This is a genomic window from Streptomyces sp. bgisy130 (assembly GCF_057708345.1).
The window spans coordinates 1-113,728 of the sequence record NZ_JBYISA010000017.1; the positions used below are offsets into that span (position 1 = coordinate 1).

At 71.0% G+C, this 113,728-nt stretch carries 99 protein-coding genes and 4 pseudogenes (1 of these 103 cut by a window edge); 50 read left to right on the forward strand and 53 right to left on the reverse strand.

The window, feature by feature from the left end:
- Positions 1-433 precede the first annotated feature (433 nt).
- Complete coding sequence (locus AC3EUV_RS21740; RefSeq protein ID WP_432142312.1) at positions 434-814, forward strand: peptidase inhibitor family I36 protein; 381 nt, start codon at positions 434-436, stop codon at positions 812-814.
- 178 nt (positions 815-992) lie between these two features.
- Here the strand turns inward: AC3EUV_RS21740 and AC3EUV_RS21745 are convergent, their stop codons facing one another.
- Positions 993-1,931 (reverse strand): hypothetical protein, encoded by a 939-nt coding sequence (locus tag AC3EUV_RS21745; protein WP_435603649.1) that lies wholly within the window; start codon positions 1,929-1,931, stop codon positions 993-995.
- A gap of 336 nt (positions 1,932-2,267) precedes the next feature.
- On the opposite strand from AC3EUV_RS21745, the gene AC3EUV_RS21750 reads away from it, so the two are divergent.
- Positions 2,268-4,004, forward strand: coding sequence for a sensor histidine kinase (locus AC3EUV_RS21750; RefSeq protein ID WP_435603650.1), 1,737 nt, complete (start codon positions 2,268-2,270; stop codon positions 4,002-4,004).
- Positions 4,005-4,219: 215 nt separating this feature from the next.
- The gene (locus AC3EUV_RS21755) at positions 4,220-4,483 is read left to right on the forward strand and encodes a DUF6480 family protein (RefSeq protein WP_432142315.1); all 264 of its coding nucleotides are present in this window, start codon (positions 4,220-4,222) and stop codon (positions 4,481-4,483) included.
- A 162-nt stretch (positions 4,484-4,645) separates the two neighbouring features.
- On the opposite strand, the gene AC3EUV_RS21760 is transcribed toward AC3EUV_RS21755, so the two are convergent.
- The 3 genes from AC3EUV_RS21760 to AC3EUV_RS21770 all read right to left on the reverse strand — a co-directional run bounded on the left by AC3EUV_RS21760 (position 4,646) and on the right by AC3EUV_RS21770 (position 6,961).
- Entirely contained in the window at positions 4,646-5,002 is a 357-nt protein-coding gene (locus AC3EUV_RS21760) for a hypothetical protein (protein ID WP_432142316.1), read from the reverse strand.
- Positions 5,003-5,106: 104 nt separating this feature from the next.
- Complete coding sequence (locus AC3EUV_RS21765) at positions 5,107-5,871, reverse strand: S1 family peptidase (RefSeq protein WP_432142317.1); 765 nt, start codon at positions 5,869-5,871, stop codon at positions 5,107-5,109.
- 373 nt (positions 5,872-6,244) lie between these two features.
- Positions 6,245-6,961 carry a YqeB family protein gene (locus AC3EUV_RS21770; protein ID WP_435603651.1) on the reverse strand — a complete coding sequence of 239 codons (717 nt, stop codon included), beginning with the start codon at positions 6,959-6,961 and terminating at the stop codon, positions 6,245-6,247.
- 165 nt (positions 6,962-7,126) lie between these two features.
- Between AC3EUV_RS21770 and AC3EUV_RS21775 the strand changes: the two genes are divergently transcribed.
- From AC3EUV_RS21775 to AC3EUV_RS21795, 5 genes are all read left to right on the forward strand, one after another.
- Positions 7,127-7,798: a TetR/AcrR family transcriptional regulator gene (locus AC3EUV_RS21775; RefSeq protein WP_435603652.1), complete on the forward strand. Its 672-nt coding sequence runs from the start codon at positions 7,127-7,129 to the stop codon at positions 7,796-7,798.
- Positions 7,799-7,883: 85 nt separating this feature from the next.
- The gene (locus tag AC3EUV_RS21780; RefSeq protein WP_435603653.1) at positions 7,884-8,183 is read left to right on the forward strand and encodes a hypothetical protein; all 300 of its coding nucleotides are present in this window, start codon (positions 7,884-7,886) and stop codon (positions 8,181-8,183) included.
- 452 nt (positions 8,184-8,635) lie between these two features.
- The gene (locus AC3EUV_RS21785; RefSeq protein ID WP_432142320.1) at positions 8,636-10,018 is read left to right on the forward strand and encodes a family 2B encapsulin nanocompartment shell protein; all 1,383 of its coding nucleotides are present in this window, start codon (positions 8,636-8,638) and stop codon (positions 10,016-10,018) included.
- Complete coding sequence (locus tag AC3EUV_RS21790; protein ID WP_435603654.1) at positions 10,005-11,420, forward strand: SufS family cysteine desulfurase; 1,416 nt, start codon at positions 10,005-10,007, stop codon at positions 11,418-11,420. The genes AC3EUV_RS21785 and AC3EUV_RS21790 overlap by 14 nt, the downstream gene beginning before the upstream one ends.
- Positions 11,421-11,574: 154 nt before the next feature.
- Entirely contained in the window at positions 11,575-12,234 is a 660-nt protein-coding gene (locus AC3EUV_RS21795) for a hypothetical protein (protein WP_435603655.1), read from the forward strand.
- A 54-nt stretch (positions 12,235-12,288) separates the two neighbouring features.
- Here AC3EUV_RS21795 and AC3EUV_RS21800 read toward each other — a convergent pair whose 3' ends face one another.
- The 3 genes from AC3EUV_RS21800 to AC3EUV_RS21810 form a co-directional block, all read right to left on the reverse strand.
- Entirely contained in the window at positions 12,289-12,804 is a 516-nt protein-coding gene (locus AC3EUV_RS21800; RefSeq protein WP_432142323.1) for a hypothetical protein, read from the reverse strand.
- Between the two features lie 195 nt (positions 12,805-12,999).
- Entirely contained in the window at positions 13,000-14,367 is a 1,368-nt protein-coding gene (locus tag AC3EUV_RS21805; protein ID WP_435603656.1) for an MFS transporter, read from the reverse strand.
- A gap of 317 nt (positions 14,368-14,684) precedes the next feature.
- The gene (locus AC3EUV_RS21810) at positions 14,685-15,248 is read right to left on the reverse strand and encodes a GNAT family N-acetyltransferase (protein ID WP_435603657.1); all 564 of its coding nucleotides are present in this window, start codon (positions 15,246-15,248) and stop codon (positions 14,685-14,687) included.
- Positions 15,249-15,411: 163 nt separating this feature from the next.
- On the opposite strand from AC3EUV_RS21810, the pseudogene AC3EUV_RS21815 reads away from it, so the two are divergent.
- Both AC3EUV_RS21815 and AC3EUV_RS21820 read left to right on the forward strand, forming a co-directional pair.
- Positions 15,412-16,506: pseudogene (locus tag AC3EUV_RS21815) on the forward strand (serine hydrolase domain-containing protein); the annotation flags it as partial.
- Between the two features lie 130 nt (positions 16,507-16,636).
- Positions 16,637-16,732, forward strand: a pseudogene (locus tag AC3EUV_RS21820) (nitroreductase); the annotation flags it as partial.
- 285 nt (positions 16,733-17,017) lie between these two features.
- Here the strand turns inward: AC3EUV_RS21820 and AC3EUV_RS21825 are convergent.
- From AC3EUV_RS21825 to AC3EUV_RS21835, 3 genes and pseudogenes are all read right to left on the reverse strand, one after another.
- Positions 17,018-17,762, reverse strand: a pseudogene (locus tag AC3EUV_RS21825) (MerR family transcriptional regulator); the annotation flags it as partial.
- Between the two features lie 235 nt (positions 17,763-17,997).
- Entirely contained in the window at positions 17,998-18,510 is a 513-nt protein-coding gene (locus AC3EUV_RS21830) for a GNAT family N-acetyltransferase (protein ID WP_432142326.1), read from the reverse strand.
- Between the two features lie 73 nt (positions 18,511-18,583).
- A complete protein-coding gene (locus tag AC3EUV_RS21835) occupies positions 18,584-19,576 on the reverse strand; it encodes an aldo/keto reductase family protein (protein ID WP_435603658.1) in 993 nt (330 codons plus the stop codon).
- A 135-nt stretch (positions 19,577-19,711) separates the two neighbouring features.
- On the opposite strand from AC3EUV_RS21835, the gene AC3EUV_RS21840 reads away from it, so the two are divergent.
- From AC3EUV_RS21840 to AC3EUV_RS21885, 10 genes are all read left to right on the forward strand, one after another.
- Positions 19,712-20,431 carry a thiamine pyrophosphate-dependent enzyme gene (locus AC3EUV_RS21840; RefSeq protein WP_432142328.1) on the forward strand — a complete coding sequence of 240 codons (720 nt, stop codon included), beginning with the start codon at positions 19,712-19,714 and terminating at the stop codon, positions 20,429-20,431.
- Between the two features lie 62 nt (positions 20,432-20,493).
- Positions 20,494-21,387 carry a transketolase family protein gene (locus tag AC3EUV_RS21845; protein WP_435603718.1) on the forward strand — a complete coding sequence of 298 codons (894 nt, stop codon included), beginning with the start codon at positions 20,494-20,496 and terminating at the stop codon, positions 21,385-21,387.
- Positions 21,388-21,469: 82 nt separating this feature from the next.
- Positions 21,470-21,595, forward strand: a complete 126-nt coding sequence (locus AC3EUV_RS21850) for a hypothetical protein (protein WP_397970194.1) — start codon at positions 21,470-21,472, stop codon at positions 21,593-21,595.
- A 176-nt stretch (positions 21,596-21,771) separates the two neighbouring features.
- The gene (locus AC3EUV_RS21855) at positions 21,772-22,536 is read left to right on the forward strand and encodes a JmjC domain-containing protein (RefSeq protein WP_432142329.1); all 765 of its coding nucleotides are present in this window, start codon (positions 21,772-21,774) and stop codon (positions 22,534-22,536) included.
- A gap of 4 nt (positions 22,537-22,540) precedes the next feature.
- The gene (locus tag AC3EUV_RS21860; protein WP_432142330.1) at positions 22,541-23,425 is read left to right on the forward strand and encodes a JmjC domain-containing protein; all 885 of its coding nucleotides are present in this window, start codon (positions 22,541-22,543) and stop codon (positions 23,423-23,425) included.
- Positions 23,426-23,429: 4 nt separating this feature from the next.
- On the forward strand, positions 23,430-25,418 hold the full coding sequence (locus AC3EUV_RS21865) for an alpha/beta hydrolase family protein (protein ID WP_432142331.1): 1,989 nt from the start codon (positions 23,430-23,432) through the stop codon (positions 25,416-25,418).
- Positions 25,415-26,731, forward strand: coding sequence for a YcaO-like family protein (locus AC3EUV_RS21870; protein ID WP_432142332.1), 1,317 nt, complete (start codon positions 25,415-25,417; stop codon positions 26,729-26,731). The genes AC3EUV_RS21865 and AC3EUV_RS21870 overlap by 4 nt, the downstream gene beginning before the upstream one ends.
- A complete protein-coding gene (locus tag AC3EUV_RS21875; RefSeq protein ID WP_432142333.1) occupies positions 26,728-27,411 on the forward strand; it encodes a TfuA-like protein in 684 nt (227 codons plus the stop codon). The genes AC3EUV_RS21870 and AC3EUV_RS21875 overlap by 4 nt, the downstream gene beginning before the upstream one ends.
- A gap of 171 nt (positions 27,412-27,582) precedes the next feature.
- On the forward strand, positions 27,583-28,335 hold the full coding sequence (locus AC3EUV_RS21880; protein ID WP_432142334.1) for a phytanoyl-CoA dioxygenase family protein: 753 nt from the start codon (positions 27,583-27,585) through the stop codon (positions 28,333-28,335).
- A gap of 64 nt (positions 28,336-28,399) precedes the next feature.
- The gene (locus AC3EUV_RS21885; RefSeq protein WP_432142335.1) at positions 28,400-29,629 is read left to right on the forward strand and encodes an MFS transporter; all 1,230 of its coding nucleotides are present in this window, start codon (positions 28,400-28,402) and stop codon (positions 29,627-29,629) included.
- A 161-nt stretch (positions 29,630-29,790) separates the two neighbouring features.
- On the opposite strand, the gene AC3EUV_RS21890 is transcribed toward AC3EUV_RS21885, so the two are convergent.
- The 10 genes from AC3EUV_RS21890 to AC3EUV_RS21935 all read right to left on the reverse strand — a co-directional run bounded on the left by AC3EUV_RS21890 (position 29,791) and on the right by AC3EUV_RS21935 (position 40,362).
- Complete coding sequence (locus AC3EUV_RS21890; RefSeq protein ID WP_432142336.1) at positions 29,791-30,369, reverse strand: S26 family signal peptidase; 579 nt, start codon at positions 30,367-30,369, stop codon at positions 29,791-29,793.
- Positions 30,366-32,267, reverse strand: a complete 1,902-nt coding sequence (locus tag AC3EUV_RS21895; RefSeq protein WP_432142337.1) for an ABC transporter ATP-binding protein — start codon at positions 32,265-32,267, stop codon at positions 30,366-30,368. Before AC3EUV_RS21895 ends, AC3EUV_RS21890 begins: the two co-directional genes overlap by 4 nt.
- On the reverse strand, positions 32,264-32,809 hold the full coding sequence (locus AC3EUV_RS21900; RefSeq protein ID WP_435603659.1) for a TlpA disulfide reductase family protein: 546 nt from the start codon (positions 32,807-32,809) through the stop codon (positions 32,264-32,266). Before AC3EUV_RS21900 ends, AC3EUV_RS21895 begins: the two co-directional genes overlap by 4 nt.
- A 13-nt stretch (positions 32,810-32,822) precedes the next feature.
- Entirely contained in the window at positions 32,823-33,353 is a 531-nt protein-coding gene (locus tag AC3EUV_RS21905) for a MauE/DoxX family redox-associated membrane protein (protein WP_432142339.1), read from the reverse strand.
- Between the two features lie 78 nt (positions 33,354-33,431).
- Positions 33,432-33,668 (reverse strand): SPRY domain-containing protein, encoded by a 237-nt coding sequence (locus AC3EUV_RS21910; protein ID WP_432142340.1) that lies wholly within the window; start codon positions 33,666-33,668, stop codon positions 33,432-33,434.
- Between the two features lie 152 nt (positions 33,669-33,820).
- Positions 33,821-34,828 carry an AraC-like ligand-binding domain-containing protein gene (locus AC3EUV_RS21915; protein ID WP_432142341.1) on the reverse strand — a complete coding sequence of 336 codons (1,008 nt, stop codon included), beginning with the start codon at positions 34,826-34,828 and terminating at the stop codon, positions 33,821-33,823.
- Positions 34,829-35,062: 234 nt separating this feature from the next.
- Positions 35,063-36,499: a rifampin monooxygenase gene (gene rox, locus AC3EUV_RS21920; protein WP_435603660.1), complete on the reverse strand. Its 1,437-nt coding sequence runs from the start codon at positions 36,497-36,499 to the stop codon at positions 35,063-35,065.
- A gap of 321 nt (positions 36,500-36,820) precedes the next feature.
- A complete protein-coding gene (locus AC3EUV_RS21925; RefSeq protein ID WP_435603661.1) occupies positions 36,821-38,635 on the reverse strand; it encodes a beta strand repeat-containing protein in 1,815 nt (604 codons plus the stop codon).
- 171 nt (positions 38,636-38,806) lie between these two features.
- Positions 38,807-39,550, reverse strand: coding sequence for an IPT/TIG domain-containing protein (locus AC3EUV_RS21930; protein WP_432142344.1), 744 nt, complete (start codon positions 39,548-39,550; stop codon positions 38,807-38,809).
- Positions 39,551-39,669: 119 nt separating this feature from the next.
- Positions 39,670-40,362, reverse strand: coding sequence for a hypothetical protein (locus AC3EUV_RS21935; RefSeq protein ID WP_432142345.1), 693 nt, complete (start codon positions 40,360-40,362; stop codon positions 39,670-39,672).
- Positions 40,363-40,796: 434 nt separating this feature from the next.
- Here AC3EUV_RS21935 and AC3EUV_RS21940 point away from each other — a divergent pair, with 434 nt between their 5' ends.
- Positions 40,797-41,228, forward strand: a complete 432-nt coding sequence (locus tag AC3EUV_RS21940; RefSeq protein WP_435603662.1) for a protein-tyrosine phosphatase family protein — start codon at positions 40,797-40,799, stop codon at positions 41,226-41,228.
- A gap of 36 nt (positions 41,229-41,264) precedes the next feature.
- Here the strand turns inward: AC3EUV_RS21940 and murJ are convergent, their stop codons facing one another.
- Positions 41,265-43,115: a murein biosynthesis integral membrane protein MurJ gene (gene murJ, locus AC3EUV_RS21945; RefSeq protein WP_435603663.1), complete on the reverse strand. Its 1,851-nt coding sequence runs from the start codon at positions 43,113-43,115 to the stop codon at positions 41,265-41,267.
- A 165-nt stretch (positions 43,116-43,280) separates the two neighbouring features.
- Complete coding sequence (locus AC3EUV_RS21950) at positions 43,281-44,360, reverse strand: S1 family peptidase (protein WP_435603664.1); 1,080 nt, start codon at positions 44,358-44,360, stop codon at positions 43,281-43,283.
- Between the two features lie 550 nt (positions 44,361-44,910).
- Between AC3EUV_RS21950 and AC3EUV_RS21955 the strand changes: the two genes are divergently transcribed.
- The 3 genes from AC3EUV_RS21955 to AC3EUV_RS21965 all read left to right on the forward strand — a co-directional run bounded on the left by AC3EUV_RS21955 (position 44,911) and on the right by AC3EUV_RS21965 (position 48,660).
- Positions 44,911-45,990, forward strand: a complete 1,080-nt coding sequence (locus AC3EUV_RS21955) for an acyltransferase family protein (RefSeq protein WP_432142349.1) — start codon at positions 44,911-44,913, stop codon at positions 45,988-45,990.
- A gap of 227 nt (positions 45,991-46,217) precedes the next feature.
- Positions 46,218-47,279: a class I SAM-dependent methyltransferase gene (locus tag AC3EUV_RS21960; RefSeq protein ID WP_435603665.1), complete on the forward strand. Its 1,062-nt coding sequence runs from the start codon at positions 46,218-46,220 to the stop codon at positions 47,277-47,279.
- A gap of 133 nt (positions 47,280-47,412) precedes the next feature.
- A complete protein-coding gene (locus AC3EUV_RS21965; RefSeq protein ID WP_435603666.1) occupies positions 47,413-48,660 on the forward strand; it encodes a glycosyltransferase in 1,248 nt (415 codons plus the stop codon).
- 106 nt (positions 48,661-48,766) lie between these two features.
- On the opposite strand, the gene AC3EUV_RS21970 is transcribed toward AC3EUV_RS21965, so the two are convergent.
- Positions 48,767-49,681 carry an alpha/beta fold hydrolase gene (locus tag AC3EUV_RS21970; RefSeq protein WP_435603667.1) on the reverse strand — a complete coding sequence of 305 codons (915 nt, stop codon included), beginning with the start codon at positions 49,679-49,681 and terminating at the stop codon, positions 48,767-48,769.
- Positions 49,682-49,800: 119 nt separating this feature from the next.
- On the opposite strand from AC3EUV_RS21970, the gene AC3EUV_RS21975 reads away from it, so the two are divergent.
- From AC3EUV_RS21975 to AC3EUV_RS21985, 3 genes are all read left to right on the forward strand, one after another.
- A complete protein-coding gene (locus tag AC3EUV_RS21975; protein ID WP_432142353.1) occupies positions 49,801-50,409 on the forward strand; it encodes a TetR/AcrR family transcriptional regulator in 609 nt (202 codons plus the stop codon).
- 143 nt (positions 50,410-50,552) lie between these two features.
- The gene (locus AC3EUV_RS21980) at positions 50,553-51,317 is read left to right on the forward strand and encodes an ankyrin repeat domain-containing protein (protein ID WP_435603668.1); all 765 of its coding nucleotides are present in this window, start codon (positions 50,553-50,555) and stop codon (positions 51,315-51,317) included.
- Between the two features lie 252 nt (positions 51,318-51,569).
- Positions 51,570-51,848: a hypothetical protein gene (locus tag AC3EUV_RS21985; RefSeq protein ID WP_387234968.1), complete on the forward strand. Its 279-nt coding sequence runs from the start codon at positions 51,570-51,572 to the stop codon at positions 51,846-51,848.
- 88 nt (positions 51,849-51,936) lie between these two features.
- On the opposite strand, the gene AC3EUV_RS21990 is transcribed toward AC3EUV_RS21985, so the two are convergent.
- Entirely contained in the window at positions 51,937-52,563 is a 627-nt protein-coding gene (locus AC3EUV_RS21990; RefSeq protein ID WP_435603669.1) for an alpha-ketoglutarate-dependent dioxygenase AlkB, read from the reverse strand.
- A gap of 154 nt (positions 52,564-52,717) precedes the next feature.
- On the opposite strand from AC3EUV_RS21990, the gene AC3EUV_RS21995 reads away from it, so the two are divergent.
- The 4 genes and pseudogenes from AC3EUV_RS21995 to AC3EUV_RS22010 all read left to right on the forward strand — a co-directional run.
- On the forward strand, positions 52,718-53,506 hold the full coding sequence (locus AC3EUV_RS21995) for an aminotransferase class IV (RefSeq protein WP_435603670.1): 789 nt from the start codon (positions 52,718-52,720) through the stop codon (positions 53,504-53,506).
- Positions 53,507-53,650: 144 nt separating this feature from the next.
- Complete coding sequence (locus AC3EUV_RS22000; protein ID WP_432142357.1) at positions 53,651-54,409, forward strand: IclR family transcriptional regulator; 759 nt, start codon at positions 53,651-53,653, stop codon at positions 54,407-54,409.
- A gap of 101 nt (positions 54,410-54,510) precedes the next feature.
- A complete protein-coding gene (locus AC3EUV_RS22005; RefSeq protein WP_435603671.1) occupies positions 54,511-55,758 on the forward strand; it encodes a SpoIIE family protein phosphatase in 1,248 nt (415 codons plus the stop codon).
- Positions 55,759-55,945: 187 nt separating this feature from the next.
- Positions 55,946-56,125, forward strand: a pseudogene (locus tag AC3EUV_RS22010) (PPOX class F420-dependent oxidoreductase); the annotation flags it as partial.
- A 110-nt stretch (positions 56,126-56,235) separates the two neighbouring features.
- Here AC3EUV_RS22010 and AC3EUV_RS22015 read toward each other — a convergent pair.
- Positions 56,236-57,123, reverse strand: a complete 888-nt coding sequence (locus tag AC3EUV_RS22015; RefSeq protein ID WP_432142359.1) for a SigB/SigF/SigG family RNA polymerase sigma factor — start codon at positions 57,121-57,123, stop codon at positions 56,236-56,238.
- A 439-nt stretch (positions 57,124-57,562) separates the two neighbouring features.
- Here AC3EUV_RS22015 and AC3EUV_RS22020 point away from each other — a divergent pair, with 439 nt between their 5' ends.
- The 4 genes from AC3EUV_RS22020 to AC3EUV_RS22035 all read left to right on the forward strand — a co-directional run bounded on the left by AC3EUV_RS22020 (position 57,563) and on the right by AC3EUV_RS22035 (position 61,550).
- A complete protein-coding gene (locus tag AC3EUV_RS22020) occupies positions 57,563-58,456 on the forward strand; it encodes a Vgb family protein (protein ID WP_435603672.1) in 894 nt (297 codons plus the stop codon).
- A 430-nt stretch (positions 58,457-58,886) separates the two neighbouring features.
- The gene (locus AC3EUV_RS22025; protein ID WP_488187983.1) at positions 58,887-59,975 is read left to right on the forward strand and encodes a PP2C family protein-serine/threonine phosphatase; all 1,089 of its coding nucleotides are present in this window, start codon (positions 58,887-58,889) and stop codon (positions 59,973-59,975) included.
- A gap of 271 nt (positions 59,976-60,246) precedes the next feature.
- Positions 60,247-61,089: a DUF1206 domain-containing protein gene (locus tag AC3EUV_RS22030; RefSeq protein ID WP_435603674.1), complete on the forward strand. Its 843-nt coding sequence runs from the start codon at positions 60,247-60,249 to the stop codon at positions 61,087-61,089.
- A 131-nt stretch (positions 61,090-61,220) separates the two neighbouring features.
- The gene (locus AC3EUV_RS22035) at positions 61,221-61,550 is read left to right on the forward strand and encodes a hypothetical protein (protein WP_435603675.1); all 330 of its coding nucleotides are present in this window, start codon (positions 61,221-61,223) and stop codon (positions 61,548-61,550) included.
- Positions 61,551-61,648: 98 nt separating this feature from the next.
- Here AC3EUV_RS22035 and AC3EUV_RS22040 read toward each other — a convergent pair whose 3' ends face one another.
- From AC3EUV_RS22040 to AC3EUV_RS22055, 4 genes are all read right to left on the reverse strand, one after another.
- Positions 61,649-63,460: a M28 family peptidase gene (locus tag AC3EUV_RS22040; RefSeq protein ID WP_432142450.1), complete on the reverse strand. Its 1,812-nt coding sequence runs from the start codon at positions 63,458-63,460 to the stop codon at positions 61,649-61,651.
- Between the two features lie 377 nt (positions 63,461-63,837).
- Positions 63,838-65,367, reverse strand: coding sequence for an L-piperidine-6-carboxylate dehydrogenase (gene amaB / locus AC3EUV_RS22045; RefSeq protein WP_432142364.1), 1,530 nt, complete (start codon positions 65,365-65,367; stop codon positions 63,838-63,840).
- Positions 65,368-65,410: 43 nt separating this feature from the next.
- Entirely contained in the window at positions 65,411-66,802 is a 1,392-nt protein-coding gene (gene hglS / locus AC3EUV_RS22050) for a 2-oxoadipate dioxygenase/decarboxylase (protein WP_435603719.1), read from the reverse strand.
- 29 nt (positions 66,803-66,831) lie between these two features.
- The gene (locus AC3EUV_RS22055; RefSeq protein ID WP_432142365.1) at positions 66,832-68,001 is read right to left on the reverse strand and encodes an NAD(P)/FAD-dependent oxidoreductase; all 1,170 of its coding nucleotides are present in this window, start codon (positions 67,999-68,001) and stop codon (positions 66,832-66,834) included.
- A gap of 181 nt (positions 68,002-68,182) precedes the next feature.
- Between AC3EUV_RS22055 and AC3EUV_RS22060 the strand changes: the two genes are divergently transcribed.
- Both AC3EUV_RS22060 and AC3EUV_RS22065 read left to right on the forward strand, forming a co-directional pair.
- Positions 68,183-69,097: a LysR family transcriptional regulator gene (locus AC3EUV_RS22060; RefSeq protein ID WP_432142366.1), complete on the forward strand. Its 915-nt coding sequence runs from the start codon at positions 68,183-68,185 to the stop codon at positions 69,095-69,097.
- Positions 69,098-69,483: 386 nt separating this feature from the next.
- A complete protein-coding gene (locus tag AC3EUV_RS22065) occupies positions 69,484-70,881 on the forward strand; it encodes an amino acid permease (protein WP_432142367.1) in 1,398 nt (465 codons plus the stop codon).
- A 77-nt stretch (positions 70,882-70,958) separates the two neighbouring features.
- Here AC3EUV_RS22065 and AC3EUV_RS22070 read toward each other — a convergent pair whose 3' ends face one another.
- Positions 70,959-71,873, reverse strand: coding sequence for a LysR family transcriptional regulator (locus AC3EUV_RS22070; protein ID WP_432142368.1), 915 nt, complete (start codon positions 71,871-71,873; stop codon positions 70,959-70,961).
- 155 nt (positions 71,874-72,028) lie between these two features.
- Here AC3EUV_RS22070 and AC3EUV_RS22075 point away from each other — a divergent pair, with 155 nt between their 5' ends.
- On the forward strand, positions 72,029-74,980 hold the full coding sequence (locus tag AC3EUV_RS22075; RefSeq protein WP_432142369.1) for an FAD-binding and (Fe-S)-binding domain-containing protein: 2,952 nt from the start codon (positions 72,029-72,031) through the stop codon (positions 74,978-74,980).
- Entirely contained in the window at positions 74,973-76,121 is a 1,149-nt protein-coding gene (locus AC3EUV_RS22080) for a Glu/Leu/Phe/Val family dehydrogenase (RefSeq protein ID WP_432142370.1), read from the forward strand. The genes AC3EUV_RS22075 and AC3EUV_RS22080 overlap by 8 nt, the downstream gene beginning before the upstream one ends.
- A gap of 27 nt (positions 76,122-76,148) precedes the next feature.
- On the opposite strand, the gene AC3EUV_RS22085 is transcribed toward AC3EUV_RS22080, so the two are convergent.
- The 4 genes from AC3EUV_RS22085 to AC3EUV_RS22100 all read right to left on the reverse strand — a co-directional run bounded on the left by AC3EUV_RS22085 (position 76,149) and on the right by AC3EUV_RS22100 (position 80,493).
- Positions 76,149-76,448: a hypothetical protein gene (locus AC3EUV_RS22085; protein ID WP_435603676.1), complete on the reverse strand. Its 300-nt coding sequence runs from the start codon at positions 76,446-76,448 to the stop codon at positions 76,149-76,151.
- A 124-nt stretch (positions 76,449-76,572) separates the two neighbouring features.
- Complete coding sequence (locus AC3EUV_RS22090; protein ID WP_432142372.1) at positions 76,573-77,475, reverse strand: aminoglycoside phosphotransferase family protein; 903 nt, start codon at positions 77,473-77,475, stop codon at positions 76,573-76,575.
- 70 nt (positions 77,476-77,545) lie between these two features.
- Positions 77,546-79,462 (reverse strand): cellulase family glycosylhydrolase, encoded by a 1,917-nt coding sequence (locus tag AC3EUV_RS22095; protein ID WP_435603720.1) that lies wholly within the window; start codon positions 79,460-79,462, stop codon positions 77,546-77,548.
- A 206-nt stretch (positions 79,463-79,668) separates the two neighbouring features.
- Positions 79,669-80,493, reverse strand: coding sequence for an SDR family oxidoreductase (locus tag AC3EUV_RS22100; protein ID WP_432142373.1), 825 nt, complete (start codon positions 80,491-80,493; stop codon positions 79,669-79,671).
- Positions 80,494-80,800: 307 nt separating this feature from the next.
- Here AC3EUV_RS22100 and AC3EUV_RS22105 point away from each other — a divergent pair, with 307 nt between their 5' ends.
- Positions 80,801-81,589 carry a hypothetical protein gene (locus tag AC3EUV_RS22105; RefSeq protein WP_432142374.1) on the forward strand — a complete coding sequence of 263 codons (789 nt, stop codon included), beginning with the start codon at positions 80,801-80,803 and terminating at the stop codon, positions 81,587-81,589.
- Positions 81,590-81,657: 68 nt separating this feature from the next.
- Here AC3EUV_RS22105 and AC3EUV_RS22110 read toward each other — a convergent pair whose 3' ends face one another.
- Together AC3EUV_RS22110 and AC3EUV_RS22115 are read right to left on the reverse strand one after the other, a co-directional pair.
- On the reverse strand, positions 81,658-82,200 hold the full coding sequence (locus tag AC3EUV_RS22110; RefSeq protein ID WP_435603677.1) for a DUF1707 SHOCT-like domain-containing protein: 543 nt from the start codon (positions 82,198-82,200) through the stop codon (positions 81,658-81,660).
- Positions 82,201-82,298: 98 nt separating this feature from the next.
- Positions 82,299-83,066: a RapZ C-terminal domain-containing protein gene (locus AC3EUV_RS22115; protein ID WP_435603678.1), complete on the reverse strand. Its 768-nt coding sequence runs from the start codon at positions 83,064-83,066 to the stop codon at positions 82,299-82,301.
- Positions 83,067-83,424: 358 nt separating this feature from the next.
- On the opposite strand from AC3EUV_RS22115, the gene AC3EUV_RS22120 reads away from it, so the two are divergent.
- A complete protein-coding gene (locus AC3EUV_RS22120; protein WP_432142377.1) occupies positions 83,425-85,239 on the forward strand; it encodes a TIGR03767 family metallophosphoesterase in 1,815 nt (604 codons plus the stop codon).
- Positions 85,240-85,305: 66 nt separating this feature from the next.
- Here the strand turns inward: AC3EUV_RS22120 and AC3EUV_RS22125 are convergent, their stop codons facing one another.
- From AC3EUV_RS22125 to AC3EUV_RS22135, 3 genes are read right to left on the reverse strand one after another with little or no spacing between them, the layout of a single operon-like run.
- A complete protein-coding gene (locus tag AC3EUV_RS22125; RefSeq protein WP_435603679.1) occupies positions 85,306-86,262 on the reverse strand; it encodes an ATP-grasp domain-containing protein in 957 nt (318 codons plus the stop codon).
- A 27-nt stretch (positions 86,263-86,289) separates the two neighbouring features.
- Positions 86,290-86,868, reverse strand: coding sequence for an alpha/beta hydrolase (locus AC3EUV_RS22130; protein WP_435603680.1), 579 nt, complete (start codon positions 86,866-86,868; stop codon positions 86,290-86,292).
- Complete coding sequence (locus AC3EUV_RS22135; RefSeq protein ID WP_435603681.1) at positions 86,856-87,443, reverse strand: hypothetical protein; 588 nt, start codon at positions 87,441-87,443, stop codon at positions 86,856-86,858. Before AC3EUV_RS22135 ends, AC3EUV_RS22130 begins: the two co-directional genes overlap by 13 nt.
- 337 nt (positions 87,444-87,780) lie before the next feature.
- Between AC3EUV_RS22135 and dacB the strand changes: the two genes are divergently transcribed.
- From dacB to AC3EUV_RS22160, 5 genes are all read left to right on the forward strand, one after another.
- Entirely contained in the window at positions 87,781-89,388 is a 1,608-nt protein-coding gene (dacB, locus tag AC3EUV_RS22140; protein WP_435603682.1) for a D-alanyl-D-alanine carboxypeptidase/D-alanyl-D-alanine endopeptidase, read from the forward strand.
- Between the two features lie 171 nt (positions 89,389-89,559).
- On the forward strand, positions 89,560-90,009 hold the full coding sequence (locus AC3EUV_RS22145; RefSeq protein WP_435603683.1) for an RrF2 family transcriptional regulator: 450 nt from the start codon (positions 89,560-89,562) through the stop codon (positions 90,007-90,009).
- Between the two features lie 152 nt (positions 90,010-90,161).
- The gene (locus AC3EUV_RS22150) at positions 90,162-91,418 is read left to right on the forward strand and encodes a globin domain-containing protein (RefSeq protein WP_435603684.1); all 1,257 of its coding nucleotides are present in this window, start codon (positions 90,162-90,164) and stop codon (positions 91,416-91,418) included.
- A 70-nt stretch (positions 91,419-91,488) separates the two neighbouring features.
- Positions 91,489-92,025, forward strand: coding sequence for a GNAT family N-acetyltransferase (locus AC3EUV_RS22155; RefSeq protein WP_435603685.1), 537 nt, complete (start codon positions 91,489-91,491; stop codon positions 92,023-92,025).
- Positions 92,026-92,195: 170 nt separating this feature from the next.
- Positions 92,196-92,714: a hypothetical protein gene (locus AC3EUV_RS22160; RefSeq protein WP_432142385.1), complete on the forward strand. Its 519-nt coding sequence runs from the start codon at positions 92,196-92,198 to the stop codon at positions 92,712-92,714.
- Between the two features lie 61 nt (positions 92,715-92,775).
- On the opposite strand, the gene AC3EUV_RS22165 is transcribed toward AC3EUV_RS22160, so the two are convergent.
- The 10 genes from AC3EUV_RS22165 to AC3EUV_RS22210 form a co-directional block, all read right to left on the reverse strand.
- A complete protein-coding gene (locus AC3EUV_RS22165; protein ID WP_435603686.1) occupies positions 92,776-93,441 on the reverse strand; it encodes an HD domain-containing protein in 666 nt (221 codons plus the stop codon).
- A gap of 34 nt (positions 93,442-93,475) precedes the next feature.
- Positions 93,476-94,837 carry an NCS2 family permease gene (locus tag AC3EUV_RS22170; RefSeq protein WP_432142387.1) on the reverse strand — a complete coding sequence of 454 codons (1,362 nt, stop codon included), beginning with the start codon at positions 94,835-94,837 and terminating at the stop codon, positions 93,476-93,478.
- Positions 94,834-95,640, reverse strand: coding sequence for a hypothetical protein (locus AC3EUV_RS22175; protein WP_432142388.1), 807 nt, complete (start codon positions 95,638-95,640; stop codon positions 94,834-94,836). The genes AC3EUV_RS22170 and AC3EUV_RS22175 overlap by 4 nt, the downstream gene beginning before the upstream one ends.
- On the reverse strand, positions 95,637-97,007 hold the full coding sequence (locus tag AC3EUV_RS22180; protein WP_435603687.1) for an MFS transporter: 1,371 nt from the start codon (positions 97,005-97,007) through the stop codon (positions 95,637-95,639). Before AC3EUV_RS22180 ends, AC3EUV_RS22175 begins: the two co-directional genes overlap by 4 nt.
- Positions 97,008-97,083: 76 nt before the next feature.
- A complete protein-coding gene (locus AC3EUV_RS22185; RefSeq protein ID WP_432142390.1) occupies positions 97,084-98,016 on the reverse strand; it encodes a nucleoside hydrolase in 933 nt (310 codons plus the stop codon).
- A gap of 85 nt (positions 98,017-98,101) precedes the next feature.
- The gene (locus tag AC3EUV_RS22190) at positions 98,102-99,190 is read right to left on the reverse strand and encodes a glycosyltransferase family 4 protein (RefSeq protein WP_435603688.1); all 1,089 of its coding nucleotides are present in this window, start codon (positions 99,188-99,190) and stop codon (positions 98,102-98,104) included.
- Between the two features lie 6 nt (positions 99,191-99,196).
- The gene (locus AC3EUV_RS22195) at positions 99,197-100,207 is read right to left on the reverse strand and encodes a formylglycine-generating enzyme family protein (RefSeq protein WP_435603689.1); all 1,011 of its coding nucleotides are present in this window, start codon (positions 100,205-100,207) and stop codon (positions 99,197-99,199) included.
- Between the two features lie 7 nt (positions 100,208-100,214).
- On the reverse strand, positions 100,215-101,339 hold the full coding sequence (ribD, locus tag AC3EUV_RS22200; protein WP_432142393.1) for a bifunctional diaminohydroxyphosphoribosylaminopyrimidine deaminase/5-amino-6-(5-phosphoribosylamino)uracil reductase RibD: 1,125 nt from the start codon (positions 101,337-101,339) through the stop codon (positions 100,215-100,217).
- A complete protein-coding gene (gene ribA, locus AC3EUV_RS22205; protein ID WP_432142394.1) occupies positions 101,336-102,022 on the reverse strand; it encodes a GTP cyclohydrolase II RibA in 687 nt (228 codons plus the stop codon). The genes ribD and ribA overlap by 4 nt, the downstream gene beginning before the upstream one ends.
- Before the next feature lie 10 nt (positions 102,023-102,032).
- A complete protein-coding gene (locus AC3EUV_RS22210; RefSeq protein WP_435603690.1) occupies positions 102,033-103,751 on the reverse strand; it encodes a WD40 repeat domain-containing protein in 1,719 nt (572 codons plus the stop codon).
- Between the two features lie 509 nt (positions 103,752-104,260).
- Here AC3EUV_RS22210 and AC3EUV_RS22215 point away from each other — a divergent pair.
- A complete protein-coding gene (locus tag AC3EUV_RS22215) occupies positions 104,261-105,295 on the forward strand; it encodes a questin oxidase family protein (RefSeq protein ID WP_432142396.1) in 1,035 nt (344 codons plus the stop codon).
- 2 nt (positions 105,296-105,297) lie between these two features.
- Positions 105,298-106,938, forward strand: a complete 1,641-nt coding sequence (locus AC3EUV_RS22220; protein WP_435603691.1) for an alpha-amylase family glycosyl hydrolase — start codon at positions 105,298-105,300, stop codon at positions 106,936-106,938.
- A 190-nt stretch (positions 106,939-107,128) separates the two neighbouring features.
- Here AC3EUV_RS22220 and AC3EUV_RS22225 read toward each other — a convergent pair whose 3' ends face one another.
- A complete protein-coding gene (locus AC3EUV_RS22225) occupies positions 107,129-108,115 on the reverse strand; it encodes an ornithine cyclodeaminase family protein (protein ID WP_435603692.1) in 987 nt (328 codons plus the stop codon).
- 302 nt (positions 108,116-108,417) lie between these two features.
- Here AC3EUV_RS22225 and AC3EUV_RS22230 point away from each other — a divergent pair, with 302 nt between their 5' ends.
- A complete protein-coding gene (locus AC3EUV_RS22230) occupies positions 108,418-109,707 on the forward strand; it encodes an erythromycin esterase family protein (protein WP_432142399.1) in 1,290 nt (429 codons plus the stop codon).
- Between the two features lie 34 nt (positions 109,708-109,741).
- On the opposite strand, the gene AC3EUV_RS22235 is transcribed toward AC3EUV_RS22230, so the two are convergent.
- Positions 109,742-111,070: a serine hydrolase domain-containing protein gene (locus tag AC3EUV_RS22235; RefSeq protein ID WP_435603693.1), complete on the reverse strand. Its 1,329-nt coding sequence runs from the start codon at positions 111,068-111,070 to the stop codon at positions 109,742-109,744.
- Between the two features lie 340 nt (positions 111,071-111,410).
- Between AC3EUV_RS22235 and AC3EUV_RS22240 the strand changes: the two genes are divergently transcribed.
- Positions 111,411-111,668: a WhiB family transcriptional regulator gene (locus AC3EUV_RS22240; protein WP_432142401.1), complete on the forward strand. Its 258-nt coding sequence runs from the start codon at positions 111,411-111,413 to the stop codon at positions 111,666-111,668.
- A 43-nt stretch (positions 111,669-111,711) separates the two neighbouring features.
- Here the strand turns inward: AC3EUV_RS22240 and AC3EUV_RS22245 are convergent, their stop codons facing one another.
- Entirely contained in the window at positions 111,712-112,371 is a 660-nt protein-coding gene (locus AC3EUV_RS22245; RefSeq protein ID WP_432142402.1) for an NADPH-dependent FMN reductase, read from the reverse strand.
- A 37-nt stretch (positions 112,372-112,408) separates the two neighbouring features.
- Positions 112,409-113,728, reverse strand: partial view of a xanthine dehydrogenase family protein molybdopterin-binding subunit gene (locus AC3EUV_RS22250; RefSeq protein ID WP_435603694.1) — the 3' portion only. The gene runs 930 nt beyond the window's last position; only the last 1,320 of its 2,250 coding nucleotides appear in the window; its start codon lies off the right edge, out of view; its stop codon occupies positions 112,409-112,411.

A 113,728-nucleotide genomic window follows, 5' to 3' on the forward strand; every position in this document is an offset into this window, starting at 1 on the left:
CCCCCCTCCCCCCCCCCCCCCCCCCCCTCAAAACCCCCCGGGCCGGGCATCGCCGGCCTGTGGTCCACAGCGGTGCGGGCGAACAGCAGAAGCCCCCGCCCGGGTGCCCGGCCGGTGCCGGTTGTGCGTGCCGGTCACGTTGCGCAGGCGTGTCGGACGTTGTGCCGCGAGGCGTCGGAGCGCGGCGCGCCGCGTACGCCCGGTGCATACGCTGCCGCGCTCCAACGGCCGGTGGTCCGGCGAGAAATGCTCTGAGGAAGGCCGCGGGCGCGGACCATACTGGTGCTTCGTCAGGCCGCCCGGCGCCCCTTCGCGGGCCGACCCTCCCACGCCACCCACCAGCGGTGGCTCTCCCGCCCCGACGCGATTCTGCTCAGCCGGTCCCACAGCGGCGTGACCGTTCCCATCCTCACCACGGAAAAGGACCTTTGCCATGCGCCGTCTTCACTCGCTCGCCATCGCCGCGGCCGCCCTGGCCACCGCCTTCGCTGCCGCACCCCTCGCCAACGCGACCCCCACGGCACCCACCGGCCTGGCCGCCTTCAACTGCACCTCCGGGTACTTCTGCATCTACAGCGACTGGAACGGTGGCGGAACCCGCTGCCAGTGGTCGCAAGCCAGCAAGGCGAACACGGCCGATAACTGTTCCTTCATCCAGCGGGGCCAGAACGTGCGCTCCGTATGGAACAACACCGGACACCGGGTCCAGTACTACACCCAGACCAACTACCACGCACGCGTCGGCTCCACGCCCTCCCACGCCGGCGGCAACTTGCAGGGCAGCTACCAAATCCGTTCCTTCAAGCCGCAGTAGGCCGGCAGGGCAGCAGTAGGCCGGAGGAGAAACCGGCGCCGGCTGCGGGGTGGACCCAACACCTGTGCTGCGAGCCCCTGTTGCGGGGGAGCGTACGGAGCGAGAGGCAGGGACGCCGACCAGAGGCTCCCTCTTCCCCGCGTCCTCCCCCACGCCCGCGCCCGCCGGGGGCAACAGGTCACGATGGCTCGTCGTGTTCCCAGCGCCCGGCGGTGTGCTCGTGGGCGATGCGTGCCCATTCCGCTGTGCCACCGGGCAAGGGCCAGGCCCAGGTGGGACGGTGGCTGGTGCGCGCCGCGTCGAGTCGGCGGGTGAGTGCCGGCCCGGCGAGCCCGGCGCCGTCGGGGACACCGGGACCGTGCAGGGCGCGCAGCTCGGCGAAGCGCGTCAGTTCGGCCTCGTACGCCGCTACAGCGCGGCCGGTCTCGGTGTCTGCCTCGTCATCGGGGACCGTCCGGTGGAGTTCCAGCAGTCGCGGTTCTGTTGACTCGGCGATCGCCGCGGCGAGGCGGGCATGGCCGTCCAGGATGAGGTGGCAGTCCAGACCGCTGACCCACCAGAGAAGAACGGGCGGCAGCGTCCCGTCCCGGGCCTGCTTCCGGTAGGACTTGACCCGGCTGTCGTCGGCGTCCGGCATGGAGCGCAGCGGAAGAATTTCCCATGAACCGTTGTGGACGTACCAGTCGACATACCCGTCCGGATGGCCGTCGATGAGCATCGAGCTCCAGTACTCGGCGGCGGGGAAGCGGCCGTGGTTCCAGTGCCGCAGTCGGGGATCGGGGGACAGTACCCAGCGGCCGTCGTGCAGGGGCGTCCCGGGTGACGAGGCCAGCAGATCCGCGAAACGGTATGCCCAGCGCTCGACGGAACCCCCGTACGCGCGAACCGTGTGGGCACGCAGCGGCGGTACGGGCGACCGGTAGCGGTCCGTGCGGAAGAAGTCCACTCCGTAGGCGGGCGGTTGCACCACACCGAGCAGTACCGGGTCCCCGCCCTGAGTCAGCAGCAACCGGTGCTCCGCGGTCAGCAGGCACAGCTCCGGTCTGGGGCGCGTTCGGGTCTCCAGAGTCAGACCGGACCAGGTGCCGTCGGGATGGGTGAGGTTCGCACGCCGCATCCTGGAACTGTAGACGGGCGGATCGTGGGCATACGGTCGGTGTGCCGTTCCTGCCCGGCAACTCAGCAGGTCGGCAGCCCGCGACGCGGTACCGCCGCGTGTGGGCGCTGTCGGCGCGTGTCGGTGAGTTCGGTGAGTGTTGGCCGTATCGGCGGCAGGGCTCCCTCCGAGCCGGTTGGACGGCCACCCCCGACAGCCCGCCGAGCCGAGCGCCCGGGCGCCTCGGTGTATCGAGCTCGTCCCGGTCCTGCACCAGGACCCTCTCCGTGGGGTCCGGACCGGCCAGGGTCGACGTAACATACCGAGAATTGTCCGCACGTCCGTTTGGTCGCCGATATGTCCGCCAAGGTTGCCGGCCCCGCCGCCGCACCCACCCCACTGCCGGACCGGGCGACGCCCACTCCGGGTTCACTGTTCTGGCTTCCTGCGCTTCCCCGCTGGTGGCGGCCGTGGGGCGCGATCGCCCTCGACGTGCTGAGAGCCATCGGCTGCGCGGGGTTCGACGCACAGTTCCGCGCCGCCTTCCCCGCGGGGCACCTACAGAGCCTGCTGCCCCAGGGCTGGGCGATGTGGTGCACGGCCGTGGTCGCGCTGGTGCTGGTACTGCGGCGCCGATGCCCCGTGGCGGTCACCGCGATCATCACCGGCGGTCTACTCCTGGGCACCGGCTCCGTCCTGGCCACGATCGTGGCGTACTACTCGCTGGCCCGGCACACCCCGCGGCTGCGAACGGTGTTCATCGCCGCGCCAACGGGCTTGTTGCTCATTCTGGGCGTCGCCGCCATGCATCTGTGGCAGTACGCCCCGCGTCACGGGACGGCCTTCGCCGAGTCGACGGTGCTCATCGTCTTCGCCGGTCTGATCGCGGTGGTGCTGCCCGTCCTGGCCGGCCTCTACCCGAGGACTCCGCGGCAGCCCTGGTGGTGGGAGCACCGGAGCGCGATGCTGTTCGACATCCTGCTCGTGTTGCTCTTCCCACTGGCGAACCCGATCGCGCTGGTCAGCGGCCTGAACGGCGTGGAGAGGGATACGCTGCTGCTGCCGGCTCCGATGGTCGTCATGGTCGTGGTGGTGCAGGGGGTGGCGCTGATCTGGCGGCGGCGGTACCCGGACGCGCTCGCCGCGGCCTCGGTGCTCCTCATCCCGCTCGTACTGCCGTCCTTCAGCGTCCTCCCCGTCAGTCTCTACGCGCTGGCGAAGTACGGGGCGTCGCGGCGCAATCTCCTCCTGGGCTCCGGCGCGGCGGCCACGGTCCTCGTGGTGTGGACCATGGTCACCACGGGTTTCAAGGCCGAGCAGTTCGTGCCCTACTCGATCTTTCTCGTGGTGCCCTCCGTGGTGGTGCCGGTGCTGTTCGGCATGTACCGGGGGGCCAAGCGGAGTCTGATGGTGACCCTCCAGGACCGGGCGGACCGGCTGGAACGGGAACAGCATCTCCTGGCCTCGCAGGCCCGGATGGAGGAGCGCACCCGCATCGCCCGGGAAATGCACGATGTGGTCTCCCACCGGGTGAGCCTGATGGTGGTCCACGCCGGGGCGCTGGAGGCGGGGGCCGCCGGCACCGGGGTGGCCTCGGACACCGGCCGGCTGATCGGGGATATGGGCCGGCAGGCACTGAACGAGCTGCGGCAGGTGCTCGGGGTGCTTCGCCTGGACGACGGGGACCAGCAGGTTCCGCTCTCCCCGCAGCCGACGCCGGACGACATCGCGACCCTCGTGGAGGAGTCACGGGCCGCCGGGATGCGGGTCGCCTTCGACGTCATCGGCGAACCGTCGGCCGCGGACTCCACGGTCCAGCCCACCCTGTACCGGGTGATCCAGGAAGGGCTGACCAATGCGCACAAGCACGCGGGCAAGGTGCCGGCCCGGGTGGAGGTGCGCTACCAGAAGGACGCGGTGCGGGTGATCGTGGAGAACGAGGCCCCGGACGGCCCGGTACCCACCCTGCTGCCGAGCGGCGGCCACGGTCTGGTGGGCCTGGGCGAGCGGGTCACCGTCCTCGGCGGCACCTTCGAGGCCGGACCACTGGAATCCGGCGGCTTCCGGATCACCGCGACGGTTCCCCTTCGGTGAGCGCCGTGCCGCCTCTCCCGGCGGTGCGGCACCGCTGGGCACCGTGCGGCCCCTGGTAACGGCCCCCTTCGCCGAGCACCCTTCCGCGACGTTCCCCCCACGAGGCGGGCGCGTGCGCGGAAGGCCCTCCGCCCCCCTTAGCACGTAAGCGGCACCTCCACAGAACCGAGCAGCACCCCGCATCCGCTTGGTCCAAGCCCCGCCGCCCTGCACCGATGAATTCGGTCGATATCGGGCAAGCTTCTGGTATGGGTACTCAATATCCGGAACCGGATCCACGCAACGCACCCGGCCTCGGGCCCGGTGACGGGGTGCCGCCCGAGGAAACGCCCCAGGGCGAGGGCAGCACGGGGGCCGAAACCGGTCCCCGCGACAAACAGACGCGCGGCTGGGCCAAAGGCCCGGCCATCGTCCTCGGCATCGTCGTCGTGCTCTGTGCGGCATTCTTCATCGCTTACGCCGTGATTGTCGCGCTGTAACTCTCGGTGAACCGAAGCACCGGCGCCCGCCCCGCCCGCGGGGGCGGCGCACGGGCTGGTCGGCACGGTGCACCCAAGGACGCGAGGACGCGCCCTTCAGATGTCGCCGATGACCACGCCCTGGTCAGACACGTTGCGAGCGTTGCACAGGCGCTGCGAGCGCTACAGCAGACCGGCGATGCTCGGCGGGGCGAATACGTGCCGGGCGCGGTGCTCCAGGACGAGGACGGCCGGCATCTGCCGATTCTCGTCAGAGGTACACCTGTCGCAGGACGGATCGATGGCGGGGACGTCCGAAGCATGGTGGGTGGCGATGTGCCGGGCGAGCCGGATCTGGGTGGACACCACCGTGTCGAGGGGGTCGTGGTCCACCCCCGGCTCACCGTCCTCCCGTGCGGCATTCACCACCTCGGGGGCGTGCTTCATCGCCTTGTACAGCTCTGTGCACTCCTGGCAGCTCCACATCCATGGGGGAGGCAGCGGCCACTCATCGGCACCAGGCACGTCACTGGAATCCATGCCCGTCACCGTAGCGAGCTGCCACCGCCGCAGGCAGCAGATCAGCCGAATCCCCCCTCCTGAGCAGCATCCTTCGCTGCACACTCATTTCCCGAACAACACACCTATGCCGAGGTCACCCCTGCCATGAGCGCCGGAACGTCGGCGAACGCGGCATCGGCGGCCTGGCCGCAGATCTTGCCGGCCGTTTCACCGGCAAAGCTGAAGACGCCGACCAGTTCAGGCCCGCGACGTCCCCATATGACGAGGGGGCTGCCGCTGTCTCCGAAGCACATGGTCGTCTCGCCGCCGGATATGTCACGGGCGCAGAAGACCGATGCCTCGTCCACTATGGCGGGCGTCTGGGCGGCGCACTGCGCATGGGTGCGGGCGGTGAGGTCGCCGCGGCGGAGTACGTCACCGCGGATCTCCTTGCCCGGCTGGGAGGGGTCCGGTGCGGCCGTGGTGCCGTGACTGAAGAGGGACACCGGGGTGCCGGGAAGCGGCCGGTGGTGCGCGATGCGGAGCGGCTTGACGTCTCGGACCGGGGCGCTGAGGCGGATCTCTGCCATGTCGTAGGCCGCCGAGGAGAGTGCGACATTGTCGGGGTCCGCAGGAGAGGGCAGCAGTTCGTACCGGGGGTGGGTGGTGACACTGCGGATGTCGCGTACGGTGCCGGGGTCCTGCGACAGGACCGAGGACCCGATGTGCACCTCCGCCCGGCGAGTGTCCTGTCCGTCCAGGCAGTGGGCTGCTGTCAGGACCCGGTCGGGAGCGATCAACGCGCCACCGCACGAGGCGCGTTGCAGCAGTGGAGCATCACCCTTCACTGCCAGTGTCGCCAGCCACGGGGCCGCGCCGCGCTGCGGTAACTGCGTGCCCCCGGACATGGCGTGCACCGAACCGGCCGTGCTCACACTCAGCGCCGCAGCGACCATGACCGCACCGAGCACCGCCCCCGTATGCCTCCGACGACCACGCCATACCCGTCGCCGCTGCGCTTCTTCACTCACTTCGCTCCCCCGTCTCTCGCACCTCGACTCGGATGCCATGAGTCGAAATTAGCGGCGGGGACGGTGGAAGTAGTCAGACCGTGGTCGCGTCCGTGGTCATACTCCGGAGTGAACGCCCCTGAACCAGCGTCAGGGTTGCTGCCGCGGGACTCTGCGAGGGTCCGCACGAGCGGATGGAGAACCGCTGGTGGGAGGGGTGGTCAACCAGTAGGGGACCCAGCCCCGGCGCCACCTCAGCCCCGCCGCCACCTCACCCCCGCCCCCGGTTCAACCTCCAGTGCTGCCGCCGCGCCTCGTCCCGCACGACGACCCCCAGCCTGGCCAACTCCTCGCGCAGTTCCCGGAGATCCTCGGCCGAACCCTTCTTTTCGAGGAGCCGTGCCCGAGCCTTGAGCAGCGCGTCGGCTCCCGGTGGCAGTCCCGGCATGTCCGGCACCCAGCGTCGGAAGTCGTCCTGGTAGGGGTCCTCGTCCACCCAGGCGTAGCCGTGCGCCCTGAATGCCTCGGCCACACGCTGGGCGTCCAGATCGCAGGTCTCCCGGGCGAGTTCACCCTCGCCATCGCCGAGCAGCACGAGTTGTTTGCCGTCCAGGAACGCCCGGACGACGCGGTCGCTCGCGAACTGCTGGTCTTTGCCCTTCCGGGTAAGGGTGATCCGCTCGGCCGATACGACGACGGAGAGCTCCTCGTACTGGGCGATGAGGCCCACAAGCAGCCCCAGGACCGTTCCGGCGGCGAGCAGACCAACGGTGAGCCAGGGCTCCGGAACCGAGGTCAGGAGCTTGGCCGGCCCTTGCATCCGTGCCCAGGGCAACGTCACCAGCCACCCCACAAGGATCTTGACCAGCCAGCCGGCCCCGGCTCCCAGCAGTGCGAGGACGGCGTACACAAGCGCCGCCATCCAGGCCGGTTGAGCCAGCACCGTGGTCTTGTCCGTCCGGTGGCGCCGCGCAAGCAGGTCATCCATGGGTGGTGTCCCCCTTCAGGCAGTCTGCGTCGCCGCGGCCGGCGGAAGCCGGCGCGGTGCGGCGCAGGAGCGGACTCAATCATAAACCGAGTGCGCGGTCTATTATTACCCGCGACGGCGCAGGACCCGTCCATCACATGAAGCGGTCAGTCATAAGGTGAGCCCATGAGGACGATCGATCCGGCGAAACATGCAGCGCGGCGGCAGCACATCGTGCACGCCGCGTGCGAGCTGTTCGCCACGCAGGGTTTTGAGCGCACCACAACGGCGCAGATCTGCAAAGCCGCCGGGATGAGCTCGGGGAATCTGTTCCACTACTTCCCCAACAAGCGCGCGATCTTCATCGCCCTCCTCCAGGACGACAAGAAAGAGAAGACGGAGCGGCTGGCCGCGGCGAAGGCCGGCGCCGACCCATGGGCCGCCCTCCTGGACGTCGTACGATTCCTGGCCGCACCCGCCGCCGAACCCCTGGCCCCGCCGCTCGTGATGGAGGCCATGCTTCAGGCGCACCGCGACCCCGAGCTCGCGGAGCTCCTGAGCCAGGACAACACCGACGAGCACACCGTGATCACAGAACTGCTCACCAGGGCCGCCGCGGCCGGGCAGATCGATCCCAGCCTCGATCCGGGCCACGCCGCCTCGTGGGTGATGGCCCTCATCTCCTCGATGTACACCAGCGCGGCCACCGAGCCGGCCTTCGACCCGGCCGGGCAACTGCCCACCCTGCTCCTCATCTTGGAACGGTTCCTGGGCGGCGAGCCACACAGTCAGAGCACCACCACCTCCCCCGCACCGACACCCCATCCGCACCCACCTGCACCACCGAACTCCCCCTGAGCAACCATCCCTTGACCCCACACCTGACCGGTCCACCCACCCCACCGCCCCACCCCACACCACCCACCAAAGGACGACCCCACCCGTGAAGAAGAGTGCGATAGCCGGCGGCTGCCTCCTGGGCCTCTTCGTGATCGCCTGCGCCTACAACGGCAGCACCGACACCACCGACCCGCTGAGCCTCGCCGAATACCGGAAGATCAAGGCCGGCAGCAGCGAGAAAGCCCTGTTCGCCTACACCAATACGTGCCGGCAGAACAGCGAGTCCGAACGCGCCGATGACTACCCGACCACCTGGACGTGCTACGGCGCCGACGGCAGCAGCGCGGTGTTCTTCTATTCGGAGGGCGTGATGTTCAGCAAGTCGCAGACCGGGCTGGTATGAGGGCCGGGCTGACGTGAGGACCGGGCCGGCGTGAGGGCGGTGCGCCGCCTGTCCGGCCACCTCTCCCCTACCGCGCGCAACAGCCGTGCCTCCTAAGGGAGTTGGGGCAGTTGCGCGTCATGAGACAGCGTCATAAGCCTGCCTTTAGGGAACGCAAAGCACCGTTATGAGGGTAAATCCCGTCGTAAATCAGGCTTCAGATGATGTCGTGCGACAGGTCAGCGTGACTCCTGATGCGCCTCCGCGAGATTACTACGCAAGGTATTGGCGCTGGAACGGCAGGTAATCGCGCGGGTATTCGGGGTTGCGTCTTCAGTGCAGCGAGCATTTCCGGCCGCGCGCCGGGGGACAACCGGTTGCGAGCGGTGGGCTTCGACCAGACGATTCAGACTCCCGCGTGCCGGTCGGCCGAGTGCCGGCCGAGCGGCATGCCCGTAGGCGAGGAGGTCCTGATGAACGACCAGACTAGTCTCAGCCCGGATGCGGCACGGCAACTCGCGACCACGACCAAGACCAGCCCGCAGATGCGCGGCATCACCCCGCGCTATCTCCTGCGGGCCCTGCCATGGGTGGATGTGGAAGCCGGGGTCTTCCGCGTCAACCGCCGCCGGACCTACGTCCTCGGTGACGATCGCATCAGCATCCACACCGACGGCGGTTCGCCCCGCGTCATCCCGGGCGATCTGCGGGAGTTGCCGTATCTGCGGGATGCCGATGACGCCCTGCTCTCCGAACTCGCGGGCTCCTTCACGGAAGTCAGCTTCGAGGCCGGACAGATGCTGGCGCAGGACGGCGATGCGCACGACAAGCTGTGGGTGATCGCCCAGGGCCGCGCCGAGAAGCGGGTGAGCGGCCGCTACGGCGAGGACGCGGTGCTCGAAGTGATCGGCGACGGCCAGTTCTTCGACCTCGACGCCTGGACCCGTTCCGAGCCCCTGCCGTACCGCGTCCGTGCGCTCACCCCTGGTGTGGCGCTGTGTGTCGAGCGCAGTGTGCTGGAGGGGCTGTGTGAACGCGACACGGCCGTGCGGGGAGCGATGGATGCCTACCTCTCGGCGGACGGCATGCTGCCGGGCGCCGAAGTTCCGGTCGATCTCAGTTCCGGGCACATCGGCGAACCCGACCTTCCCGCGACATTCGTCGACTACGAAGACACGCCCCGCGAGTACCACATGAGCCTCGCCCAGACCGTGCTGCGCGTGCACACCCGGGTTTCCGACCTCTACAACGGGCCCATCGACCAGATCCGGGCCCAGTCCAACCTCACCGCGCACGCGCTGCGCGAGCGGCAGGAGGCCTCGCTGCTCAACCATCCGGAGTTCGGTCTCTTCAACAATGTGGCCCCCGGGCAGCGCGTCCAGGCGCGCACCGGTTCCCCGACCCCTGACGATCTGGACGAGCTGCTGACCAGGGTCTGGAAGCAGCCCGGCTACTTCCTCGCGCACCCCAGGGCGATCGCCGCGTTCGGCCGGGAGTGTACGCGCCGGGGGGTGCCCCCGGTCATCGACAACCGGTTCGGCAGTCCGCTGCTGAGCTGGCGCGGAGTCCCGCTGCTCCCCTCCGACAAGGTGCGGTTCTCCGGCAACGCCGGCGTCGGGACCACCGAGATCCTGCTGATGCGGGTGGGCGAGGCCGAGCAGGGCGTGGTGGGTCTGCGTCCCGCGAAGGTCGAGGACGAGGTGGAACCCGGTCTGTCGATGCGGAACATGGGCGTCGACCAGAAGGGCATCACCTCGTACCTGATGACGGCGTACTTCAATACGGCGGTGCTGGTGGAGGATGCCGTCGCGGTGCTCCAGAACGTCGAGGTCTCCAACTACTATGACTACTCCTGACGTCGTCCGGGGTCTGTGGCCCGGGGCGCCGACTCCGAACCTCCTCGGCGACGGTCTGGTGTCGCCCGATCCGGCCTCGGTCCCGGCCTCGGTCCCGGGCACGGATCCGGCTGCGGTCCCGGTCACGGATCCGGGCGTCCCGGCCGCCCACCCCGCACAGTTCACCGGGCTCCCCGGTCAAACCGCCGCCTTCTCACCGGAGTTGGCCCGCCGCGATGTCCCGATCCTGCACCGGACGGTGAACGGGCATCCGCTGGTCTGGCTGGACAACGGGGCCACCACACAGAAGCCACGCCAGGTGATCGAGGCACTGGCCGGCTTCTACGGATCCGCCAACTCCAATATCCACCGTGGTGCGCACACCATGGCCCGTGAGGCCACCGAGGCGTACGAGGCGGGCCGGTCGGCGGTCGCCCAGTTCCTGGGGGCGCCGTCACCGGACGACATCGTCTTCGTACGCGGCACCACCGAGGCCATCAACCTCGTCGCCCAGACCTGGGGCCGGGCCAACCTCGGCCCCGGGGACGACATCCTGGTGCCGGTGCTGGAGCACCATTCCAATATCGTCCCCTGGCAGTTGATCGCCCAGCAGACCCGGGCCCGGGTGGTACCCGTACCCCTGCAACCGGACGGGCAGATCGACCTCACCGCGTACGACGACCTGCTCTCCATGCGCACCCAGCTCGTCGCGCTCAGCCAGGCGTCGAATGTGCTCGGCACCGTCCCGCCCGTACGCGAGATGACCGCTCTCGCCCACCGTTACGGGGCCAAGGTCCTGGTGGACGGGGCCCAGGCCGTGGCGCACTTCCCCGTGGATGTGCAGGACCTGGACGCTGACTTCTATGTGTTCTCCGGCCATAAGCTGTACGCCCCCACGGGCATCGGCGCGCTGTACGTGAAGCCGGAGATCATGCGGGACATGGCGCCGTGGCAGGGCGGCGGCAACATGATCGAGTCGGTCGACTTCACCCGTACCACCTATGCCCCCGTCCCTCACCTGTTGGAGGCCGGCACCGGTCACATCTCCGGCGTGGTCGGTCTGCTGGCCGCGCTGAACTGGCTGACCTCCTTCGACCGCGACGCCATCGCCGCCTACGAGACCTCACTGATGGCCTACGCACAACAAGCCCTGGCCACGGTCCCGGGACTTGAGTTGCTGGGCTCCGCGCCCGACCGTATCGCCGTACTGACCTTCACCCTGGCCGGCCACGACCCGTCGGAGATCGCCGCCTGGCTGGACCGGGACGGCATCGCCATCCGGGCCGGACACCACTGCGCCCAGCCGGCCCTGGCCCACTACGGCCTGGCGAGTGCGGCCCGTGCCTCGCTCGCGCTCTACAACACGTCCGAGGAGGTGGACAAGCTGGTGGCCTCACTACAGCAGCTGCAACAGGCCGCCTGACGCTCCGTCCGTCCGACGTCGCCGACCGGTCCTCGGTCGGCGACGTCGGCGCGGGCGCTTCCGTTCCGGGCGGCGGCCGGTGCCGTCCGGCCACGCTGACCGCGTGCACGGTTCATACTGGGAGCCAGACCGCAGATGAGGGGGAACCTGAGCCATGACGTGGTCGCCGGACGGGGTGGAGCCGCCGCATCGGGTCGAGGATGTGTCCTCGGCCCGCTGGATCGAGGAGCGCGTCGGCGGGTTCGACAGTGGTGTCCATGCCCTGCTGCCGGCCGGCTTCGCGGCGTATGTACGGCTGCTGCATCCCAGCGAGCCGTCGGACGGCCGGTTCGAGCGGTGGGCCGAGGTGGCGCAGCGGTCGGGGCGCAGCCTGCACCCGCTGGCACGCTTCGAGGACGTGGCCGGCCCGGGTGACGAGCCGCCGTGGCAGGGTTCGCTGCCCGCGCAGGTGCTGGCGGCTCTGTGCTCGGTGCTGGCGGCGGAAACCGACACCCCTCAGCAGTGCTTCTTCGGGCTCTGGGAAGGGTGGGGCTGGTCCGATACCGGCGGGCCGATGGTGCAGTTGAGCGGACGTGCCTACACGCTGTACGAGGGGCCGATCGAGGCGGCGCTCGCCACAGGAGATCGGACTGCGGGGGTCTTCTTTCCGCAGTCGCCGAATCTGTGGTGGCCACGGGACCGGGCCTGGTGCGTCGCCACGGATGTGGATCTCGACTCCACCTACATCGGCGGGTCCGCCCGCCTGGCCGAGCGGCTGGCGGGCGAACCGGACATCGAGGTGGTTCCGGCTGCGCTCGACGACCGGCTCGGTTGAGCCGGTCGCCGAACGCCTCTCCGGCTCGGCCGGACGCCTGCCCGGCCGAAGGGGTCAGCGCTTCTTGCAGGCGTTGATGCGGACCGTCGCGCTGGTGTGCTTCACCTGCTTGGTGTGCGGGGTGTAACCGGGCGGGAAGGTGACCACGCCGACGGAGTAGCCGGTGTAGTTCTGCCGCTTGATGCAGCGCCGTGCGGCGTTCTGGCCCACCTTGTTCCGTCCGCGGTTGACCTTGGCGCCGCTCTGCTTGTACAGCGTTCCGTTCTTGTAGAGGCCGACGCGGAGGGCCAGCTGCGCGACCGACTTGGTGCACTTGATGTCGGCGGTGACGTTCACCATGTGCCGGTTGTCGGCGTGCGCGTGGTGGGAGTAGTGCGGGAGGTGCGTGGTGATCTTGCAGGTGATCACGTCACCGCTGCGGGCGTCCATGGTGCGTACGGTGGTGGCGCCGGTCGCGGTGCCGGGCCCCGGCCCGGCCGGTGTCGAGGCACCGGCGGTCCCCGCCCCCATGGTCAGTGCCAGCACGCCGGTCAGCGCTCCGGAAAGCAGTGTTCGCTGTACGGTCCTCATGAATTTCCCCCTGTGTGGCGCCCGTTGGGGCGCATTACTGATGCGCCGTCACCTCTCGTCGGCCGATCCGAGGTCCCGGCGCGCGCTGGCCACATGATGGCGCATCAGGGCGACGGTCGCAGGCATATTGCCCATTTGCCGCCGTCGGCACCGCTGGGCGGGAACGACGCACTTCGCGGCAAAAGACACCCCTCATCACGCGTCCTGGGTGGACACCGAGCTGCCGTCGACCGCCGCTGACCGCCTGAGGCGGCCCGGGCGGTCCGCGGCGCGTGCGGTGAAGATGCCGATGGCACAGAGGACGGCGAAGCCGAAGAGCAGCCGGCGTGCCGAGCCGAGCATCGACGGGCCGCCCAGGCTGACCAGGACGCCCGCGACCGCCGTGCCGAACGCGGTGGACATCGTCGTCACGGTGGCGATCGCGGCGGCCGCCTGCCGTCCTTCCTCCGGGTCCGTGGCGGCCGACATCGCGGCCACGGACAGGTGCGGGTAGGCGAGCCCGATGCCCGATCCGGCGAGGCACAACACCGGCACCCAGATGGCCACCCACCAGATCGACGCGTGCTCGCGCTGGAGCAGCCCCTGGACGAGGAAGCCGAGGGCGAGCAACACCGGTCCGGTGGTGCGCAGTCGGCGTACGGTGCGCTCCCGGACCGCCGCTGAGCCGGCGATCTGGGTCAGCGACCAGCCGAGGGAGACCACCGCCCCGAAGAAGCCGGCCGCGAGTGGGGGCAGCCCGGCGAGGCGTTGGCCGAACAGCGGGAGGAACGACTCGACGGCGACGCCGAAGGACAGCAGCCCGAGCGTCAGATAGACCCACTTCAGCGCGGAACCCGCCTGGTATGTCGCGCCGGGGAAGACCCGTCGCGCGCTGCGCCGCTCATGGGCGGCGAATCCGGCGACCAGCAGCAGCGCCATCGCGATGCCCGCCGCCCTCGCCATGGTGTCGTGCAGGATTCCGGCCACGCTGACGGCCGCCGTGGCGGCCATGACCAGCGCCAGAGACACGACCGGTACGGGAGCCGCGGCATTGCCGCGTTCCCCTCGGGGCAGCACCCGGGGCACGGCCGCGAGGCACACCGCGGCGACCCCCGCCATCAGGACGAACGCCAGGCGCCAGGAGCCGAATTGGGCGAACAGGCCACCGAGTGCGGGACCGGCGAAGTTTCCGACGCCGTACATCGCCGACATCAGCGCGTTGCCACGGGTCCAGAGCCGCCGCGGCAGGGCGGAGCGGATGACGGCGAACCCCAGCCCGGACAGCAACCCGGCGCCGAGGCCCTGAAGGCACCGGCCCACCAGCAACACCGGCATCGTCGGGCTCGCCGCACACACCAGTGAGCCCACCGTGAACAGGGCGAACCCGAGGAGATAGGCACCGGCATTCCCCCAGCGTGCGAGGGACCGGCTGACGAGCATCGTCGCGATCACCATGGCGACGAGGTAGAGCGTCATGTTCCACGCGTAGAAACTCTCACCGCCGATCTCGGTCACCGCGGTGGGCAGCATGCTCGACGCCAGATAGATATTGACCGCGCCGACGAGCACGCCGGCGGCCAGCACGACCGCGGCGCCCCGATGCTCCGGGCCGAGCAGCTCGCGCCAGCGGGGCGGGGCAGGGGCCGGGTCGGAAGGGACGCGATCACCTGCGTCAGCGTGATCGTCTTGAGTGGGGCTTCGACGCTGACAGTCATCCCCGAGGCTGTCGAGGGGCTCCAAGGCAGGCCGCGGACCTGGGTGTTCGCTGTTTTCGGAAGGCATGACTTCCAGCGTTCCATTGAACCGGGCCCGGAGACTTCGGGCCGGGTCCGGCCTGCGGTGCCGGGTCCAAGGGGCGGACAACCCTCAAGCCGCGGGTCAACCCAGGGACCGGCCCGAGGTCAGCCGGTGGTCTCCCGCTGCCGGCGCCAGTCCGGAGCCAGGACCGACCAGACCTCCATGTCGTGGCGTACGCCGCGGTGCGGATAGCTCTCCCGCTGCACACCTTCGCGCACCATGCCGAGCCGCTTGGCGACATTGAGGCTCGGGGCGTTGGCCGAGGACGCGATCCACTCCACGCGGTGGATCCCGCGCTGGTCGACGGCCCAGTCGATGAGTATCCGGATCGCGCGGGTGATCAGACCGCGCCCGACCGCCGACTCCTCCAGCCAGCAGCCGACCTCGCAGGTGCCGGAGGTGAGGTCGAACGTCCGGAACAGGACACCGCCGACGAGCACGCCGTCACTCCAGATGCCGTAGAGACGGCCGCTGTCGGCAGCCGCCTTGTCCGCGTACATCTGAAGGAACGCCATGGCGGACGCGAGGTCGGTGGTGTGGTCCGGCAGTGCGACATACCGGCCGATGTACTCCCGGCCGCGGTCCATGTGCGCGAGGTACTCCCCGGCATGCCACGGCTCCAGCGGCCGCAGCTCGGCACCCTCATCACCCAGCGGTATCGCAAACATCCGGTTCCCCCGTCCGACACGGCTCCTGCGCACCGGCTCTTCTGCTGCACGGACCCGGCACGAGCGGCGCCGGCTCTCCGCCGCTCGTGCACCGCGGCGAAATAGTCCCACACCGGTGCGTCCGCCGGCCTCCGGCCTGCCCTTTGGCGGGATGCGGTGCCGGGCCGCGGCGGCCCGGGGACCGCGGGCGGATGTCGGCGATCGGGTCGGACTCGGGTCGGTGGATGTCGACGACACGGCTCCCATGACCAGGGAGTCGATCTTCCGGATCGCCTCGCTCACCAAGCCCCTCATCGCCGCGGCGGTCATGATGCTGGTCGAGGACGGCCGGATCGCGCCGGCGGACCCGGTCGGGCACTGGCTGCCGGAGCTGGCGTCGCCCTCCGTCGTCCGCACGCCGGACGGGCCGGTGGACGAGGTGGTCCCCGCCGCCAGACCGATCACCGTGCTCGACCTGCTGACCTCCCGTGCCGGACACGGTTTTCCGTCCGACTTCTCATTGCCGGCCGTCGGACCACTGTTCAGCGATCTGAAACAGGGGCCGCCGCAACCGCAGCGCGTCGCGCCGCCGGACGCCTGGATGGCGACGCTGTCCCGTATTCCGCTGCTGCACCAGCCGGGCGAGGGCTGGCTGTACAACACCTCTTCCGACATCCAGGGAGTGCTGATCGCCAGGGTCTCCGGCGGTCCGCTGCCCGAGTTCCTGGCGGAGCGGCTGTTCGAGCCGCTCGGCATGGTGGACACCGGTTTCGAGGTACCGCCCGGCAAGCTCGACCGGTTCACCAGCTACTACCGGGCCGATCCGGCGGGCGGCCTGGAGCTGGTCGACGCCCCCGGCGGGCAGTGGAGCCGCCGGCCGGCGTTCCCGTCGGGCGCCGGGGGCCTGATATCGACCGCCGACGACTGGTACGCCTTCGCCCGGATGCTGCTCGCCGACGGGAGCGTCGACGGCCGCCCGTTGTTGTCGCCCGCCTCGGTGCGGCAGATGACCACCGACCAGCTGACTCCCGCCCAGCGCGCGGCCGGCCGGATGTTCCTGGAGGGCCAGGGCTGGGGTTTCGGCGGCTCGGTGGACATCGAGGTGATCGACCCCTGGAATGTGCCGGGACGCTACGGCTGGATCGGCGGCACCGGAACGGCAGCGCATCTCACCGCGTCCACCAACACCGTCACCATCCTGCTCAGCCAGCTGGAACTGGCCGGACCGGCGGCGCCCGCGCTGATGCGGGACTTCTGGCGGAGTGCGGTCGAGGAGTGAGGGGCGGGAGTCGGCGGCCGGGGCTGCTGCTGCGTGCTGGTGGGCTCGCATCGAGGTCGATCACCTCTATGACCCACAGTCATACGGTTGAGGTGGTTTGTTGTTGAGCGAGAGGGTGAGAGAACGTGGATGCGGTGTCGCAGTCGGATTCGAGAAGGAGGGCGTGCCACATCTGCGTACTGGGCGGGCGGACATGACAGAAACAGTGAGCTTCATCGGAGTGTGACCACTAGGCAGTCAAGATCCGCAGGACAGTGCCCAGGTTCTGTCGATCATGTGGGGGAGCCTGATGATCAATGCGGCCGCAGTGGCCCTATCGAGGCAGCCATAGCGCGCTCCGAGGGTGCTCTGATGCCGCTGAGAGGCTGAATCGACCGGTCCATGCTCGACACGTACGGCGAGGACCTCCAGATCGAGCGCTCCTTGGAGGCCAAGTGTCTCCGCGGCAAGGGCTGCTGATGCCGGTGGATCAGTTCCTTTGCGGCGTTTGGGTCAGTTTCCCTTGCAGCGTGGGCCTGCGCCAGTGTGCCTCGAAAAAGCCGTCAGCGCAGTCCCATGGGATGAGCACCGGCTCCGCGCGGCCCCCGATCGTGTGGGTCAGGTCGGCCAGTGAAGGCCAGTCGACGAGGAGGTCGGCGAATTCAGTCAGGTAGTCGCGGGTGAGCCAGAACCGCTGAAGCCAGCCGGTGCTACTGGCGTCGTAGGTGAACACCACCACGCGGCGGGCCACGCGCCGCATCTCGCGCAGCCCGGCGACAGGGTCCGGCCAGTGGTGAACGGTGCTGACCGCCATCGCAGCGGCGAAGGACTGGTCCTCGAACGGGAGGCTCTCCGCACTGGCGGCCACGCAGGGCGCCGCGCTCGCGGGACGCTGGGCCCGCATGACCGCCGATGGTTCCACCGCTGTTCGCGGTCCGGGGGCTCGTAGGAGCCGGTGCCGGCCCCGACGTTCAGTACCGTCCGCGCGTCCCCGAGCGCCTCCCAGATCCTCGCGGCGATCCGCGGCTCGGTGCGCCGCGTCGCCGGGTACGCAGCGCCGATGGACTCGTACAACTGCGCTCCGAACGCTTCCAGCTGTTCCTCAGGCGTCGTCCTGATCCCCACATTGCCCGTGCCTCCAGTTCCCTGTCTATGGCCGTCACCATGGCAGCGGCGCGGTCGTGCTGTTCTTGCAGCAGGCCGCGCAACCGGCGCAGGTGCGCGAACGCGTCGGTGGCTGGGTCGTGCACCAGATCCGCGATCTCGCGTAATCCGAAGGGTCAAGCGCTCCGCTCCTGGTGCCGCGCACGGCTCCATCGGTACGTTGGCCTCTTCTTCGGAATCGTGTGCCGGATGCCCCGGCATCGCAGGCCGAGGCGTGGAACACGGATCTTCTCCGGCACCAGCACGAACCGGGTGCATTCTGCGCACTGTCCTGCGGTGACGAGCCCTCCCCATGCTCGCAGCAAACGAGCAGATCAAGCGGCAGTTACAAGATCGGCCGGACATTTCCTAGGCGACGGGCCCGCCGGTCAGTCTCCGTTCCCAGAACACCTCGTCGCGCCACGCGCCGTTGGCGTAAAAGTGCTCGTGGGCGATGCCCCAGGGACGGAAACCGTGCTTGCGGAGGATCGCCTGGGAGGCGAGGTTCTCCAGTTGTGTGTGCGCCTCCAGGCGGTGCAGGTTCAGTTCGTCCTCGGCGATCCGCAGCACCAGGCCGACGGCGCGGCTGGTGTGCCCACAACCCTGGTGGCGGGAGGAGATCCAGTAGCCAAGGAATCCCTTGTGGAACGGGCCGCGCAGGATGGAACTGATGGTGACCTGCCCGATGACGATCCCCTCGGAGACCACGACGCCGGGCCACGTGAGCCCCTTGCCGTGGGACTCGAGGAGGGACGCGATGACCGCGACCTGCCCGTCGGGCGTGTAGAACTCCTCGGGCCTCGCGGGCAGCCAGCGCGCGTACGCCTGCCTGTCCCGGGAGAGCGACTCGGCCAGCGCGGGGCCGTCGGAGGGCTCGATCAAGCGGATCAACGTGGAACTCACAGGTGTTCTGCTGCCTTGTCGGTTGCCATGCTCGGTCGATTGCCGTGGCCGGTCAGTTGCCGTAGTCGGTGGGTTGTGAGGGGGTCTTGCGCGGGTCGCGCTCGATGATCGGCTCGAGGATAGAGTCGATGCGCTCGACGGCCTCGTCGTCCAGCTCGACCCCGGAGGCCGTGGCGCTCTGGGCGATCTGCTCGGGCTTGGTCGCGCCGACGATCGCGGACGCGACGTTCGGGTTGCGCAGCACCCAGGCGATGGCCAGTTGGGGCATGGTCAGGCCGAGGTCCGAGGCGACCTCGCCGAGCTCGGCGACGCGCTTCAGCACGCTGTCGGTCAGCGCTCCCGAGGCGAACTGGGAGGCGGCCACGCCCGCAGCGCGCGATCCGGCGGGGGCCGGCGTACCGGGCAGGTACTTACCGGTCAGCAGCCCCTGGGCCAGCGGTGACCAGGCGAGCTGGCCGATCCCCTCGCGCTCGCATAGCGGAACGACCTCCTCCTCGATGACCCGCCACACCAGGTTGTACTGGGGCTGGTTGGAGATGATCCGGTCGAGCCCCATGCGGTCAGCCAATTCGAGGGCCTCGGATATCTGGGACACCGTCCATTCCGACACCCCCACATAGAGGACCTTTCCCTGCCGGATCAGATCGTCGAAGGCGCGCAGGGTCTCGGCGAGCGGGGTCCGCTCATCGAAACGGTGTGCCTGATAGAGGTCGATGTAATCGGTTCCCAGGCGCCGCAACGAGCCGTGCGCCGCCTCCATGATGTGCTTGCGGGACAATCCCCGATCATTCGCCCCCGGACCGATCGGGGAGAATGCCTTGGTCGATATCTCGACGGACTCCCGGCGCACGTTCTCCAAAGCGCGACCGAGCACCACTTCCGCTCGAGTTCCGCCATAGACATCGGCGGTGTCGAAGGTAGTGATGCCCTGTTCGAGCGCAGCCCGGGCAATTCTTTCGGCAGATCCCTCTGTATAGCTGATCCAGCTTCCATAGGCGATTTCGCTGACCTTCAGCCCGCTGCGTCCCAGTGATCGATGCTTCATGGCTCGGCAGTGTACGCCCGGCCTAAATCGGCCAGCGGCACGATCCGATGACATGGATTCGGCCAACTCGAAAGCATGCACTCGAGATCGACCAGCACAGGTGTACGTTACCGCTTGGCCTTCGAGAGGATGATCATGCGCGACCACCTGCCCCGGTTACCGGACGCGGAGTCGGGCCCGACCGGGTTCGGGGACCTCGCGGCACTGATGTCGAGGATGACCGGGGACGAGAAGCACTCCGAGGCCGCGACCTCGACGGTGGACGCGCTGTGGGTGCTCTACGACCGGGTCCTGCGGGTCGACCCCGCCATGCGCGAGGACCGCGACCGGTTCTACCTGTCGAAGGGCCACGGTCCACAGGCCTACTACGCGGTGCTGTGCGCCAAGGGCTTCTTCGGGCCCGAGCTGTTCGACATGTTCGGCGCGTTCCGGTCACCGCTCGGCTACCACCCCGACCGCGCGCTCCTCCCCGGTGTCGAGATCTCCAGCGGATCGCTGGGACACGGCCTGCCCCTCGCGGTGGGGACGGCGCTGGGGCTGCGGGCCCGCGGACTCACCGAGCCCCGTATCTGGGTCCTGCTCGGCGACGGCGAGTTCGACGAGGGGTCCAATCACGAAGCGGTCGCCTACGCCGCGCGCGCCGGCCTGGACCGACTGAACGCCGTGGTCGTCGACAACCACTCGGCGACACAGGGCTGGCCCGGCGGTCTGGAGACGCGGTTCGCGGCCGAGGGCTGGGCGACCCAGCGGGTCGACGGCCGCGACCACGACGCCCTGGAAAAGGCCTTCACCATCCCGCATCCCGGCCGCCCCGGTCTGGTCGTCGCCGATGTGGGCGCCGCGGCCGACCGCTGACTCCCCCGACCTCAGAGCCATCCAGACCTCAGAGCCACACAGGAGTGCCCTTGGCCGGCATCATGCGTCAGCGCTTCGTCGACACCACGACAGAGCTGCTGGACGTCCACGAGAACCTCGCCCTGGTGACGGCCGACCTCACCTCGGGGCTGTTCGGCACCGCCCAGGAGAACCATCCCGACCGGGTGATCAACCTGGGCATCAGGGAACAACTGCTGGTGAGCGTGGCGGGCGGGCTCTCGCTGGCGGGAATGCGGCCGATCGCCCACAGCTTCGCCCCCTTCCTCGTCGAGCGGCCCTTCGAACAGATCAAACTTGACCTGAACCACCAGGACGTTGGCGCGATCCTGGTCAGCGCCGGCGCCTCCTACGACATGGCGAGCAGCGGCCGATCCCACCAGTCGCCCGGTGATGTCGCGCTGTTGTCGACGCTTCCGCATTGGACCATCCACGTGCCGGGCCACCCGGACGAGGCCGAGGCACAGCTGCGCAAGGCCGCGGCAGGCGACGGACTCGTCTACGTCCGCCTGTCCAACCAGTCGAACGCCGAGCCGTACGGTCTGCGCTCCGGGCCGGGTTTCCGGGTCCTGCGCCGAGGAGAACGGGCCACGGTCATCGCGGTGGGTCCGCTGGCCGACGCCGTGCTCCAGGCCACCGAGCACCTCGACGTCACCGTCCTCTACGCCGCCACCATTCGCCCCTTCGATGCCGAGGGATTGCGCGCCGCGGTACGCGAACAAGCGGTGGCCTCCGTCATCCTGGTCGAGCCCTATCTCGTGGGAACCTCTACGGCCGAAGTTTCCGACGCCTTGGTTGATAGGCCGCACAGAATCCTCGCTCTCGGAGTCGCCAAAGAAGAGCTGAGGAACTACGGATCGCCGCGTCAGCACTCCATCGCGCACGGTCTCGGCCCCGCGGGGATGCGTCAGCGAATTACTTCACTCCTTTCCCCTTGACGCGCCATCCGCCCTCTTATCTAATATTCCCCGGCCCGTCACTCGACGGGAAATCAACTCACCGATAGAAAAGGAGTATTCAATGTCCATCAACGACAAGCTCGCCGCCACCAACGAAGAGGTCCTGATCGCCGAGGCCGAGGCCGAGGTGGCGGAGCTTTCCAGCCACGAGCGCCCGATGGTCGTCGGCGTCATCAACGAGGCCTGACAGCACACCATTCGGAGACGGCCTCCCGGCCGTCTCCGAATGGTTCCATTTGACCGACAAGGATTCTCGTGGGAACTGTGCAGCCGCTTACTCGCCTCATTGATGAAGTCGATCTCATGGGTACCTTCTGGAACAAGAAGCACGGCTTGTTCAAGAATGCCGCTCCCGTCGCGGGAATGCTGAATGAGACTGCCATCCAGGAAATACTGGACGTCGGCCTGCTCCGCTGGCCGTACTTCATGCTCCTGAAGGAGGGGATCCAGCCTGCGATCTCGGACTTCACCCGGACCAGGAACGTCCGCGGCCAGCGCGTGAGCGGCTTCGCCGACGCCCGGAAGGTCCGCAAGTTCCTCGATGACGGCGCCACGATGAAGCTGAGTCAGCTCGAGGACTGGCACCTGCCGACGCGGCGGCTCATGGACGAGATCGAGAGCCAGCTTCCCGCCGAGCTCAAGGCCTATATCTTCTACACCCCGTGCGACAACACCGGCATGCTTCCGCACCGGGACCCGTCCCATGTGCTCGCACTACAGATCGCGGGCGCCAAGGAATGGCGCATCTACGATGCCCCGGACAAGGTCGACTCCCGCGGCGGGCTCCTGCCCGACCTGGGCGCGGACAGCCACTCGCACTCCTTCGTCATGGAGCCCGGGGACGTCCTCTACCTGCCCCACGGCATCCCCCACGTCGCGACGGCCCGCGCCGGCACCTCGCTCCACCTCACCCTGACCCTCACGGAGCCGGCTCCGCTGGAGCTCGTCGAGTCCGTGATGGAGGGCTTCGGCGACGAGGCGGACCGGCTGGAGGCCGCCACCTCCGGGATCTCCACCGAGGACAAGGCAGAGGCGGTGACGAGCGCGTTGCTCGACCACCTGAACCGGATGGATCCGGACGCGCTAGTGGACTCGGCCGTGGCGCGCATGCGGAACCGGAGGGCCTGAACCGATGACGATCGACACTTCCGCACGAACGGAAGAGACCACGCGGACCGATGGGGCCACGCGGACACCCGAGAACCTCGCCGACCTCGTCGGTGACGCCGAGTCGTTCCTCGCCGAGGTGTGGGGGACCCAGACGGCCACGTTCACCTGCGAGCCGGCGAAGGCTCTGCTCTCGGAGGCGGATGTCTGGCGCGAGCTGGACTGCGGCTCGCTGGTCGCCCCCTACTTCGGTGTCCTGCGGGAGGGCACCGCCCCCACTGCCTCGGGCCTCTCCGAGACCCGGATCGTTCAGACGAAGCCCCGGCCGGGGTACGCGAAGCCGGCCGCGGTGCGGGAGCTGGTCGCCGACGGCCACGTCTTCGTACTGAGCCAGCTGGAGGACTGGAACGGCGGGATCGGCACCTTGGTCGACGCGCTCCGCACCGAGTGCCGTGCCCAGGTCGGCGCCGACGCGTACTTCTGCGCCGCCGGATCCGACGGAGTGCCCGCCCGGACCGACGGCGCTCACGCCCTCGTCGTGCAGCTGGCCGGCCGGATGCGTTGGGCCGTGGGCGAGGGAGAGCACGCGTCCGAGACCGTTCTCGACGCCGGTGACGTCCTCTACGTCCCGGCGGGACGGGTGCGGCGGGGAGCCCCGGACCGCACTACCGCTCTCCACCTGGTGATCTCCCTCCAGCAGCCCACGGCCCGCGATCTCGCCGAGCTGGCCCTGGCGTTGTTCCTCAAGGGCTCCGCCGCAGCGGAGATCGCGGGGACGCACCACTTCCTGTCCCCGGCGGAGAAGGTCGCCTGGCTCCGGACCGAGCTGCGGGCCCATCTGGCCGGTCACGATCGCGGAGCATTGGCGGAACAGGCCGTGCGGCTCCGGCAACGTGAAGGCAGGGCGTAGGACCGTGAGCGAGCCCACCACCGAAGGCACCGCCGGGACCGCCCTGTTCGAAATCATCAGGGCACAGCAGCGGCTCAAGGCGGCGCACCGACTCGGCGGCCGTCTTCTCGTCGAATCCGACATCGAGCGGGAGAACCGTCCCGACCTCGTTCCCTTCGTGCTGGGCTATTCCTTCGACGGCGATGACAGCCCGACCCTGTGGCACGCCCACGCGGGCGCCTCGTCGGTGACCGTTCTCGGTGACGACGACTACCTCTTCCTCTCGGACCGGCGACCGCGAGCGGGAGGCCCCGTCGGCGGCCGGTCGCTCTGGAGGCACCGCGAGGGGCGGGAGCCGGAGGCGCTGCTCGGCACCGCTCGCGATGTGGTCTGCTACGCCGCCGCCGGCCGGACTGCCGTCGCGGCCGTCTGGGTCCACGCCGAGGCGGACTCCTTCTCCTCGGACCGCGCGCTCCGAGAGGAGTCGGCCCGTGCGGGCCTGACCGCGATGACCGTCGACGGCGACCTCTGGCCGCGCTCCGGCCACCGGTTCGGCGCCGAGGTGCTCAAGTTGGTCGGACTGCCCCTGGGCGAGGACGCGGCCGGGCCGGAACTGCTGAGCGCGCCCCTCGACTCGGACACCCTGCTGTCGGGGCAGCTCGCCCTGACCCCCGACGGCCGCCGCTGCGCCGCGGGGTTGGTCCGTTTCCTTCCCGGCGGACACCGTCGCCACGGGTTGCTCGTCTTCTCCCCCGGCGCGCCGGACGACGCCCGGCAGGTGTGGGCCGATGACGATCTGAGCGACCCGATCGCCTCCCCGGACGGCGCCTGGTTCGCCTGCACCGCGGAACGGATCGCGGTCCCCGGCACGGCGCCCCGTCAGGAAGCGGCTCTGGTGTCGAGCGACGGCCTCGTCGTGCGCAAGGTCGGTCGGGACCACCGCGACTGGCTCCAGCCCGGCGCTTGGCAGGACCCGAACGCGCTGCTGTGCACCGGAGAGGAGGACGGGCGGCGCCACCTGTGGCGGATCGCCGTCGACTCGGACGTCGTCACGCGTATCGACACCGGCGGCTCGGTGCTCTCCGTGACGGCCCGCGCGGACGAGGCCCTGGTCGTCTGCTCCTCCATCGCCTCGCCCCCCTCGGCCGTCGCCCTCGCGCTCGCCACGCCCGGCGTCCCCCGGACGGAGGTCTTCGCCCCGGCCGCCGCGGCCACTCCCCTGGGACGGATGGAGCGCCTCACCCACAAGGCATCCGACGGGGTCGAGTGGAGCAGCTGGCTCTGCCTGCCCGAGGACGTCGACGGGGAGCTGCCTGTCCTGGTCTGGTGCCACGGCGGACCGATGCTCAGCTGGACCGACTGGTCCTGGCGGTGGAACCCGTGGCCGTTCGTCGCCGACGGGTACGCGGTGCTCATGCCCGACCCACCCCTGTCGGTCGGGTACGGCCAGGACGCCATCGAGAGGGGATGGGGCAAGTGGACCTCCGAGGTGGCCGCCGTGGCCGCCGAGCAGGTCGTGGACGCGCTGCTCGATCCGCGTCTCGACGCCGATCGGGTCGCGGTGATGGGAGCGAGCTTCGGGGGCTTCCTGTCTCTGGCCCTGGGGACCCTCCTGCCCGAACCGCGCCTGATCGTCAGCCACTGCGGCTGGGCCGACTTTCCAGCGGTGGCCCGGGCGTGCGATCTGCACTGGCATTGGCTGCGCGAGTACGGTCCGGTGGACTCGTCGCCCTCCTACCGCTCGGAGAGCCTCTCGCTGGAGGCGATCCCGCCGCGGACGAAGGTGCTGTTGTCCCACGGGTGCGAGGACACCCACGTACCGGTCGGCGAATCCCGCGCCATGTACCGGACGCTGGACACTCGGGGCGTGGATGTCGAACTCATGCTCGTCCCGGACGAGAGACACAGCATCCGCAGGCCCGCGAACGCCGCCGCCTGGCACCGGTGGGTCGCCCGGGCCTGCCGCGAGACGCTCGGCGACCGATCAGCCCGAAAGGAACTCAGCGTCAGATGACGATCGTTCACACGGACGTCCCCGCGGGTGCCCGAACGGGTGCCCCCACGGGGGGCGTTCCCCCGAGCCTCGATCGGGCCCATTGGTTCCCGCCCGCAGGGGACGCGCCCGCCACCGCCTGCGGCACCTCCCTGCGGACGCGCACGCTGGAGGAGACGGAAGTGCTGGCCCGCGCCTCCTTCACCCGGTGCGGCATCACCCGGATCGCCGAGGTGACCGAGCTCGACGACCTCGGCATCCCGGTCTTCAACAGCTTCCGTCCCACCGCGGCCCCCGGGCTCAACACGGTGACCAGCGGTAAGGGCATGACCCCGGCCGCGGCCCGGGTGTCGGCCATGATGGAGGCGATCGAACGGACCTGGTGCGAGCAGCGGGCGGGCGAGGCCCCGCTCCGGGCCTCGTACGCCGAGCTGCGCCAGGCGGGCATCCCGGTCCTGGACCCGCGGCGTCTGATCCTCAAGCGGGGCCACACCTGGACCGAGAACACCTCCATCAGCTGGTGGCCCGTGCGGGAACTGGCCTCGGACGTCGAGGTACTCGTGCCCGCCCTCGCGGTCTTCGTCCCGTTTCCGAACGAGTGCGGGATGTTCCGGTCGAACACCATCGGCCTCGCCGTGGGCAACAGCCCCCGGGAAGCCCTGCTGCACGGGCTGCTCGAGACCATCGAGCACGACTGCACGGCGTTCGGCGAGACCCTCAAGAGCGGCTGGAACATCCGGTTGTCCTCGCTGCCGGACGCCGCCAGAGAACTGATCGGGCGGTTCCAGCGGATCGGGATCGAGGTTCAGGTCTTCGCCTACATCAACGACATCGGGGTGCCGACGTTCTTCGCGACGACCGACGACACCCAGGCCGGCGACGGAATGCTCTTCAACGGAGGCGCGGGCTGCCATCTCGATCCGATCGTCGCGGTGACCCGCGCGCTGACGGAGGCGGCCCAGTCGAGGCTCGCGGTCATCGCGGGCGCACGGGAGGACTTCACGGGGCAGGCCTATCGCCGGCACTCGTCCTACGAGGCGCTGCAGGAGATGTACCGGACGTGGAGCGGCGGACGGCCCACAGCGGACTTCGACGTGGTCGAGAGCGCGAGCACCGGCACGACGGAGGGGGACCTCGAAGTGGTCCTGGCCGGACTGGAACGCGCCGGGCTCCCGCTGGTCCTCACGACGGAACTGGCCCCCGATGATCTTCCTTTCTCGGTGACCAAGGCGATCGTTCCCGGACTCGAGGTCCACCACAACGATCCCGCCCGGCTGGGAACACGCCTGCACCGCGAAATGGTGCGGGCCGGACTCGCGAAGCCGCTGTCATGAGCGCCACCCCCACCGTCACGGTGTTCGCGGGCCCTTCGCTGCGCCCCGCGGACCTCACACGCCTGCGCCGGCTCGCCGACGAACGGAACCAGACGCTCGACCTGCGCCCGCCGGTCCGTCGGCACGACCTGCTGGCCCTCATCGGCACCGAATCCCCTCGCAAGATCGTCATGCTGGACGGGGAGTTCGGCCAGAGCCTCGCGGTCAGCGTCACCGAGGTGCGGGCCCTCCTGTTCGCGGGGCAACCGTTGTCCGGCGCGTCCTCGATGGGCGCCCTGCGGGCCGTGGAGTGCCGGACGATCGGGATGACCGGCAGTGGCTGGGTCTACGAGCAGTACCTGAACGGCTCGATCGAGTCCGACGGCGACGTGGCGCTCCTCTACGACCCGGAGGACTACACCCCCGTCACCGTTCCCCTGGTGAACGTCCGCTGGCTGCTGGCGGAGCGGGTCAGGGAGAAGGACCTTTCCTGCGAGGAAGCAGACACCGCGCTGGAGATCGCGCGGTCCCTGAACTTCCGGGCCAGACGGCACTCCGTCCTGGTGAAGCAGTGGAGACGTGGGCTTCCCGGGGGCGCCGTAGCTGTCCTGGAGGAACACTTCGCCACCGACCGTCTCGACCACTGGGACCGCAAACGGCTCGACGCCCTCGCAGCCGTCCGCGCGGCGCTGTCGTCCTGAGGTCCGGAGCCGCGTCCTCCGGACGCCGGCGGGAGCGGACCGGCGTCAACGCCGCCGACGACCGCGACCACCCGACCGGGCCGTCCGCCTCCACGGTCCCACCCCACGAGATCGCCCGGGCCCCCGCACGGCAGCCCGGGCCCGTACCCCGGATTCCGGCAGGAAGAACGCATGACCCACTCCGTGACCGAAGAACAGGTAGCCGCCTACCGACGCGACGGGTTCGTCCACATCCCCGGCATCGTCGGCAAGGACGAATGCGCCCGCTACGCCAAGGCGGCGCTGGCGGCCCGGGACCGCCAGAAGGACGTTCCCTCCGACCCGACGTTCACCCACGTGATGCAGCTCTGGCAGCAGGACGAGACCCTCCGCGAGCTCACCCTCAGCCCCGTCCTGGCCGCCGCGGCCACCGCCCTGTCCGGGGTCCCGCTGCGGCTGTACCACGACCATCTGATGATCAAGGAACCGCACAACGGCTCCCCCACCGAGTTCCACCAGGACCAGCCCTACTGGCCGCACCTCGGTTCCCGGCACTCCCTGTCCGCGTGGGTCGCCCTCGTCGACGTCCCCGCGTCACGCGGCTGCATGACCTTCATCCCCGGCTCGCACCTCCTCGACGGCCGGCACCGTCAAGACCTGCGCGACGCCGACAACTTGATGCGGGCCGCTCCGGAGCTGGTCTGGGAACCCCGCATCACCGTCCCCCTACGGGCCGGCGACTGCACCTTCCACCACTCGCTCACCGCCCACAGCGCCTCGCCGAACCTCACCGATGACCCGCGCATCGCCCACGTGGTCGTCTACATGGACGCCGAGACGCGCTACGACCCCCGCAAGCGCCCCGTCGGCGAGCCCCTCATCGAACCGGCCGGTGTCACCGCGGGCGTCCCCTTCCCGGACGACGAGTTCCCGCGGCTCCCGTGAAGGCAGGCCATGTGCGGACGGGCCCCCGCGGCCACGTATCGCCCGACATGACACGGAGTTCAACGTGATCGCTTCTTTCGTGCGGAACAACTACGCCTCGCTGAAGGGCCCGGCCAGGACGCTCGGCCTGCTGCACTTCCTCGACAGCGTGGGCGGCGGCATCTTCACGTCCGGTTCGGCCGTCTACTTCATCGTGGTGGCCGACCTCCCCGCCGCCCAGGTCGGTCTCGGCCTCTCCCTCGCGGGCCTCTCCGGATTCGTTTCCAGCGTGCTCATGGGCATGGCCGCCGACCGGATCGGGGCCCGGCGTCTGCTGTTCCTCACCCTGCTGGCGATCGGAGTGGCCTACTGCTTCTATCCGGCGGTCGGTTCGCTGCCGGCGTTCTTCGCGGTGGTGAGCGTGGTCGGAGCACTCGAGTGGGGCAGCGGCCCGTTGTTCCACACCCTGATCGCGGAGTTGGTCCCGGAGGGCGACCGGGTCAGCGCACGCGCGGCCCTGCGTTCGGTGTTCAACGTCGGCTTCTCGGTCGGTGCCCTGATGTCAGCAGCGCTGATCGGCATCGGAGGCTCCGCGATGCAAGCGCTGCCCCTGGGCAACGCCCTCTCCTTCCTGCTGGCGGCGGGACTCGTGCTGCGGTTGCCCGCCACCCCCGCGTCGCCGACCAAGACGGAACGCGTGTCCCGCTTCCGGGCACTGAAGGACATACCCTTCCTCGGCGTGATCGGCGCGTCGAGCCTGTTGGCCCTGCACAGCGCGGTCCTCATGGTGGGCATCCCGCTGTGGCTCGTGACCAGTGACAAGCTTCCCCGCAGCGTCGTCCCTGTGGTCTTCGTGTTGAACACGATCCTGGTCGTGCTCTTCCAGGTGAAGTGCGCCAAGGGATCCGAGACCCTGGACGGCGCCGTCGGCGCGGCTCGCAAGGCGGGTCTGATCAGTGTGGCGGCGTGCCTCACACTGGCCATCGGCAACATCACCACGGCATGGGTCGCGGGCGCCTTCGCCCTGACGGCGGTGCTGCTCGTCACGTTCGCCGAACTGTGGCAATCGGCCGGCGCGTTCGGCCTCGGCTTCGGACTCGCCCCCGAAGCGGCGCGGGGGGAATACCTGGGGGCGTTCCACCTCCACATGGTCATCCAGGCGGCCGTCGGACCGGCCGTGGTCTCCTTGCTCGTGATCCACCACGGCTCGTACGGCTGGCTCACCCTCTGCCTGATCTTCCTCGCCGGCACGGCCGCCATCGCCCCCGCGGTGCGCCGGGCCCGCAAGAACAACCTGACACCGGTGTCCGCCTAGGCAGTGTCGTCGGATCATCCATTGTTCAGTACTTCGGGAGGCACCCCGCCGGCGTCATGTGCGTTGTTCACGAGAAGGGACAGCACCGAGCCTTGGCCCCGCGATCGCTGCGGTACGGGTCCCGGTGGCGTCACCGGGACACCTGCATCGGAGGAGAGCACCTACTCGTGGACCTGGGCAGCATCGGGCAGGCAGCCGGGCTGTTCGCCGATACCGACGTCGACGACATCCTCATCCCGCCTCCGGACCCGGGTCGCCCCCAGTGGCCGGACCACCGTCCCCAGCACCCGCTCGACAGGATAGAACCCGAAGTGCCTTGAATCCACGCTGTGTTGAGGGTTGTCCCCGAGCAGCACCAGACTGCCGTCCGGCACCCGGGGCGGCGGCCCGGGAAGGCCGAGGGACGACGTGGACGGCATGACCTCCGGGACGGGGTCGCCGGGGAGGGCCGCCACCCGCTTGATCAGCCACTGGCGCCGGCCCACCGTCCAGGCACCGGCGGTGGCGGGCAGCGGTCCGCTCGGCCACCGGGTGCGCAGGGCGGGCCGTTCGACGACGAGGACCTGACCGCGGGTGGGACGGGTGGTGCGGCGGACGAGCACCCGGTCGCCGTCCAGGTAGGCGGGGGCCATGCTCACGCCCCGTACGGTCACGACCGCGAGGCGGTGGCTCAGGAGGACGGCGGTCGCGGGCACCAGGGCGGCGAGGCCGAGCAGGGCGGCGGCCGTCGTGGGCCTCATGGCTGCCGTCCGTTATGGGCCGGTGCGGTGTCGCGGTAGCCGGCGGCCTGGAGCGCGAACAGCCGGGCGTACTCTCCGCCTGCCGCCATCAGTGCGTCATGGCTGCCGAGTTCCGCGATGCGGCCCTCGCGCAGCACGGCGATCGCGTCCGCTTCCCGTACCGCGCCCAGCCGGTGCGAGATCAACAGGCTGGTGCGTCCGCTGCGGTGGCGCTTGAGCGAGGAGTGGATCTCGGTCTCGGCCTCGGCGTCCAGGCCCGACGACGGCTCGTCCAGGATCATCAGGTCCCGGCGGTCCCGGAGGAAGGCGCGGGCCAGGGCGAGGCGTTGCCACTGGCCTCCGGAGAGGACGACGCCCGTTTCGGGGTCGTCCCGGTCCGTTCCGGCGAAGAAGATCCGGGACAGCAGGGTGTCGTAACCGTGGGGCAGGGCGGCCAGTTGGGGGGCGATTCCCGCCCGGGCCGCCGCCGCGGCGACCCGCGCGTGGTCGGGCCGCGCGGAGATGTCGCCGAGGGCGATGTTCTCGGTCGCGGTCATGTCGTAGTTCATGTAGTCCTGGAAGACCGCGCCGAGGCGGCTGCGGAGTTCGGCGGGGTCGGTGTCGCGGAGGTCGACGCCGTCCCACAGCACGGCTCCCCGCGTCGGATCGTAGAAGCGGCACAGGAGCTTGATCAGGGTCGATTTTCCGGCGCCGTTGAGGCCGACGAGGGCGAGCGAGGTGCCGTGCGGGAGGAACAGGTCGATGCCGCGCAGCACCCAGGGGTGGTCGTCCGAGTAGCGGAACCATACGTCTTTGAGCTCGATGCCGTGCCGTAGTGCGGGGAGCGTCCGGGGTTCCCGGGGTACGGGCAGGTCCGGGCCGGCGTCGACCACGGCGGTGTAGTGGCCGAACAGCAGCAGTGCCTGGTGGGTCCGGGCGAACGCGGTGGCGAGCGAGGCGAGCGCGCCCTGCACCCCCACGATGGCGGCGACGAAGATCGTGACGTCGCCGACGGAGAGCCGGCCGGCCCGGGCCGCCGCCACCGCCCACAGCAGGCCGCTGCCGGAGACCAGTGCCGCGAGCAGTCCCAGTGCGGTCTGTACCCGTGCCTCCCGCAGATCGAGGCCGCGGCGTGCCGTGTTCACGGCCCGTCGGTCGGCGACCATACGTCCGCGCAGAAAGGCGCCGGTGCCGAAGAGCCGTACCTCTTTCGCCGCTTCCATCCGCGACAGCAGCGTGCTGTAGAAGAACTCGCGGCGCTCCACGGGGCCCAGGTCCCACGCCAGTCGGGCCCGCAGCCGCGACAGCCACAGCTCGGCGGCCAGCACCGGCACCGAGGAGGCCGCGACCAGGAGGGTCATCAGCGGGCTGAGGACGAACAGCGAACCGAGGAAGCCGGTGACGGTGAAGACGGAGCCGGCGACGGTGAGCACCGCGTCGAGGACCTGGCCCGGCGAGGCACCGCCGGACTGCTGGGCGAGCCGCAGCCGGTCCAGGAAGGCGGGGTCTTCGAGACGGCGCAGACCGACGAAGCCGTCCACCGCCCGGTAGAGGCGTTCCTGCGCGGTGACGGCGACTTCCCGGCCCAGCTGTGCCCGCAGGTACTGGGCGGCCTCACCGGTCAGCACCAGGGCGACCCCGGCCGCCGCGAGTCCCGCCGCGGGCCGGAGGACCTGCGAGAGAGGCGCGGCATCGGCCAACCCGTCCAGGACGAGCTTGGTCAGCCATGCCGTCGCCACCGGCAGCACACCGGCAGCCAGGGTGAGGACGGCGTAGCCGGTGAGCAGGACGGGCGCCGCCGCCGCGACCAGGGCGCAGGCCGACCGGGCCAGACGGAGCGGAGCGGCCTCGTCCGGTGCGGACTGCGGGGGTGTGCGCGGTACGGGACCGGGCGCCGCGGGCTTGGGTTCGGACTTCATACGGCCATCGCCGTCGGGCGGGTCAGGTCGACGGCGTTGGAGGTGACCACCGGGCGGCCCTCGGCGTCGGGGCCGGTCCGCAGCAGGGTGGGATACGCGTGCACGCCGAAGGCTCTGCTCAGCGCGCCGTTGGGCTCCTCGATCACCACTTGGGCGACCGGGCCGAGCGGCGCGGCGAACGCGGCGGCCTCCCCCGGCTCACCGACCACGACAGCCAGGACACGGCGGCGCCCGCCGGGCAGGGAGCGCGCGTGGGCCACGAGCCCCGGCAGCTTTTCGACGCAGGGGGCGCAGCCGGGCGAGAGAAACGCCACCAGCAGGTCCTCGGTCAGTGACGCCCGGGTCAGGGGCTCACCGGCCTCGGTCACGGTCTCGAACTCGGCGATCGGCGTGCCGACTTCGATATCGGCGGACGGGGCGCCCCGGCGGCCGGTCAGCAACGCACCGTGTTCCCGTAGCCGTTTGACCACCCCCAGGACGAGGACCAGGTTGAGCGCACCGAGCGCTCCGACGAGTACGACCGCGGCGGTCAGGAAGGGCATAGCGGCTCCGGATTCATCGTCGTAGGGGCGTCATCGGCCGGAACAGGGCGAGCAGTTCGTCGAGGGTGGCGACGAGCGCGCCGAGGACGAGGCCGGCCGCTGCCGCCACCAGTGCCCCTGCCGGGTGGCCGTCCGGCGCGGCGACGGCTGTGGTGGTCGCGCCCAGGACGGCGAGCACGGCGAGCAGCAGGTTGCGGAGGAGATGGTGTGGCCCCAGCGGTGTCGTGGAGGCGCCGAAGCAGTGGCAAGGGGTCCGGGCACCGCGTCGCAGCCCGCGCGCGATACCGGCGGTGAAGACCAGCAGCAGGGCGGTGGCCAGCCCGAAGCCGGCCACCGCCGTCACCGGTCCGGGCACCGCCAGGGCCAGTACCACGCCCGCCTCACCGGCGACGACGAGCACCGCGACCGGCCGCAGGTACGCCCGGGGCACTGCCCCCAGATCGCGCAGTGACCGCTCGAAGCCGCCGAACCCACCGCGGACCACCGTCTTCCCGCACAGTGCGAGCAGGAAGACCACACCGACCAGGCACTTCAGAGCGGTCATCAGGTAGACCATGGTGTCCCTCCGGGAGCGGGTGTTCCTGGGGCCGGTGGCCGGCCCCAGGAACACCCGCGTGGTCGGTCAGTTCCAGTCGCCGGGCGTGCAGTTGTCGCAGTACCCGAAGATCCAGTCGCCGGTGGAACCGTCCGAGCACGCCAGCCGGTACTTCCACCACGTGTGACGGGTCGAGTTGCATCCGCTGGTGCCCCGTACGCACAGGTACTGGTAGTCGCACGAGGTGCTGGATGCCTCGGCTGCCACCTTCGGCACGATTCGTTCGAGGAGTCTGCTCCCCAGTGTCTCCATCCTTGCGAACATGACTGCTCCAAGTTCTGCTCGGCCCACGACTCCGCGTCGTGGTGCATGAAGGGTGTGCGGGACCGGCTTCGGTACGCCCGGCTGACGGACTCGGACGTCCCGCGTCGGTGCCTGGACATGACGATGCCGAGACGAGCGGCGGATCGCGTTGACTATTCGTGCAGAGCGCTTGTCGATTCGCGCACGGCGCCGCGGAGGGCGTGCTGCCGGTAGTCGCGGGGCGGCATGCCGTGGACCGCGCGGAAGGCCCGGCTGAAGTGCGCGGGATCGATGAATCCCCACTGGGCGGCGATGGCGTGGATGGGGCGCAGCTGGAGGTGGGGGTTGGCGAGGTCGCGGCGGCAGCGTTCCAGGCGGCGTCCCCGTATCCAGGCCGCGGCGGTGGTGCCTTCCTCGGCGAACAACTGGTGTACGTAGCGGACCGATATCCCGTGGGCGGCGGCGATCGTGGCCGGGGAGAGCGAGGGGTCGCCGAGGTTCCGGCGGATGAAGTCGCGGATCTGCACCCGTAAGGCACGTCGCCGGGATTCCGGGGTCATCGTGTCCTCGGCGTCCAGGCAGCCGCCGAGCGCCGCGGCGAGGAGATCCGCGGTGACCGAACGCAGGGTGGGGATATCGGCGGGAGTGAACTCATCGGCCCGGACGTGGACTTCGGCGAGCCAGCGCCAGAGCACCCCGCTCATTCCCCGGCCGCCGCATATCGGGCGGGCAGTCGCCCGCCGGACGGTTTTCCACGGCAGTGGCAGCAGTTCCCGGGGCAGCTGAATGATCATCGCGGCGTAGTTCTCCGCCCCGCCGCGCAACCGCCCACGAAACGGAAGTCCGCTGTCCACGAGCACCAGCTGCCCCTGCCGGAGGGACATGTTCCGCTCCCCCTGGGAAACGTCACCGGAACCGCTGAGGACACAATTGACTTGATAGAATTCCTGATCGCTCTGCTGCCGTATGAGCTTCGGTGTCCGTACGACCTCCAGACTCGGGAAGGTCATCGTGGATATCTGAGTGTCCCCCATGTCCAGCACCCGCATCGTCGCACGGAAGTCGTCCTCGTGGTCGCTGCGGATCCAGTTGCGCATATGTGAGTGAACGGCGAATTCCTCCCACAGCTCGAATCTGTCCCGCGCAGCCACCATCTCGGTGCTGAAGTTGTTCACCAGCATCGTTCCCCCGCCTCTCCGTGCTGGCTCCGGCCGTCGTGGCCCGAGTATGTGGGGAACGGTCCTGAACGGCCGAGTAGGAGACCGGCCGTTCTGCGCATGAGGGATGATCCGTTCAAGAGGGAGCGTTAAGCGTCACCCGCTTTCCGCGATATCAGCGACCAGGGGCTACGGGTACGGGAATTCCGGTTCGGGCCCCGCGGCCGACGGCGAGCCGGGCCCGGCCGGACTTCCCGCTCAGCCGACGGGCGCGCCGAACCACTTGGGCAGCGCACCGAGCAGCTCCCGCTGGTCCTCGCCGGCCCACGCCACATGCCCGTCCGGCCGCAGCAGCACCGCGGGCACGTCCAGTTCCTCGCTGCTGTCGACGACGTGGTCGACGCGATCCGCCCAGCCCGTCACCGAGAGCTGGCCGGTCCGGTCGAGCAGCAGTCCGCGGCCGTCGTGCATCAGCTCGTAGAGCCGCCCCCGCTTCAGCGCCACGTCCCGCATCCGCCGGCCGAGCAGGTCGTGGCCCTCGCCGAAGTCGTAGCGGACCCCGACCGCGGTGATCATCTCGGTCACGTACCGGTTCACCTCCTCGAAGTCCATCAGCTTCGCGAAGAGTTCCCGCAGCGCGGTCGCCCCCGGGTCGGTCCCCAGCAGCGTGATCTGCGCGCGGGTGTTGTCCAGCACGGCGGCGCCCACCGGGTGCCGTTCGGCGTGATAGCTGTCCAGCAGCCCCTCCGGCGCCCAGCCGTTGACCGCGGCGGCCAGCTTCCAGCCGAGGTTGAAGGCGTCCTGCACGCCGAGGTTGAGCCCCTGCCCACCGGTCGGCGGGTGGATGTGCGCCGCATCGCCGGCCAGCAGCGCCCGGCCGACCCGGTAGCGCTCGGCCTGCCGGGTGGCATCGCCGAACCGGGACAGCCAGCGCGGCGAGTGCACCCCGAAATCGGTACCCGCGACGGCCCGCAGCTGCCGCCGGAACTCCTCCAGGGTCGGCGCGGCCGTACGGTCCTCGGCCACACCGTCGGCGGGCACGATGATGCGGTACACCCCCACCTTCCCGTCCACGTCGGGCACGGCGCCGAACCGAAGCTGAGTCTTGCGGACTTCCTCGACCACAGCGGCAATCGTCGCCGGATCCTCGGCCGCCTCCATGTCGCCCAGCATCGTCTCGACCTTGGCGGGCTCGCCGGGGAAGCCGACGCCGAGCAGCTTGCGCACCGCACTGCGGCCGCCGTCACACCCGACGAGATACCGCGCACGCAGCCGCGTACCGTCCGCCAGCCCGACACTCACCCCGTCCTCGTCCTGGCTCAGCCCCACCACTTCGCAGCCGCGCCGGATCTCGGCACCGACTTCGAGGGCACGCTCGTTGAGCAGCCGCTCGGTGACCGGCTGCGGGGTGGCCAGGCCGTACGGGTGCGCCGTGTCCACCCGGTCCGGCCACGGCTTCATGATGCCGCCGAAGAGGCCGCCGACCTGGAACTTCTCACTGGCCGCGAGGAACCGGTCCAGCAGGCCGCGCTGGTCCATCAGCTCGACGCTGCGCGTATGCAGGCCGCGCCCGCGGGACTGCTCGGTCGGCTCGGCCAGCCTCTCCAGCACGACCACCCGCACCCCGTGCAGCCGCAACTCGCCGGCCAGCATCAAACCGGTCGGTCCGCCGCCGACCACGATCACGTCAATCATCAAAAACGCCCGTTCACCGAGAAGGAATTCCGGCCAGCCGCTCCGCACCATCCGGGATTCGCCCAGCAGACGCACTTGGTGAATCCCGGATTTCCGCAGGTTCTGGCTTCGAGCGCAGATTCTGACGCACCACGGGGGCCTTGCCGCAAGGCCCCCCATGCGCTATACATTGAGAGTGGCAAGGAGTGGATTACCTCCTTGCCTTTGCTTTTTGTCGCCCTCGGTGGACGGACAACGGATTCCGTCTCGTCCTTGTCCACCACGGCTGCCCCTCCGCGCCCGACAACCCGCGGGAGACGGGCTGTCAGGCGCATCAGCGCATCAGATATTGGGGGCCGCGACTCGGGTGTAGACCGCCGGTGTGCTGGTGCCGCCGGGGCTGATGACGGTGACATCGACCGTGCCGGCCGCGCCGGCCGGGATGTCGGCGACGAGATGGGTGTCGGAGACGACCGTGAAGCCGGTGGGCACTCCGCCGACGAGCACCGTGGTCGTCTGGGCGAAGTTGCTGCCGGTGAGGGTGGCGGTGCTGCCACCGGAGGTGGACCCCAGGTTCGGCACCAGCGTCGTGATGCTGGGCGCCGCCAGGTAGGTGTAGGAGACCGGGTTGCTGGTCCCGCCCACAGTGGTGACGGTGACGTTCGACAGACCGGCGGCTCCCGCCGGGACCACGGCGGTGATCTGGGTGTCGGAGACAACGGTGAAGGAGGTCGCCGGTGTGGCCCCGAAGCGCACCGCGGTGGCCTCGATGAGGTTGGTGCCGGTAAGGGTGACGGTGTTGCCGCCCGAGAGCGGGCCGGAGAGCGGGATGACGGCGGCGAGCACCGGGGGGCTGACGTAGAAGTAGGACTTCGGGAGGGTGCTGGTGCCGCCGGGGGTGGTGACGGTGACATCGACCGGTCCGGCGGTGCCGGCCGGAACCACGGCGGTGATCTGGGTCGGGGAGAGCACTGTCACGGAGGTCGCCGGGGTGCCGCCGAAGGTGACCGAGGTGGCGCCGGTGAGGTTGGTGCCGGTGAGCGTGACGGTGTTCGCGCCCGAGGTGCTCCCCTGGTGGGGACTGATGCTGCTCAGCGTGGGGGCGCCGGAGTAGGTGTAGGAAAGGCCGTTGCTGGTGCCCCCGGGGGTCGTCACGGTGATCTGTACGGTGCCGGTTCCGGGCGGGGCGACCGCGGTGACGTGGGTGTCGGAGACGACGGTGAAGGAGGTCGCCGGTGTGGCGCCGAACCGTACAGCGGTGGTGGTGGCCAGTCCCGTGCCGGTGAGGGTGACCGTCGTCCCGCCCGCGGCCGGGCCGGAGTTGGGGCTGACCGAGGTCAGGACCGGTACGGACACCGAGACGTAGGTGAACGACACACCGTTGCTCGTCCCCCCAGGCGTCGTCACCGTCACCGCGACAGTCCCCGAACCCGCCGGCGCCGTCGCCGTGATCTGCGAACTCGAATTCACCGTGAACGACGCCGACACCCCACCGAACCGCACCGCCGTCGCACCCGAAAACCCCGAACCCGACAACGTCACCACCGTCCCACCCGACGCCGGACCGGAGTTGGGACTCACCGAGGTCAGGACCGGCACGGACGCCGAGACGTAGGTGAACGACACACCGTTGCTCGTCCCCCCAGGCGTCGTCACCGTCACCGCGACAGTCCCCGAACCCGCCGGCGCCGTCGCCGTGATCTGCGAACTCGAATTCACCGTGAACGACGCCGACACCCCACCGAACCGCACCGCCGTCGCACCCGAAAACCCCGAACCCGACAACGTCACCACCGTCCCACCCGACGCCGGACCGGAGTTGGGACTCACCGAAGTGAGGCTCGGCACGGGTGCGGTGACGTAGGAGAAGGTGACGAACTGGTTGCTGGTGCCGCTCGGGGTGGTCACGGTGACCTGCACCGTTCCGCTGCCGACCGGGCTGAAGGCGGTGATCTGGGTGTCGGAGTTGACGGTGAAGGACGCCGCGTGGGTGGCGCCGAAGCGGACGGCGGTGGCGCCGGTGAAGCCGGTGCCGGTCACCGTCACTGCCGTGCCGCCCGCGGTGGAACCGGACGTGGGAGAGACGGACGTGACGGTGGGCGTGGCCGCCAGGGAGGGCTCGGCGGAGGAGGTGGGCGGGTGTGCGGAGGGATTCACGGCCATGGTCCTTCGTGGGCGTGAGCCCCGGCCGGCCCCGAGGAGAGGTACCGGGCCGGGGCTCGTCATGGGAAGGGGGAGAGTGCCCGGACAGGGCGGTGTCCCCTGTCCGGGCGGGTGGTCCGCCCCCGCCTGGTCGCAGGACCAGGCCGTCGGCGGCTCAGGGTCCGGTCAGATGCCGGGCCCGGCGAGGTAGGTGAAGCCGTCGTCAAGCGTGGCGGCGCCACCGCTGGTGGTCACGGTGACGTCGACGGCGCCGGCCGTTCCGGGCGGGGTGACGACCGAGAGGCTGGTGTCGCTGAGGACGGAGAACGGCGCGAGCGTGCCTCCGAAGTCGACCGACGTGGTGGTGCTGAGGTTGGTGCCGGTGACGGTCACCACCGTGCCACCGGTGGCCGGACCGGACGTGGGGTTCAGGGTGGTGACCGTGGGCGCGTCGATGTAGGTGTACGAGAACCCGTTGTTGGTGCCGCCGGCGGTGGTGACCGAGACGCTCACCGGGCCCGCCGCCGCGCCCGCCGGAACGGTGACGGTCAGCTGGCCGTCGTTGACCACGGTCGGGGTCGCGGCATTGGCACCGAAGTTGACCGCGGTGGCGGTGCTCAGCCCGGTCCCGGTGATGGTGACGGTGTTACCGCCCGCGGTGACGCCGCTCACCGGCGCCAGCGTGGACTTGAAGGGCGCGCCCACGTAGAAGAACTGAAGCGGGTTGCTGGTTCCGCCAGGAGTGGTGACCGTGACCGGCACGGTGCCCGTACCGGACGGCGAGGTCACGGTGACCGAGGTAGGTGTGTTGGCGGTGATGGTGGCGTTCTTCGTACCGAACTTCACCGCGGTGGCGCCGCCGAGGTTGGTACCGGTGATGGTGACCGTGGTCCCGCCGGCGGTCGATCCCTGATTCGGGGAGATGGGCATGCTGGTGCTCCTTCGATGAGGTGTGAGAGGGAGTGCTGAACCGAGCCCGATGGCCGCGTTCGCCGTCGTCGGTCGGTTGGTGCCTGGTGGAGCAGCCGGCCGAGATCTCGGCCGGACCGTCAGGTGCAGCCCACGACGCTGCCTGACGGAGCACAGTTGTCGGGGGTGTTGTTGCGCACCCCCGTGCCCAGCAGCGTCACACCACCGGAGTTGACGTAGATGCCGCCCCCGGTGGACGTCGCCTGGTTACCGGTGACGGAGCTGGTGGTGAGCGTGATGCTGCCGTTGTCGTTGTAGAGCCCGCCCCCGGCGACGGCGGTGTTGCCGGTGACGGAACTGGAGAACAGCGAGACGGTGCCACCCAGGTTCGAGAGGCCACCGCCCGGATACGGGGACACCGCGCTGCCGCCACGGATGGTGAGGCCCACCGCGCTCAACTGCCCTTGGGTGCCGGGCACGTTCGCGGCGCCCTCCACCTGCATGATCCGGAAGGCCGGCGCGTTCGCGGCGCGGGTGATGGTGGATCCCAGCCCCACCATGGTGATCGGGGTGGTGATCGGTGGCAGCCCCACCGGACCGTGGGGCGAACTGCCGTGAGCACTGGTGAGCTGGTAGGTGCAGAACGGAATGAGGGTCAGGGTGTCCCCGCCGGCCGCATTGGCCGTATTGATCGCATTCACCAGCGAGGTCTCGCTGCACAGGACCGGAATCTGAGCGTGTGCCTTGGTCGGAGCCGCGGCCATCGCCACGGTCAGTCCCAGGGTCAGCGCACAGACCCCGAGGAGGGATCGCAACGTGCGGACAGTTCGCATGACGCCCCCAGAAAGAGGTGACGTGAGCTACCGCACCAGCCGGTCCCCGTGAAGGCGCACCGAGTGGTGAAGGCACTTCCTCAAGCGTGGGAGTGCGCTGCCGCGGATGCCAGGGCCGCATCGCCGCCCGCACTCTCAATGGGGCATAAGGGCAGGCCAGTTGCCACTCCCCCGAGAGGAATGGGCAGCCCACCGGATTGGAATGTGAACAGTTATCCATTGGGGTGAGCACACGAGCAAGCGCCTTGACGCCCCCTCACTCGAATGGCAGAGCGCGCTTCGGAGGCACCGCAAAACACCGGCGCTGCCGCCCGGCTCGCTCCGGTCCTGTTACGCCGAGCGCGCACCCGGCCGCCGACTGCCCTCACCGGCGAACGGCACCAACTGCCGCCGAATGCCCCGTCCTTGATCGGCTCCAGCGATACGGTGTGCGGATGACCGCTACCTGGAACGCTGCCGACGCCGGGGTCCTGAGGCTTCCTTCCGGTCGTCTGATCCGGGGCCGGGGCCTCAGCCGACCGCTGCCGGAGGGCCCGACACCCGACTTCGCCGTCTATCTCCTGGGCAAGCAGCCACCCGAAGTCCCCTGGGAATTCCAGTGGCTGCGCTGGCCCGACTTCCGGCTGCCCAGCAGTCACACCGAGACCCGAGCGGTGCTCCGTACGGCCTGGACGCGTGCCGGGACCGAGCGCGTCGAGATCGCCTGCGCCGGCGGCCGGGGCCGGACCGGCACCGCGCTGGCCTGTATCGCGGTGCTGGACGGCGTACCGGCCGACGAGGCAGTGGATTTTGTACGCCGGAACTACAATCCCCGGGCCGTCGAAACCCCCTGGCAGAAGCGCTACGTCCGCCGCTTCGCCGACTGACGGCCAAGGCCCGTCGGCCGCCCCTCCGGCCCCGGTTCAGCGCCCGAGGCGTCCCCGGACCATGCCGACCATGGCGCTGAGCTCCGCCACCCGCATCCAGTGCGCGAGCAGCACGAAGACACCGAGCAGGACACACCCGCCGGCCAGCAGCGTCACGAGTGAGCCCAGGGCGCCACTGCCGACGGCCAGGGTGAGCGCGTAGGCCACACCGCCGCCGGCGAGCGCCGCGGGAATCGCCGCGGCGCTCAGCCGGGCATAGGTACGCAGGACGCGTGAGCCGTCCAGATCGCCGCCCAGCCGCTTGCGCAGCCGGCGCCAGGCGGTGCCGACCCCGACCGCGTAGGCCAGACCGTAGGAGGCGGCCATTCCGGCGACGGCCCAGCGCGGCGGGAGAAGGACGAAGCAGGCCCCGGACGCGGCGGCGTTCACCGTGGCGACGATGACGGTGTTGTAGAACGGGGTTTTGGTGTCCTCGTAGGCGTAGAAGCCGCGCAGCACGACGTACTGCACCGAGTAGGGAATGAGCCCCGGGCCGAAGGACATGAGGACATAGCCGATGCCACGGGCGCCCTCGGCGTCGGAGCCGGCGTAGAGCAGCGTGGCCATCGGCACACCCAGCGCCAGGAAGGCGAACGCGCAGGGCACGATGGCGACGGCGGAGGTCCGCAGGCCGTAGGAGATGTCCTCGCGGATCGCGGACACCTCCCCGTCCTGGACCGCACGGGACATCCGGGGCAGCACCGCGGTCATCACCGACACGGTGATGATGGCCTGCGGCATCTGCCACAGCAGCTGGGCGTAGTTGTAGGCGGTGATACCGGAGCCGGTGTGCCCGGCCCGTTCGGCGAGGGAGCCGGCCTTGGTGGCAAGTTGTGTGACGACGATCAGGCCGGCCTGGTTGACGAGGACGAAGAGCAGCGTCCATTTGGCCAGGCCCATGGCCCTGCCCAGGCCATGACCGCGGAAGTCGAAGCGCGGGCGGAGCCTGAACCGGGCGTCGCTCAGATACGGCAGCATCGCCAGCGCTTGTACGGCGAGGCCCAGGAGGGTGCCGAGGCCCAGGAGCCGCACCCCTTCGGGGGTGATGGTGGCGGGGCTGACGCGGGAGTCGGTGAAGCCGCCGAAGGCCCAGATGAAGCCGCCGAAGGTGGCGATGATCAGGATGTTGTTGAGCACCGGGGTCCACATCATCGCGCCGAACCGGCCCCGGGCGTTGAGGATCTGTCCGAGCACCACATGCGCGCCCATGAAGAACATGGTGGGCAGGCAGTACCGGGCGAAGGCCACCGTGACCGCCATCCGGCGCGGGTCGGCGGCGATATCCGGCGACATCATGTGCACCAGCAGCGGCGCCGCCAGCACACAGAGGACCGTGACACTCCCCAGCACCACCATGACCAGGGTGATCAGACGGTTGGCGTACGCCTCGCCGCCGTCGTCGTCCTGCTTCATGGCGCGTACGAGTTGCGGCACGAAGACGGCGTTCAGCGCACCGCCGCCGACCAGAATGTAGATCATCGTGGGCAGGACATTGGCGACCTGGTAGGAGTCGTTGAGGGTGCCGACTCCGATCGCCGCGGCCATGACGAGCGTGCGGAGAAATCCGGTGATGCGGGAGACGAAGGTGCCCGCCGCCATGAGGGCGCTGGACTTCAGCAGGCCCGAGGCGCCGCCCCCCGACCGCTTCGGCTCGGGTATCGGCTCACCGGCCGGGGACGGGAACGGAGCCTGCTGCTCACCCGCCGGGTTCGCTGCCCCGCCGCCGTACGCCTCGCGAGGCGTGGTCGCGTGGTGGTCCCCCAGGCGTGGCCGCAGCGGGACCGTGTCATCCGGCAGGACGTGGCCCCCCTGCCCCCGGCCGTCGTTCTCCCGCCCCTGTGCCTTCATGGCTGCCCCGCCTCGTTCGCCCCCGGCCCGTCACCGGGCCCCGTCGTCGCTCAACGGGACACTCTTTCACCTGCCGGCTGACGTCCCGACAGGTGGCCTGGTCACGGGCCCGCCGGGGACCGCAGGGCGCGCGGTCCCCGGCCTTCGTCGTGCGTTCCGGCCGGGTCAGCCGAGCTGCGCTCCGGTCTTTTCGAGGGCCTCGCGCACGGGCTGGTAGTAGGTCACCCCACCGGCCGTGCAGTCGCCCCTGCCGCCCGAGGTGAGACCGAGCGCGGTGTCACCGTCGAAGAGCGAGCCGCCGCTGTCCCCGGCCTCCGCGCAGATGCTCGCCTGGATCAGACCGTCGACCGCGCCCTCCTGGTAGTTGGCGGTCACTTCGAGCGCGATGACGTCACCGTCATGCACATGTGTGGAGCCGCCGCTGCGCTGCACCTTCTGGCCCACGATCGGATCGCCGGCCCGGGTGATGGGCTGCATGCTGTCGTTGTAGAGATCCACCTGGCCGGGGTGCACGATGTCGTCGTCGGTGTACTTCACGATCCCGTAGTCGTCGCCGGGGAAGGTGCCGGCCTCCGTCACCGCGATCTCCTCGCCGCCCTGTGTCGCCGACCAGCTCCGTACGGCGTTGGTGCAGTGCCCCGCCGTCAGGAAGTACGGCTGCCCGCCCCTGGTGACGTTGAAGCCGAGCGAGCAGCGCGCCTGGGTCCCCCAGATGGCGTCGCCGCCGGCGATCAGCGGCCGGAGGGTGCCGGTGGACCGTCTGAGGACGGCCCGGTCACCGAGCGCGGCGGCGACCCGCTTCAGCCGCGTCAGCTTGTCGCCCCGGACCGTGCGGTCGGCGCTGATGACCACCTTGTTGATCCTGGGGTCCATCCCCCAGGAGGTGCCGGGGATGGTGGCCTGCTTCTTGAGGGTCGCGCGGGCGGCGTCCAGCGAGGCGAGCGAGTGCTTGACGACCCTGGCTTCGGCACCGGCCGCCCTTGCCTTGGCGGCGGCGGCCTCGGTGGTGACATTGACGATGAGTCGGCGGTTCTTGGCGTCGTAGTAGGCGCCCGCGCCGTCGGAACCGAGGGTGGAGCTGATGCCCTTGGCGCGCTGTCCGGCGGCGCTGGCCGTCGGCGGGTCGGGTGCCTTGGCGGGGGCCGCCTCGGCGGTCTTCAGGGTGAGTGTGGCGGCGGTCAGGGCCACCACCAGAGCGGCACCGGTGAGGACGGTGCGGGGCGTCGGTACGCGGGTGTGCTTCAACTCGGAACCTCTGGTGGGGGTCGGACCGGGCCAGGGGTCGGGCCCGGATGCGGTCGCGTCGTTTCCTGCCCCACCCTCGAGGGGCCGTCGGCACCGTCTGTGGCCCGGGGGCGGGACATCGCGGCGCGGACGTATCTCTTCCTGGCCCCGCCGCGCCCCACACCCGCCCGGCCACAGGACCGCAGGAATCACCTGTACGGCGGCGGCCCGGCGCCGTCACCAAATGCTGGACCGTACGAGTGAAATCGGGTCACTCACCCTATGCACGGGGCGTGCCGTGGTGGGTCAATCGTGCTATCCGCGCGACGGGCCGCCCATTCCTCCGCACGGGGCAAGGACCAGTCCTTCCATCCGATCCCGGGCGACCCACCGGCGCAGCCATACGTCAATGAGTGGTGCCACGGGCCCGGGCGTTCCCCCGCAGGAGGCCCTCGTGCACCCTCATTCCGGTCCGTCCTCCGAGTCAACCGCCAGAGCGGGAAGCCCCCGTGGTGAGCAAGGGGAGGAGGCACCGCAGGCCGCGGACAGGCCGTCCGCCATCCCCAAGCGGTTGCCTTCGCTGACCGGTCTGCGCTTCGCCGCCGCGGTCGGGGTCCTCTATACGCACAGCAGGCTGATGATTGATCCGCATCTCGCCGAGACCCTCGGGCCCGAAGTATGGCTGGGCGGAAGCTCGGTATCGCTCTTCTTCATTCTCAGCGGCTATGTGCTGACGCACTCCGCCCGCCCGGACGACACCGCTCGCGCGTTCTGGCGGCGGCGGGCCGCCAAAATTTTTCCCAATCACCTGCTCACCTGGGGTGTGGTGGTCATCGCGCTGGCCTGTGCCGGTACGGCGGCCGTCACCACGGGCTCCGGGATAGGGGCCGCTCTGGCCAGCCTCTTCCTGGTGCACACCTGGGTCCCCAGCCACCTTTTCGTCTCCGCGGGCAACCCTGTTTCCTGGTCCCTCGCCGCCGAAATGTTCTTCTACTTTCTCTTTCCCGTACTGCTGCCCAGGATCAAGCGGCTGTCGCCCCGTGGACTGCTGATCGGCGCGGCCACGGCGATCGCGGTCGTCTGGTCATTGCCGTTGTTCTGTGCGCTCGTGGTCAACCCTGATGGCTCCTCGTTTCCCGAGTACTGGTTCCTGTACATGCTGCCGGTCGCCCGGCTGCCCGAGTTCCTGCTCGGGATGATGGCGGCGCGGATTGCCTCGTCGGATCTCCGGCTTCCGCGGATAGGCGTGCTGCCGGCCGCGCTGGGTGTCATCAGCGCGGTCATCATGAACCCCGCGTTCCTGCCGCAGCGCTTCCTGTACGCGGCCTCGACCGTGGCGCCGCTCGTCGTGCTGGTGTACGCGACCGCGGAGCTGGATCTGCGCGACCGGCCCTCGCTGCTGCGCACCCGGCCCTGTGTGTTCCTCGGTGAGCTCTCCTACGCCATGTATCTCGTGCACTTCACGGTGCTGGGGCTGCTGTACCTGGGGCTGCGGGGCCACGGCTGGAGCAATCTCGGTGTGGTGCTGGTCGGCCTCCCCTTCGTCCTGCTGGCCTCGTGGCTGCTGTACGCGGGGGTGGAGCGCCCCTGTGTGCGCCGGTTCTCCACACCACGTGCCCGGGCTCGTACCCGTACGGCAGCGGCCTCGTGAGCGCCGGACGGTGCCCCGGCCGGCGGCCGCAGCTGCCCCGCCCGGCGCTCCCGCCGCGGTGCGCACTCGGGGTGACACACCGTCAGCCGACCGCCCGTCCCGGCCCGCCGGTCCGGCTCGGTCTGCCGGCCGTACGGCCGCGGAAGGCCAACCTCGCGTATCGCGTCCACCGTCCACACCGAAAGCCACGCCCACGCCACCAGGACTACAGCTGAAAGGGGCTCCCCGTGAGGAATAAGCGAAGCGAGCAGATCGCCGCCCACAGACCCCTCTACCAAGACGAGCTGGCGCACGGGCTGGACCGGTTCTTCGATCCGGAGCGCGCCACCTGCCCCTGGTGCACCTCCGCCCGCCTGCGCCGCCGACTGCGCACCACCAACCATCCCCAGCGCAAACCAGGGAACTTCGTACTCGACCAGTGCCGCAACTGCGGGCACGTATTCCAGAACCCCCGGCTCAGCGCGGACGGGCTGGATTTCTACTACCGCGACTGCTACGACGGCCTGGGCGAGGCAACGATGGCGCGGATGGCCGCCTCGCCCCTCGCGGTCAAGCTCTACCGGGCCCGCGCGCGGGCACTGCTCCCGTTCAGCCGGCCCGCACGCTGGCTGGACGTGGGGACCGGCCACGGCCACTTCTGCGCCGAGGCCCGGCGCATCCACCCGCGTACCGAATTCCACGGACTCGACTGGGGCGAAGGCGTCGAGATCGGCGTACGCAACGGCCGGATCAGCCGCGCCTACCGAGGCTCCTTCGCCGGTCTGGCGGGCCAACTCACCTCGCAGTACGACGTGGTGAGCATGTACCACTACCTGGAACACACCCTGGCGCCACGGCAGGAACTGGCCGCCGCGCATACAGCGCTGCGGCGCGGCGGGCATCTCCTGATCGAGGTACCCGACCCCCAGTCCACCGCCGCCCGGATACTCGGCCGCTGGTGGGGTCCCTGGCTACAGCCACAGCATCTGCACCTCATCCCGCTGGACAACCTCTGCGCCGCACTGACCGAGCAGGGCTTCACCGTGGTGGCCACCAACCGGCGGGAGCCGCACATCCCGACCGATCTGACCTCCGCGGCCGTGAACGTACTCAACTGCCTGCTGCCGGGCGAAGATCTGCCGTGGCTGCCCAGGAGACCCGGCCCGGTCAGCCGCTGGGTCCGCAGGCTCTCCCTGCTGGCCGCCGCACCCGCACTCCTCGTCCTCTTCGGAATCGACATCCTGCTCGCGCCGCTCACCCGGCGCACCCGTCTCTCCAACGCCTACCGGGTGATCGCCCGCCGGGACTGATGGCGGGCGCCCTGCACAACCGTGCAGGAAGACAAGCGTTTTCGGCTCCACGGGGCTGCGGCGGATAGCCCACCCGGGTGAAGCAATACGTGGTCGGAATCGCCGGAACTCAGGGAACGGAACACTGCCGACTATGCACATCCTCATCGCTACCGCGGGGTCGCACGGCGACGTGGCTCCCTACACCGGCCTCGGTGCCCGGCTGCGGCAAGCCGGACACCGGGTGGTGATGGCCACCCATGCGCGCTCGGCCGAGGCGGTCCGCCGCAGCGGCCTCGGTTTCCGCCCGCTTCCACTCGACCGGTACGCCACCTCCGGAGCGGATCCCCAGGAGGGAACCGGACCGGGTAAGGGCGGCTCGGGGGCCGGTCTCACCAAGGTCGAACAGATAAAGCTGGCACGGGAACTGGCGCCGGAGATGGCCGACGCGGTGACGGAGGCATGTGCGGCCGGAGCCGAAGTCGTGTTGCTGTCCAGTGCTTTGGCGCCCCTGGGCCTCGTAGCGGCGGAGGGCCTGGGGCTGCCCAGCCTCGGTGTCTTCCTGCAACCCCTCGCGCCCACCCGCGAGTTCCCGCCGGTCATCTTCGGCATGCCGTCGATGGGACCGTTCGCCAACCGGGCCGCGGCACGGTGCGCCGAGTCCCTGCTGAACCGGGCCTTCGCCCCGGGCGTGCGCCATCTGGAGCGCCGGCTGGGCGTGCCGCCGGCCGCCCTCGAACGGCGCCGGGCCACCTGGCCCGTCCAGCACGGCTTCAGCCCGGTGGTGGTCCCCCGGCCCGCCGACTGGCGGCGGGGGATGGAGGTGGCGGGCTACTGGTGGCCGTCGGAGAGCCCCGACTGGACGCCGCAGCCCCGGCTCGCGGACTTTCTGTCCGCCGGCCCGCCGCCGGTGTATGTGGGATTCGGCAGTATGCAGCCCAGTGATCCGGAGCGCCTGGGACGACTCGTGGCCCGGGCCCTGAAGCTCGCCGGGGTGCGCGGTGTCGTCCAGGCGAGCTGGGCCGGGCTGTCGGTGACCGGGGACGATGTGCTGACCGTGGGCGAGGTGCCGCACTCCTGGCTGTTCCCGCAGATGGCGGCCGTCGTCCATCACGCGGGGGCCGGCACCACGGCGGCCGGCCTGCGCGCGGGGGTGCCGGCGGTCCCGGTGCCGATGATGCTGGACCAGCCCTTCTGGGCGTCGCGTCTCACGGCGCTCAGGGTCAGCCCCGGAAAGCTGCCGTTCCGGCGGCTGTCCACGGAGAACCTGGCGGAGGCGCTACGGAAGGCCGTGTACGACCCCCGCTACCGTCATCGCGCCCGGCAGGTCTCGGCGCTGATCGGCACCGAGGACGGGGCCGGCCGGGTCCTGGCGGCCGTGGAGCAGTTGGCGGGGCGGTGACAGGGGGTTGACGGGGCGGACGGCGCGGCGCTCCGCCCCCGGCCCCCGGATCACCCGCCACCCGCCACCCGCCACCCGCCACCCGCCACCCGCCCTGAGATTCCCCTCAGTTGATGTCGTCCATAAAAGCCAGCATGCGGCTGTTGACCCGTTCCGCATGGTCGATCTGCGGTCCGTGGCCGGTGTCGGCGATGATCTCGACGCGGGCGCCGGGTACCAGACGCGGGACGCGTTCCCGCTGCCGTTCCGGGTGCACCATCAGACTCCGCTTGCCCAGCAGTACATACAACGGGGTGCGGATGCTGCGCAGTTCGGCCTCGGTGAGGGGCAGCGGAGCGGGGCGGCGGATGCGGTAGGCGCGGACACCCAGCCGCACCATGGTCCGTAGTTCCGGCACCACCAGGACCGGCTGTTCGAGCCAGGCGGCGAGGCGCGGACGCATTGCCTTCGGCGCGAAGGTGGCCATCAGGCTGAGGAACACCCAGCCGAAGAACCGGACGCCCACCTTCTCCAGGCCGCCCGGGTCCAGCAGGGTCGCGGAGGCGAGTCGGCCGGGGCGGTGCAGCGCCTGGTTCAGTGCGAGCCATCCGCCGTAGGAGGACCCGATGAGGTGGACTTGGTCGAGTCCGAGGCCGTCGAGCGTCTCGTCCAGCCACTGGGCGGCGCGTTCGGGCTGATGGATGGGTTCGCTCTGCACGCTGCGGCCCGGGTCGCCGACGGTGTCGACCGCGTAAACGGGGCGCTCCGCGCTCAGCGCGGCGACGTTCGGATACCACATCGACGAGTTGCCCCCGGCACCGTGCACCAGCACCACGGGGGTGCGGGCGGCGGCATCGGGGTCGGACGGCCCGTACCGGTAGACGTGCGTGGACCCGAAGCGGGTCGCTATCACCAACTCCCCCTGTGGGGCCGGTCCCAGCGCATAGACCGCGTCACAGGCGGCGAAGTACCGGTCCCGCAGGGCCTCGTTCACATAGCGGCCGACCGCGGGATCACGGTCGCGCGTCTTGGTTTCAGGCATGGCAGGCCCCCTCCGGACATCAGGTTTAGTGGTACCACCGTACCATCAAAGTGATACAGCGGTATCATGAAGCGGTCCGAGCGGCCGGACGGAACCAACGAAGCGGAGGGCAGGGGCTGATGCCGAAGCGGGTGGACCACGAGGAGCGACGCGCGCAGATCACCGAGGCGCTGGTCCGAGTGGCCGGGCGGCGGGGCCTGCACGCCGTCGGGATGCGCGATGTGGCCGCTGAGGCGGGGGTGTCCCTGCGGCTGGTGCAGTACTACTTCGAGACCAAGGAGAGGCTGCTGCTGCACGGCCTCCAGTGGCTGACCACCGGACTCAGCCGCCGTATCGCCGACCGGGTCCGGGCCGCCGGGGAAGCGCCGGGGCCGCGGGCGGTGATCGAGGCCGTACTCCTCGAAGCCCTCCCCACCGACGAGGAGAGCCGGGCCTTTCACCTCGTCCACACCGCCTACGCCGTGCTGGCGGTGACGGACGAGACGCTGGCCGCGCAGCCGTTCATCGACGGCCCCAATGCCGCCGAGGACGCACTGGCCGACCAGCTGGAACGGGCGCGCGAGGCCGGTCTCACCCCGCCCGGCCTGGAGGTACGCACCGAGGCGATCAGCCTGCTCGCCCTGTCGGCCGGCCTCGGCACCAGCGTCCTGGTCGGCCAGCGCACCCCGGAGGCGGCCGCGGGGATTCTCCGTCATCACCTGGACCGGATCTTCCCGAACGGGAGCTGAACCCAGGGCACGCCGCGCCCCGTCCCACCCGGCACGCCCCGCCCCATCCCGCCCCGCCGTCGCCAGGTGCGCCACGGCCGCGGCGGCCCGCGGCGGGACGTCATACGCTGCGCCGAACCGGCTCCCCCGAGAAAGGACCCTGCATGGCCGAGGCGTTGACCTCACAACTCATCTCCGCCATCTACGAGAACCAGGCCGGCACGGTGGCGGCGCTCCTGCGGCAGGGGGCCTCCCCGTCCGCGCCGGACGCCGACGGGGAGACGCCGTTGTACCTGGCCGCGGTGGCGGGACAGGCGGAGCTCGCACGACTCCTGCTCGAAGCCGGAGCCACCCCCGACACGGAGAGCAGGGGGGAGCCGGGAAGCGAGGGACTGCCGCTGTGCGCGGCCGCCTGCTGGGGCCACGAGGAGGTGGTGCGCGCGCTGCTCGCCCACGGCGCCGATCCCAACCTCCGGGAGGATGACGGCACTTCCCACACCCCCTTGATGTGGGCGGCGGCCAACGGCCACCACGGCACCGCTCAGCTCCTACTGGACGGGCAGGCCGATCCGGACGCGGGCCACGGCGACCGGACCCCGTTGATGGTGGCGGCCGAGCGGGGATCGATCGCGGTCGTACGGACTCTGCTGCGCCATGGCGCCAGCCCGCAGCTCGCCGATGCGCAGGGCCGCACGGCGTGGCACATGGCCCGTGATGAGAGCGGCAAGGACGTCGAAAGCGAGCTGCGCCGGAAAGCGGGCGCGTCCCCGGACAGCCGGTGCGAGGTCCGCCGCAGCCCCCGCCCCGAGGGCACCGAACTGGTCGAGCTCATTGTCCGCGCGCCGGACGGAACGCACGCGGCCGAGTACCACCGGGAGACGGGGCACGCCGCCATTGCGGCGCTGCTGGAGGAGAACGCGCCGGATTGAGGCGGGCCGGCCCGTGGGCGCACAGAATTCCCGTCACGCCCCGGTTGAGATTTTCGGGCTCGGCCCCCCTCCTGCGGTTTCCCACCCACCGACCGCATTCATAGGATTTCTGCTTTTCTCCGGCTTCTGTCTGCATTGCGTAAAACCATGGGTATTGGCGGGATGGAGTGAGCGCCACAGGTGCATGGTCATCCTGCCCGGCCAACGGCGGGGCAGCCAACATCACGGCAATGCAGAAAGGCATGATCCGCAATGATTGACGGGTTCAAGCGCGCCCTCGCTCTCGGCGCCGCCACCGTGGCCCTCGCCGGAGGCGCGGCCTTCTCCTCGGTGGGGGTCGCCTCGGCCACGCCGTCGCACCACGGCGACCACTCCGCCACGAAGCATGTCGACCGGGGACGGTGCCATATGGTCCGCGGCCACTGGGTCCGGGTCTGGCACCCGGCATGGCGGGACCGGCACGGCCACCGCCACCCGGGCCACTGGACGCGGACCTGGCACCGCGGCCACCTCGTGTGCCACAGACACTGATCACGGCGCCCCCAGCAGTTCCCGGGCCCCCGAGCCGATCACCGGCTCGGGGGCCCTCTGCCGTCACACGGGAACACCGCCCCGGAGTTCAGTGCACGCCGTGCGGCCGGAACTGGATGCTGATCCGCGGCCCGGCCGCCCGGGCGGTCTTGGGTATCGCATGCTCCCAGGTCCGCTGGCAGGAGCCGCCCATCACGAGCAGATCGCCGTGCCCGAGCGGATGCCGTATCGAGCCGCCGCCGCGCCGCGGGCGCAACAGCAGATCGCGCGGCGCACCTACGGACAGGATCGCGACCATTGTGTCCGCCCGTCTGCCGCGGCCGATCCGGTCGCCGTGCCAGGCCACACTGTCGTGGCCGTCCCGGTAGTAGCAGAGGCCGGCCGTGGTGAACGGTTCGCCGAGCTCGGTGGCGTAGTGGGCGGAGAGGGCGTCCCTCGCCTCGTTCAGGACGGGGTGCGGCAGGGCGTCGTCGGCCTGGTAGAAGGCGAGCAGTCGCGGTACGTCCACCACCTGCTCATACATCCGCCGGCGCTCGGCCTGCCAGGGCACCTCCGCGGCGAGCTGCCCGAACAGGGCGTCGGCCCCGCTCAGCCACCCGGGCAGCAGATCGATCCAGGCACCGTCACCGAGCCCGGAGCGGCGCATCCCGCGCAGCGGACCGAGCCGGACCTCGTCGGTCTGATCGAAGAGCGAGCCCTGAAGGTGCGTGGCCATGCCGCAAGGGTACGCCCGTAATCGAATGTGCGTTCTGTCGCTGTGGACGAGCGGCACCGAGGGGTGGCGCATCGGGGCCAGGGCAACACCGCTCCCGGCGGGGCCCGTGCTGCGCCCCAGCCGCGGACGGGCGGGCACCCCTAGGATGCCGATCATGACCGACTCGTCGACGACCCACATAGAGATCAACGGCCGTGCCACCGAGGCCGATCCCCTGCTGTTCGAGATGCTGAGCGGCCAGGGGCATTTCACGGCCATGCAGGTCCGGGGAGGCCGGGTCCGCGGGCTGGATCTCCATCTGCGGCGGCTGGACGCGGCAAGCCGTGAGCTCTTCGGTGTGGAGCTGGACGGCGAGCTGGTCCGCGGCAGGATCCGCCATGCCCTGCGGGACCGGAGCCACGACGCAGCCGTCCGTGTGTACGTCTACCATCCCGAGCCCGGCGACGGACCGGTCACGGTGGTGACCGTCCGTCCCCCGGTCCCCGAGCCCGAGACCGCACAGCGGCTGCGCAGTGTGCAGTACCAGCGGCCCGCGGCCCACCTCAAGCATCTCGGCGGCTTCGGGCAGCGGTACCACCGGGACCGGGTGCGGCAGGAGGGGTACGACGAGGCGCTCCTTGTGGCGCCGGACGGCGCGGTGGCCGAGGGCGCGATCACCAACATCGGCTTCATCGAGGGCGCCACGGTCGTCTGGCCCGACGCGCCCGCCCTCCAGGGCACCACCATGCTGGCACTCCGACAGGAACTGGACCGGGCCGGGTTCCCCTGGACACAACGGCCGGTCCACACAAGCGACTTGGCATCCTTCGACGGGGCGTTCGTCTGCAACTCCCTAGGAGTGGCCGCCGTCTCGGCGATCGACGACACCCCGTATCCGGCGGATACGGAGCTGGTGCGCACGGTGCGGAGGCTGTACGGGGCCGCCCCCTGGGACGAGATCTGATCGCCGCCCCGCAGCATTCTGGATCACCTTGCCCGCGAACGCCTTGCCTGCCGTGTGTGCCGCGGCGCATACCGTCCGCAAGCGAGGGTGAACTCCGGCGGGGCGACCCTTGCCCGGGTGGGGCGCCAGGGGCAGGCTGAACGTATGGGCAACGGCGAGGGCCCCACCCTCATCACCTCCGTCCAGCGAGCCTTCCGGCTGATGGAGGCGGTCGGCGCACACGAGGGCGGTGCGCCGGCGAAGCAGCTGGCACGGGAGACGGAGCTGCCCCTGGCCACCGCTTACCACCTGCTGCGCACGCTGGCGCACGACGGATACATCCGGAAGCTGGACGACGGCGGCTTCGTCCTGGGCGAGAAGCTGACCACGCTGCACGCCGGCGGACGGGGCCAGGCGCTGCTGAGCCGGGTCCGCCCCGCGCTCGCGGCGCTGCGGGACGAGCTCTCGGCCGCCGCCTACCTGACCTTCTACGAGGACGGCGAGATCCGGGTCGCCGAGATCGTCGACGGTCCCCGGGCGCCGCGGGTGGACCTCTGGGTCGGCTTCGAGGACGCCGGGCACGCCACGGCGCTGGGCAAGTGTGTACTGCGCGAGCTGGACGACGAGGCCCGCGACGACTACCTGGCACGGCATCCGCTCGCCGATCTCACGCCGCGCACCATCACCGGCCGCGCCGAACTCCTCCGGCGGCTCGGCACGACATCCCTGACGCCGGCGGTGACGGACATGGAGGAGTACGCCCTGGGGACGCTCTGTGTCGCGGTACCGGTGTACAGCGGCGAGACTCTTGGCTCCCTCGGTGTGTCCCTCCGGGCCGACCGGGTCGCCCACATCGACGAGATCCGGAACCGGCTGATTCCGACCGCGGACCGCGTGACCAGGGGACTGTCGCTCACTATCTGAAATACCGGTCCTTGCGGCCACCCCTCTGCACCCGTTTCCTAGATGAAACGGACATTTAGGCACGTAAGTGCCATGAGCAGGGAAGCGAGCCGCGGACGAGGATGCGCCCAGCCCGAATCCACCACCACAACCAACGGCAGCAGTGGCAGCTTGCGCATCCGTTCTCCGCTCTGCGGGCGGTTGCCCGGCGCCCCGTCCCGCCGCGGGGCGAGGCACCGTCCGGCGGCGCGGGCGTCCGCCGGCACTTCGCCGCCGTAGTACCGGTTCTGATCATCGCGGCCGTCACGCTCCTCGCCCTGACGGGAGGCACCGGGATGAGCTGGCTGCCGCTGCTCGCCGTCGGTCCCGCGCTGGCCGCCGCGACCAGCGGGCCGTGGGGAGTGCTCCGCATCGGTGCGCTGGCAGTGGGACTGGGCGCGGCCATCGGGATCCATGCCGGGACGCCGGATCGTGAGCTGGCGATCGTGCTGTCCGCCCTGTCCGCCGTGACCCTGGCCAGCAGTCTGGCCGGTGCCCTGCGCAGGCGCCGGGAACAGGTACTGGCCGCGGTCCGCTCGGTCGCCGAGGCCGCGCAGCACGCCTTCCTCAAGCCGGTCCCCGCGACCGTGGGGCCCTTCCAGGCGGCGGTCCGGTACAGCGCCGCCGCGGCCGAGGCACGGATCGGCGGGGACCTGTACGCACTGGTACCCACCCCCTTCGGAATCCGGCTCATCGTCGGCGACGTCCGCGGCAAAGGACTGCCGGCGGTCGGCGTCGCCGCCCTCGTCCTGGGGGTGTTCCGGGAGGCGGCCTACGACGAACCGGATCTCCTCGATGTCGTCCACCGCATCGAACGGAGCCTGGCGCGCAACCTCGGCCCGGACGACTTCGTCACCGCGGTGATCGCCGGCTACCCCGACGCCGACCGGATGGAGCTGGTCAACTGCGGGCATGCCGCTCCGCTGCTGGTCCAGGACTCGGGCGTACTGCCCGTGGAGCCTGCCCGGCCGACCCCGCCGCTCGGCCTGCGGGCCCTGGCCGACGAGACCCCGGCCCTCCAGGAGGTGGCGCTGGCCGACGGGAACCAGCTGCTCTTCTACACCGACGGCGTGACCGAGGCCCGCGACCACGAGCGGGAGTTCTATCCGCTCGCGGAGCGGCTGGCGGTGCATCTCTCGGAGGAGCCGTCCCACACACTCGCCGCACTCCATGAGGATCTGCTCACGCATGTGGGCGGAGAGCTCCACGACGACGCAGCGATGCTGCTGCTCCGGAAGCCGGCCGTCGCCCCGGTGGGACCGGTGGTGGTATCGGATGCCGTCGACGAGCCGGTCGAACGGTGCTCCTCCCGGCCGGTGGCTGCCGAGTAGGACGCGAGGGTGGGGGCGGGGGCGCCGGGCCACGGTCGCCCCGTCGCGCCGGTCGCCCATGGTCGATCCGATCCCCCGTCGCGTCGGTCGCGCATGGTCGGTCCGATCGCCCCGTCGCCCCGGTCAGCAGGAAGGTGCGGGGCGGGCTGCGTACAGTCGTTGATGTCGATCATGTCGAACGTCCCGACTCATCGGCCACGTCGCCGACATCCGCGCGGACGACACGCTCGCCGATATCGACCGACTGGCACAGCAGTACCTCGGCAAGCCGTACCCGCAGCGGGACCGCGGTCGGGTCAGAGCCTGGATCGAGGTCGAGCGGTGGCACGGCTGGGGCAGCTTGAAGGACAGCGGCCAGGCCGGCTGATCACGGGCGGGCCCGGCGCGGCGCGGCCTGGGGCCGCACCCGGTCGGCGCCGGCCCTGACCGCCGGCCACGTCCCCGTCACGCCTCTGAGCCACCGTCACGGCCGGCACTTCATCCCTCGGCGAGCAATCCCTCGCGCAGGGTGGTGCAGGCGCGGGTCAGCAGGCGCGAGACATGCATCTGGGAGAGGCCGAGCTCCTCGCCGATCTCAGCCTGCGTCATCTCCGCCCCGAAGCGCAGCTGGAGGAGGGTGCGGTCGCGGTCGTCGAGCTTGGCCAGGTGCGGCTTGAGCGCCTGGATGTCCTCGGCGAGGCCGAGGGCGGGGTCCTCTGCGCCGATGAGGTCGGCGACGAGACCGGTCTGCTGCTTGCCGCCACCGCCGGCCTGGATGGGCCGGTCGATGGAGTCACTGTCATAGCCGTTGCAGGCCACCAGACCTTCCTGCACCTCGTTCTCGGGCATACCGAGGTGTTCGGCGAGCTCCGCGGCGGACGGCTCGTGACTGCCCTCCCCCTCCAGCTCCTCCCGGGCCCGGGCGAGATCGATCCGAAGCTCCTGGAGGCGACGCGGCACCCGCACCGACCAGGTGGTGTCGCGGAAGAACCGCTTGATCTCACCCTGGATGTAGGGGACGGCCAGCGTGGTGAACTCCACGTCACGGGAGGGGTCGTAGCGGTCGATCGCCTTGATCAGACCGATCGTCCCGACCTGGAGGACATCCTCCATGGATTCCCTGCGGCTGGAGAAACGGCGGGCGACATAGCGCACCAGGGAGAGGTTCATCTCGATGAGGGTGTTCCGCACGTACTGGTACTCGGGTGTGCCCTCCTCCACCGTTTCCAGCCGCGCGAGGAAGAGCTTGGACAACTCCCGTGCGTCGGCCGGGGCGACGCGCTGCGGCGCCTCGATGCGCGGCAGCACCGCCGGAGCCGGAACGGCACACACCTTCGACGTGGTCTCCGGCTCCGTTCCGGCCGCCATGGTGCTGTTGGTCCTCATGCTCTGGCTCCCGCCTTGTTGCTGAGCCCCCGTCGCACGCTCCCCTACCCGACGCTGACACATGCATGTCCACTCGTTCCGGTGGGTTGAGCCGGGTGGGCGGTGGCGACTCAGAATTCCGGTGAGTGGGGGCGGCGGGCGCCGTTCCCTCGGCGGGAAGCCATCTGCGGGCAGCCAACTGACCGTGTTGCGCTGGTCGTTGGCGATCTCCGGAGGGAGTCCGCCCTCCAGCTGCACCGCTCGCTGGTGCCCCGCGACGGGACCTCGCCAAAAATTCTTGTTGCTTCTGCGGCGGCGCCGTGACAGCATTCTTAATGCAACTGATGTAGCAGTAGTGACTCCGGTCGGCCCTGCTTCGGCACTGCCGCTCCCGCACGTACGCCCGCTCCCTCACCCCCGACCACGGCCCCGCACCCCGCTGAAAGGACCAGCACCACCGATGACCCGACGTACCGCCTCGTTCCAGCAGATCCCCGTCTCCGACGCGGACGCGGGCCCGTACGCCCTCACCACCGGGCCGGATGGCGCACTGTGGTGCACCTTGGTCCACGCGGGGCAGATCGCCCGCCTGACCCCGGACGGCCGACTCGACCACTACGCACTCGACTCCGCTTCCTGCGGGCCGTCCGTCATCACCCCAGGCCCCGACGGCGCGTTGTGGTTCACCCGAAGCCGGGACCATCGGATCGGACGGATCACCGTGGCTGGCGAGGTGAGCTCGTTCCCCCTCCCCACTCCGGGCGGTGGTCCCTTCGGCATAACGTCCGCTCCCGATGGAGCGCTGTGGTTCACCCAGCTGCACGGCGACCGGATCGGCCGGATCACCACGGACGGCCGGGTGACGGAATTTCCGCTGCCGCTCAACGGCGTGTTCCCCTCAGCCCTCACCACCGGGCCCGACGACGCCCTGTGGTTCACCCTCAATCAAGCGCATGCGATCGGTCGCATCAGCTTCGACGGGGACATCACCCTCCACTCCCTCCCCACCGAGAACGCCGCGCCGGTCGGCATCACCTGCGGCTCGGACGGCGCACTCTGGTTCGTGGAGATAGGCGCCGGCCGGATAGGCCGGATCACCACCGACGGCCGGATAGACGAGTTCCCTCTCGCGGACCCCGCGTCCCGGCCCCATGCGATCGTCGCCGGACCGGCCGGTGACTGCTGGTTCACCGAATGGGGAGCCAACCGCATCGGTTCCATCACCCCTGACGGCCACATCGAGGAGTACGACCTTCCGATCGCCTCGTCCGAACCGCATGGCCTGGCCTTCGGGCCGGACGGTGCCCTCTATGTGGCGCTGGAAATCGGAACGGTTGCCAGGCTGGCGCTTTAGGAGGGAGAGGGAGGGAGCGAACTGCCCGCCTCATGGCTCACCTCTGACTGCGGCGACCGCAGAGCTGTTGCCGGGCGACGGCATCGTGGCCCCGTAGCCCGGTCCGGGGGCGTGGTCTTGGTCGTGATCGTGGCCTTGCCCTTGGCGTTGGCCTTGGTCGTGGTCGTGGTCGTGGTCGTGATCGAGCGACGCATCGCTTCCGGTCACGCAGCGCCCACCGTCCGCGACCCGGAGGTGTCGCTTCGGTGCCGTACCGCGGCGTCGCTTCGGCGAGCTCCGTACAGGTGCCACCATCGACAGCACAGGCACCGCCACTGGCCGCAGGAACAGCCGAGGATGCCGTGAGAGGGACAGCCCACGGGCCGGACGGCTCGGCGGGCAGGCGTCCGGTTCCGGAAGGGAGACGGAGTCGGCGGCGGATGTGGTGCGGGTGGAGGGCACGCTCGCCGGCCGGGCGTTCCAGACCGGGGCCATCGTCGCGGGCAGCAGCGCCGAGACGGGCCAGTGGTGGGTGCCGATGCTCGACGGCACCGAACGGCTGGGGGTGCTGCGCGCCACCGCCGCCCCGGACTCGGAGATGGACGCCCAAGCGGCCCAGGAACTGCGCAATCTCGGCGGGCTGGTCGCCTTGATGATGGTCAGCAAGCGAGGGGGGAGCGATACCTACGCCCGGCTGGTACGGCGCCGCAGGATGAATGTGGCCGCGGAGATGGAGTGGCGCGTCATGCCGCCCCGGACCTTCGCCACCGACCGGGTGCTGATCAGCGCGGTGATGGAACCCGCCTATGAGGTCAGCGGCGATGTCTTCGACTACGCCATCGCCGAGGAGACCGTCCACCTGGCACTCTTCGACGCCATGGGCCACGACACGGCCGCCGGGCTGACCGCGAATCTCGCGCTGGCCGCCAGCCGTAATCACCGCCGGCAGGACTGCGGCCTCCTGGAGATCGCCGAGGCGGTGGAACGGTCCCTCGTGGCGCAGTTCGGCTCGAACCGCTTCGCCACCGGCATCCTCGCCGAGCTGAACGCCGGCACCGGAGCGCTGACCTGGACCAGCCTCGGACACCCATCGCCGGTCATCATCCGCAAGGGGCGTACGGCCATGACGCTGTCCTGCTCGCCCGCCCCTCCCATGGGCACCGACCTTGGCGTACCGCCCACACTCTGCCGGGACCAACTGGAGCCCGGCGACCGGCTGTTGCTCTATACCGACGGCATCACCGAGGCACGTGATCACAAGGGAGAAGAATTCGGCCTGGACAGCTTCGCCGACTTCCTCATCCAGCACCATGCCGACGGACTGCCCGTACCCGAGACGCTGCGTCGGCTGATCCGGCGTCATCTCGCCTACCACGACGGGCGACTCGAGGATGACGCAACCGTGTTGCTGCTGGAGTGGAGCGGCCCCACCCCGTACCGCCCCGCCCGTGTCGAAGCCCTCGCCGGTCTCCCCGAGCACACCACCCCCGCCACCGCCCTGCCCACCCCGTGGACGACGCCCGGCACGGACGCCCCGTGACGCGGCCCGCGCCGGGCGCGCCCTCAGGCAGAGCGGGACGACGACGGCGTACGCGGACCGACTGCGGCCGGCGTACGCGGACCGGCTTCGGTCGGCGTGCGCGGACCAGCTGCGGCCGGCATACGCGGACCGGCTTCGGTCAGCGTGCGCGGACCAGCTGCAGCCGGCGTACGCGGACCTACTGCGGCCGGCGGGCCCGGTGGTTTCCGTTCTGCGGCCAGGGGCAAACGGAGTGCACCCGACGGCTGGGTCAAGCCTCTGGAGGACACATATGCACCCCACCACCGCGGTACCCCACATCGGACGAGGTACGGCCCACCGCGCGGCCCGCAGCTCCGCGGTGCGCGTCGCGGCACGTGGTGGTTTCGTGGCACGGGGCGTGATCTACCTCCTTGTGGGGGCGCTGGCCCTGCGGATCGCGTTCGGTGGCTCCGGGGAGCAGGCCGATCGGGGCGGGGCGCTGGCAGAGCTCGCCGCTCGGCCATTCGGCAACGTGATGATCTGGGCGCTCGGGCTGGGCCTGGCGGGGATGGCGCTGTGGCGCCTGTCCGAGGCGGGCTTCGGCGCGGCCGGGCCCGAGGGGCACAAGGCCGGTACCCGACTGCTGTCGTTCGCCCGCTTCGTGTTCTACGCCGTGGTGTCGCTCTCCGTCGTGTCCTTCGCGGCAGGTGAGAAGGGCAGCGGCAGCGGGTCGAGCGACCAGCAGTCCCGGGATGCCACGGCCCAGGCGCTGGGCCTGCCCGGTGGCCCCTGGCTGGTGGCCGCCGCGGGCGTGGGCATAGCCCTCGCCGGGGCCTGGATCGCGGTGCGCGCGCTCCTCCGCTCGTTCCACAAACATCTCGACCGGAGTGGAATGTCGCCACGGCTACGGCGTGGGGTCGATGTGCTCGGCATATCCGGCGGGCTCGCCCGTGGTGGGGTGTTCGCGGCCGCCGGGGTGTTCGTCGTGAAGGCCGCGGTGGCCTACGACCCCGACCGGGCCAAGGGTATGGACGACACCCTCCGCTCCTTCGCGGAGACCTCGGCCGGGCCCTGGCTGCTCGCCGCGATCGCCGCGGGCCTCGCCCTGTTCGGGCTCTTCTCGTTCGCCATGGCCCGGTGGCGCGACATCTGACCGCGCCACCCCAGGCCACGCCGCGCGGGCGGTGCCTCTCTCCCCCGCACGTCACCGCGTCACCGCATGCCCATCGGAAGCCGCACAGCACACCGACCACTCCCCTGCCTCATGACAGGAGTTCCTCTCGCATGACCGAGACCCATCAGAACGCCCGGACGGTACGAGCGGTGTTCCGCGCGGAGGCCTTCGTCCGGAACGGTCGCTGGCACCTCGAAATCGCCAGCCTCGACCGCGAGCCCGAGACCGGCGACACCGAGGCCCTGCTCGTCACCCTGTGGCCCGTCGAGGACACCCCCGACGGCAGCGGCTTCCCCGCCGTCCCGCTCGGCGAGCAACTGCACGAGAACGGCTTCGCCCTCGCCGACCCGGACCATGGCACCGGCGGCTGGACACCCACCGGCGACCGGGGCCACTACAGCGCGGCGTGCTATCCGACGGGCGGCGGCACGACGGTCTGACGCCTCCGGCATCGAAGGGACGAGGCACCCTTGCCCTCGCCCCTCCGGTGCCGTCGGGGCAGCCGGGATCGGCCGGGTTCAGTCAGGGTCAGCCGGGATCAGCCGGTCTGGAGCGTCACGTCGTCGATGACGAAGCTGCTCTGGAGACTGGCGTCTTCGGTGGCGGTGAAGGTGAGCGTGATGCGTTGTCCGACGTAGCGGCTCAGGTCCAGGGTGCGCTGGGTGTAGCCACTGGCGGCGTCGGTGTTGGAGAGGGTCGTCAGGGTGGTGCTGCCCACCTTGACCTTGAAGGCGTCGTAGGCGACGCGGTCGGTCTCATCGGTGTCGATGTGCAGCCAGTAGCTCAAGGTGGCCTTGGCGCATCCGGCGGGCACGGTCACCGACTGGTTGAGGGTATCGGTGGCCGAGGAGCCGTAGCCGCCGAGCCAGGCGAATCTGCTGCCGCCGTGGGCGGACTGGCCGGCGTGGGCGCCGATCGTCCCGGTGTCACCCGTCCAGGGGGTGGTGCCGCTCTCGAATCCGCCGTTGGTGAGGAGCTGTTGGGCGGTGCAGCCGCCGGTTCCCCGGACGGTCAGGGTGTAGGTCGTGGTGTGGGTGACGGACCCGGTACCGGTGATCGTGAGGGGGTAGGTGCCGGGTGCGGTGGCCGAGGTCGTGGCGACGGTCATGGCCGAGCTGCCGCCGGAGGTCACCGAGGCGGGGCTGAAGGAGACGGTCACTCCGGCCGGAGCGCCGGTGGCCGACAGCTGCACCGACTGGGCGGATCCGCTGGTGGTGGCCGTGGAGACGGTGCTGGTGGCCGAGCCGCCCGGGTCGACGCTGCCGGTGGCCGGGCTGGTGGCCAGGGAGAAGTCGTTCGCCGGGGTGGAGTTGGTGACGGCGAGCTTCCACAGGGTGTAGGCGATGCCGTCGGCGCTGCGGTTCAGTCCCGTGGCGTTGATGTTGCCGGTGGTGTCGCAGGACTGGTGGTAGCAGGGGTCGTAGGCACGGCTGGCGGTGCCGCCCCACTTGGCCGCCTGGGCCGAGGTCTTCCTGGCGCTGGCCCCCATCGCGTATCCGGAGGTCGGGATGCCGGCCTGCTCGAAGGAGTAGTCGTCGGAGCGGCCGGCGCCCTCGGTGTTCTCCTCGGGCTGGAGGTTGAGGGAGTCCCAGTACGCCTTCATCGGCTGGGCGGCGGTGGAGTTGACGTGGTTGATGAAGTAGCCGCCGTTGGTCGAGGCGATCATGTCGAAGTTGTAGTACGCCTTGATCTTTGACCGCTCGGCAGAGGAGAGCGAACCGACGTAGAAGTCGGAGCCGTTGAGGCCCTGTTCCTCGTCGGTCCACCAGCCGAAGCGGACCCGGGCGGCCATGGCCGGGTGCTGTTCCGCGAGGGCCAGTGCGGTCTCCAGCAGCGCGGCCGAGCCGGAGCCGTTGTCGTTGATGCCCGGTCCGGCGCCGACGCTGTCGAGGTGGGAGCCGAACATATACACCTTGGTGGCGTCGCCCTGCGGCCATTCGGCGATCAGGTTGGGTCCGGCTCCGCCGGCGCAGCCGGAGGTGCAGGGCTGTTCGGTGACGGTGTAGCCGGCCGCCTGGAGCTTGTTCTTGACGTAGGCGACGGAGTCCCGGTAGCCCTGTCCGCTGGACTTGCGGTTGCCGCCGTTGCGGGTGGCGATGGCGTTCAGCTCGGTGAGATGTTCCTGGACCTTGGCCACATCGATGTCCGGGGCATCGGCGGCCGAAGTGCGGTCGGCGACGGGGCCGTTGGCCGCGGCGCCGGGAGCGCTGTGTGCGGCCTGAGCGGTGGATATCGCGGAGTGGGGCGGGTGGGTCCGGGGGGTCGCCGCGGCCGTGGGGGCCACGGCCAGTGCGGCCGCTCCGATGGTGGCGGCGAGGGATACCCCGGCCACCGCGAATCTTCGAAACACCATGACTCCTTGAGGGGGTAGGGAGTGCTACCGACGGAGGTTCTGGTGGAGCGCCGGGCCGTGGCAGCGCCTGGTCGTCCGGCCGGCTGCGACGAGGTGGGGCCCGCGCGCGGCAGGAGAAGGCATGTCCATGACCCAAGCCGCCGTACCATCACACCGCGACACCCATGACGTCAACGGATGTCCCCGCGTGGAGCGGTGTTTGTCGAAAAACGGCAGGTGACGCCCGATATCCGGGCACCTACCGGTGCTTGTGGCCGCGGCCGGACCCGGCGCCGAGCCCTCCGTGACACGACGAACCCCCGCCCCGGCTGGGAAGCCAGGGCGGGGGCGCAGGTTCCGCTCACGCGGAGGACGATCCGTCAAGCGGTCGTGGCCTAAAGGAAGCTGACGTTCTGGGCGAGGGCGAGCCGGCTGGAGTAGTTGATGGTGTTGGTGGCGGAGCGCATGTAGGCGCGCCAGGCGTCGGAACCGGACTCGCGGCCGCCGCCGGTCTCCTTCTCGCCGCCGAAGGCGCCGCCGATCTCGGCTCCGGAGGTGCCGATGTTGACATTGGCGATACCGCAGTCGGAGCCCTCCGCCGACAGGAAGAGCTCGGCTTCCTGCTGGTCCCGGGTGAAGATGCTGGACGAGAGGCCCTGCGGGACATCGTTGTGCAGCGCGATGGCCTCCTCCAGGGTCTCGTAGGTCTGGACGTACAGGATGGGGGCGAAGGTCTCCTCGCGGACCACGTCGGTCTGTGCGTCGACGCGGATGATGACCGGCTCGACGTAACTGGCCCGGGGCGCGGCGTCGGTGAGGCGCCGGTTGCCGCCGGCCAGGATCTTGCCGCCCTCCGCCTGTGCGCGGACGAGGGCCTCCTGCATGGTGTCCAGCGCCTGCGGGGTGATGAGCGGCCCGACGAGGGTGGTCTCGTCGAAGGGGTCGCCGATGGGGAGCTTCTGATAGGCGGCGGTCAGCCGGGCGATGAGGGTGTCGGCGATGTCCTGGTGGACGATGAGACGGCGCAGGGTGGTGCAGCGCTGCCCCGCGGTGCCGGCCGCGGCGAAGACGATGCCCTGGACGGCGAGGTCCAGGTCGGCGGAGGGCGCGACGACGGCGGCGTTGTTCCCGCCGAGTTCCAGCAGGGTGCGGCCGAAGCGGGCGGCGACGCGGGGGCCGACCTCGCGTCCCATACGGGTCGAACCGGTGGCGCTGACCAGCGCGACCCGGGGATCGTCGACGAGCTTTTCCCCGACGGTGCGGTCACCCAGCAGCAGGCGGTGCACGTCACGCGGCGCACCGACCTCTTCGGCGGCCCGGTCCAGCAGCCGGGTGCAGGCCAGCGAGATCAGCGAAGTGAGCTCGGAGGGCTTCCAGATCACGGTGTCGCCGCAGGCCAGAGCGACGGCGGTGTTCCACGACCAGACGGCCGCGGGGAAGTTGAACGCCGAGATCACCCCGACCACACCGAGCGGGTGCCAGGTTTCGGCGAGACGGTGGCCGGGGCGCTCGGAGGCGATCGTCCGGCCGTAGAGCTGGCGGGACAGACCGACGGCGAAGTCACAGATGTCGATCATTTCCTGTACCTCGCCGAGCGCCTCGGAGCGGATCTTGCCCGCTTCGATGGTGATGAGGTCACCCAGGTCGCTCTTGTGCTCCCGCAGCAACTCCCCCAGGCGGCGGACGAGTTCGCCGCGGCGGGGCGCCGGGGTGCTGCGCCAGGTGAGGAACGCCTCGCGGGAGGCGGCGAGCGCTTCCTCGGTGTCGGCGGCGGTGGCGGCGCGCAGGCCGAAGAGGTCTTCACCGGTGATGGGGCTGCGGGCGTGGAAGTCGCCGCCTTCCTCGACGGTGACGCCGACGCGGGTGAGGGCGGCGCGGGCGCGGGTGCGCAGGTCCTCGGTGGTGGGGAGGGCGGTGGCGGTCATGATGCTCCTTGGGTGGGGAGGGGTGGGTGACGGATCGGCCGGGTCAGCCGGGGAGACCGTCCAGGGCGAGTTCTCGGGCGACCTGGGCGAGGGAGCGGTTCTGTTGCTCTTCGTAGAGGTCGAAGGGGTCCAGGACTTCGCGGCCGATGGCGCCGGAGAGCCAGTCGCTGTCGTAGGCGGTGCCGGTGCGGTCGTTGTTCCTGGAGCCTTCTTCGCTGAGGTTGGACTGGAAGATTCCTGCTGCGGAGCGTGGCAGGAAGTCCTCGTAGACGATCGGTTCGGCCCGGACCCAGCCCTGGTCGAGCAGTTCGTCGAGGCCGGCGGGCGGGCGGCTGCCGTCCGCCGGCCGGCCCGGGATGGCGTGATAGGTGAAGTGCGCCAGGCCCTGGGCGGCGAGGGCGTGTTCGGTGCCGGGGAGTTCCGCCGTCCACAGGGCGCGGGCGATCTCGGCCCGGTCGGTCTCCGGCTCGCGGGCGGCCAGTTCGTCGACCCGTGCGAGGAGCGTGTCGTAGCGGGCGCGGCCCTGGCGGGTGAGGGCGATGCCGCGGGCTTCGACCTCACCGAAACGCACCCGCAGGGCACCGCTGGTCACCTCGCCGTCGGGGGTGCGCATCGCGCGGGGCTCGGCGAGGGCGCGGAAGGACGTCTGGCGCAGCAGGACGTCGGGGCCCGGCCACCGGGGTGGTCCCTGGATGGCGTCGATCATCTCGATTCCGCGCTCGGTCATCCGCCGGTAGAGCGCGTCGATATCGAGGACGCGGGGGGTGAGGTGGTTGATGTGGGTGCTGCCTACGCCGCCGATGTCCGCGGCGACGGCGGAGACCTTCTCCAGGGTTTCGTACCAGGCCCTGTCGACCGGCTCCGGGGACAGTTCGAAGACCTGCACGGCGAGGTGGAGGAAGCGTTCGGCGTCGGTGTCGGACAGCTCTCCGGCGGCCTCCGCGCGGTCGGCCAGCGCCAGCAGCTCCGGGGGGAACAGCTCGCGGCCGGCGAGGAAATTCTCCAGGCGGGCGCGCAGTTCGGGGTCGAAGAACCGAGGGTCTGCCGGGGTGAGCAGGGAGGTGAAAACCCGGAACGGATTGTGGGCCAGCTCCTCGCCGTCGACGGGGCGGAAGGCGGTCGAGATGACGGGGACCGCGCTGGCGGCGGCCTCCCGCAGGTCGTAGAAGCCCACCGGGTGCATGCCCAGCGCGCCGAAGATCCGGGCGACCTGGGAGAGTTCCTCGGGGGTGCCGACGCGGATGGCGCCGTGGCGTTCGGCGGTCACCCGGCCGATGGATCCCAGGCGTTCGGCGTCGGCGCCCCGCTCGCCCAGCACCTCCTCGTTGATCTCCCGCGAGACGTCCACGAGCGTCGTGTAGGCGGGCACCTCCCGCCCGTACATCTCGGAGAGCCGCCGGGCGAAGGCGGCACGCAGTTGCCACTGGCTGAACATCGACAGGTCTGCCTTTCGGTCGGGGGAACTCACACCACGTGTGCTTCGGGGCGGGTTTCGGCACCGGTCGTGAACCGGTCGGCGCTGAGCGGGGTGACGTCCACGAACGGTGTGCGGCCGAGGTGGAGATCGCGCATGATCTCGCCGACCGCGGGGGCCTGGAGGAAGCCATGGCCGGAGAACCCGGTGGCGTACAGGAAGTTGGGCAGCGTGCCGGAGCGCCCGATCAGTGCGTTGTGGTCCGGGGTGACCTCGTACAGTCCGGCCCAGCCGTCCTGGGTCTCCATGTCGGCGAGGGCGGGGGCCCGGCGCCGTGCGGCGGCGCGGAAGAGCCGGAGCCAGTCCGGTGTCCAGGTGGTGTCGAAGCCGTCGGCCTGCTCGGGGTCGGCGAGGCCGAAGAGCAGTCCGTCGTCGCTGTTGTGGAAGTAGGCCGTGGAAGCGAAGTCGATGGTGAAGGGGATGCGCGGGGCGGGCGGTGCGAGCGGCGCCGTGAAGGCGAGCTGGCGGCGCACCGGGCGCACCGGGAGGTGGACGCCCGCCATCGCGCCGATCCGTGCGGACCAGGCGCCGGCGGCACAGATGACCGTGGAGCAGGAGATCCGGCCGTGGTCGGTGTGGACGGTGGTGACCCGGTCGCCGGTGGTGTCGAGGCCGGTGACGGCGGTGTGCGGGGCGAAGACCACCCCCGCCCGTGCGGCGGCGCGCGCATAGCCCTGGACCGCGAGTCCGGGCCGGGCGTGGCCGTCGGTCGGTGAGTAGGCGGCGGCCACCAGCCCGTCGGTGCTGAGGTAGGGGCACAGTTGCTGCGCCTCGCGGGGGCCGATCATGCGGCTGGGGACGCCGAGGGTGTTCTGGAGGCGGACGCCGGTCTCGAAATCCGCGGCCTGCTGGTCGCTGGTGAGCAGGAAGAGGTAGCCGACGCTGTCCAGCCGGATGTCGGCGCCGGGCCGCTGCGGGAAGTCCTGCCAGGCGCGCAGACTCCGGCTGCCCAGGGCGATGTTGAGTGGGTCGGAGAACTGTGCCCGGACGCCGCCGATCGGCTTGCCCGAGCTGCCGCTGCCCAGTTCACCGCGTTCGACGACGACGATGTTGTGGACCCCGGCCTCGGCCAGATGGAACGCGATGCTGGTGCCCATCACACCGCCGCCGACGATCACCACGTCGGCCGTGGGCGGGACGGTGCGGGAGGTGGATGACATGGACAAGAGGCCGATCCCTTCCAGAGGCCCGGCCCGGTGCCGGGGGCGTCCGTCCGGCACGAGGGCTGGGCTGTCAATGCATGGCGAGGACTGCTGATCAGCTAGCTGCCCGCCATCGTGCAGCACCCCAACCGTTGACGTCTACGAACAGTTACTGCGTCTGATCTATTACGATCTCTATATGGACTGGACGAGTGCCCAGCTGCGGTCGCTGGTGGAGTTGACCAGGCGCGGCACGATCACCGCGGCGGCCCAGGCCCTTGGATACACGCCCGGCGGGGTCTCCCAGCAGATCGCCGCGCTGGAGAAGGCCGCGGGCATGGAGCTGCTGCGCCGGGTCGGGCGGCGGGTGGAGCTGACCGATGCCGGCCGGACGCTGTCCCGCCACGCGGAGCGGATCCTGTCCACGGAGGCGGAAGCCGTCGAGGCCCTGGAGCGCACCCGGCACGAGATCTCCGGCGTCCTCCAGGTCGGGCTGTTCGCCACGGCGGCCGCCGAGCTGCTGCCGCCGGCGCTCCAGGAGGTGCGGCGGGCGCATCCCGAGCTGACGGTGCAGAGCCGCGACATGGATGTGGACGAGGTGTATGACGCCGTGGCGTCCGGCGCGGTGGACCTGGCGCTCGGGCTGGACTACCCGGATGTGCCGATTCCGCGCGAGCCCGCCCTGCGGGTGCGGCGGCTGTACCGCGAGCGGTTCGCGCTGGCGGTACCGGCCGGATCGATGGCGGGCCGCGAGGTGATCGGCCTGGCGGAGACCCAGGAGCTTGGCTGGATCCTGCCGTCGGCGGACAGCTACTACGGGCGGGCGGTGCGCACCGCCTGCCGGCGGGCGGGTGTCGAACCGCGGGTCCAGCACGAGGTGACCGATACCGCGGCCACGCTGGCGCTGGTCGAGGCGGGGATCGGGGTGAGCACGGTGACGGATCTGATGCTCGGCCTGCGGGCGTCCCGCCTGGACGTGGTGCGGCTGCGGGAGCGGATCGAGCGGCACATCGTGGTGATCTTCCGTTCCGCCGTCGAGCACCGGCCCACGGTGACGGCTCTGGTCGAGGTCCTGCGGGCGGTGTCCGGGGCCGGCAACGAGCCCACCGGCTAAGGGCTGTCCCGCGGAGCAGGGCCGGCCCATCCAACCGCCCAACACCCCAGCCTCTGGGACGAGTTGACCCGCCCGGGGAACAAGATGCTGCGTACACGAGAGCCCGGCGCCCTCATCCTCTGACGCGGCTGCGCCAGTTTTCCTTGCGCTCAGCACCGCAAGTTGTCGCCCTGCGGTCTCTTTTGCCAGGGGACCTCGTGAGCGATGGTTTCAGGCCAGTGGTGACCCACGCCACAACGGTGGCCCGTCGTGCTGCCGGTGCCTGACAGGGAGCGGTCATGTCCCCTCATCACACCCCGAAATCCACCCTCCCCGCGCTGCTGGGAAGAGGCCCCAAGGGGGTATTCAGGCGAACACTTCCCCATGAACAGCCCACCGGTGCGCGCATGGTGCGCACACTGGGCCTGACCCAGCTGACGATGATCGGCATAGGTGCCATCATCGGGGCCGGCATCTTCAGTCTGGCCGCGGCCGTCGCCCGGGATGTCGCCGGTCCGGCCGTCCTGATCTCGTTCCTGGTGGCCGGAGCCGCCTCGCTCTGCGCGGCCTTCGCCTACGCCGAGTTCGCCGGCATGGTGCCGAAGGCCGGCTCGTCCTACACCTACTGTGCCGCGGTGCTCGGGGAGCTCGTGGGCTGGATCGTCGGCTGGGATCTGCTCCTGGAGTACACCGCCATCGTCGCCGTCGTGGCGATCGGGATGTCGGGCTACCTGGGATTCCTGCTGGAGGCCGTCGGTATCCATCTGCCGGCCTGGGCCCTGGGTGCTCCCGGCACCGGAGCCGGGCACAAGATCGACCTGCTCGCCGTGGCGATCTGCCTCGGCGTGGCCTGGCTGCTGACCCGTGGCACCCGCACCTCGGCCCGGGTGGAGACGGTGCTGACCATCGTCAAGATCGCGATCGTGCTGCTGGTGATCGTGGTCGGCTTCACCAAGGTCGACAGCGGCAATCTCCAGCCCTTCGCGCCGTTCGGTCTCGGCGGGGCGTTCACCGGGGCGGCGACCGTCTTCTTCGCGGTCTTCGGCTATGACGCGCTGAGTACGGCCGCGGAGGAGTCGCTGGAGGCCCGGCGCAAGCTGCCGAAGGCGATGATGCTGTCGCTGGCGGTCTCCATGGTGCTGTATGTGCTGGTCTGCGTGGTGCTCACCGGGATGCAGCACTACAGCGAGATCAATCCGAAGAGCGGGATCTCCAGCGCGTTCCAGAGCGTGGGGCTGAGCGGACTGGCCAATGTGATCGCCGTCGGTGCGGTCATCGGCATCGTCACCGTGACCTTCTCGTTCATGATGGGCGCCTCCCGGCTCTGGTACGCCCTCAGCCGCGACGGTCTGATGCCCGCCTGGTTCGGTGCCATCCACCCCAAGCGCAAGGTTCCGCACCGCGCCACCTGGCTGATCGGTGGGGTGTCCGCCGTGCTGGCGGGGGTGCTGCCCATCAACGCCGTCGCCGAACTCACCAATATCGGCGTGCTGCTGGCGTTCGTGGTGGTCTCCGCCTCGGTGCTGGTGCTGCGCTACAAGAAGCCGCACCTCAAGCGGGGTTTCCGGTGTCCGGGCATGCCGGTGGTGCCCGTCCTCGGCATCGTCTTCTCCGTCTGGCTGATGTCGTTCCTCCAGTGGGAGACCTGGGTGCGGCTCGGCTGCTGGCTGGTCGTCGGGCTGGTCATCTACGCCGCGTACGGCTACCGGCACACCCGCCAGGTCATGCCGGGCGGCTCGGTGGATCTCGACACGCTGGACGACCTGTCCGAATCCGACGAGGCCGAGCCCACGCCCGTTCCGTGACGGACGGTCGGCCACCTCTACCGGCTCCGTCCCTCCCTCCTCCCCTGGAGGGACGGAGCCCGCCTCCGCCGTCACCGTCAGGCGTCGCCTGCCGGGTGCAGATACGGCTCACCGGACGGCACGGCGCGGCGCAGACAGCTCAGCACGGCGGGGAGCAGCGGATTGCTGTTCTCACTGCGGTGCAGCGCCATCACCTGACGGTGCGCGGAACGCTGGTTGAGCAGGGTGGCTTCGACCCCGTCACTGGGCAGATGCCCGAGTGCCGGGACCACCGCCACGCCGAGGCCGGCCGAGACCAGCTCCCGCACCACGGCGTAGTTGTTGCTGCGGAAGGCGACGGCGGCCTCGAAGCCCGCGGCCGCGCACAGCCGGCGGAAGGACCGGGCCCCGGCGGTGTCCTCGCGGCTGGTGATCCAGCGGGCCCGGGACAGCTGGGACAGCTGCGCGCTCAGACCGCTGCCCCGGGCCCTGAGCAGGATGAGGTCCTCCCGCAGCAGATGATGGCGGGTCAGGCCGGCGGGCCACTGGCGGGGGCTGAGTCCGTACTCGTAGACCAGCGCGACGTCCAGGTCGCCCTGGCTGAGCGCGGTGAGCAGCTCATCGGGTTCGGCCTCCTCCAGCTGGATCTGCGCCTGCGGATGGGTCTCGACGAGGGCGGACAGCGCCGAGGGCACCAGCCGGACATCGGCCGTGGGGAAGCTGCCCAGCCGCAGCCGGCCGGTGGCGCCGGTGGCCAGCTCCTGCACCTGGTGGTCGAGATCGTCCATGGCGGCCAGCACGTGGGTGCTGAGATCGACCAGTCGGTGGGCGGCCGCGGTGGGACGGATACCGTGTGCCTCCCGCTCGAACAGCACCAGCCCGGTCTCCTTCTCCAGGGCGGAGATCTGCTGCGAGATGGCGGACGCGGTGTAGCCGAGGTCGCGGGCCGCGAGGGCGAACGACTCGCTGCGGACGACGGCCTTCAGCGTGAGCAGATGCAGTGGCTTCAGCACGGCGGACTCCCGGGAACGACGGGGGCGAGCATAAGCATTGCTCGCCCTCAAGCGTCAATACTTTTGTCCTGCTGGGCCTTGTCCCTGTCCCCTCCGGCCCACATCGTGGTCTCACCAGGCCGAACCTGGCCGGTGAGCGCAAAGGAGCAAGCACGGTGACCACAGCATCGCAGGCCGGCAGACTCGACGCGGCGGCCGTGGCCGAGGCTCTCGGCGCGGGGGACTGCGGCGAGGTCGCCGGTGACGCCGGCCGCCGCGCGCAGTACGCGTCCGATGCCTCCAACTACCGGCAGATCCCGCTGGCCGTCGTCTTCCCCGGCGAGCGGCGGCACATCCGGAACACGCTCGCGGTCTGCCGCCGGCTGGGCGTGCCGGTCACCGCACGCGGCGCGGGCACCAGCACCTCCGGGCAGGCCGTCGGGCCGGGCGTGGTGCTCGACTTCTCCCGGTACTTCCACCGGTTGCTCGCACTGGACCCGGAGGCCCGGACCGCGACCGTCGAGCCCGGCATCGTGCTGGACGATCTCCAGCGGGCCGCCGCCCCGCACGGCCTGCTGTTCGGCGCCGATCCGTCCACCCACAGTCGCTGCACGCTCGGCGGCATGATTGGCAACAATGCCTGCGGATCACACTCCCTGGCCTGGGGACGCACCGCGGACAACATCGTGGAACTCGAAGTGATCACCTACCGCGGCACGGTGGTCCGGCTCGGCGAGATGACCACGGAGGAGATCGACGAGGCCATCGCCGCGGGCGGCGACCGCGGCCAGCTGATCGCCTCCCTGCACCGTCTCGCCCAGCGCAATCTGGCCACGCTGCGCACCGGGCTGGGGCGGTTCCCGCGGCAGGTGTCGGGCTACGCACTGGAACAGCTGCTGCCCGAGCGGCGCTTCCACCTCGCCCGCGCACTGGTCGGCAGCGAGGGCACACTGGCCGTCGTCCTCTCGGCGACCGTCCGGCTCCTCTCCCCGCCCCCCGCGCGGGCCCTGGTCGTCCTCGGGTTCACGGACGCCTGTGCCGCGGCCGACGCGGTGCCCGCCCTGCTGGAGCACCGGCCGCTGGCGCTGGAAGGGCTCGACCACGCGCTGACCGACATCGTCACCCGGCCCGCGACCCGGGCCGCCATCGACACCCTGCCGGCCGCCCGAGCCTGGCTGTTCGCCGAACTCGGCGACACCGCGGACGCGTTGCCCCGGCAGACCGAGGCGCTGGCCGAGACCGCCCGCCAAGCCGCCGGATCCACCGGCAGTGAGATCATCACCGACCCCGTGCGCGCCCGCACCCTGTGGCGGATCCGGGAGGACGGCGCGGGGCTGGCCACCCGGCTGCCCGACGGCTCGGAAGCCTGGCCCGGATGGGAGGACGCGGCCGTCCCGCCTGGCCAACTGGGCTCCTATCTCCGCAAGTTCACCGAGCTGCTGGATCATCACGGGCTCCAGGGCGCCGTCTACGGGCACTTCGGCGAAGGCTGTCTGCACGTCCGGATCAACTTCGACTTCGGCACCGAGCAGGGCACCGCCGTCTTCCGCGCCTTCGTCACCGACGCCGCCCGGCTGATCGCCGCCCACGGTGGTTCGCTGTCCGGTGAGCACGGCGACGGGCAGGCCCGCTCCGAGCTGCTGCCGCTGATGTACGGACCCGACATCATCGCGCTGTTCGAGGAGTTCAAGAGCATCTGGGACCCCGACAACGGCCTCAACCCCGGCATGATCGTCCAGCCGCTGCCGGTCGACGGCAATCTGCGCGTCAGCCCGCACCGCAGGCCGCTGCCCCTGGCCACCGTCTTCCCCTTCCACGCCGACGACGGGGACTTCGCCAAGGCCACGCGCCGCTGCGTCGGCGTCGGCAAGTGCCGCTCCACCGACCACCGCGGCGAGGTCATGTGCCCCAGCTACCGGGTCACCCGGGACGAGAAGGACTCCACCCGCGGCCGCGCCCGGCTGCTGTACGAGATGACGCAGGGCGAAGTGATCACCGACGGCTGGCGTTCCACCGAAGTCCGCGACGCCCTCGATCTGTGTCTGTCCTGCAAGGGGTGCAGCGCCGACTGCCCCGTCGGAGTGGACATGGCCACCTACAAGTCGGAGTTCCTGCACCACCACTACAAGGGGCGGCTCCGGCCCGCCTCGCACTACACCATGGGCTGGCTGCCGCTGCTGTCACGGCTGGCCGCCCGGGTCCCCCGCCTGGTCAACGCCCTCACCTCCTCCCGGCTGGCCCCGGCCGTCAAACGGCTCGGCGGGATCGCCGCCCAGCGGGAACTCCCCCGCTTCGCCGGGCAGACCTTCCTGGCCTGGTTCCGCGGCCGTACGCCCCGGGGCGACGGCCGGCGCGGCCCGGTCGTGCTGTGGGTCGACTCCTTCAACAACCACTTCAGCCCCGAGGTCCTCCAGGCCGGGGTGGCCGTACTGGAAGACGCCGGGTTCCGGGTCCAGGTCCCGGACGGCACACAGTGCTGCGGACTCACCTGGATCACCACCGGACAGCTCGGCACGGCCCGCCGCATCGCCCGGCGCACCACCGCCGCACTGGCCCCCGCCGTCGCCGCCGGCCTCCCCGTCGTCGGACTGGAGCCGAGCTGCACGGCAGCCCTCAAGGGCGATCTGCCCGAACTCCTCGACGGCGACGAGGACGCCCGCGCCCTCTCCCGCGCCACGCTCACCCTCGCCGAACTCCTCGTCCACCACGCCCCCGACTGGCAGCCCCCGCGGATCGAGGCCCGCTCGATCAGCCAGACCCACTGCCACCAGCACGCCACCTCCGGCTTCGGTGCCGACAGCGCGCTGCTGGACCGGCTGGGCGTCGACAACACCGCCCTCGATTCCGGCTGTTGCGGTCTCGCCGGCAACTTCGGCTTCGAGCGCGGCCACTACGACGTCTCCGTCGCCGCGGGCGAACAGGTCCTGCTCCCCGCGGTGCGCTCGGCCCCGGCTCACACCCGGATCCTGGCCGACGGCTTCAGCTGCCGCACCCAGATCGCTCAGCAGACCTCGCGCGAGGGCACCCATCTCGCCCAGCTGATCGCCCAGGCACTGCGACCGGCCGGCTCCGCTGCCCGCGCCGGTCTCCCTTCGCTTCCTACCGACAAGGAACACTCCCGTGACTGACGCACTCTCCCTCGTCGACGAGTGGGGCCCCGAGAAAATCGTCGTCGTCTCGCACCGGCGCACCGGCATGAAGGGCGTCCTGGTGATCGACAACACCGCCCGCGGGATCGGCAAGGGCGGAACGAGGATGAGCCCCGGTGTGACCGTGGAGGAGGTCTCCCGGCTGGCCCGCGTCATGACGTGGAAGTGGGCCGCGGTCGACCTCTTCTACGGCGGCGCCAAGGCCGGCATCGTCGCCGACCCGGCGTCCCGCGACAAGGAGGCGGTGCTGCGGGCCTTCGCCCGTGCGTTGTCCAACGAGGTGCCCCGCGAGTATGTGATGGGGCTCGACATGGGCCTGACCGAGAGTGATGCCGCCATCATCCAGGACGAGCTGGGCGACCGCGGCGCCGCCGTCGGCACTCCTGAGCATCTCGGCGGGGTGGCCTACGACAAGCTCGGCGTCACCGGCTACGGGGTGGCCGAGGCGGCCGACGCCGCGGCGCAGCACCAGGGGCTGCCGCTGGCCGGCTCCCGGGTCGCCCTTCAGGGCTTCGGTGCGGTCGGCAGCGCGGCCGCCACCCGGTTCGCGGAGCTGGGCGCCACCATCGTGGCGGTGTCCACCGCCCAGGGGGTGCGGTACGACCCCAGCGGTCTCGACGTGGGAGCCCTGCTGGCGGCGCGCGACGAGCACGGCGACCACTTCGTCACCCGTCACCCGGCCGGTACCGCGCTCCCCGCGGGCGCCGAACTCACCGTGGACTGCGACGTCCTGGTGCCCGCCGCGCTCCAGGACGTGATCCACCGCGGCACCGCACACGAGATCAAGGCGAAGCTCATCGTGGAGGGCGCAAACCTGCCGACGTCGGCGGAGGCCCGGAGCATTCTCGCCGAGCGCGGTGTCACCGTGCTGCCCGACTTCGTGGCCAACGCCGGCGGTGTGGTCGCGGCCGCCTTCGCGATGGATGCCCGCTATTCCGGGTTCCGGCCCGGCACAGCGAGCATCTTCGAGTCGGTCTCGGCCAGGCTGCGGGCCAACACGGTGACGGTCCTGGACGAGGCCCGGCAGCAGGACATCACCCCGCATGCGGCCGGCCGCCGCCTCGCCGAGGACCGCGTCCGCGCCGCCATGCGGAGCAAGGGCCGGCTCCCGCGCGACTGAGCCCCGCGGCACCGGGGGCGCCGGGTGTCAGGCCGGACACTCTTCATGGGTCTTGACGACGGTGAGCGTGGCCTTGCGCCCCTGTAGGGGTGCACCGGCGTCCGGGCTCTGCGAGCAGACCTTCCAGCTCGCCGGCCACAGCACATGGCGGCCCGCGCCGCGCCCGTCCCGGAGCTGCACGGAGGTGTCGTAGTTCAGGGCCCGGTAGGCGGCGACCAGGCCCTGGCCTGCCACCTGCGGCATCCGCTCGGGGCCGTCGGCCTGCGCCGGAGCGGCCGGGACCAGGCAGGACAGGACAAGGAACGAGGTGGTGAGGATGCGTTTCATCACCTGAGAACGACCATTCCGGACATCGGTCACATACAGCTTTCGGGGCCGGCCCCAGGCGCCGGGGCAAAGGCCGTGCGGCCGGGCCCGGCGGGCGGACCACCTGCCCGACGGCGATCCGGGGTCAGACGGCGGCCCGCGCATGCTCGATGCGGACTTCCTCGATGACCCGCCGGGCGATGGCCGCCATCACCGGGTTGCTGTCGCGGTAGTAGCGGAGTTCGCTGAGCGCGATGGACAGCGCCCAGCCACGGCCCCGGGCCCAGGTGGCGTCGTCGGCTCCCAGGGCCGTACGGAAGGCGCCGCGCGCGTCGGCGGGCAGCAGATACCACGCCACGATCAGATCGACGGCGGGATCGCCGAGGCCGAGGCAGCCGAAGTCGATGACGGCCGCGAGCCGGCCACGGACGGTCAGCAGATTTCCTGGTTGCAGGTCTGCGTGGATCCAGACGGCCGGGCCGGGCCGGGCGGGCGCCTGGAGGGCCGTCTCCCAGGCGGCGATCGCCGCGCCGGTGTCGACGATGCCGGACAGCTCCGCCACCGCGGCGCGGGTCGCCCGGTCCCGGGCCGCCAGGGATTCGCTGCGGTAGGACGGCGGCCCGTCCGCGGGGTCGATCCGGTGCAGTGCGGTGATGAACTCCGCCAGATCCGCCGCGAGCGCGTGGGGCGCGGCGAGACGGCCGGTGGCCGGTGTCTCCCCGTCGAGCCAGCGGTAGACGGACCAGTGCCAGGGGTAGCCGTCGGCGGGCCGGCCCTTGCCCAGCGGTCCGGGTACGGCAACCGGGAGCGAGGGGGCCAGCCGTGGCAGCCAGTGGTGCTCCTTCGCCACGTCGTGGGCGGCCCCCGCGATGCGCGGGAGCCGTACGACCATGTCGCCGCCGAGCCGGAACATGGCGTTGGAGGTACCGGCGGAGTCGACCGCCGTGACGGGCAGGTCCGCCCACCGGGGAAACTGCGCGGCCACCAGACGGCGCACGAGAGGGACGTCGATGTCCGCCTCGTCGGTGTGCATCTTGCGCGCGCACATGGCGCCCTCCGCATCGGAACGGTGTCGTGGACAGCGTCCCTTGATACCCCGGCCGGTCCTTCGGGTCGACTCAGTTTTCTCCGGTCAGGGGGCGGCAGAGCAGGGCGTCGGGGCGGCCCAGGTGGCCGAGGCGGTAGGTGTAGGCGATGCCCGCCGCGTAGGAGCGGGAGGGGCACTGTCCCTTGTAGTGGCCGTGCGCGAAGTCGCCACCGGGGCCGTCGGGCGGACGGTTGTCGCCGCGGTCGAACCAGACGGTGCTGCCGCCGGTGCCGAGAGCGGTGCGGGCCGGGGTGCACAACGCGGCGGAGACCCCCGCACCCCGCAGGCTGTAACCGGTGAGGAAGTGGCCGTCGGGACACTGGAGTTTGCTGTAGCCGGGCGCCCAGTCGCCGCCGGCGGGGACATGGCGTTCGTCCCGCACCACGGTGGGGACACTGCCGGGTTCGTTCAGAGGGCCGGCCGTGGGGGCGTCGGTGCACAGCCCGCGGCCTCGGGTGTGGCTGAGGCCGATAAGCCGTTCGCCGTCGGGGCAGGCCGCTTTGCGGGCGCCGCTGTCCCAGTCGCCCAGCGAGCGGGCGCTCAGGGACTGCACGAAGTCGCGGTGGTCGGTGGTGAGCAGGTGCCAGGCGGGGGTCGCCGGCACCGGTCCCGTCTTTTGCGGCGCGGTCATGAGCCGGTGCCATACGGCCGCCCGCCAGTCGTCGCCGTCGAGGATGCCGCTGCGGCGCCCGGCGCTGTCGTACCGCAGCATGGCCCAGTTGTCCCCGGCCGGCCCGCCCTGGCCGTCGGTGCTCCAGCCGACGAGCGGCCAGTAGGCGAAGTCCGTGTCGGTGTCGGCGAGGTAGTCCGTGAGGTTGCCGAACCAGGCGCGGGCGGCCGGGTTCGACTCCCCGGAGCCGACGCCGAATTCGCTGATCCACAGGGGCGCGGTGAAATGCCGGCCGCTCTCCGCGGAGACGTAGAACGCCTGGTCGTACAGGACGGCACGGAGCTGGTCGCGGGTCAGGTCCTGGTAGCGGGGATCGCTGGTCTCCCCCACCCCGGTGGCGCCGCTGTGGTGCGGGCCCGTATAGCCGTAGAAGTGGGCCGAGTAGACGAGCTTCCCGGAGGTGACGAGGGTGTGCGAGAGCGTACGGACCGGGGTGAGGGTGGGGCGGCCGTGCGGCAGACCGTCCACCGGCACGCCGGTCCAGTTGATGCCCTCGATGACGATGAGGAGACGGGGGTTGGCCTCGGTGAGGATCCGGTCCGCCGCCTCCTGCGCGGCGGCCTGCCAGTCATGGCCGTCGCCCAGGCCCCAGTTGGGGTCGTCCAGGACGTCACGGCGCACCTCGTTGTAGAGGTCCGCCCCCACCACGCGGCTGTTGTGCTGGTAGCGGCGCGCCATGAAGACCCAGTCGTCCGCCCATTGCCGGGTGGTCTGGCGGCTGTTCCACCGCTCGTTGCCGTCGAGGCCGCAGCACCAACGGGTGGTGTTGGTGTGGTTGTTGAGGATGACCGCGAAGCCGCCCGCGGTCAGGGCCTCGACCACGGCATCGAAGACGCCCAGGGGGGTTTTGCCGCGCAGGTGCGGGTTGGCGGCGACCGCGGCATCCGGCACGGGGGCCGTGGCATGGAGCATCTCGTTGGAGAACGGCAGCCGGATGCTGTTCAGTCCCAGCGCCCGGAAGTCGTCCAGCAGCGTGGCGATCCCCACCCGGTCGAGGCCGAGGGGCATGCCGTGGGAGTTCTGCCCGCCGTGGTGGCCGGCCGGTTCGTCGATGTCACCCGAACCGTTCCAGGAGCCCTGTGCCCCGTCCCAGTTGGCCGACTTCAGCCGGAAGCGCCGGCCGTCGGCGTCGACGATATAGCGGCCCCTGGTGGAGAGCGGAGCGGTCCACGCCTCCGCGGCCTTCCCGGCGGCCGACGGTCCGGACCCGGAGGCATCCGGCCGGGCCGGGGCCGCGGCCGCCCCGGGGACGGCAAGCCCCGTCAGTACCAGGCACATCACCAGGGCACGGCACACGGAACGTAGGAGCGGCTGCACGTCATCGCCTGCTTCGTCGGGCGTGCTCGCCGGCGTCGTCCGACAAGCGGCCGCTCGGCGGGGCACCACCGACAGGCCAGGGACAAGTTACCGGCGGTAGGCGCAGGTGGCCATACCCGTGGAGGCGGATCGAGCCGCAGCTGCCGACGGGGCAACAGCAGCTCCGCTCACCGCACTTGGAGGAACTCCCGGACTCCCCGCAGCCGGGTGCGGACGCGCCGCTGTGTGGCACTGCTGTCGAGGCGGACATCGAGGGCCCCGGGCATGCGGGTGTCGGCTCGGCGTCCGGCAGCCAGCCGGCCGGCGTCGAGCCCATCACGTCGGGCGATGAGAACGCCGAGTTCATGACGGCTGACGGCGTCCGCCCCGGCGAGGTGGAATACGCCGGCCCCGTCGGACACCGCGAGTTCCCACAGCGCGGAGGCCAGGTCGTCGACATGCACCGGGCAGCGGATGTCATCGGTGAACAGCACACCGTCGCGGGTGCCGGCCGCCAGGGCGTGGACCCGGCGCTCGTGCTCGGAGCCGCCGTGCCCGATGATCAATGAGGTGCGGACGACCGCAGCGGCCGGCGCCAGGAGCCGCACGGCGGTCTCGGCGGCGGCCTTCGCCGCGCCATACGGGGTGACCGGGTCGGGCAGACAGGTCTCGTCGTAGCGAGTCGGTGAACCGGAGAAGACGGCGTCGCTGGAGACATGCACCAGTCGGCAGCCCCGTTGCGCCGCGGCCATCGCCACCCGGATCGAGCCCTCGGCGGTGACCGCCCAGTCACTCCCTCCGCTCGTTGCGTTGATGACCACGTCGGGGTCGGCCGCGGCCAGTACCTCGTCGAGGTGCCCGGGGGCGCGCAGGTCGAGAGGATGCCACGAGGCTCCGGGAAGGCTGCCGGGGCGGGAACAGTACGTCGCGGCCGTCCCTCCGCCGGCAGCCGTCGCCCGGCGCACCAGTGCCGTCCCCAGGAACCCGCTGCCACCGATGATCAGAGCCTTCATGGCGCCCTACGGTAGGGCAGCGAGGCCGGTCTCCGGCGGCGAACCTGTGAGGGCGGCACATGAGCCTGACACGTCGTCCGCCTCAGGGGCCCGGCCTCGGCTGTGATCGCCCGGGACCGCACACCTCTGCACAGCGCCGGATTTCAGGCGCCTGGCCCAGTCCCGGGCCGGGCTGCCGGGGGCCTCGCGGATACCCACTTAAAGTGACGAGGTGATCACGGTACGGATGTCCCACCGGCCGGCCGTCGGCGGTGGATCTCCCGGCATCCGATTCCGGCACTCGGTCGCACCGGAGAAAGGGACACATATGCGCGCTCGCCATCTCGCCACAGCCGCCGCTCTGGCGTTCACCACCGCTCTTGTCGCCGCCACCCCGGCCCCGGCACAGCCCTCCGCCCCCACCCCGCCGTCAGGCGGCCCGTCCGCCCCGGCCCGCCCCGCAGGCCACACCGAGGTCCCCGTCAAGGGCGGCTCGGCCCGCTTCGCCACGCCGCCCGCCCTTCTTGCCGCGCTCAAGGCACGCGGTGTGGCGCTCGCCGACGTCGACAGCCGGGGCACCGTCACCCCGCACCACGACTCCGGCGGCATCAGTCTGGGCATCAAGGGCGGTGCGGTCACCAACAGCGGCGGCAAGGTCGGCGGCGAGCTGCGGCTCGCCGATGCCGGGATCGCGCTGGTCAACCGCACGGCCAAGAAGGTCGTCAAGATCACCGGCTTCACCGTCGACCTCGGCCAGGGCACCCTCCGCGCCCGGCTGAACCGCGGCCCGAGCATGACCGTGGGCACCTTCACCCGCCCCGCCATCGCCTCCGCCATCGACACCCATGCCGCGGCGCTGCGTATGGACACCGGCATCACGGTCACCGCGGCGGCCGCCGCCAAGCTGAACACGGCCCTCGGCACCACCGGCTTCACCGGCGGCGGCCCGCTGCTCCACGCCCGTATCGACGCCGCGCTGGACCCGACCGTCGATCTCGGCACCGCCCTCAACCTGGGCCGTCGCCCGGCCTCGACCGACGCGGGCCGCCGCTCGGCCGGAGGCGTGGGCGAAAGCGCAGGCGAAGGCGCGGGCGGAAGGGTGCCGTGGGAGTGGTGATCTGAGGGGGGGCAGGGATCGGCGCGTCGGCTCCCTGCCGGGCAGGTGGACCTGGCGCCGGAGGGGCCTCAGCGCCGCGCGTGCCGGATCTTCAACCGTCCGAACCCCATGGTTCCGGAGATCCGGATCGTCGGTCCGCCGGTACGGGGGCGCCGCGGGACCTTGTAAACCGGGTCCTTCCACCCGGCTTGCAGCGCCTCGACATCGACCATCGCGTCGCGAGGCACCGTGATCCTGGCTCTGCCGGTGCCGAGTTGCAGCTCGATGTCGACCACCGGATGCTCGATCACCGCCCGGGACAGGTCCAGGTGCACCCTTCCGAATGCGGACGCGACCGTGAGCGTGCGAGGTACCCGCCATGCGCCGCGCCGGTGGATGCGTCCGCCGGCGACGGTGATCGTGGCCGTGGTCCCCGCATCCTCCTCAGGGAGCGAGGTCAGAGCCTCCACGAGCGCACCGGGCGTCTTGGCGGTAAGTGCCTGGTGGAGGCGGGCGTCCATCTCCTCGTGCGAGAGATGCCCTTGGGTGAACGCGTCCTGGAGGCGCTGTACGGCCGCGTCGCGGTCCTCTTCGCTGATCCGTGGCGGCAGGTTTTCCGATAACGGGGTCACCGCTTCACTCTAGTGCGGTGGTGGCGATATCGAACGCCCTTAGGTAGGTACTGGGCAACGCATTGGGTCCGTACTGGGCAGGGCATCGGGGGCGGAACTCACGGACGCTGTGGGGCCCAGGGCAGTGGCAGGCCGTCGCTGTGGCGCCGGGGGATCAGATGGACATGGGCGTGGAAGACCGTCTGGGTCGCCGCCGGGCCGGCGGCGGTGATGATGTTCAGGTCCTCGGCGAGTTCTCCGCCGAGCTCCGCGGCGCGCTGCATCACAGCGGCGGTCACGGCAGGGTCGGTCGTCGCGTCCCGGACATGGCGGCGGGGAATGACCAGGAGGTGTCCGGGGGTGACCGGGCGGCGGGGCACGATCGCGAAGGCGTCGGGCCAGTCACGGACGAGCGGGGCGGGGTCCGTGCCGGCGGCCATCCGGCAGAAGGCGCAGACCTCCAGTTGCTTCGCGGGCTCGCGGTGGATCAAAGGGCGGGCGATGTCGCGGTGTTCGACGTCGGCGGCCGTTCCGCGCTCGGCGAGCCAGTCGGCGACGGCACGGGCGACGGCCGGCGCCCGGTGGCGGCCGTACCAGCAGGCGACGTAGAGGTGCACCGCCTCGTCGGTGGCGGCCCGGTGGAGCGCGAGCAGCTGACGGCCGGTGCGCTCGACGGTCTGCCGGGCGTCGGGGGCGGACAGCACATAGTCGCGGACCTCGGGATCCAGCCCCGTCAGCACGACCAGCGGCGCGGTGACCGCCACGTCGGCCGGGTCCCACATCCGGTCCCGGACGTCCAGTACGAGGGCGCCGGTGTCATGCCGGGGCGGGGCGCCCCAGCGGGCGCCGTAGGACGTGATGCGGATCGGGGCGGGGCTGCTGGACATCGGCTCTCCTGCCGTGGGGAACTGGGGGGCGGTGCGGGGCGGGAGACCTGATCCCGCGTCGTCGTCGGCGTCGGCGTCGGCGGGCGGCAGGTTTCCCTGTCGGCGGGCGGCGGGTTTCCCCGCGGTTTGCCTTCGACAGATGTACCGGACATCGCGTCGTCATGCGGCGGCTTCGGGGCGGGACGTCCCGGTCGGCGCGGCCGGGCGAGGGGCGGACGGTAACCGACAGGCAATGGGTGTACCGCGTTCCGGGTTCGTTCAGCTACCGGTCACGCGCACCGCCCAAGCTCTGGAATGAGACATTCCGATTGGTGACACCGCTGTGGTCGGGCCTCCCCGCCACGGCACGGAGGGCCGCATGGCCGGTATGACCCAGATCCCCACCAACCGTCGTCACTTCCTCCTCACTTCCGGTGCCGCCGTCGCCGGAGCCGGCGCCGCCTGGGCACTTCCGAGCCAGCGCAGCAGCAGCGCGGCGCCGGGCGCCGGACACGCACGGACACTCCCCCGCACCGCGCCCGCCCGCCCGGCCGTACGCCGCGCGGCACCGCACAGCGCCACCACGCTGGACACCGCGGCGCGCCTCGTCGGCAGCAGCGGCTACCGCCGCCTCAGCTCCGGCCCGGGCTGGCCGCTGGTCGTCCGGGGTGAACTCGCCGCCGCGTCGACCCGACGCCAGGACCGGCGCACCCCGCTGGCGTGCTTCGTCCAGTTCACCGACCTCCATGTGGTCGACGTCCAGAGCCCGTTGCGCACCGAGTTCCTGCGCGCCGGGTCGCCGGGAATGTGGCGGGCGCAGGAGGCGCTGTCGGTGGCCGGTTCGGTCTCGCTGGTGGAGCAGGCCAACGCGCTCGGCGGCGGGCCGCACACCGGTCGTCCGCCGGCGTTCGTCATGTCCACGGGCGACAACATCGACAACCACTCCATGGTCGAGCTGGAGTGGTTCCTCACCCTCATGAGCGGCGGCCGCATCACCCCCAACACCGGGGACCCGGCGTCCTTCGAGGGCGTACAGAACTCCGGCCTCCCGCTGTACTGGCACCCGGACGACGCGCTGCGCGACCAGGACAAGAAGCGGGGTCTGCCGCAGATACCCGGCTACCTCGAAGCCGCGATGCGCCCGGTCACCAGCCCCGGTCTGCGCATGCCGTGGTACTCGACGCCCGGCAACCACGACGACCTGCCGGGCGGCTGTCTGGCCCCCCAGGACCCGATGCTGACGGAGTACATCACCGGGTCGCGCAAGCTGTTCTCCGTACCTGACACCGATGTCGCCGCGTTCAAGAAGGTGCTGGATTCCGGCGACGACCCCAAGAGCACGGTGCTCAAGGACATCCTCGCCCGCAACGCCGGCCGGGCACGGACCGTGACCCCCGACGAGCGCCGGCGGATGGCCACACCGCACGAGTATCTGCGGGCCCACCTGGACCCGGCCTTCGCGGGCGCGGGGCCCGTCGGACACGGCTACACCGACAACCACCTCGACGGCGACCGGATGTACTACACCTTCCCCGTCGCGGAGGGTGTCGTCGGCATCAGCATCGACACCACCTACCGCAGCGGTCACTACGAGGGGTCGCTGGGCACCGAGCAACTCCAGTGGCTGGAGCGGACGTTGGCCGCGCACAGCTCCCGCCATTACGACGCGGACGGGCGGCTGGTACGCAATGCCGGTGCCGATGACGCGCACATCCTGGTGTTCAGCCACCATCACAGCCCGAGTATGACCCGGCGGCCCGACGCGGCGCGCGCGGAGGAGCGGCGGCACGACGGCGAGGAGGTCATCGCGCTGCTGAACCGGTTCCCGAACGTGGTGGCGTGGATCAACGGCCACAGCCACATCAATCGCATCACGCCGCACGCCCACCCGACGGCCGCCCGTTCCTTCTGGGAGGTCAACACCGCCTCGCATGTGGACTATCCGCAGCATGCCCGGGTCATCGAACTCGTCGACAACCATGACGGGACGCTGTCCCTGTTCACCACCCTGATCGAGTCCGCCGCGCCGCACCGCACGGACTTCGACGACCTGTCGGCCGTCGGGCTCGCGTCCCTCTACCGCGAGCTGTCCTACAACGCACCCCGTCTCGCCGGTATGACCGGCGCGGTCCATGAAGGGCTGGCGGGCACCCCGGCGGACCGCAACACCGAACTCCTCGTCCGACGGGCCTGATCCGGGGCGGTCACGCCGGACGGGATCCACCGAGGCTTGCCCGTCACCGGTCCGGGCCGGCCCCGCTCAGGCCGCGGAGAGCAAGAAGTCGGCGAAGTGCCCGGTCAGCGGTTCCCCCGTGAGCGGTTCCAGGAACAGGAATTGCCCCTGCGGATTCACCTCAAGCCATACCGGCTCCCCTTCCGGGGTCAGTTTCAGGTCCACGACGCCCATACGCAGGCCGAGTTGGCGCAGTACCGTGCCGACGCGCCGCCGGATGTCGTCGGGGACGGGCCACGGGGAGATGGGCACATTGAGGTCGGGGCGCCAGTCGAGCGCGGTGGTCTCGATCAGGGCGGCATACATCCGGTCACCGAAGCAATTGAGCCTGATGTGGCGGCTTCCCTCGATGTACTCCTGATACGTCGCGGGGCAGATCTCGAACGACGGTGCCGGGATCCCTTCCGGGTCGTCGATCCAGCGGGTGTAGAGGGAAGGCCCGCGGGCGCCGACCACGGGCTTGACGATGGTCCGTCCGACCTTCCGGGTGAAGGCGATGACCTCGTCCCGTGACTGCGAAATCAGGGTCCGTGGCACGCGGAAGCCGGACGCCTGGGCCACGGCCAGTTGATACAGCTTGTCGGCGGCCAGGTCGGTCGCGGCGGGCGGTGAAATCCAGTCGCCGTGAAAGGTGGCCGCGAGAATTCCGCCCAGCGCGCCACGACAGTCGTTGTTGACCAGACTGCGCTCATGGGCGCTGCCCGCCGCCCCGGTGACGTCCTGGTCGGCCCTGGCCCGCCGCCACCACAGCAGCGCCGCCTCCTCCGGGGCCACCGGCACGCCCTCGGACGTCAGGACGGTCGCGGCACCGGTGCGACCGTCCGCTTCCTCGCGGTGGGAGCGCCAAGAGAGGCTCTGCCGGCCGCTGATGGTGTCGCATTCCACGATATGGAAGACGTGACCGCGGCTGCGCACCGCGTGCTGGACCGCGAGGGCATGCAGGTCGTCGTGGAAGGAGACGGCCAGGATCATGCCATGTCGCACGCGTCGCTATGGCTTGCCTCGCCGAATTCACAGCCCGATTCGGCGGCCACACCCGCGAGGTTGTCGGCGACGATTTCCAGGCCGGTGGTCAGTCGCACCGCGTTTTCCCACGCCCGGAGTTGCTCGGGGGTCTTCAACCGCACAAAGCCGCTCGGCTGGACCCGGAGGACGACGGGGGGTGGTGTCGTGACGAACTCTTCCGAGTTCTTGTCCAGCGCCGCCGGTCACGGTGAACAGCCGCGAACCGCGCAGCGCACGGTGTGCCGCGAGCGCGCCCTCGTAGTACGTGGCGGGATCGTGCTCCGAGTTGAGCATCAGCGTGGTCGGCAGGCCCTTGCCGGTGACGCGTACTCGGGGTGCGGCGGGCACCGGCCAGGCCGCGCAGGTCGCCGCGTAGGCGAGTTCGCGCGCCCCGACGAGCGGATGGGCCGCGGTGTCCTCGGCGCTGCGCCGGATCCAGTAGCCGAGGTCACCGCGCCACGGGGTGTCGTTGCAGGTCACCGAGAAGAAGGTGGCGGCGAAGCCCGGGGACAGATTGCGCACGCCGAGCAGGGCACGGAACAGATCCATGTCGCGCACCGCCTGCTCGGTGGTCAGCCAGGGCACCAGATCGCCGCTGCGCCGCAGACAGCCGGCGACGAGCCGCCGGGAGCGGTCGAGGTCGCCGCGCAGGGCCGCGGGCGCACGGTCGCGGAAGTCATGGGCGTAGAAGTCCTGGAACTCGGCGTCGGTCTGACACCGGGCGGGTGTGCTGCTGCCGACCCGCGCTGGTCGAAGCCGACCACGTCGTACGCGGCGCCTACGGCGGGCGAACGTGCGGCGAAGTCCGCGGGCCGGGTCAGCCCCGAGGCCCCCGGGCCGCCCGCCGCCATCATCAGGACACCGCGCCGCCGGGCGGGGTCGCTCGCGCGATGCCGGGAGACCGCGACGGTGAGGTCCGGCCCGGTGTCCGGGTGGTGCCAGTCGCGCGGCACGGTCATGCGCGCGCACTCCAAGGACGGTTTCGCCTCGCAGGGCTGCCAGTTGAGCTGCTGGTGGGCGTAGCGGGCCGGTACCGGCGGCCCGGTGCGGTCCGCCGCGCGGGCCGGGGCCGCGGTGGGCAGCGCCGCCGTCAGTAATGCGGCGGCGGCCATTCCCGACAGCGCGGCTCTCGGCCACCGTGGTGCTTTGAACGCGGACATCGATCCTCCCGTCGGCGCGCGGGGTGCGCTGCCACGGCAAGAATCCTCGGCGTCCGGTCGCTCCGCGGTCGATCACCCTGGTGCCCGTTCGCGGGGTGGCACCAGCACCACCACGGCTCTCCCCGCGCCGCGCACTCGCCATGTGCGCGCCGCCGCCTTCTCGCCGTCGTGGGGGCGCGCGCCGACTGCCTCCCCCGTCTGCCGTCCGCACCCCGGCGCTGGGACGTCCGGGGGACCCTGGCCGACGTGCTGCGGCCTCGCGACGGTCGTGGGCAGTACTGTCAGGGCGGGCATATCGGCAGATATGCGGCAGAACAACACCATCGGTGGAGTCTGTATGTCCCCCTCCGTCCCCACGCGGTCGGCCCGGCGGCGGGTCTTCGGCACCCTGTGTGTGCTGCTGGCCGTCGGCGTCGTCATCACCGGCCTCGTCCAGGCGGCGCCGTCCGCCACGCCCCGCACGCTCGACCCGCGGATCGCCTCGGTCATGCGGAAGCCGGACTACCGGCATGCCCAGTGGGGCCTGTTCCAACAGGATCCGCGGACCGGCAAGGTGACCCAGTCCCGCTACGCCGACCAGTTCTTCATCCCCGGTTCGGCGGCCAAGCTGTTCAGCGTCAGCGGAACCTGGCACACCCTGGGCGGCGACCACCGCTTCGTCACGCCGGTCCACGCCGTCGGACAGCGCCGGAACGCGACGCTCAAGGGCGATCTGGACCTGGTGGCACAGGGCGATCTGACCCTTGGCGGCAGAACCCGCAAGGACGGCACGGTCGCGTACACCACCATCGACCACACCTACGCCAACGACGTCCCGGGAGCCACCCTCACCCCGGAGAACCCGCTGGCCGGTATCGACCAGCTGGCCCGGCAGGTACGGCAGTCGGGCATCCGCCGGGTCGACGGCGATGTGGTCGTCGACGCCCGGCTGTTCACGCCGGACCCCGGCCTCGATCCGGTCCCCACCCCGCTGATCATCAATGACAACGTCATCGATCTGCTCACCACCCCCGGCGCCGAGGCAGGCACCCCCGCCGGGCTGGAGTGGCGCCCGAAGGTCGCGCCCTACCACGTCACGTCCTCCGTCCGTACGGTCGCGGCAGGCAAACCCTCCGACATCAATGTGAGCAGCTCCCCCGACGGCACCCGCATCCAGCTGTCCGGCACCATCGCCGCCGACTCGGCCCCCGTCCTCCGGGTGTCCGCCATCAAGGACCCGAACGCTTTCGGCCGCACCGCCCTGATCGAGGCACTACAGCGAGCCGGCGTCGAGGTCCGCGCGAAGGCCATCGGCCGCAACCCCGCCCGCCGGCTGCCGCGCTCCTATGAGGGCGTCCCCACCGTGGCCCGCTACACCTCCCCCGTGTACGCCCAGTACGCCAAACTCATCCTCAAGGTGAGCCACAACCTCGGGGCAAACCTGGGGATCTGCCTGATGGCCACCAGCACGGGAAGCACCAACTGCAACGACGGTTTCCCCGTCCTCGCCACATTCCTGGACCGTGCCCAGGTGGACCGCAAGGCCGTACAACTCGCCGACGGCCGCGGCGGCAACCCCGCCGACCGGACCACCCCGCGCGCCATGGCACAGATCCTGACGTACTGGCAGCGCACCCCCGAGGCGCAGCGCTTCCGCACCTCACTGCCGATCCTGGGCGTCGACGGCACCCTGGCGGATTCCTGCCGCAGCTGCCCGTCACGCGGCAAGGTCTTCGCCAAGACCGGCACCGCGGCGGGCGGCGACCTCCTCAACGACCGGCTGGCCGTGGGCGCCGAAACCACGGCCGGCTATCTGGAGACCCGTAAGGGCCACTTCGACGTCTTCTTCGCCGGCGTGAACGGCGCCGCCACCCCCACCGCCGACATCACCGGCGTCCTGACCATCGCCAACGACGTGGCCGATGTCGCCGCCTACCTCCAGCAACAGGCGGCGGGCGGGCGATGAGCGGGGCGGCGGAGGGGAGCGTGGCTCTTCGCGCACCCGCCTCGCGGCCTGACCCGTTCCGCCGCGTTCACCGCCCCTCCGCCTCCCCCATGACCACCCGGGGCCACGACCTCGCCCTCCTCCCCAGTCCCTTAATTGGCATCTTGGATGCCATTTCTATAGAGTGCTGCTGTGCGACTCACCAAAAGCACCGACATCGCCCTCCGCATCGCCATGCGCCTGGCGGTGCTCGGCGATACAGGGGACGCGCCCACTACCCGGGAGGTGGCGAGCGCCGTCCAGGTGCCGTACACCCATGCCGCCAAGGTGGTCAGCAAGCTTCAGCATCTCGGCGCCGTCGAAGCGCGGCGCGGGCGAGGCGGCGGGCTGGCGCTGACGACGGCGGGGCGTACGGGGTCGCTCGGGCGGCTGGTGCGTGAGCTGGAGGGGACCGATGACGTCGTGGGGTGCGAGGACGATCCGCCGTGTCCGCTGCGTGGCGGGTGCCGGCTGCGCGGGGCGCTGCGGGCGGCGCAGGAAGCGTTCTACGCCTCGCTCGATCCGCTCTCCGTCGCCGACCTGATCGAATCGCCGACCGGTCCGTTGCTGATCAGCCTGACGTCCGCTCCATCCACGGACTGAGCCGCACCGTCGGTCGGCCGGCCGAGGGCGCGCGCCTCCGGGCCGCCCCCTCGGACCAACCCATCCCGCACGCCGCCTTTTTCATGGCTGGAAATACGCATCTGAGATGCGACTTTAGCGCTCCCCCCGCCTTCGAGAGTCAGGAGTTACCCATGCTGTCGCCGAAGTCCGCCGAGACCGTACGTGCCACCCTCCCCGCTGTGAGCGGCGCCATCGACGAGATCGCGACGCTGTTCTACGAGAAGCTCTTCGCCGCCCACCCCGAGCTGTTGCGCGACCTCTTCAACCGCGGCAACCAGGCCAACGGCAGCCAGCGGCAGGCCCTCGCCGGGTCCATCGCCACCTTCGCGCGCCATCTCCTCGACCACCCGGACAGCCGGCCGGACGCCATGCTCGCGCGGATCGCGCACAAGCACGCCTCCCTCGGGGTGCGCGAGGACCAGTACCCGGTCGTGCGGGAGCACCTTTTCGCGGCCATCGCCGAGGTGCTGGGCGAGGCGGTGACCGACGACGTGGTCCGGGCCTGGGACGAGGTGTACTGGCTGATGGCCCATGCTCTGATCGCCGTCGAGAAGCGGCTCTTCCGGGAGGCGGGTGTGCGGGACGGCGCGGTATGGCGTCCCTACCGGGTGGCCGGCCGGGTGCAGGAGACCGATGAGGTGGCCACCTTCCTCCTGCGGCCTGCCGACGGCGCCCCGGTACCGGCGTCCCGGCCCGGCCAGTACGTTTCCGTACAGGTCCAACTCCCGGACGGCGCACGGCAGATACGTCAGTACAGCCTGTCCGGGCAGCCGGACGGCGGGCTACAGATCTCCGTGAAGCGGGTGGCGGCGGACGGCCCGTCCGGTGCCCCGGCGGGCGAGGTGTCCGAGTATCTGCACACGCAAGTGCACGGCGAGGAGACCCTGTACGTGAGCCCGCCGTTCGGCGATGTGGTGCTGTCCGACGACGGTGACGGGCCCCTGCTCTTCGCCTCGGCGGGCATCGGCTGCACCCCCATGGTCGGCATGCTCGCGCACCTCGCCGCCACCGGCTCCCGGCGCCGGATCATCACCGCGCACGCCGACCGCTCCCCCGCCACGCACCCGTTCCGTACGGATCTGCGCCGGCTCACCGGCAAGCTCGCCGACGCGACGGTGGAACTCTGGTACGAGGACGGGGCCGGGATCGAAGAGGAGGGCGCGGGGCGGGAGTCGGGCGGCGCGGTGGACGCCGTGGACGCGGTGGACGGGGTGACCGTGCGCTCCGGGCTGATGGATCTGACGCAGCTCGCCCTTCCTGCCGGGACCACCGCGTATCTGTGCGGGCCGGTGCCGTTCATGAAGGCGGTACGGGCCCAACTGCTGGACTCCGGTGTACCGTCCGCGGCGATCCACTACGAGGTCTTCGGCCCGGACCTCGGGCTGTAGGTGCGTCCACACCGGCCGGTGAGGCAGGAACAGCATTGCCAACGGTCGGTGGGGGCAGCAAGATCGAGGAATGACAGCGCACCTGCCTTCCGCGTCGCCGGCTGTGGTCCGGCTGACGCGGTTCACGCGGACGGAACTGAGCGAGATCGTCGGGGACGGCGAGGACGCCTTCGGGGTCTCCTGGACGGGGCTGACCTGGCGGGCCAAGGAGGAGCACTTCGGCATCAAACGGGACGGCCGTCTCGTGGCGCACACCGGTCTGGTGACGGTTCCGCTGTCGATCGGTTCCGTGGAGACCCGGGCGGTCGGCGTCGGAGGGGTGGTCGTCGCTCCCGATCTGAGAGGGCAGGGGCTGGCGCGGGTCGTCATGGCCGCCGCTCTGGAGCATGCGCGTACGTTGGGACCGGATTACGGCCTCCTCTTCTGTATGCCGCATCTCCTCCCCCTGTACGAGCGGTTCGGCTGGCAGCAGCTCCATGAGGACGTGGAGGTCGAGCAGCCCGGGGACACCACCGCGGTCATGCCGCTGCGGAATATGTGGGTGCCGCTCTGCGAGGGGGCGCGGTGGCCGGTGGGGCCGGTGCGGCTGCGGTCGCTGCCCATGTGAGCGACCGTGTCCGTCACGGGCTCGACGGGGGCGGGGCCGATCGCACCGCCGCGTGCGGCCGCCGCCGTCGGCGGCTCGGGACTGCCACGGGAGTTCGTATGTGTCCTTCGTCCGCGTGGCCGATCGGCGCGTCGTTTGGACAGCTCACGGGCCTCCGACACCGTGAGGGCGTGCGCCCTCTCCTCCTTCGCCTCGTCGCAGCGACGGCCGTTCTCCTCGCGGTCGGCGGCTGTGTGTCCCTTCCCGCCGACGGCTCCCCGCACGACCCCGGTCCCGCGTCGGGCGGACGCACGGTCGCCCCGGCCCGGCCCTCGCCGCTGGTGCTGCCCACCGAGGCGTCATCGCGCGAGCGGCTGGTGGATGTGGCGTCCGCGCGGCGGAAGGCGAAGCGGACCGCGGCGTCACGGAAGGGGCACGCCGCCCCGCGGCACGCCTCGCCGGGGCACCGGGCGGAACGGCGCCCCGTGGGGCGGCCGGTGCCGCGGCCCGCTCGTTCGGTGGCGTCGAGGCCGCGTCCGGTGCCGGTGCGCACGGTGCCGGGGAAGCGGCATCACGTGGCGCCGCCGCGTGCGCACCGGCGGCCGCCGCGGCCCCGCTCGACGATCGATCCCGGTGTGGTGTGCCGGATGGCGGCCGGCCGGGTCCGTGGGGATCTGCTGCGACTGTGTCATCGGACGTACGGGAACTGAGCGGTGCGGCCGCCGAGTTGGTGCCGGCCGCGCCGACCGGTGAGCGTCAGGAACAGGAGCGTCAGGAACAGGAGTCGCCGCGGGGGACCCAGCCGTTGGCGGCTCCGGTGTGGATCAGGTCCTGGGCGTAGCGCCAGAGTTCCGCGCAGGCGTCCTTGATGACGGACTTGCGGGCGAGTACGTCGTCCTCCGTGACGCCCGGGGTGCGCCAGGTCCCGCCGCGGTTGCCGTAGTTGAGCAGCAGCGGCTGGAGCCGGTCCATGGCCTTGGCGAAACGTGCCTCGGGGGTGACCCGGGCCTCGAACTCGTCCCACAGGGCCCGGAAATGCTCCCGCTGGTCGTCGGGCAGCAGCGCGAAGAGCTTGTCCGCCGCCCGCTGTTCCCTCTCCTCCTGGTCCGCGGCGGCCGCGGTGTCGTACAGGAAGGTGTCTCCGGCGTAGATCTCCACCAGGTCGTGCACGACGACCAGGGCGAGCACCTTGCCGGCGTCGACGGGTACGTCCGCGTACTCCGTGAGCACCAGGGTCATCAGTGCGAGGTGCCAGGAGTGCTCGGCGTCGTTCTCCCTGCGGTCCGCGCTCAGCAGCGGACTGCGCCGGAAGACGTTCTTGAGCCGGTCGGCCTCCATGATGAACTCGATCTGGCGGCGCAGCCGTTCGGGGGTGCCGTCGGGCTGCCGGACGGTCCCGGCGAGGAGGGGGATGTCCTGGTCATCGTCGTGCGGCATGGCGGGCTCCTTGGAGGGGTGGGGGACGCGGCGGTCAGCGGTGGAGGTATTGCAGTACGACGCCGGCCATGAGCAATAACGTCGTCACCCATAGCGCGGGATGCGGCCGCCGGCGGCCGATGAGGCTCGCGGCCACGCTCACCACGAAGGCCGCGGCCATCGCCTGGTCGATCGCCAGGGTGGCGACGGTGACGGCCACGGCGGTCACCGTGACGGTCAGGCCCAGGCGGTCGGTGCCGCCCGGCCGGCGGGTGGTCAGCATCTTGACGGCCACGAAGACCAGGGTGCCCGTAGTGGCCTCCACCGGGACATGGACCAGGACCGGGCCGAGGAACAGGCAGGAGAACAGGAGCAGTCCGGTGACGACCGCCGCGATCCCGGTCCGGGCACCGGCGCGGATCCCGACCGCGCTCTCCACGAACGCCACGAAGCTGGACGAGCCCACGGCGGACCCGGCGACGGTGGCCCCGGCGTCGACCAGCAGCGCCGCACGCATCCCGGGTACCCGCCCCTTGGCGTCCTGCAACGGGGTGTGCGCCGAGAGGCCCACGACTTTCGCGATGCTGCCGAAGAAGTCGAGTGCGAACAGCACCAGAATGACGCTCCATGCGCGGGGATCGGTGAGGACGGTGAGGTCGAAGCGGAGGAGCGCCGCGCCGCTTCCGTGGACGCCGTCGTGCACCGCGCCGGCGCGGAGGCCCGCGACGGCGCAGTACAGCGCGGCGGCCGCGATGCCGCCCAGGACGGCCGCGGCCCGTGCGCCGAGCCGGTCCAGGACCAGGGCGACCGCGAGGCCGAGGTACAGGGCCACGGCGGGTGGTCCCGTCCAGTCGCCCAGGCCGGACAGCCGTCCGTCGGTGGTGCGCACGAGGTGTGCGATCTGTAGCCCCACCAGGCCGATGAACGCGCCGACCGCGGCGGCGAGGGCCGAACGCAGCTCCGGCGGGATGGCGTTGATCACCGCCGCGCGCAGCCGCAGCAGCGACACCGCCAGCATCGCCACTCCGGACCAGAACACCATGCCCAGCGCCTGGGGCCAGGTGTAGGCGAGGGTGCCGACCACGGAGAACGCCACCATCGCGTTCATCTCCATGCCCGGCGCCACCGCGAACGGGAGCCGGGCCCACAGCCCCATGGCCATGGTGGCGAGGCCGCCGACCGCCGCCGTCGCGAAGAAGGCGGCGGAGTGCGGGATGCCTCCCTGGGCGAGAATCGCCGGGTTGACGACCACGATGTAGGAGAGCGCCAGGAACGTCGATATCCCGGCGACGATCTCGCGGCGCCAGGTCGAGCCGCGGGCGCTCAGGGAGAAGTAGCGGTCGACGGCTCCGGGCCCGGCCGTGGCCTCGCGCCGGAGCAGTTCCGGGCCGCGCCCCGGGCTGTCCGGAGTGGTCACGCCGGGGTCCCCCGGGGCGGGGAGGCGGGCGCCACCGGGCTGATGGTGTCCCCGACATCGCCCAGTACGACCTGTTCGGGGGCGTCCGGCCGCACGGCGTAGAACTTTTCGTTCAGCGCGCCCGACACCTGTCCGACGTGCAGGGTCAGCGACACCTGAAGTTGCTCGGCGTAGCGCGCCAGGGCGAGCGCGCCCTGCTGGGTGGAGTGGCAGGTGAAGATCTCGACGTCGGCACCGGGCCGGACGGTCAGCTGCATGAGGGCCATGAGGGTCACCCCGCTGGCCACCACACCGTCGATGATCACCAGCCGGTCGGCCTGCGAGGGCAGCCATTCGTCCACCCCGACGAGCAGCCCGCCGCCCACCGGCATCCGCTTGGCCTGGGGCGTCCAGCCCTGGCGCTGGGGCATGACACCGAGTCGTTCGGCGAGGATGCGGCCTTCGCGTTCCGGGGCTATGACGGTCGTTCCCCATGCGGAGGCACGGTGGGCCGGCGGGACGGGCAGCATGCCGTAGATGTCGAGCAGCGCCTGGAGATAGCGGGTGCGGTCGGCGTGCTGCTGGTGGGGGAGGTTGGCGACGGCCGTGACGGTGGCCATCCGCTCGGTCACGTCGGGACGGACGGCGGAGGCGACAGAGATGTTCCCCGGCAGCGGCCCCGGGGTGTGCAGCGACTCCAGCAGCTCGGGGCCGAAGTGGACCAAGTGGCTGAAGTAGGTGTCGTGTTCCTTCTCGAAGTCGTCCACCGTGCGCCGGGCCTCCGGCGGGAGTCCTGGCCGGTCGAGCAAGTGAGCGGTGTTCATCGATGACCTCCGGTCCGTGGCTCGAAAGAGGGGTCGTGCGGGGAGACGGGGGCGGGCGTGGGCCCGGTACGCGGCAGGCGGAGCAGCGCCGCCGGCGCGGCGGCCGCGGCGATGACCGCGGTGGCGCAGAAGGTCCACACGAAGTCCCCGGCCACCGGATGCTCCCCGTGGAGGAGGACCAGCAGCGCCAGGCCGAGGGAGCCGCCGAGGTACTGCGCCGTGGTGACCAGGGCGCTCCCGGTGCCGTTGCTCTCCGGCGGGAGGTCGCGGGTGCCCGTGATGAACATGCCGGTGAACGCCATGCCCTGGCCGAAACCGCTCAGCAGCAGCCCCGGCAGGATGCCCGCCACATATCCGCCCCGGGTGCCGACGGCCAGCGCGAGCACCACCAGTCCGGCCGCTCCGGTGAGATAGGCGAGGGACAGCAGCCGCCCCAGCGGCAGCCGGCCCGCCAGCCGTCCGGCGACGGTGTTTCCCACCACGATGGTCCCGGCGAGCGGCAGGAAGGCCATGCCCGCGGCGAGCGCGCTGTAGCCCCGTACGTCCTGGAGGTACAGGGTGACGAGGTAGAACTCGGCGCCGAAGCTCGCCATGTACAACGCCGCGACCAGGCAGGCCACTTGGAGGGCCCGTACGCCCAGCAGGGCGCGGGGCACCAGCGGCCGGCGCCGGCTGCGGACGAGGACCCCGCCGGCGAGCACCGCCACCACCAGCGCGGCGGCGACCACGGGCCGGGAGGGGTGGGCGCGGGAGAGTTCGGTGCAGGCCAGGACGACAGCGACGACCGCGGCACAGGCGGAGAGGGTGGCCGCGGTGGCGAGCGGGGCCCGCTCGGCTTCGGTGGTGGCGCGGACCGCCCGCCCGGCGGCGAGCAGACAGACCGCCACGATGGGGAGGTTGATCCAGAAGATCCACTGCCAGGAGGCCACTTCGAGGATGCCTCCCCCGGCCGTGACACCGAGGGCGAGTCCGACCGCGCCCGTGGTCCCCCACACGCTCACCGCCCGGTCCCGCTCCGGCCCCGACGGGTAGGCGGCGCTGAGCAGTCCCAGCGTCGCCGGCACCAGCAGGGCGGCCGCCACCCCCTGCCCGACGCGCGCCGCGATCAGGGGGGCGGCGGACGAGGAGAGCGCGGCGCCGACCGAGGACGCGGCGAAGAGCAGCTGGGCGGTGAGGAAGACCCGGCCGGGTCCGAAGATATCGGCCAACTGCCCGCCCAGCAGCAGGAATCCGGCGAAGAAGATGGCGTATGCGCTGACGATCCACTGAAGGGCGACCGCGGAGAAGTGCAGGCTTCCCCCGATGTCGGGGAGCGCGACGTAGATGATGGAGAAGTCGAGCGCCACCAGCAGCTGCGCCCCTGCCAATGCCGTGAGTAAGCGGGCACCGGGAGTCGGTACGGGAGAAGCGGGCACGGTCGGTCAGCCTCCGTTGGTCAACAGGTCAGCCCAGGGCGGCGAGCGCCTTCAGGAACACGTCCCAGAACCGCTCGGTGTCCAGATGCGTCGCCACCAGGGCATTGGGGGCTCTCCCCGTCACACCGTAGAGGTCGATCACGGTCGCGCCCCGGGTGAACTCGCCACGCAATTCGATCGAGACGGGGGCCTCGACGCAGTCCACCAGGCTCGGGTCGAGCACCCGGGCGATGGCGACGGGGTCGTGCAGCGGCGCGTCGGGCAGATCCCAGATCTGGTCGTAGGTGCGGGAGCGGAAGGCGAGGAGGGCCGCGGACACCTCGCTGATGTGGGTGCCGACATCGAGGATCCGGTCCAGCACCTCGCGGGTGACCGGGGCCTGGTGGGTGACGTTGAGGCCGCAGTAGGTGAGGGGGACGCCGGTGGCGAGTACTTCGTGGGCTGCCTCGGGGTCGACCAGGATGTTGTACTCGGAGTAGGGCAGGGTGTTGCCGCGGTGGGTGGCCCCACCCATGCAGACGATCTCCTTGATCTTCGCCTTGTCCTCCGGGTGCAGGGCGAGGAGTCCGGCGATATTCGTCTGCGGACCGGTGACCACCAGGGTGACGGGTTCGGGACTGTCGGACAGGATGCCGTGGATCAGGTCCACGGCGTGCGCGGAGTGCAGCGGCACCTCGGGCTCGGGGAAGTCCCAGCCGTCCAGGCCGGTTTCGCCGTGTACATCGTCGCCGATCAGCAGCATGCCGGTGAGCGGCTTGGGATATCCGGCGGCGACGGGGACGTCAAACGCTTTGGCGAGGGCGCACATCCGCCGCGCGTTGAGCGCGGTCTTCGCCACGGTCTGGTTGCCCGCGCTGGTGGTCACGGCCTTCAGCTCCACGCGGGGGTCGCCGACGGCGAGCAGGATGGCCATCGCGTCGTCGTGGCCGGGGTCGCAGTCCAGGATGATCGGGGTGGGCATGCGGGGCTCCCTGGTGGGTGGGTCGGGGCAACTGCGGCAGGTCGGCGGTTTCATGGCGCCGGGCGGGGTGCGGGCGACCGGTCCGTCACGCGGGGCCGGCCAGGGTCCGGTAGAAGGCCAGGTGGTGCCGGCCGGCGGTGGCGAAACCGTCCCGGAGGTGCTGGGCCAGGGCGCGGTCAGCGGTGGTCGGTGCGACGGCCGGCCGGTCCATCGCTGCCCTGAGCGCCTCGGTCAGGGCCCGGACATCGCCGGCGGGGACGAGGGTGGCGGCCGAGTAATCGCCCAGCAGCAGCGGCAGGTTGCCCGAGTCGCTGGCGATGATCCGGCGGCCGCAGATGATGGCCTGGGCGACGGACAGCGAGAACGGCTCGCCGTGGGCGCCGCGGTCGATGGTCGGGTGGATGACGAGGTCGCTGGCGCGGATCGCGGCCCAGCTCTGCTCGGGCCGGTAGTGGGTGAAGTGCACCCGCCCCTTCGCCTGCCAGACCGCGGCCCGTTCGAGCAGCGCGTCGGGGATGCCGGGCGGCCAGATGAGGTGCTGGGTTCCCGCGTGCACGAAGTGCAGATCGACGCCTTCGTCCAGCAGCGTCAGGGATGCCGCAAGGCTCAGGTGGGAGCCCTTCCACCGGGTCATCCGGCTGGGTTGCAGCACGGTGGTGCCGCCCGCTCCGCCGGGGAGCCGGAAGGGGGCCTCGAACAGCGGCAGCGCCAGCGGCAGGGTGACGACCTCGGCCGCGGGCAGTCTGCGCCGGACCTCGCCGGCCACGAACTCGGAGTGCACGGCGAGCGGGCCGGGGAGTGTGGCGAGGAACTCCCACCGCTCCGGCCGTTCGTCGATGTTGTGCAGATCGAAGACGAAGCGGCCGGACCAGCGGCGCTCCCGCAGCCGCGCCACAAGGGCGGTCACGACCTCGGGTTTGTGCCACTGCGGGTTGTGCCAGTGCACGACGTCCGCGCTCCGGCACCGCTCGGCGAGTGCGGCGACACCGGCCGGGCCGGCGGGCACCTCGATGTCGAGGGCCGGGTCGTAGTCGCAGTCCGGTGACCGCGGGGTGCCGACGACGGCCCGTACCTCGCACGGCAGGGCGGCGAGTTGGCCGACGACCGCCCGCAGATGGGTCTCTACGCCGCCGGTGACCGGTAAGCCGGTCCAGTGGACATGGACGATGCGCACCGTGCGTCAGCCCTCCTCGGACATCGGGACGTCCTCGGCCAGCCGGAACCCCATCGCGTACAGCGAGCGCGGGTAGGGTCCGTGCCGGCGCTGGCAGCGGGCGAGGTCCCGGAACCGGTTGAAGGCCCCGCCCCGGGCGATGCGGTAGGCGCCGAGCCGCAGATACAGGTCGTCCCGCACCACTTCCCCTCCCGGGTAGGGCTCGTAGGTGCTGCTGGTGTACTCCTCGACGTTTCCGGCCAGGTCCAGGGCCCCGCACCACGACCGGCCGCCGGGGAAGGCCCCGACCGGGCTGCTCATGAGCAGGCCCGTCTCCAGCGTGTTGGCCGCGGCGGCGTCCCAGGTGTCACCCCAGGGATGCCGCAGCCCGTCCGGCCCGCCCGCGGCGTACTCCCATTCCTGCTCGGTGGGCAGCCGGAAGCGGCGGCCGGTCCGGCGGCTCAGCCAGTCCGTGTACCAGTCGGCGGCCTCCGCGGTGACCGTGTAGACGGGGTGGTTGGCGGCGGCGGGGTCGTAGCGTCCGTAGTTCCAGTTGCTCGGCAGCCCGGCATGGCCGGTGTCCTTGAGGAAGACCGCGAACTCGGCGTTGGTGACCGGGTACTTGGCGAGGTGGAAGGCCGCGATCCCGACCGTGTGCCGTGGGCACTCCTTGGCCACCCAGGACCGCTGCACCCCGAACCGGGCGGAGTCGGCGTGCAGGGCGTCGACCGCGCTCTCGGGGGTGCCGATCAGCGCCCGGCCCGCGGGGACGGGCAGCATGACCGGGGCGTCCCAGCGGGTCCGCGGGTCGCCCGACAGGGCCAGTGCGGTGCCCGCGGCAAGGCGCCGTTCGAGGGTGAGGGACGGATCCTCGACCAGGGCGGCGAGTTGCTCGGCCGGGCGGCCGGCCAGGCGCGGGAACTCCTCCAGGCGCTCGGCCCTCGGCTCCACATAGCCTTCCGGCAGCCCCATCGCCGCGCGGTCGGTCAGGGCGTTGATATCGGCGTCGACCAGGTTCCTGTGCACGATGTGGGACATGTCGCTCCTACTTCCTGCGGGCGGGATCCGGCTCCAGTACGGTGCGGACGTCCTCGCCGACCCGGCGCACGCCGAGGACGCGGAAGCCCGGGGCCCCGGCCAGGGAAGGGACTTCCAGGCCGCGGACCGCGGGCGCGCCGTCCTGGCCGAGCAGCCGTGGGGCGCTGTACCAGATCACCCGGTCCACCAGCCCCTCGCCGAGGAGGGCACCGGCCAGCGTGGCGCCGCCCTCGACGAGCAGCGACCGGATGCCCCGGTCGTACAGCGTGTGCAGGGCTTCGGTGAGATAGCGCGGGCCGGGGCCGATGGTGACCGGTTCGGCCGACCCGGGTGACGGGGCCGCCGCGGGGCGGGTGGTGAGGATCCAGGTGGGGGCCGCGCCGTCGGAGGCGAGCCGGGAGCGGGCGGGGGTGCGCAGCCGGCGGTCGAAGACCACCCGGACCGGCTGCCGGGCACCCGGGCGGCCGGCGGCGGTGCGTGCGGTGAGGGCGGGGTCGTCGGCCAGGACGGTGCCGCTGCCGACGGCGATCGCGTCGACCCGGGCCCGCAGCCGGTGGGTGTCGCGGCGGGCGGGCGGGCCGGTGATCCAGCGGCTGGATCCGTCGCGGGCGGCGATCCGCCCGTCGAGGGTGGTGGCGAGTTTGAGGGTGACATGCGGCCGCCGGGTGACCACGGCGGTCAGCCAGGCGTGATTGGCCTCCGCGGCCTGCTCCGCGAGGAGCCCGGATTGCACTTCGGCTCCGGAGCGGCGCAGGGTCGTCGCGCCCTCGCCGGAGAGGGTGGGGTCGGCCACGGCGTAGATCACCCGGCGGATGCCCGCCTGGAGCAGTGCCTGGGTGCAGGGGCCCGTGCGGCCCTGCCGGCTGCACGGTTCGAGGGTGACCAGGGCGGTGCCGCCCTCGGCGCGGGAGCCCGCGGCCCGCAGCGCGTGGACCTCGGCGTGCGGTCCGCCGGCCTTCCGGTGCCACCCCTCCCCCGCCGTCCGGCCGTTGGGGTCGAGGATCACCGCCCCGACGACCGGGTTGGGTGCCACCGTGCCGAGCCCGCGCCGGGCCAGCGTCACGGCGCGGCGCATCGCGGTCCGCTCGCCGTCGGAGAAGGCCCGGCCGCCCTCGGAGCCGTCCGGGGTCACTGCGGCACCTGCCCCGGGAGGGCCGCCCGCAGGCCGGTGACCTGCTGTGCCGTGCCCAGCGCGTCGAGATGGCCCATCAGCCGGTCCTTGACCTCCAGATAGCCCTCGTTGAACGGTGTGCGGAAGCCGCCGAGCGGGACCCGGTCCTCGACCACCGTCCCCTGTGCGGCGAGCTGGGCTACCTTCTCCGGGTTGTTCGTCATCAGCCGTACCCGGGTGATGCCCAGGTGCCGCAAACAGTCCGCGGCCATCCGGAAGTCCCGGCTCTCCGCCGGGAAGCCGAGGGCGAGATTGGCGCTGATGGTGTCGTGCCCCACCGACTGGAGCGCGTAGGCACGGATCTTGTTCGCCAACCCGATGCCCCGCCCTTCCTGCCGGAGCATATAGACGAGCACACCGTTGTACGACCGGACGATGGTGGCCAGCGCCGCGGAGAGCTGGGGCCCGCAGTCGCACTTCTCGGAGCCGAGGACATCGCCGGTGAAGCAGGCACTGTGGATGCGCACGATCGGCGGGGCAGCGGATTCGCTGCGTGGGGCGAGGGTCCGCAGGGTGACCACTTCTTCCGTCTCCCGGCCGTCCGCGCCGACCTGCCCGAAGACGGTCAGCTGCATCAGGGTGGCGCCGACCGGGACCGGGGCACTCGCGAGGCGGACCACCACCGCCTCATCGGATGTCGTCATCGGGCGGCCCCTACCGGTTCCGGACGGACGGTACGGTGGCGGGCGCCTCGATGCCGTAGACCCGGCCGTCGTAGGAGGAGGCCAGGAACCGGCCCGGTGAGCCGGCCGCGGCCAGTGCCGAGATCCCGGCGGTCGTGGGCCGTTCGTCGCACACCCAGGTGCCGGCCGCGGGGTCGTGGACGGCGACCCGACCGTGGTAGCCGCCGGTCGCGATCAGTCCGGTGTGCGGGTCGACGGCGACGCACTTGATGCTGTTGCGGTGCGGGGTCGTTACCACGGCCTGTTCCTCACCGGTGGCGGTCCAGATCCGGAGCGTCAGATCGCGGCCCACGCTGACGAAGCGGCCGTCCGGCAGGGCGTCCGCGGCGTTGGCTATACGAGCGTGTGCCGTTTCGTTCGCGGCCAGGAGTTTCAGGTCCGGCAGGGCGTGCCACCTCGCGGCGCCGGTGGCGCACACGCTGAAGAGCACCTCGCCCTGGACGGCGACCCCCTTGACGGCGTTCTCCTGGATGCGCCGCACGTCGACCAGCTTCAGTCCGGTGCCGTCCGCATCCCGCAGGACCAGGGCCTCACCGGTGTAGGTGCCGACGATCAGCGTCTCGCCGTCCGAAGTGGTATGGACGGCGGCGCAGTTGAGCGGGGAGCGGTGCTGGTAGAGCAGGGCGCCGGTGGTCGCGTCGTAGAGGGCGCCGAGCTGGCCGCCGCTGACGACGGTGCCCGCGACGGCGGTGACGAAGTTGCAGCAGCTGCCGAGTTCGGCCACCACCGCGTCGTCCCGGCGGACCGTGCCGCTGTCGCCCACCGTGAACCGTCCCGTGGGGGTGTTCGTGACCGCGTTCAGTCCCGGTGTGGGCTCGACGGCGCTCAGGTCCCAGGTCCCGCCGTCCCGGTCGAAGACCGCGTAACTCGATCCGAAGGTGCCGAAGACCCAGCGGGTGGCGCTCAGTTTGGCGCAGGAGCGCAGCCAGACGTCGGCCGGCACCTCGCTGGTCAGCAGATGGACCGGGTCCCCGCCCTGGTCCAGGCGCCACAGCCGTACGGTGCGGTCATAGCTGGAGCTGAGCAGAAGGCCGCCCTCGGGGTCGTACGCGAGCCGTTTGATGCCGGCGTCGTGCACCCGGTGGCGCCGGGTCCCGGACGGGTCGATGAGGATCAGCTCGCCCTCGTCGTTGCCGAGCGCGAAGCTGTCCACGCCCAGGACGGCGACGGTGTCGGTTTCGACGTCCCCGAGGTCGATGGTGCGCAGCAGGGTGCCGTCGGCGCTGTCCCAGCGGCGTACCGTTCCGTCGTCGCTGGTGGTCACCAACTCGGTGCCGCCCCGCACCCATTCGACGGACAGGACGTCCGCCTCATGCCCTTCCAGCCGGTGGATCAGCCGGCCGTCCAGGTCGTAGATGCGGGCGAGGTGATCGCGGGACGCCGTCGCCACCCGGGTTTCATCGGGGGAGATCACGGTCATCTCCACATCGTCCTTCTGATCCGTGAGCACCGAGATGAGACGCAGATCGGGCACGGACCATAAACGGGCGGAATAGTCGCTGCTGGAGGTCACCACGATCCGGCCGGACGCGGAGAACCGGCACTGGTTGGCGAGGTGGTCGTGGCGTGCCTCGGTGATGGCGGTATGGGTGACCGCATTCCAGAGAATTACCCGGTTGTCATAGCCGGCGGTCACCACCAGATCGCCATGTGCGTCGATTCCACTGATCGGCGAAGTGTGCTTGATCATGCATTCTCCTCGTCGTTACGTATCCGACCGCAATGGGGCATTCCGGTGCGCCCGTGCGGAGGTATGGCACCACAGCGAATGGTGGGCGATAACGCCGAATGAGCAGCCGGCGAGACTCACGCCAACGAAAAAGAAATCAGAATCGACCAGCGAATAAATGAGGGCCCATTCCGGGCCGAAGCAGGACACTAGTTTTTGGCACATGCCCACGTCAACGGCGATTGGCCAACTGTCTTGATTTCACTGGTTTGTGCCGACGAAAAGCAGCCCCTGAATCGCGCCAAGATCCAATGAACGGGCCCGCCGCCCGCACCGCCCCCGCCTGTAGGATCCCGGGCGGGCAAGCCCGCACCACGTGGTGCGCCCCTGTCGAAATACGCTCCCCCGCGCCGCACCACCCCGGACGGCACACCTCCCACCCACCCTGCAATCCGGCCAATATGGCGGGGTCATATTGCTGAACAGCCCGCCGCGTCCTTCCATGAAGGGGAATCGATCTAGGGGGCACAGTGAACGACCTGGACGGCGCACTGAAGTACCTCAGCAACTCCGGCCCCGAGTTCGGCCCCGGGGTGAGCAATCACGGCCCCATGGCGGCGGAAGCCCTGGGACAGCTTGGGCACACCGCGGCGATCGGGGCCTGGGTGAGCTCGTACCGGAAGGTGCTCTACGAGGACACCTACGGACGATTCCAGGAGATCACCCACGACAACTGGCGCCCGGCCCTGGGCAATATGCGGCTCCTCGGGGACTGGAACGCATTCTTCCGGCGGGAACTGGACGGCGCCGCCTGGACCGATGTACTCGCCCGCTGGTGGCCCCGGCTGCTGCCGGGCTTCGCCGCAGGCGGCGGCCATGGCGTCATCCGCACCGGGCACGCGGTGCGGATGCTGAAGGAATCCACCGGCCCCTGGCGCATCGAGGAACTGGCCCGTGGGCTCGGCTACTGGGCCGCCCGCTACCAGGAGCTCCCCGAGGAACCGTCCACACCACGTCAGCGGGATCTGGCGCAGGCGTGGGAGGCGGTCCCCAAGCTGCGCAGCGACCAGGGCATGGGCATGATCTTCCGGATCCGGCTCGAAACGGTGTGGCTCGAACCGGACTTCGCGCCGGCCGTGGATTCGCTGCTCCCCGAGGACGACGCCGACCGGGCGCTGAGCCGGCTCACCAGGGCCGCCGCCGGGAGCTACCTCACCGACGACCACAAGACCCCGATGGCCTTCGTGCACGCCCTCACCACCCCCGCCGCGGTCCGCCTCGTACTGCCGAGCCTGCCCGCCGAACTCCACTGGCCCAGCGTCGCCGCCGCGGTCCGCTTCTCGGCGGCCATCCGCAGCGCCTACGGCACGGGACGGCGCGAGCACCACCCCGGGGAGCCGGTCCAGGACTACGTCACGCTCGCCGAACGCGCCCTGGCGACCGAGGACCCGCACGCCATCAAGTATGTGGAGGCCTGCCGCCGGGAGGACCGGCTGAGCCCCGATCCGTCGTACGCGATCGCCGCGACCGACTGGGTCCGGCGCTGCGAGACCGGATCCTTCTGAACGTGACCGGGCGCGCACCCCGCACGACGCGGTCCTGGTGGCAGGACGCGGTGATCTACCACGTCTACCCGCGGAGCTTCCTCGACACCGACGGCGACGGCGTGGGCGATCTGCGCGGCATCAGCCACCGGATTCCCTATCTCGCCCGGCTCGGCGTCGACGCGCTGTGGCTGTCGCCGTTCTTCTCCTCCCCCATGGAGGATTTCGGCTACGACATCCGGGATCACACCGCGGTCGATTCCCTCTTCGGCGATATGGCGAACTTCGACGCACTCCTCGACACGGCCCACGGCCACGGATTGCGGGTGCTCATCGACTACGTGCCCAATCACACCGCCGCAGCCCACCCTTGGTTCCAGGAATCGAGGTCCGGGCCGGACAGCGGCCGGCGCGACTGGTACATATGGCGCGACCCCGCACCCGGTGGTGGGCCGCCCAACAACTGGATCACCTTGTTCGGTGAATCCGCCTGGACATGGGACTCCCGCAGCGGTCAGTACTACCTGCACTCCTTCCTTTCCACCATGCCGGATCTGAATTGGCGCAACCCGGCAGTCAGGGAAGCCATGTTCGATGTGGCACGTTTCTGGCTCGACCGTGGCGTCGACGGATTCCGGGTGGACTGCGCCCCGCTCCCCGCCAAAGACCCCGCCCTACGGGACAACCCGCCCGCGTCCCCGGGCGCCATGGCCCACCACCGCCCCATGGGCGGATACGACAGTCAGCAACACCTGTACGACCAGGGCCACTCCGACATCCACCCGCTCTATCGCGACTTCCGGATATTGCTCCGCTCCTACGGAGACGGCCCGGACGAACGCATCGCGCTGGGCGAGATCCATGAATACGACTGGCGGGTCTGGAGCAGCTATTTCGGCCGGGACCTCGACGAAATGCATCTGCCCCTCAACTTCGGCCTGCTCCGGACTCCCTGGCAGGCCCGCGCCACCGCAGATCTCGTCCACGAGGTCCTCCGCGCACTCCCTGACGACGCGGTGCCGACCTGGGTCATGGGCAGCCACGACGACCCGAGGGTCGCCTCCCGGGTCGGCCGGGCCCAGGCGCCCAACGCGATGATGCTGCTGCTCACCCTGCCCGGCACGGCGATCCTCTACAACGGCGACGAACTCGGCCTGCCGGACGCCGACATCGCCCCCGAGGACATCCGGGACCCCTGGGGCCTGCGCACCCCGTCCCTGAGCCGCGATCCGGCACGCTCCCCCATGCCGTGGAGCGACGGCCCGACCGCGGGCTTCACCGCACCGGAGGTCACCCCCTGGCTCCCCGTGACGATCCCTCCGGGAGGCACCGCGGCCGCGCAGGAGCACGATCCGTCCTCCCTGCTCACCCTCACCCGGGCACTGCTGGCCCTGCGCCGAAGCCATCCGGCACTCGGCTCCGGAACGATCGAGTTCCTCGACGCCCCCACCGGAGTCCTGGCCTACACCCGCTCCGCACATCCCCAGGCCACCGACCGAAGCCTCCTGATCACCCTCAACCTGACGGATCACGCGGTCCCCGTCGACCAGGTTCTCGCCGACCGGTTCGGAGGACGGTCTCTGTCGACGCTCGCCACTACGGCCACGCGCGGTGACTCCCGTGTGCTGGCCCCGCACGAGGGGGTTATCTGGACGCCGGAGTGAGCCTCCGGTGCGGCCGACGGGACGGAGCTCGTCCGGGCTTCAACCGGCGGGGAGGGAGAATGCCTGCCATGAAGCGCAACGCCCCCTCGGCAGAACCGGCACCGGACTGGGATGCGGCTGGCGTACGGGCCCGGCTCAACGAACTGGCGCAGCGAGACCCCGAGTTCACCCGCTTCGGCTCCGATGGACACTACAGCTCGATCTCCGCCCCGACCGACCGCTTCCGGGCGGCCGTGACGACGAGGGCCGCGGCCGCGGCGTCCTGCACCGCCACCCCGACGGACTTGTAGAGGGTGATCTGCTGGTCCGAGGAGCGGCCCGGTTTGTCGCCGGCGAGGAGTTCGCCCAGCTCGGCGTGTACATGCCCTTCCGTGATGACGCCGTCGCGGAGGGGGCGCAGCAGATCGTTGCTGCCCGCGGGGAAGGGCGCCAGCGCCGCCTGCCGCGACTCGACGCACAGCAGCGCCTCGGCGACCGTGGCATCGTCGATCTCCCGGCCGTCCGGGTTGAAGCCCACCGAGGTCACATGCACTCCTGGTGTCAGCCAGGAGCGGCGGATGACGGGCTCGACTGAATGAGTGGTCGCGGCGGCGATATCGGCCCCGTCGAGCGCCTCGGCGTAGGTGTCCGCCGCCTCGACGGGAACCTGGAGGGCAGTGGACAGTTCGCCGGCCAGCGCGGCCGCCTTCGTCCGGTCGCGGCCGGCCACCCGGATCTGCCGGATCGGGCGCACCCGGCACATCGCCTCGGCATGCGACCGGGCCTGTGCGCCGGTACCCAGAACGGCGAGCACCGAGGCGTCCTCACGAGCGAGCAGACGCGCCGAGAGCGCCGAACCGGCGGCGGTCCGGGCCGCGGTGATCGCCGTACCGTCCAGCAGCGCCGTGGGCGCTCCGGTCTCCGGATCGAAGGCGACGATCAGCGCCTGGTGGGTCGGCACCGGGGTGCCACCGTTGTGCGGAAAGACGGAGACCAGCTTGCTCATGAGCGCCCCGGCGGACGGCACAAAGCCCGGCATGGCCGCCAGGAAGCCGTCCCGTTCCGGCACCGCCACGGCGACGCGGTCCGGGGCGGAAGCACGGCCCGCACTGAGATCCGTCATCGCCGACGCCAGCGCATCGATCAGCGCATCAAGATCGAGCAACGCCTCGACCTGCGAACGCCCCAGTACCAGCATCCGGCTTCACCTCCTGATGAGAGCTGCCCGACCGGCCCGCGCCGGCCGAGGGGTCGACCGTAGTCCCCTCCCCGTGCTGCCGTCTCCAAAAGGGCGCGCGGGCTGTCCACCGGGCTTGGTACGTTGGGCCCATGGTTTCTGGCAGTCGTTTTCTCTGAGGCCCCTTCCGGTGACGCCTCCCGTGCGTCGAGAGCCCATGAGGCTCCACAACGGGACCGTTCTGCGCATGTGCGCCGGGCCGTCCACGGCCGCGTCCCCGCTCTGCTGACCGCAGCTTCCGCCACGAGAAGTGAGATCTCGACATGACAGCCGCTCCCCGTCACCATGACCGGTTCGCGTCCTGGCTGCGCGACCACGCCATTCCCCTCGCCGGCCTCGACCCGGATGCGCCGCTCGATGACCTGGAGCCGCTGCGGGCCGCCGTCGGCGATGCGCGGGTGGTCGCGATCGGCGAGAACGCGCACTTCCTCCACGAGTTCGCCCTCGCCCGTCGGCGGGTGATCCGTTTCCTCGTCGAACGCTGCGGCTTCACCGTGCTGGCCTTCGAGTACGGCTTCAGCGAGGGGTTCACGCTCGACAGCTGGGTGCAGGGCGCCGGCGGGGAGGACGACCTCGAACGGTATGCGCCGGCCGCGGTCCCCTTCGGCATGGGTGAGCCGCTGCGCGAAGTGCGCCACCACAACACCACCGCCCACCGGCCCGTCCGGTTCGCGGGCGTCGATATCCCCGCGGCGGGCGGCTCGTTGCTGCCCGCGCTGATCCCGGTCGCCGACTACCTCCGCGAGGTGGACCCCGATCTCCTGCCGCTGATCGGCTCGGCGATCCAGCGTGCCGAGCGTTTCGCCGGCGAGTCCGGAGCGGTGGCCGCACCGGCCTGGGCCCGTCTGCCCGAGGCCGAGCAGGACGCGCTCAGCGCGGCCCTGAGCCGGCTGCTGACCCGGTTCCGCGCCGTGGAACCGCTCTACGTCAGCCGCAGCGACCAACTCGCGTACGACACGGCGGTGCGACGGCTGGAAGGGGCATGCAGCGCGGACTACACCTTCCGCACCATGGTCGAACTCTTCGCCGGGCGCGGGCTGACCGCCGACACCTCGGTCCGCGACACCTATATGGCCGGGTCGGTGCGCTGGCATCTGGAACACACCGCGCCGCAGGGCCGTATCGTGCTGGTCGCCCACAACGCGCACATCCAGAAGACGCCGGTCTGTTTCGACGGCAGGCTCACGACGTTCCCCATGGGACAGCATCTGCACCGCGCCCTGGGCGACGACTACTTCGCCCTCGGTCTGACCAGCATCGGCGGGCACACGGCAGAGATGTGCCTCGACGAGAGTGCCCGGTTCGGCTTCACCGTCGAGGAAACGCCACTCCAGCCGCCCGAGCCGGGCAGCATCGAGGCCGCCTTCGCCGACGCCGGGCTCGGACTCAGCCTCGCCGCGCTGCGTCCCGCCCGCCGCCCGGCGGCCGAGGAGCCCACCGGGCCGGACCGCATCCGGATGCAGAGCACCTTCCTGCATACGCCGGTCCTGGACGCCTTCGACGGCATCCTCTCCGTCCCGGCCTCCAGCGTGGGCGCCGACCTGGACCTCTGAACACCGGGGTCCTGACCTGGCGGCTCCTGCTGGTTCAGGCCGGGGCCAGGGTGCAGGGGTGGGTCAGGAAGTTGCCGAGCCGGCCGTCGGTGTCGCCGTTCTTGTAGGCGTGGGCCTCACCGGTCAACGCACCGTCGGCGAGCCGGAGGAACAGTCCCAGTTCCGGGCTGTTGATCCGGGCGTCGGTGGTCGGTAGCTGCAACGGGAAGGAAGTGCGCAGATCCCAGGCCGCCGAGGCGCTCGCGGCGGTCGTGGCGCTCATGTCGGCGATTCTCAGGGCGACCTGACGGTCCGGCAGCACACGGAGGGTGAGTGGGATCGCTCCCTCGGGTGCGCTGATCAGGCCCGTCCAGTCGCCCTCCGGCAGCGTCATCGGGTGCGCCGGGTCGGCGATAACCGGTGTGATCGACTCGGGCGGGCAGTCCGGCGCCAGTTCCTCCAGCACGTACCGGAGGATCGCGTCGCGGGCCGCCTTGTTCGTGGAGTTGGTGAGTACCGCGACGGAGAGCAGCCGCTCGGGTACCGCGACGGCCATCGCGGCCACGCCGGGCCCGCCGCCGCCGTGGCTCTGCACCAGCGGTCCGTCGCCCGAGGACAGGCACCAGCCGAGCCCGTACCCCAGATGGTCGTTGACCGGCAGCGCGTGCCGTACGGCCGCCGCGGTCTCCGGCTTCAGCAGCCGGTCGTACGACTGGGCGAACAGCGCCAGCTCACCGGCCGGGGCCCAGCCGAGGGTGGCGCCCGGGTGGCCGCAATCGTAATCGGGGTAGGCACGGCCGTCGGGTGTGTACCTCTGCGCCGACGGTGCCGGGCCCGGGTACGCCCGCGCGAGATGGCAGCCGGTGAGCCCGAGCGGTGCGAGGACCCGCTCGCGGACAACGGCGCCCAGTTCCTGGCCGGTGGCCTGCTCCAGCAGTCGGCCGAGGAGGCGGTAGCCGAGGTTGGCGTAGCCGAAGCCGGTGCCCGGCGCGCGGTAGGGCACGGCGTAGCGGTCCGGGTCGTGCACCCGCTCGCCGTCGCCGTAGTCCCAGTCGTAGTACGCGCCCAAGCCGCCCCGGTGCTGGAGCAGTTGGCGTGCGGTGGGGGCCGGCCCGCCGTCGGCGCCCGGGAGCGGAACGGGGGCGTCCAGGTCCAGGAGCCCTTCGTCGGCCGCGTGGCAGACGGCGGTTGCCGTCATCGGCTTGGTGACGGACGCCAGCGCATATGCCGTGTCCGGTGTGGCCGGGCGGCCGGTGGCGAGATCGGCCGTCCCGTAGGCGGCGGCGCGCACCACCTCGCCGCGCTCGGCCACCGCTACGGAGACCGACGGACACCCGTGCTCCGTCAGTGCCTCGGTGCAGAACTCGCTCAGCCCGTCCAGCATGGTGCCCCTCCCCGTAGTTCCCGTCCATATCACTTCACGGCTGTTCACGGGAGTCAAGAGCGCTGGTCGCAGGGCGTCTTGATCCCAGGCCCACGCTGCCGCGGGCCGTTCCGCCGGGTGCCGGACGCGGTCCCTCGCGGTGGGCGTGCCGGGCCGGAATGTGATCGATTCGGGGAGGAATGTGTTCGTTCGGGACGGCGGCGCATTGTGGGCGCAGGATCGGGCACGCGAGGACAGCAGGCGTCCGGGTAAGGAGGCTGCCGAAGCAGCCGGCCGACCCGGTGACGCCGTGCCGCACTGCCCATCGACCGCGCCCCGCCGCGGAGAACGGAGGTTACTCATGGACTGGCGTCACGACGCGGTGTGCCGTGAAGCGGACCCGGAGCTTTTCTTTCCCGTCGGCAACACCGGTCCCGCGCTGCTCCAGATCGAGGAGGCCAAGGCCGTCTGCCGCCGCTGCCCGGTGATGGGGCAGTGCCTCCAATGGGCGATGGAATCCCGGCAGGACACGGGTGTCTGGGGCGGGATGAGCGAGGACGAGCGACGCGCCATGCGGCGCCGGGCCGCCCGGCACCGGGCCCGGCTTACCTCCGCCTAGAGGGGGCCGTGGGGGGCGCTCGAAACCGCCGCCGGGCGCCCGCTCAGCCCTCCGCCCGCTGGGTGACGGGCGCCCCGGTGCGGTCCCCCGGGAACTCGTACCACCGGCGCTGTAGACAGACGTAGCGCGCATCGGCCTCGACGAGACGGAGGAAGGCGTCGACGGTCTCCTCCAGGCGCGTTTGCAGTGCCGGGTCGGTCAGCTCTCCGTCCTCGGTGAAGCCCTGGTGGGCCGCGGCCAGGCTGAACATGTCCGGGTAGACGCGGGTGCCGAGATGTTCCAGCGGAACCCGTAGCGCCCACAGTCCCCGGTTGCCGCCGACCATGGACGGAGAGGCGGAGACGAGCAGCGCGTGTTTGGTCTTGAAGGGCTGCGGCCGGACCCGGGAGACCCAGTCGATCGCGTTCTTCACCACTCCCGGGACGGAGGCGTTGTACTCGGGTGAGGAGAGCGCGAAGGCGTCGCACCGTTCCAGCCGGTCGCGGAGCGCCAGCGCGCCGTCCGGCAGCCCTTGTGTCTCCTCCACATCACCGTCGTACAGCGGCATGGCGAACTCCCGCATCCTGGCGAGATCCACGGTGGCCCCGGTGGCGGTCATCATGCGGGCGACGAGGGAGGCCAGACGGGCATTGCTCGATCCGGCGCGCATCGAGGCGCCCAGCACGAGTACGCGCAGCGGGCCGGGGTGTGCGTTCGTGGGCATGGTGACGTCCTTCCGTCGCCGGGGAGGCCGGGCTCCCCTACAGCAGGTGCTCGATCCTGATCGGCAGTTCCCGTGCCCGGTAGCCGGTGGCGTGGAAGACGGCGTTGGCGATGGCCGCCGCGGCGCCGACCATGCCGACTTCGCCGAGGCCCTTGACGCCGAGCGGGTTGACGACGGTGTCCGGCACTTCCACGAACTCGACGGCGACGTCGGGGGCGTCGGCGTTGACCGGCACCAGGTACTCACCGAGGCTCGCGTTCGCCCAGCGGCCGTCGCGGGGGTCGGTCAGACTGCCTTCCAGCAGTGCCTGGCCGAGACCCCAGAGCATGCCGCCGACGACCTGGCTGTGGGCCGTCTTGGCGTTGAGGATCCGGCCGGGGGCGAAGGCACCGACCATGCGGCGCACCCGGACGGTACCGAGGTCCGGGTCGACGGCGACCTCGGCGAACTGGGCCCCGAAGGTGGCCAGCCCGTACGGGAGGTCCTGCGGTGGCGGGCTCCAACTGCCGAGTGCCTCCAGGTCGGTCATGAAGTGACGCTCCATCAGGGCGCGGTAGGTCTCGCCGGTGTCGGGCCGGTCCCGGAGCTGCATCCGGCCCTCGCGGACGACGACGGTGGCGGGGTCCGCGTGGTGCAGCGGGGAGTGCGGGTCGGCGATCGCCTGCTCGATCATCTGGTCGCGGAGTGTGGTGGCGGCCGTGTACACCGCGGCGCTGATCATTCCGGCGCCGGCCGAGCCGACCGCGGCCGCGACGTTGGGCAGGTCGGTGTCGCCGTACTCGAACCGGACGTTCCGCAGCGCGATGCCCAGGCCGTCGGCGGCGACCTGGGTCATGGCGGTACCCGCGCCGGTGCCGAACTCCTGGGTGCCGGCCTGCACCACCGCGGTGCCGTCGGCGTAGAGCCGGGCCCGGGCGCGCTGCGGCTGCATGGGGAAGAGCACGGGGTAACCGGCGGTGGCCATGCCCTTGCCGATGAGCCGGTTGCCGTCCCGCTCGGAGCGGGGTTCGGGGTTGCGCGACTGCCAGTCGAAGCGGGCCGCGCCGCGCCGGTAGCACTCCTGTGCACCGTCGCTCGACCAGGGGTGGCCGGTGTGCGGGTCGGCCTCGGCGTGGTTGCGCAGCCGCAGTTGCACCGGGTCGACGCCGATGCGGTGGGCTAGCTCGTCCATCACGCATTCCATGGCGTACATGCCCGTGGTCTCGCCGGGGCCGCGGGTGAAGGTGGGAGTCATGGTGTTGCTGCGGATCAGCCGGTAGACGCCCTCGTAGTGGGGGCAGGCGTAGACCTGGCCGGCCATGCCGAGCGAGGGTTCGGCCCATTCGTCGAAGGGCGAGGTCAGCGAGAGTTTGTGGTG

Excerpts from the sequence above, each read along its gene's own strand:
- AC3EUV_RS21740 (WP_432142312.1), top strand. The coding sequence starts at position 434 with ATGCGCCGTCTTCACTCGCTCGCCATCGCCGCGGCCGCCCTGGCCACC.
- AC3EUV_RS21745 (WP_435603649.1), bottom strand. The coding sequence starts at position 1,931 with ATGCGGCGTGCGAACCTCACCCATCCCGACGGCACCTGGTCCGGTCTG.
- AC3EUV_RS21750 (WP_435603650.1), top strand. The coding sequence starts at position 2,268 with ATGTCCGCCAAGGTTGCCGGCCCCGCCGCCGCACCCACCCCACTGCCG.
- AC3EUV_RS21755 (WP_432142315.1), top strand. The coding sequence starts at position 4,220 with ATGAATTCGGTCGATATCGGGCAAGCTTCTGGTATGGGTACTCAATAT.
- AC3EUV_RS21760 (WP_432142316.1), bottom strand. The coding sequence starts at position 5,002 with ATGGATTCCAGTGACGTGCCTGGTGCCGATGAGTGGCCGCTGCCTCCC.
- AC3EUV_RS21765 (WP_432142317.1), bottom strand. The coding sequence starts at position 5,871 with ATGTCCGGGGGCACGCAGTTACCGCAGCGCGGCGCGGCCCCGTGGCTG.
- AC3EUV_RS21770 (WP_435603651.1), bottom strand. The coding sequence starts at position 6,961 with ATGGATGACCTGCTTGCGCGGCGCCACCGGACGGACAAGACCACGGTG.
- AC3EUV_RS21775 (WP_435603652.1), top strand. The coding sequence starts at position 7,127 with ATGAGGACGATCGATCCGGCGAAACATGCAGCGCGGCGGCAGCACATC.
- AC3EUV_RS21785 (WP_432142320.1), top strand. The coding sequence starts at position 8,636 with ATGAACGACCAGACTAGTCTCAGCCCGGATGCGGCACGGCAACTCGCG.
- AC3EUV_RS21790 (WP_435603654.1), top strand. The coding sequence starts at position 10,005 with ATGACTACTCCTGACGTCGTCCGGGGTCTGTGGCCCGGGGCGCCGACT.
- AC3EUV_RS21795 (WP_435603655.1), top strand. The coding sequence starts at position 11,575 with ATGACGTGGTCGCCGGACGGGGTGGAGCCGCCGCATCGGGTCGAGGAT.
- AC3EUV_RS21800 (WP_432142323.1), bottom strand. The coding sequence starts at position 12,804 with ATGAGGACCGTACAGCGAACACTGCTTTCCGGAGCGCTGACCGGCGTG.
- AC3EUV_RS21810 (WP_435603657.1), bottom strand. The coding sequence starts at position 15,248 with ATGTTTGCGATACCGCTGGGTGATGAGGGTGCCGAGCTGCGGCCGCTG.
- AC3EUV_RS21835 (WP_435603658.1), bottom strand. The coding sequence starts at position 19,576 with ATGAAGCATCGATCACTGGGACGCAGCGGGCTGAAGGTCAGCGAAATC.
- AC3EUV_RS21840 (WP_432142328.1), top strand. The coding sequence starts at position 19,712 with ATGCGCGACCACCTGCCCCGGTTACCGGACGCGGAGTCGGGCCCGACC.
- AC3EUV_RS21845 (WP_435603718.1), top strand. The coding sequence starts at position 20,494 with ATGCGTCAGCGCTTCGTCGACACCACGACAGAGCTGCTGGACGTCCAC.
- AC3EUV_RS21850 (WP_397970194.1), top strand. The coding sequence starts at position 21,470 with ATGTCCATCAACGACAAGCTCGCCGCCACCAACGAAGAGGTCCTGATC.
- AC3EUV_RS21855 (WP_432142329.1), top strand. The coding sequence starts at position 21,772 with ATGCTGAATGAGACTGCCATCCAGGAAATACTGGACGTCGGCCTGCTC.
- AC3EUV_RS21860 (WP_432142330.1), top strand. The coding sequence starts at position 22,541 with ATGACGATCGACACTTCCGCACGAACGGAAGAGACCACGCGGACCGAT.
- AC3EUV_RS21870 (WP_432142332.1), top strand. The coding sequence starts at position 25,415 with ATGACGATCGTTCACACGGACGTCCCCGCGGGTGCCCGAACGGGTGCC.
- AC3EUV_RS21875 (WP_432142333.1), top strand. The coding sequence starts at position 26,728 with ATGAGCGCCACCCCCACCGTCACGGTGTTCGCGGGCCCTTCGCTGCGC.
- AC3EUV_RS21880 (WP_432142334.1), top strand. The coding sequence starts at position 27,583 with ATGACCCACTCCGTGACCGAAGAACAGGTAGCCGCCTACCGACGCGAC.
- AC3EUV_RS21890 (WP_432142336.1), bottom strand. The coding sequence starts at position 30,369 with ATGAGGCCCACGACGGCCGCCGCCCTGCTCGGCCTCGCCGCCCTGGTG.
- AC3EUV_RS21895 (WP_432142337.1), bottom strand. The coding sequence starts at position 32,267 with ATGAAGTCCGAACCCAAGCCCGCGGCGCCCGGTCCCGTACCGCGCACA.
- AC3EUV_RS21900 (WP_435603659.1), bottom strand. The coding sequence starts at position 32,809 with ATGCCCTTCCTGACCGCCGCGGTCGTACTCGTCGGAGCGCTCGGTGCG.
- AC3EUV_RS21905 (WP_432142339.1), bottom strand. The coding sequence starts at position 33,353 with ATGACCGCTCTGAAGTGCCTGGTCGGTGTGGTCTTCCTGCTCGCACTG.
- AC3EUV_RS21910 (WP_432142340.1), bottom strand. The coding sequence starts at position 33,668 with ATGTTCGCAAGGATGGAGACACTGGGGAGCAGACTCCTCGAACGAATC.
- AC3EUV_RS21915 (WP_432142341.1), bottom strand. The coding sequence starts at position 34,828 with ATGCTGGTGAACAACTTCAGCACCGAGATGGTGGCTGCGCGGGACAGA.
- rox (WP_435603660.1), bottom strand. The coding sequence starts at position 36,499 with ATGATTGACGTGATCGTGGTCGGCGGCGGACCGACCGGTTTGATGCTG.
- AC3EUV_RS21930 (WP_432142344.1), bottom strand. The coding sequence starts at position 39,550 with ATGCCCATCTCCCCGAATCAGGGATCGACCGCCGGCGGGACCACGGTC.
- AC3EUV_RS21935 (WP_432142345.1), bottom strand. The coding sequence starts at position 40,362 with ATGCGAACTGTCCGCACGTTGCGATCCCTCCTCGGGGTCTGTGCGCTG.
- AC3EUV_RS21940 (WP_435603662.1), top strand. The coding sequence starts at position 40,797 with ATGACCGCTACCTGGAACGCTGCCGACGCCGGGGTCCTGAGGCTTCCT.
- murJ (WP_435603663.1), bottom strand. The coding sequence starts at position 43,115 with ATGAAGGCACAGGGGCGGGAGAACGACGGCCGGGGGCAGGGGGGCCAC.
- AC3EUV_RS21965 (WP_435603666.1), top strand. The coding sequence starts at position 47,413 with ATGCACATCCTCATCGCTACCGCGGGGTCGCACGGCGACGTGGCTCCC.
- AC3EUV_RS21970 (WP_435603667.1), bottom strand. The coding sequence starts at position 49,681 with ATGCCTGAAACCAAGACGCGCGACCGTGATCCCGCGGTCGGCCGCTAT.
- AC3EUV_RS21975 (WP_432142353.1), top strand. The coding sequence starts at position 49,801 with ATGCCGAAGCGGGTGGACCACGAGGAGCGACGCGCGCAGATCACCGAG.
- AC3EUV_RS21980 (WP_435603668.1), top strand. The coding sequence starts at position 50,553 with ATGGCCGAGGCGTTGACCTCACAACTCATCTCCGCCATCTACGAGAAC.
- AC3EUV_RS21985 (WP_387234968.1), top strand. The coding sequence starts at position 51,570 with ATGATTGACGGGTTCAAGCGCGCCCTCGCTCTCGGCGCCGCCACCGTG.
- AC3EUV_RS21990 (WP_435603669.1), bottom strand. The coding sequence starts at position 52,563 with ATGGCCACGCACCTTCAGGGCTCGCTCTTCGATCAGACCGACGAGGTC.
- AC3EUV_RS21995 (WP_435603670.1), top strand. The coding sequence starts at position 52,718 with ATGACCGACTCGTCGACGACCCACATAGAGATCAACGGCCGTGCCACC.
- AC3EUV_RS22000 (WP_432142357.1), top strand. The coding sequence starts at position 53,651 with ATGGGCAACGGCGAGGGCCCCACCCTCATCACCTCCGTCCAGCGAGCC.
- AC3EUV_RS22005 (WP_435603671.1), top strand. The coding sequence starts at position 54,511 with ATGCGCCCAGCCCGAATCCACCACCACAACCAACGGCAGCAGTGGCAG.
- AC3EUV_RS22015 (WP_432142359.1), bottom strand. The coding sequence starts at position 57,123 with ATGAGGACCAACAGCACCATGGCGGCCGGAACGGAGCCGGAGACCACG.
- AC3EUV_RS22020 (WP_435603672.1), top strand. The coding sequence starts at position 57,563 with ATGACCCGACGTACCGCCTCGTTCCAGCAGATCCCCGTCTCCGACGCG.
- AC3EUV_RS22030 (WP_435603674.1), top strand. The coding sequence starts at position 60,247 with ATGCACCCCACCACCGCGGTACCCCACATCGGACGAGGTACGGCCCAC.
- AC3EUV_RS22035 (WP_435603675.1), top strand. The coding sequence starts at position 61,221 with ATGACCGAGACCCATCAGAACGCCCGGACGGTACGAGCGGTGTTCCGC.
- amaB (WP_432142364.1), bottom strand. The coding sequence starts at position 65,367 with ATGACCGCCACCGCCCTCCCCACCACCGAGGACCTGCGCACCCGCGCC.
- hglS (WP_435603719.1), bottom strand. The coding sequence starts at position 66,802 with ATGTTCAGCCAGTGGCAACTGCGTGCCGCCTTCGCCCGGCGGCTCTCC.
- AC3EUV_RS22055 (WP_432142365.1), bottom strand. The coding sequence starts at position 68,001 with ATGTCATCCACCTCCCGCACCGTCCCGCCCACGGCCGACGTGGTGATC.
- AC3EUV_RS22060 (WP_432142366.1), top strand. The coding sequence starts at position 68,183 with ATGGACTGGACGAGTGCCCAGCTGCGGTCGCTGGTGGAGTTGACCAGG.
- AC3EUV_RS22065 (WP_432142367.1), top strand. The coding sequence starts at position 69,484 with ATGGTGCGCACACTGGGCCTGACCCAGCTGACGATGATCGGCATAGGT.
- AC3EUV_RS22085 (WP_435603676.1), bottom strand. The coding sequence starts at position 76,448 with ATGAAACGCATCCTCACCACCTCGTTCCTTGTCCTGTCCTGCCTGGTC.
- AC3EUV_RS22090 (WP_432142372.1), bottom strand. The coding sequence starts at position 77,475 with ATGTGCGCGCGCAAGATGCACACCGACGAGGCGGACATCGACGTCCCT.
- AC3EUV_RS22095 (WP_435603720.1), bottom strand. The coding sequence starts at position 79,462 with ATGTGCCTGGTACTGACGGGGCTTGCCGTCCCCGGGGCGGCCGCGGCC.
- AC3EUV_RS22100 (WP_432142373.1), bottom strand. The coding sequence starts at position 80,493 with ATGAAGGCTCTGATCATCGGTGGCAGCGGGTTCCTGGGGACGGCACTG.
- AC3EUV_RS22105 (WP_432142374.1), top strand. The coding sequence starts at position 80,801 with ATGCGCGCTCGCCATCTCGCCACAGCCGCCGCTCTGGCGTTCACCACC.
- AC3EUV_RS22115 (WP_435603678.1), bottom strand. The coding sequence starts at position 83,066 with ATGTCCAGCAGCCCCGCCCCGATCCGCATCACGTCCTACGGCGCCCGC.
- AC3EUV_RS22120 (WP_432142377.1), top strand. The coding sequence starts at position 83,425 with ATGGCCGGTATGACCCAGATCCCCACCAACCGTCGTCACTTCCTCCTC.
- AC3EUV_RS22135 (WP_435603681.1), bottom strand. The coding sequence starts at position 87,443 with ATGTCCGCGTTCAAAGCACCACGGTGGCCGAGAGCCGCGCTGTCGGGA.
- dacB (WP_435603682.1), top strand. The coding sequence starts at position 87,781 with ATGTCCCCCTCCGTCCCCACGCGGTCGGCCCGGCGGCGGGTCTTCGGC.
- AC3EUV_RS22150 (WP_435603684.1), top strand. The coding sequence starts at position 90,162 with ATGCTGTCGCCGAAGTCCGCCGAGACCGTACGTGCCACCCTCCCCGCT.
- AC3EUV_RS22155 (WP_435603685.1), top strand. The coding sequence starts at position 91,489 with ATGACAGCGCACCTGCCTTCCGCGTCGCCGGCTGTGGTCCGGCTGACG.
- AC3EUV_RS22165 (WP_435603686.1), bottom strand. The coding sequence starts at position 93,441 with ATGCCGCACGACGATGACCAGGACATCCCCCTCCTCGCCGGGACCGTC.
- AC3EUV_RS22175 (WP_432142388.1), bottom strand. The coding sequence starts at position 95,640 with ATGAACACCGCTCACTTGCTCGACCGGCCAGGACTCCCGCCGGAGGCC.
- AC3EUV_RS22185 (WP_432142390.1), bottom strand. The coding sequence starts at position 98,016 with ATGCCCACCCCGATCATCCTGGACTGCGACCCCGGCCACGACGACGCG.
- AC3EUV_RS22195 (WP_435603689.1), bottom strand. The coding sequence starts at position 100,207 with ATGTCCCACATCGTGCACAGGAACCTGGTCGACGCCGATATCAACGCC.
- ribA (WP_432142394.1), bottom strand. The coding sequence starts at position 102,022 with ATGACGACATCCGATGAGGCGGTGGTGGTCCGCCTCGCGAGTGCCCCG.
- AC3EUV_RS22210 (WP_435603690.1), bottom strand. The coding sequence starts at position 103,751 with ATGATCAAGCACACTTCGCCGATCAGTGGAATCGACGCACATGGCGAT.
- AC3EUV_RS22225 (WP_435603692.1), bottom strand. The coding sequence starts at position 108,115 with ATGCTGGTACTGGGGCGTTCGCAGGTCGAGGCGTTGCTCGATCTTGAT.
- AC3EUV_RS22230 (WP_432142399.1), top strand. The coding sequence starts at position 108,418 with ATGACAGCCGCTCCCCGTCACCATGACCGGTTCGCGTCCTGGCTGCGC.
- AC3EUV_RS22235 (WP_435603693.1), bottom strand. The coding sequence starts at position 111,070 with ATGCTGGACGGGCTGAGCGAGTTCTGCACCGAGGCACTGACGGAGCAC.
- AC3EUV_RS22240 (WP_432142401.1), top strand. The coding sequence starts at position 111,411 with ATGGACTGGCGTCACGACGCGGTGTGCCGTGAAGCGGACCCGGAGCTT.
- AC3EUV_RS22245 (WP_432142402.1), bottom strand. The coding sequence starts at position 112,371 with ATGCCCACGAACGCACACCCCGGCCCGCTGCGCGTACTCGTGCTGGGC.